Origin of the sequence: Amycolatopsis dongchuanensis (assembly GCF_039542405.1) — a bacterium.
GTDB lineage: Bacteria > Actinomycetota > Actinomycetes > Mycobacteriales > Pseudonocardiaceae > Amycolatopsis_E > Amycolatopsis_E sacchari.
In genome coordinates, this window is sequence record NZ_BAABIB010000018.1 from 55888 (window position 1) to 168331 (window position 112444).

The following is a 112444-nucleotide window of genomic DNA, read 5'->3' on the forward strand; positions in this document are numbered from 1 at the left end:
CCGTCGGCGCTGCCGCTGCTGCTGACCCACGGCTGGCCGGGTTCGGTGCTGGAGTTCGAGCAGCTGCTCGGGCCGCTCACCGATCCCGTCGCCCACGGCGGTTCCGCGGGGGACGCCTTCCACGTGGTCGTGCCCGCGTTGCCGGGTTTCGGCTTCAGCGACCGGCCGGCGGAACAGGGCTGGCACCCCGGCCGCACGGCGCGGGCGTGGGCGGATCTGATGACCGTGCTGGGCTACCCGCGGTTCGCGGCACACGGCGGGGACTGGGGCGCGCACGTGAGCACCGAACTGGCCCGGTTCGTGCCCGAGCGCGTCGCGGGCCTGCACCTGACGATGCCGGTGGCGTCGCCGCTGCCGGAGGACCGGGCAGCGCCCACCCCGGACGAACAACGCATGCTCAACCGCCGCGACCGGCACCTGGCCGACGGGTACGGCTTCGGGATGCAGATGGGCACGCGACCGCAGACGATCGGGTACGCGCTGCTCGACTCGCCCGCCGGGCTGGCCGCCTGGCTCGGTGAGAAGTTCGCCGCCTACGCCGATTCCGGCGGCGTGAGCTTGGCGCAACAGCTCGACACCATCGCGTTGTACTGGTTCACCGGCACCGGTGCGTCCAGTTCACGCTGGTACTGGGAGGCACTCAGGTGGGTGCCGCGCAGCGCGGCGGAGGAGAACGCGTTACCGGTCACCGTGCCGACCTTCTGCTCGTTGTTCCCCGCCGAACCCTGGCCGACCGCGCGCCGCTGGGCGGAGCGGCGCTACCGGGACCTGCGCACGTGGCACGTCCTGGAGTGCGGCGGTCATTTCCCCGGGCTGGAGCGGCCCGGCGTTCTCGTGTCCGAGATCAGGGACGCGTTCCGCGAAGTACGCACGACAGGATGAGGAAACCCGGAAAGATGCAGTCCTACGACGTCACCGTCGAAACCCCCGCGCCGCCGTCGGCGGTGTGGGCCCTGCTGCTGGATGCCCGCAGCTGGCCGGAGTGGTCCGCGGTCGACGCACTGGAAACCGGCCAGTCGGCGGACCTTTCCGCCGACGGCCACGACGAGGTCGGCGCGGTGCGCGCGTTCCGCACCGGGAAGGTCGTCACCAAGGAGCGGATCACCGCACTGGAGCCTGGTCGCCGTTTTGCCTACGAGGGCGCGGAAAACCCGCAGCTGAGTGACTACCGGGCCGCGATCGACCTGACGGAGCTGCCGGACGGCGGCACACGCATCCGCTGGCACGGCACGTATTCGGCGCGCTGGGGGATGCGCTGGTTCATGCAACGCTACCTCCGCCGGTTCATGGGCCGGATGGCGGCGGGCCTCGCCGAGCACGCCGCCCAGGTGAGCTAGCGTCCGAAGTGGACGGTCCGTGGCGCGGCCGTCCCGGTACAGCCGTCACAGCTTGTCGAAGGCCGCGACCTCTTCCCAGCGGGCGGCGAGCGCGTTGAGCATCGCCGCGGTGTCGCGCGCTTCGGGCAGGTCCTCCCCGTCCAGCAGCGCCTTGTCCAGCCTGCGGGCCCTGCGGTTGACCTGGTTCAGGACCGCCGCGCCCTCCTCCGTCAGTGACAGCAGTTTCCGCCGCGCGTCGCGGGGGGATTCGGTGCGCTGGATGAGCCCCCGCTGCTCCAGCCGGCGGCAGAGGTCGGCCATGGTCGACGTGTCGAGCGCGACCGCGCCCGCGAGCGAACTCTGGTCACTGCCCGGATAGGCGCGCACCGCGGAGAGCACCGCGAACTGGGGCCCGGTCAGCACCGGGTCCACGTGCCGGTTCCACGCGGCGAGGTAGGCCTGGTACAACCTGCGCGCACCGTAGCCGGGTGCGGCCAGCAGGTCCGGCGGCGGTGCCGCTCCGGTGGCCTGCGCCCCCCGTCCGCGTCGGCTCGTGCGCGGCTCACCCATCGTTTTCCCTCTCCTCATCGCCTCGTGCCCGTAACCGTGGCACGCGGCCGATCATACGTGTCCGGAAGATCCCGGGTGCCGCCGTGCCCGGAAAACACCAGGTCGGGCGCGGTGCGAAAGTGCTGTCGCAGTCGTCCGGCCGCGCCCGGCGCAGGAAACGGCTACGTAAAATCCGGCCCCAACCCTTGCGTATCCGGATAGTACGTGTTCGGATCAATTGGGAGGTGGTCAACGATGGATCAGAACCTGTTCAACGAAATCTGCCTGCGCCAGCTGACCCTGTCGGGGGTGCGGGAGGGCGAAACCGTCGTGGTGCTGACCCGCGGGGCGGACCGCGCCGAATACGCCGACGCGTTCCTGTGGGCGGCGCAGCAGCTGGGCGCCGCGACCTACCACATGCGGTTGCCGTCCCCGGTGAGCGCGTCCGGGGCCTGGGCCGTGGGCGAGTCCGGGCTGGCCGGGATCCCGCTCGCCGTGGAGGCGCTCAAGAGCGCGGACATGGTGGTGGACTGCACGTTCCTGTTGTTCTCCAAGGAACAGTTCGCCATCCAGGACGCGGGCACCCGCATCCTCACGGCCGTGGAACCGCCGGAGCTGCTGGCGCGGCTGATGCCGACGAAGGAGCTGCGTGAGCGGGTCGAGATCGGCGCGGAGTTGCTGGCCAAGGCGCAGACGATGCGCATCACGAGCCCGCACGGCACGGACGTGACGTACCGGCTCGGCGTCTACCCGACCCTGTCCGAGTACGGCTACACCGACCAGCCGGGCCGCTGGGACCACTGGCCCGCGGCGTTCGTGTTCACCGGCGGCGCCGACGACGGCGTGGACGGCAGGATCGTGCTGGCGCCCGGCGACGTGCTGCTGCCGTTCAACCAGTACGTGCAGACACCGGTGGAGCTGACGATCGAACAGGGCTTCATCCGCGACATCCGCGGCGGCCTGGACGCCGAACTGCTCAAGTCCTACATCGAGTCCTTCGACGACCCGCGTGGCTACGGCATGTCGCACGTCGGGTGGGGGCTCGACGAGCGGGCGCACTGGCACGGGCTGACGCAGTTCCCCGGCGGCATGGGCATGGAACTGCGGTCCTTCTACGGCAACGTGATGTTCTCGATCGGGCCGAACAACGAGCTGGGCGGCCCCAACGACACCCCCTGCCACTTCGACATCCCCATGCGCGGCAACAGCCTGTACCTCGACGACGAGCTGATCGTCGACGCGGGGGAGCTGACCGTCGCCGACATGCGCCCGGCCGGCCGCCGATGACCCGCGACCACCACATCGGGATGATCGTCCCCAGCTCGAACCTGACGATGGAGACCGAGCTGCCGCGGATGCTGCGGGCCAGGGAGGAGGCCGAGCCGGACGACCGGTTCGTCTTCCACACCGCGAGAGCCCGCATGCGGCACGTGACCCCCGAGCAGCTGCGGGCGATGAACGCGCAGTCCGGCCGGGCGGCGGCCGAACTCGCCGACGCCCGCCCCGACGTGGTCGCCACCGCGTGCCTGGTCGCGATCATGGCGCAGGGGCCCGGTTACCACTGCACGGCCGAGGAGGACATCACGCGCGTGCTGCGGGAGCAGGGCAGTACGGCGCCGGTCGTGTCCAGCGCCGGTGCGCTGGTATCCGGCCTCGCCGCGCTCGGGGCGCGGAAGATCGCGATCATCACCCCCTACCTGAAGCCGCTCACGAAGGCCGTGGCCGACTACCTGGAGGACGCCGGTTTCGAGGTGGCGGACGCGCTTTCGCTGGAGGTGCCGGACAACCTCGCCGTCGCGAGGCTCGATCCGGCGGACCTGCGGGAGCACCATCGCAGGCTCGATCTGTCCGATGTGGACGCTCTGGTGCTCTCGGCGTGCGTGCAGATGCCGTCGTTGCCCGCCATCCAGCCGGTCGAGGACGAACTCGGGCTGCCGGTGCTGTCCGCGGCGACCGCCACGGCCTACCGGGTGCTGACCGAACTCGGCCTCGAACCCCGCGTGCCGGGAGCCGGGCGGCTGCTGGCCGGCCGCGTCCCCGTTTCGTGAGCCCAGTGGACACCGAGAGCGTGAGGAGGTCGTAGTGGCCGCGAGCCAGTCGTTCGAAGTCGTGGTGGTCGGAGGTGGCCTCGGCGGGCTCTGCGCCGCGCTGTCGCTGCGGCAGCGCGGGGCCAGGGTCACCGTGGTCGAGGCGGCGCCCCAGCTCGGGGAGATCGGCGCGGGGATCCAGACCGCGCCCAACGCCAGCCGGATCCTGATCGGGCTGGGGCTGCGTGCCCAGCTCGAACGGGTGCGGACCGAACCGCAGGACCAGGTCCGCCGCCGCTGGGCCGACGGCAGCATCATCGCCCAGCTGCCGCTGGGACAGCGGGTCACCGACACCTACGGGGCCCCGTACTGGCACTACCACCGCGCCGATCTGCACCGGGTGCTGCTCGACGCGTGCCAGGACCCCGGCGGGCACGGGCCGGTGGTGCGGATCGTGACCGGCGCGCGGGTGACCGGGCTCGACCGCGGCCGGCCGGAGCGGCCCGCCGTGTTCTCCGAGGACGGGCGCCGGTTCGAGGGCGACCTGGTGGTCGGCGCGGACGGCATCCGCTCGGCCGTCCGCGACCTCGCCGGGTTCGACGACACGCTCGAGTTCTCCGGCGAAATGGCTTACCGCGCCCTGATTTCCGGGGACCTGATCGCCGAGGACCCCGCGACCCGGTTCCTCGTGGACCGCTACCACTCGACGATCTGGTACGGCCCGGACAAGCACCTCGTGCACTACCTGATCCGCGGCGGCCAGTACCTCAACGTCGTCGCGATCGTGCCGTGCAGCGAGACGATCGCGCGGGACTGGAGCGGCCCGGCCACCGCGGCGCAGCTGGCCGCCGAGTACGGCGACTGGGACGACCGCGTCCCGGCGATGCTGGCGAAGGCCAAGGACGAGGACGTCTCGCTGTGGGCCATGTACCGCAGGCGGCGTGATCCGGTGTGGGTGGACGGCCGGGTCGCCCTGCTCGGCGACGCCTGCCACGCCATGCTGCCCTACCAGGCGCAGGGGGCTTCCCAGGCGATGGAGGACGCGGCGGTGCTCGCCGAGGAGCTGGGCCGCGTGACGCGCGACGGGATCGACGAGGCGCTCGTGCGGTACGTGGACCGGCGCGCCAAGCACGCGGGCATGGTGCAGGACGCGTCCCTGCGGAACATGGACTTCTACCACCTGCCCGACGGTCCCGAGCAACGCGAGCGCGACGAGAAGCTGCGCCGGTTCGACGGCGAGTCCGACGTGTCCTACGACTGGCTGTGGCACGGCACGCCGCTCACCGACCACGACACCGAATCCATCCACTACCAGTTCGCCCGCTGACGTCCGACTGCCGACAACCCACTGGGAGCGAGTCATGCGTACCGGAGATCAGATCGTCCAGGACCTGCCCTGGCGGTGGCACGTGCAAGGCAAGATCTTCCTCATCGGCGGTCTCGGCTACATGTTCGACGCGTGGGACGTGGCGTTGAACGGGTTCCTCACCCCGCTGGTGGGCGCCGAGTTCGGGTTGTCGGCCACGCAGAAGGGGCTGGTGGCCACCGCCAACCTGATCGGCATGGCGGTGGGTGCCGTCGTGTGGGGCACGGTGGCCGATCGCATCGGCCGGAAACGGGCGTTCAGCGTCACGCTCCTGGTGTTCGCCCTGTTCTCGGTGCTCGGGGCGCTGTCGCCGAACGTCGAGGTGTTCCTGCTCCTGCGGTTCCTCGCCGGGGTCGGCCTCGGCGGCTGCATCCCGGTGGACTACGCGATCGTCAGCGAGTTCGCGCCGCGGCGGCACCGGGGGCGGGTGCTGTCCGCGATGGACGGGTGGTGGCCGGTCGGCACGACGCTGGCCGCCGTCACGGCGACCCTGCTCGTCCCGGTTTCCGGGAACTGGCGGTGGATGCTGGTGCTGATGATCCTGCCGGCCCTGCTGCTGGTCTGGGTCCGCCGCGGGGTGCCGGAGTCGCCGCTGTACCTGGTGCGCAAGGGCCGCGAGCCGGAGGCGCGCGCCGTCATCGACGACCTCGTCCGCCGCACGGGGGCGGAGCCGAAGCCGTACTCGATCCCGCCCGCGGTGGTGGAGGACACCCGCGGCGGCGCGTTGCTGGCCGCCTTCGACCAGCTGCGGCGGGTGTGGGCGTTCAACCCCCGGATCACCGCGATCGCGTGGTCGCTGTTCGTCAGCGTCATGCTGGTCTACTACGCCGCGCTGAGCTGGATGCCGTCGATCCTGCGGGCTCAGGGTTTCGGCGAGATCGCCGCGTTCGCCTCGACGGCGCTGATGAACGCCCTGGGCATCGTCGGCGTCGTGCTGGCGGTGCTGCTCGTGGACAAGGTCGGCCGCAAGCGGGTGGTGGCGGTCGCCGGGCCGCTCGCGGCGCTGTCGCTCGTGGCTTTCTCCGTGGTGCTGGGGAATTCCGCCGCGGCGGTGGTGGCGATCGGCGCGTTCGGCCTGCTGTCGCTCGTCGTCATCCCGGTCATGTACGCCTACGTTTCCGAGCTGTACCCGACGGAACTGCGGGCGTCCGGCTTCGGCTGGGCCTCGTCGTCGAGCCGGGCGGCGACCGGGTTCGCGCCACTGCTGTTCGGCAGTGTGCTGTGGCCGGTGCTCGGGCTGCCCCTCACCTTCACCCTGCTGGGCCTGCTCGTCGTGGCCGCGGTCGTGTTCATGATGGTGGGGGCGCCGGAGACCCGGGGCCGCGAGCTCGACCGGATCGCCGTCGGCACCGGCACCCCCGCGGCCGCGAAGACCCCCGCGCCCTGACCGCGCCCGTTCCCGACCAGGAGGTCCGACCCCCGTGAAACCAGCCGCGTTCGCCTACCACCGGGCCCACGACGTCCCCGACGCCGTCGGCCTGCTCCGCGAACTCGCGGCCGCGGGGGAGGACCCGAAGCTCATCGCCGGTGGCCAGAGCCTGGTGCCGATGATGAACTTCCGGCTCGCCAGGCCCACGGCGCTGGTCGATCTGGGGCCGTTGCGCCGGGACCCGGAGCTGACGTCGATCCGGCACGAGGGCGGTGAGCTGAGACTGGGCGCGCTGGTGACCCACCGGGCCGTCGAGGTCGCCGCGCTCGGGCCGGGGTTCGACGTCCTCTCGCGGGCCATGCGCTGGGTCGGGCACCTGCCGATCCGTTCACGGGGCACGGTGGCGGGCAGTCTCGTGCACGGTGACGCCACCGCGGAGTGGTGCCTGCTCGCCCTCCTGCTCGACGCCGTCGTCCTCGTCGAAGGAGCTGGCGGGCGGCGGCGGATCCCGGCGGCGGAGCTGTTCCACGGCTTCTACACCACGGCGGTCGGGCCGGACGAGGTGGTGACCGCGGTGCACTTCACGCGTCCCGCACCCCGGGCGGCACTGACCGAATTCGCCCGCCGCCACGGGGATTTCGCGATCGTCGACGTCGCGGTCGCGCTCGATCCCGGCGAGGACGGGCGGCTCACCGGAGGACGGGTCGTGCTCGGCGGCGTGGCTCCCGCACCCGTGCGGGTGCCCGAAGCGGAGGCGGTGCTCGCCGGTGGGGTCCCGGGGCCGGACCTGTTCGCCGCGTGTGCCGAGGCCGCGGCGGAAGCCGTGGACCCGCCGGACGACGCGGCCGGCAGCTCCGCGTACCGGCGCCGCCTCACCCGGACACTCGTCGCCCGCGCGTTGCTCCAGGCGTGGGAGAAAGGACCGACGCGATGACCTCCTCCGTTGCGGGACAACGGGTTCCGCGGTTCGATGGGCGGGCGGGCCGCTGGGTCGGGGCGGCGGTGCCGCGCCGCGAAGATCCGCGCCTGCTCAGCGGGCGGGGCCGGTTCGTCGACGACCTCCACCTGCCGGGCATGCTGCACGCGGCCTTCGTGCGTGCGACGGTCGCGCACGCGAACCTCCGGGGCGTCGACCTGTCGGCCACTCTGGCGGTCGAAGGGGTCGTCGCCGCCTACACCGCGGCCGATCTCGCGCTGGGTGACATCGTCGCGCTGCTGGACCGGCCGCCGGAGGAGTTCACCCCGACGGCGATGCCCGTGCTGGCCAAGGAAAAGGTGCGGTTCGCCGGTGAGCCCGTGGCGCTCGTCGTCGCCCGCGACCCCTACAGCGCCGAGGACGGCGTGGAGGCGGCCGTGGTCGAGTACGAGCCCCTCGACGCGGTCGTGTCCGAGGAAAGCGCTTTCGCGGGGACGGCGCCACCGGTGCACGACGAGGCGCCGGACAACGTGCTGGTCGACGTGTCGATGTTCGACACCGCGGGCGTCGAGGCCGCGTTCGAGGCGGCGCGCGCCGACGGGGGTTGTGTGGTCGAGGTCGTGACGAAGAGCGGGCGGCAGAACGCGCTCCCGCTGGAAACCCGTGGTGTGGTGGCGTCCTGGGACGACCACGACGACCAGCTGCTCATCCAGACGTGCACCCAGGTCCCGCACCAGGTGCGCACCGCGCTCGCGCGTTCGCTGCGGGTCCCCGAGCGCACCGTGCGGGTCACGGTGCCGGACATGGGCGGCGGCTTCGGGCAGAAGTGCGTGGTCGGCCGCGAGGAGATCGCCGTGGCGGCCGCGGCGCGGCGGCTCGACCGGCCGGTCAAGTGGATCGAGGACCGCAGGGAGGCGCTGACGGCGGGATTCCTGGCGCGGGAGCAGCGTTACCGCACGCGGGCCGCCTTCGACGCCGAGGGCCGGATCACCGCGCTCGACGTGGACGTCGTGTGCGACATGGGGGCCTACTCGTGCTACCCGTTCACGGCGGGAATCGAGCCGCTGATGGCCGCGGCCGAGATGCCGAGCGTGTACCGCGTGCCCGAGTACCGCGTGCGGGCGCGGGCGATCGCCAGCAACAAGGCGCCGACCGCGCCGTACCGCGGCGTCAGCAGGCCGCAGTACGTACTGGCGATCGAACGCGTCATGGAGCGCGCGGCGAGGGAACTCGGTCTCGACCCACTGGAAGTGCGGCGCCGCAACCTGATCACCGAGTTCCCGTACACCGGCGTCAACGGCGTCACCTACGACCCCGGCACCTACCGGGAGTCGCTGGAACTGGCCGAGGCCGCGATCCGCGACGAGGGGTGGTACGAACTCCGCGACCGCGCCGCCGCCGAAGGCAGGCACATCGGCATCGGGTACTGCTGCTTCTCGGAGCGGACGGGGTACGGCTCCGACGCCTTCGCGAAGCGGAAGATGACCGTGGTACCGGGGTTCGACGTCTCCGAGATCCGCATGGACACCACCGGCTCGGTCGTGGTCACCAGCGGCACCATGAACCACGGCCAGTCGCACGAGACGACGCTCGCCCAGATCGTCGCCGACCGGCTGGGGCTGCACATCGACCGGGTGAAGCTGCGCCAGGGCGACACCGAGCGCATCGCCTACGGCTGGGGCACCTTCGCCTCCCGCTCGGTGACGATCGGTGGTTCGGCGGTGGCACTGGCCGCCACCAAGCTCGGGGCGCTGCTCCGCACCATCGCCGCGCACCTGATGGAAACCGGTGAGGACAACGTCGCCCTCGACGGTGACGGCGGGGTCGTCCGGCTCGACGACCCGGGCCGGCGCGTGTCGTACGAGGAGATCGCCGACGTCGCGTACCTGCGCAGCCACCTGCTGCCCAAGGACGTCGAACCGACACTGACGGCCACCGCGAGCTTCGACGTCCCCGGCGACGGCACGTTTTCCAACGCCACGCACGCCGTCGTCGTCGAACTCGACCCCGGCACCGGGCAGGTGCGCATCCTGCGGTACGCGTGCGTGGAGGACTGCGGCGTGGTGATCCACCCGAAGGTCGTCGACGGCCAGTGCCGGGGCGGGATCGCGCAGGGCATCGCCGGGGCGCTGTACGAGGAGGTCACGTACGCGGACAACGGCGAGCCGTCCGCCGCGAGCTTCATCGACTACCTGGTGCCGACCGCGACCGAGATACCCGACATCACCGTGTCGCACCTGGAAACCCCCTGCGCGTTCACGGAAAACGGCGCGAAGGGGGCGGGGGAGGGCGGCACCATCGGCGCACCCGCCGCGGTGCTCAACGCGGTGAACGACGCACTGCGGTGTACGGGGATCGAGCTCGACACGATCCCCGTCCACCCGCAGACCGTGCTCGCCGCACTGGACACTGTGGACACCGCCCGCACCGAGGAGGCGAGCACCGCGTCATGACCGACCGCCAGCTGATCGTCCTGACCGTCAACGGCACCGAGCACGAGGTGCTCGCCGAACCGCGCCGGACCCTGCTCGACGTGCTGCGCCACGAGCTGTTCCTGACCGGCACCCACTCCGGGTGCGAGCACGGGGTGTGCGGCGCGTGCACCGTGCTGGTCGACGGGGAACCGGTGCGGGCTTGCCTGATGTTCGCGGTGCAGGCGGAAAACAGCGAGATCCGCACGGTCGAGTCGCTCGGTTCCGGCGGGGAGCCGTCGGACCTGCAACAGGCCTTCGGCGAGCACCACGCCCTGCAGTGCGGCTTCTGCACCCCTGGGTTCCTGATGCTCGCCGAAGGGTTCCTCGCGCAGCGGCCGGACGCCGACCGGGCCGAGATCCGCGAGGCGGTCTCGGCGAACCTGTGCCGCTGCACCGGGTACCAGACGATCGTGGACGCGATCGCGAGCACCGCGGCACGGCGCCGTGGTGCCGTCACCGAGGAGGAGACCACGCCGTGATCCTGGAAAACGAGATGACCCTCCCGGCCGATCCGGACACGGTCTTCGCGTTGATCAACGACGTCGAGCGGGTCGCGGGCTGCCTCCCCGGCGCGACGCTCGACGGCAACGACGGCGACGCCTACCTTGGCCGGGTGAAGGTCAAGGTCGGCCCGATCACCGCCGCGTACTCCGGCCGCGTGCGGTTCACCGAGGTCGTGCCCGCCGAGCGGCGGCTGCGGTTGTCGGCGAGGGGAGCCGACAGCCACGGCGGCGGAGACGCCGAGGCCGAGGTGACGCTGGTCGTGCGTGAGGCGCCGGGCGGGGCGAGCGTCGAGCTGCGCACCGACCTGTCCCTGCGCGGGAAGCTCGCCCAGTTCGGCAAGAGCGCGATCGGTGCCGTGTCCGGCAGGCTGCTGGACGAGTTCGCGCGCAATCTCGCCGGGCAGCTGACGGCCCCGGAAGCGTTGCCCGCCAAGGAAACCACGGTCTCTCAGCCGGGCGGGGAATCCCTCGACGGACTCGCGATGCTGGTGCCGCCTGGGGTCAAACGCTACGTCCCGGTGGTGGCCGCGGCCGCGCTCGGGTTGTTCCAGGGCTGGCTGCTGGGCCGGATCCGCACCCAGGACAAACTCATCAAGGAGCTGCAGCGTGCCCGCCGATGACGCCACGACCACCGGACTGCACGGCGCCGCGACCGACGCCGTCTACGACCGCGCGGGTTTCGGCGCCGCCGTGCCGCGCGGCCGCCGCCCCGCGCTCGTGGTGGTGGACCTGACACGCGGGTTCACGGAGCCGGGTTTCGCGTCCGGAGCCGATTTGAGCGACGAAGTGGCCGCGACGGCCGCCCTGGTGGCCGCTGCCCGGCGCGGTGGTGTCCCGGTGGTCTACACCGCGATCAGCTACACGCCCGCGGAGGCCGACGGCGACCGGATCGCCTGGCTCCGCAAGGCACCGGGGATGCGGGCGTTGCGCGAAGGCAGCGACGCGGTCGCGCTCGATCCCCGGCTGGATTTCCGCGAAGACGACCACCTCGTCGTGAAGAAGGGTGCCTCGGCGTTCCACGGGACGGCGCTGGCCGCGTTGCTGACCGGCGCGGGCGCCGACACCGTGGTCGTGTGCGGTGCCACCACTTCCGGCTGTGTGCGGGCGACGGGTGTCGACGCGGTCCAGTCCGGTTTCAACACCCTCGTCGTGCGCGAGGCGTGTGGTGACCGCGCGCGGGGGCCGCACGACGCGGCCCTGTTCGACCTGCACGCGAAATACGCCGACGTCGTCGCGCTCGACGAGGCGGTCGCCTACCTCGCCGACCCGGTGCCCGCCATCCGCTGAGCCCGTTTTCCCGGACGGCAGAAAGGTTTTCCATGGTTTCCCCGGTCGAATCCGTCCGCTTCCTCGGCCAGCCCGCGCTGGCCGACCTCGCCGACGTCCCGGCGGTGAGCCGCTGGGTACGCTCCGGGCGGTGCCGCCTGCACCTGCTCGACTACGGGCCGCCGGACGGCGTGCCGGTGGTCGTGCTGCCGGGGATCACCAGCCCGGCGATCACGATGGATTTCGTGGCGCGGGAGCTGACGGATCTCGTGCGCCCGCTCGTGCTCGACGTCCGCGGGCGGGGCCTGTCCGACGACGCCCCGCAGGAGGACGAGCCGCCGCGTGGTTACGACCTGGGCAGCTACGCGGCGGACGTGCACGCGGTCCTCTCCGGGCTCGGCCTGTCGCGTCCGATCCTTTTAGGACATTCGATGGGCGCGCGGATCGCCGCCGTCGCGGCGGGCCGGGAGGAGCTGCGCGGGGTGGTCCTGGTCGACCCGCCGATGAGCGGCCCGGGGCGGGGCCCGTACCCCACGACGCTCGCGGCGTTCCTCGGCCAGCTCGCCGAAGCCCGCCGCGGCACGGACGCGGACGAGGTGGCGCGGTCGTGGCCCCGCTGGCCGCGGCGGGAGCAAGAGCTGCGAGCCCGGTGGCTGTCGTCGTGCTCGCGCACCGCGATCGCGGCCACCCACGCCGGTTTCGAGTCCGAGGACTTCTTCGAGCACTGGCCGCACGTGCCGGCCCCGGCGTTCCTCCTCCACGGCGGTGACAGCCCGGTGGTCACGGCGTCGGGCGCGGCGGAGGCGGCTGCGGCCAACCCGGCTGCCGAGCTGGTGGAGGTGCCGGGCGCGGGGCACATGGTGTTCTGGGATCAGCCTGCCGCCGCTCTCGCCGCGCTGCGCGGGGTGCTGGCGAAGCTGCTGTGATCGCGCCAGGGTGGATCACTGGCCGACGAACTCACCACCGCCGTAACAGGCCGGTGTTCCGGGGGAAACGGTCCGGAAACGACCGGCTGGTGGACTGCTCCCGTCGCTCGGGTGAGGGAGGGAACGCGTGCCGGAGTTGCTGTTCCGCGTCCGCTGGCCGGACGCGTCCGTGCAGCGGTGCTATTCGCCGTCGACGGTGGTGCGGGAGTTCTTCGTTCCCGGCGAAAGTTACCCCGTCGCCGACTTCGTCGTCCGCAGCCGCGGCGCGTTGACGGAAGCTTCGGAGCGGGTGCGCCGCAGCTACGGGTTCGGCTGCGCCCAGGCCGCGGCGCAACTGGCCGACATCGAGGCGCGCGCGAAGTCCTTTGCGGACGGTGAAGTGGTCGTCGAAGGATTCGACGACCTGCCGGCCTGAGACCGTCAGCCCTTCAGCGAACCCTGCAGCAGCGCCGTCACGAACCGCCGTTGGAAGATGAGGAACACGACGAGCGTCGGCGCCAGTATCAGCAGCGAACCGGCGCACAGCAAGGGGATGTCGGTGCCCCACTGCCCCTGGAAGGCACCCAGCGCGCCGGCCATCGTGCGCTTCGTGGGGTCGTCGACGAGCACGATCGCGAGCAGGAACTGGTTCCACGTCCACAGGAACAGCAGGATCGCCAGCGACGACAGCGCCGGGGTCGCCAGCGGCACGTGGATGCGCCAGAACAGCTGCCACGTGTTCACCCCGTCCACCCTCGCGCTCTCGGACAGCTCCTGCGGCATGTTGACGAAGTGCGCCCGCATCCAGTACACCGAGAACGGCATGTACAGCCCGATGAGCGGCAGGATGATCGCCCACCGGCTGTTGAGCAGCCCCAGGTCGCGCACCTGGAAGTACAGCGGCGTGATGATGCCCTCGAACGGCAGCGTCAGGCCGAGCACGAACACCAGGAACACCACGCGCCCGCCGGGCATGCGCAGGTGCCCGGTCGCGAAGCCCGCCATCGTCGCGATCACGAGCGAGACCGGCACCACGCCGAGCACGATGAGCACGCTCGACTTCAGGAACTCCGCCAGCCGCGCGACTTCGAACGCCCGGACGAAGTTGCCCCACCGCGGATCGGCGGGCCAGTCCAAACCGGACGGATACGTCCCCGGCGGGTGCAGCGCCGTGACGAACAGGCTGACGAACGGCAGCAACGTGGCCACCATCAGCAGTACCAGCAGGACCCGTCCCGTCCAGCCCTCCCGGCGAACGCCGATCACGCGGACTCCTCCCTCGTCAGGCGCTGGATCGGCAGCACCAGGGCGAGCACCAGCAGCATGAGCACGACGGCGAGCGCGGAGGCGAGCCCCACCTCCCGCTGCGAGAACGCGAGGTAGTAGATCTCCAGTCCCGGCACCATCGTCGCGTTGCCGGGACCGCCCTGGGTGGACACGTAGACGATGTCGAAACTCGCCAGTGCCGCGATCATCGTCACCGTCACGGCCACGCCGATCTCCTGCCGCAGCCCGGGTACGGTGATCGAGAAGAACTCGCGGACCGCCCCGGCGCCGTCGATGCGCGCGGCCTCGTACAGCGCCGGGTCGATCTTGCTCAGGCCCGACAGGAACAGCAGGATGCACAGGCCGAGCAGGACCCACGCGCCGATCACGCCGACCGCGGGCAGCGCGGTGCCGGAATCGCCGAGCCACGCCTTCGTCACCCCGCCGAGACCGACCGCCGACAGGACCTGGTTGACGACACCGGAGGCCGCCAGCAGCCACGTCCACGCGATGCCGGCGGCGACGAGCGGGATGACCTGCGGCAGGAACAACACCGTGCGCGCGACGAGTGCGAGCCTGCTCTTCGCGATGCGGCGGAGTGTCGCCGCGATCGCGAGGCCGAGCAGCACCGGCACCCCGCTGAAGAACAGGATCAGCTTGAACGCGTTGAGGATCGACCAGTACAGGTCCGGATCGGTGAACACCCTGCCGTAGTTGCCGAGCCCGGCCCACGTCGAGGGGCCGATCCCGTCCCAGTCGTACAGCGAGTACTGGAAGGTGAGCAGGAGGGGCCGCAGCACGAACACCGCGTAGACGATCAGCGCGGGCGCCACGAAGAGCCAGCCGAGCCGGCCGGTGCGGCGCCGTCGCCGCCGGGACCGCGCGGTCCGCGCCACCGCGGTGGCCCGCCGCGTCCCGGCGACGACTCCAGTCGGTCCTGCCATCCGGGCCTAGCCCCCGACCTGCTCGGTGTAGTCGCGTTGCACCGACTGCAGCAGCCCGTCCGGGGTCTGGTCCCCGGCGACGAGCTTCTGCAGTTGCGGGGTCCAGCTCTTGGCGTAGATCGCGCCGGTGGCGTTGGCGATGAAGTCCATGGCGGTGCCGTCCGCGTCGACCTGCGCCGCCGCTTCGAGTGTGCTCGCGGTGACCGTGCCCGGTGCGACCGGCGGCATCGGCGCGTCCGCGGGACCCATCGGGTGCGAACCGCCGACCTGGACGGCGATCTCCCGCGCCTTCGGGTTCGTCGCCACCCAGTTCAGGAAGAACGCCGCGCAGTCGGGGTGCGCCGCCCTGGCGCTGATGCCCACCGTGAGCGGTGCCGACATGGCGGCGGGGCGGGCGCCCGCCTGTGCCGGCGGCATCGGGAAGAAGCCCACCTTGCCGGGCAGGTGCTCGTCCAGGTTGCCGGACTCCCAGTCCCCGTTGAAGCTGAACAGGCCCTGGCCCGCGAGGAACCGGCTCATCATCTGCGAGTAGTCGACCGCGTTGACGTCCGGCGTGAAGTACCCGGCCTTGATCCACTGGTCGAGGTGCTGCGCCGCCTGCCGGGCGGCCGGCGTGTCGATGGTCGCGCCCGGCTTCTGGAAGATCCAGTCGTTGACGGGGCCGGGCTGGCCGTAGGAGGCCATGAGGTCCTGCAGCGGGAACGCGAGGCCACCCGTCGCCCCGCCGTTGAACTGCTGGATCGGCTGGATGCCCGCCGCCTTCGCCTTCGCCAGCGCGTCGTCGAGTTCCGCGAGTGTCCTGGGTGGACCGGACATCCCGATGCGCGTGGCGAGGTCTTTGTTGTAGAAGACGCCGGTCACGCTGAAGTTCAGGCCCATCGCGTACAGCGAGCCCGCCCCGCGCGGGCGGCCGCCGGGCCCCATCCGCAGCTGGGCGAGCTGCCCGGCCGGCCACTTGTCCCAGCCGAACCACTGCGCGTACCCGTCGAGGTTCTTCATCAGCCCGTCCTTGACGAGTTCGGACAGCTGGGGAAGGCGCATCAGGTCCGGCGGGTCGTCCGCGAGCACGCGCGGCGCGTTCTGGGTGATCACCGCGAACTGGTCCTCGCGGACGTCCCAGGTGACGTTCGGGAACTGCCTGGTGAACTCGTCGGTGAGCGCCTTCGTCACCGGGAAGCCGGTTTCGAAGTAGCCGCGCATCGTGACCGGCTGGCTGCCGCAGGTCGGGGCCGAGGTGACCGCGGTGGCGGTGGCGTTCCCCGCGCCCGCGTCGCCGCCCGGCCCCGAACAGGCGGCCGCGAGTGCGCCCGCGAGCACGAGGACGACGGGGAGCCGGGTGCGCCGGCTGGTGGGTGTTCGACGAGACAACTTTGTCCCCTCCCTGGCTCGGATTCGGCCGGTCCAGCGGGTCGGATCTTGCTAAACCGCGTTAGCATGGGTAGTCTCGGTGATCGGTTGAGCTGGTGTCAAGGCCTGTCCGCGTCGCGTGCGGTGGCCGGAGCAGGCGGGAGCGCGGAGTTGAGGCCACGACGGGTCACGCTGGCCGATGTGGCCGAGGCCGCCGGGGTGTCGCGGTCCACCGCTTCGCTCGTGCTGTCCGGGCGCGGGGCGGAACTGCGGATCTCCGGCGCGGTCCAGGAGCGGATCCGGGCGGCGGCGGACGAAATGGGCTACCGGCCCAACATGGTGTCCGCGGGGCTGCGCACGGGGCGCACGCGCACCATCGGCTTCGTGTCCGACACGGTCGCCACGTCGCGGCTGGCGGGCGACATGATCAAGGGGGCGATCGAAGCCGCCAGGGACCGGGGTTTCCTGTTGTTCATCGGTGAGTCCGAAGGGGACGCCGAGCTCGAGGGCGCACTGCTGGAAGCCATGCACGACAGGCAGGTCGACGGGATCGTGCTCGCTTCGATGTACACCAGGCGCATCAGCGTGCCCAAGAGCCCGCGGTCGACGTCGGTCGTGCTGCTCAACGCTGTGCCGAAGACGTCATCGCCGCTGCCGGTGGTGGTGCCGGACGAGGTCGAGGCCGGCCGCACCGCCGCCCGCGTCCTGCTGGAAGCCGGTCACCGCGAGGGGATCCACGTGATCGGTGCCGGTCCCAGCACCCGCAACGTGCCGCGGGACAGCGTCGCCGCGGTGGAACGGCTCGTCGGCGTGCGCGAGGTCTTCGCCGCGGCCGGGGTCAAGATCGCGAGTGGCTCCCTGTGTGGTGACTGGCAACCCGAAGAGGGGTTCGCCGCGACCACCGGACTGCTCTCGCGCACCAAGCCCCGCGCCCTGATCTGCCTCAACGACCGGATCGCCTTCGGCGCCTACCAGGCGCTGGACGACGCCGGGCTGACCGTACCGGATGACGTGTCCGTGGTGTCCTTCGACGACCACCCGCTGGCCACGTGGATGCGCCCGAAAGTCACCACCGTGGCGCTCCCGTACTACGAACTCGGGCGCGAGGCGGTCGACGTGCTGCTCGCCGAGATCGACGGCACCGCCACGGGGGAGAAGTACCACCGGGTGCCGATGCCGTTGCGCGTCCGCGATTCCGTCGCGAGCCCCCGTCGTTGAACCACGCACCAGGAGGTCCTCGATGCTGCGCCTGCCCGACCACTGGTTGTGGGACAGCTGGTACACCACCGACGACGACGGGCGGCACCACGTCTTCTTCCTGCGGGCGTCCCGCGCGCTGCTCGACCCCGAACGGCGGCACCGGCGCGCCTCCATCGGCCACGCCGTGTCGGCCGACCTGCGGCACTGGGAGCTGACGGCCGACGCGCTCGTCCCCGCCGACGCGCCGGCCTGGGACGATCTCGCGACCTGGACCGGGTCCGTCGTGCGGGGCCCGGACCGGCGGTGGTACCTGTTCTACACGGGAGTCCGCGACGACGGTGACCACGTGGTGCAGCGGATCGGGCTCGCCATCTCCGAGGACCTGCGCACGTGGCACCGCTTCGGCGAAAAGCCCTTGGTCGAACCGGATCCCACCTGGTACGAGCACTGCGGCCGCGCCGACTGGGCGGGGGAGGCGTGGCGTGACCCGTGGGTGTTCCCGTCCCCGGACGGGGACGGCTGGCACATGCTCGTCACGGCGCACGCGAAGGGCGAGGACCCGCTTCGCGGCGGTGGGGTGATCGGTCACGCCCGCTCGTCCGACCTCCTCACCTGGCGCGTCGAGCCGCCGCTGACCCGGCCCGATGGCTTCGGCCACCTCGAAGTCCCGCAGGTCGCGGTCGTGGACGGGCAGCCGCTGTTGTTGTTCTGCAGCAACGTCGGCGAGCGCGTCGCGGCGGGCAAGGTGTGGGTCGTGCCGGGTCCTTCGGTGACCGGGCCGTGGGACCTGTCGCTCGCGCGGCCCGTGGCCTGCCCGGGGTGGTACGCGGCGCGGCTGGTGCGGGACGGCGATTTCCGGTGGCACCTCATCGGTTTCGTCGAAGAGCGGGACGGCGTGTTCGCCGGTGAACTGGCGGACCCGGTCCCCGTCCGCTACACCGAGGCGGGCGGACTCGAACTGCTTCCCTGACCTGCCAAGGGTTTTTCAGCGCCAGCCGTAGCGGAGGGGCGCGCGCGGCCGAGTTCGTGCATGCCCCGGCCGCGCCGGGAAGACTCCACCCAGGGCCGCCGCTCAAGCATCGAGTGAGCGGTACTGCCCCGGCGCCACACCGAACTCCCGCTTGAAGGCGTGCGAGAACGCGAACGGCGAGGCGTAGCCGACGCGCCGGGCGACGGGCTCCAGCCCCAGGTCGGTGTCGCGCAGCAGCCGGGCCGCGAGCGTCATCCGCCAGTGCGTCAGGTACGTCATCGGCGCCTGCCCGACCAGGTCCGTGAACCGCCGGGTGAGAGTGGTGCGGGACAGCCCGGCCGCCGCGGCGAGGTCCTCGATCCGCCACGGCTTGTCCGGCGCGGCGTGCATCGCTTCGAGCACGGCGGTGATGGCGCGGTCCCGGAGCGCGCGGGGCCAGCCGAGGTCCTCGTGGTCGTCGAACCAGGCGCGGACCAGGTACACGAGCAGGAGGTCCAGCAGGCCGGCGAGCGCGGCGTCCCGGCCGGGGCGCGGGTTCGTCGTCTCGGCGGCGAGCAGGCCGAGCGCCGCGCGCAGGCGGCCGTGGTCGCCGGCGTGGGCGGGCAGGTGCAGCACGTTCGGCAGCGTGGCCAGCAGGGGATGGGTGCGCCGCCGGTCCAGCCGGTACTTCCCGCACAGCAGCTCCACGTTCCCCGTCTCGTCCGGCACGGCGTGCTCGAACGGCACCGGGTCGCCCGCGTTCCGCGATTCGGCCAGCACGTGCCCGTGACCGGCGGGCAGCAGCACGACGTCCCCGGGGCCCAGCTGCACGGGATCGCCGTCGTCCATCAGCAGCCAGCCCGAGCCCCGCACGACGACGTGGAAACCGGCGCCGTCGTAGGGCGCGAACCGGTACGACCAGGGGGAGGCGACGCGCGCCCAGCTGGCCGAGGGGCGGCCGGTCCGCATGACCGCGATGATGTCGCTGAGCAGGTCCACACCGCGAACTGTACTTCCCGTGCGCTGAGCCGATCACGTATGCAATCGGGCTGATCGATCATTTATCGGCCCGTCCGGCGTGGCTAGCTTGGCGTCATGAGTGATTTCACCATCGGTGCCGTCGAGGTGACGAAGGTGCCCGAGTGGACCGGCGAGATCGCGCCCGCACGGTTCATCGTGCCCGACAGCACGCCGGAGATCTGGCGGGACAACGAAAGCTGGCTCGCCCCCGACCACTGGCACCCGGAGACGGACAACTACCACGGCTGCGTGCAGACGTGGGTGCTGCGCAGCGAGGGCAGGACGGTGCTCGTGGACACCGGTGTCGGCAACGGCCGCGACCGGCCGCAGATCCCGCTGTTCGACCACCTCGACACCGATTTCCCCGCCCGGCTCGCCGCGGCCGGGGTCCGGCCCGAGGACGTGGACGTCGTGATCAACACCCACATCCACTACGACCACGTCGGCTGGAACACCGTGGGCGGCGGCCACAGCTGGGAACCGGCCTTCCCGAACGCCACCTACGTCATCCCGGCCGTCGACCAGCGCTACTTCGCGCCTGAGAACGCCCACCGCCGCCCGGCGCCCCGCGACGACTTCGACCGGTTGCGGCGCAAGGGAAGTCTCCTCGTCTACGCCGACAGCGTCGCGCCCGTGCTCGGCCGGGCCACGCTGTGGGAGGGCGGCTACCGGGTGGACGCGAACCTCACCCTCGAACCGGCGCCAGGGCACACGCCGGGTTCGTCCGTGCTGCGCGTGCGGTCCGGCGGCGACCGGGCCGTGTTCGTCGGCGACATCCTGCACAGCCCCGTGCAGATCATGGAACCCGCCTGGAACAGCTGCTTCTGCGAGGACCGCGAGCAGGCGGCGGCCACGCGGCGCCATGTGCTCGAACAGGCCGCGGACGAGCGGGAAATCGTGGTCCCCGCGCATTTCGCGGGCGCGGGCGCGGTCGAGGTGAAGCGCGACGGCAGCCGGTTCCGGGTCGGCCGCTGGGTCGGCTGACGGTTCAGCAGGTTTCGCGGACGTACCCTGGCGAGCCCGCCGGGACGACATCGCGGTCGCGCCGGACGATGCTGAGCGAGCCGCCCCAGCGGTCGCACGCGTTCTTCAGTCCGGCGCCCGTGTATTCGACGACGAGCACGTGGTCGCCGAACGCGCTCGTGTACTCGTCGCAGGCGTCCTGCTCGCCGCATTCCTCGGCGACGGCGAAATCCAGCCCGTTCGCCTCGCGACGCCCGGCCAGCTCGGAGGTGTTCTTCTGCCCGACGGCCAGCCCCTTTTCGTGCGCGTGCGCGGACAACAGCCGGATGAAGGCCTGGGCGTCGTCGGCGGTGAGGAGGTCGTGCGAGCGGGTGTAGCTGTCGTAGTTGTCGGGCTCGACCGCCTGGTAGCCCCGCGCCGCGCAGTCGTCCACCCACGCGCCGACCTTCGCGGCGACGCGCTCGCGCTTCGCCGGGGTCCGCAGGTCGAGCAGGGCTTCGTCCCAGTCCTCGTCGATGATGGGTTCGCCGTTCGCGTCACGCAGGACCAGCTCGTCCCACTCCTCCTCCGTCCCCGGCTGGGCCTGGAAGGCGTTGACGTAGCAGATGTTGTAGAGCCCGGGGACGGCGGGCGCGCTGTGGTCCCGGCTGACGATCCCGACCCCGGCGGGCGGCGGGTAGGCGCCGCCCAGCTGGTAGTCGAAGGCCGCCTTGACCGGCGGCGGGATCACGGCGGCGGGCGGCGCGGCCGGTGCGCACGCGCCGCACAGCGTGAGGACGAGAACAGCCCAGACGGGACGGGGGAACAAGGACCGGACTCCGATCTCGGCGCGGGAGGAACCGTCATCTTGGCACGTGCGCCGCCCGGCACCCCAGCCGCGCGGCGCGATACCGGACACCAGTTCGCCCGCATCCGTTCGCCGCACGAGCAGGCACCTCGGACTTCTCTATACCGATCAACACAGACTTGATTGAATGGCTGAGTCTGGCGCATACTGCCAACGGGCTGCCGGGAACGGACCCGGGAGCGCGAGCAGAGGAGCAGCCATGTCCGAGAACGTGGTGGTCGCCGGGGTCGGGATGATCCCGTTCACGAAAGCGGGGCGCAGCGAGAGCTACGACGTCATGGGTGCCAAGGCCACCCGGCGGGCGCTGGCCGACGCGGGGATCGACCTCACCGACGTGCAGCAGGCCTACGTCGGCTACATCTACGGTGACTCGACGGCCGGGCAGAAGGCGCTCTACCAGGTGGGCAGGACCGGCATGCCCATCGTCAACGTCAACAACAACTGCTCGTCGGGGTCTTCGGCGTTGTTCCTCGCCCGGCAGGCCGTCGAGAGCGGCGCGGTGGACGTCGCGCTCGCGCTGGGCTTCGAGCAGATGGAGCCGAACGTCGAGGGCCGGTGGCCCGAGCGGCCGCACCCGCTGGAGGACTTCGTCAAGGTCGTGCTCGGCAAGTACGGCATGCCGGAGGGGCCGCTGCCCGGCGCCGCGTTGTTCTTCGGTGCCGCGGGCAACCAGTACGTCGAGGAGCACGGCATCGACCCGAAGGTCTTCGCGAACATCACGGTGAAGAACCGCCGCCACGCCGCGAACAACCCGTACGCCGTCTTCCGCGACCCGCTCACGGTCGAGGAGGTCCTCGGCTCACGCACGATCTACGGGCCGCTGACCAAGTTCCAGTGCTGCCCGCCGTCGTCCGGTGCCGCCGCCGCGGTCGTGGTGTCGAAGGAGTACGCGAAGAAACACGGCCTGCGCGCCGACGTGGAGATCGCGGCGCAGGCACTGGTCACCGACACCCCCAGCACCTTCGAGGGGGACATGAAGCGGCTCGTCGGTTTCGACATGACGGCCACCGCGGCGAAGCAGGTGTACGAGAAGAGCGGCATCGGCCCCGAGGACGTGCGGGTCGCCGAGGTGCACGACTGCTTCACCACCCACGAATTCCTGATCTACGAGTCGATCGGCTTCACACCCGAGGGCACGGCCGAGAAGTTCGTGGTGGACGGGCAGGGCACCTACGGCGGGCAGGTGGTCGTCAACCCCTCCGGCGGGCTGATCGCGAAGGGGCACCCGATCGGCGCGACCGGGCTCGCGCAGTGCGCGGAACTGGTGTGGCAGCTGCGGGGTGCGGCCGAAGGCCGTCAGGTCGACGGCGTGCACGTGGCGCTGCAGCACAACCTCGGGCTCGGCGGCGCGGCCGTCGTGACCCTGTACCGGAAGGTCGACGCCTGAGGTGGGAAAGCTCGAAGGGAAATCCGCGCTCGTCACGGGGGCCGGCCGGGGGATCGGCCGCGCGATCGCGCTGAAACTGGCCGCGGAAGGCGCTTCGGTGGTCGTCAACGACCTCGACGACAAGCCGGCACTGGAAGTCGCCGAAGCGATCGAGGCCGCGGGCGGCCGGGCGGTCACGGTGCCGGGAAGTGTGACGGCGGCGGGTTTCGCGGACCGGTTCGTCGGCGCCGCGGTGACCAGTTTCGGCGGCGTCGACATCATCGTGAACAACGCCGGGTACACGTGGGACTCGGTGATCCAGAAGATGACCGACGAGCAGTGGGGCGCGATCCTCGGCGTCCACCTCAAGGCGCCGTTCGACATCCTGCGCGCCGCGCAGCCGGTGCTCAGCGCCGCGGCGAAGCGGGAGGCCGCGCAGGGCGAGGTCGTGCACCGCAAGGTGGTCAACATCTCGTCGGTGGCGGGCCTGCGCGGCAACGCCGGCCAGGCCAACTACTCGGCCGCGAAGGCGGGCATCGTCGGTCTCACCAAGACACTCGCCAAGGAGTGGGGCCGCTACCGGGTCAACGTCAACTGCGTCGCGTTCGGCTTCGTCGAGACCCGGCTCCTGGCACCCGCCGGGAGCGCGCCGATCGAGGTCGACGGGCGCGAGATCACCGTCGGTGTGCAGCCCGCCGCGCTGGCCGCGCTGGAGCGGATCATCCCGCTCGGGCGTGCGGGAACACCGGAAGAGGCGGCGGGTTCCGTGGTCATGCTGACCTACCCCGAAGCCGACTACGTCTCCGGCCAGGTCCTGGTCGCGGGTGGGGGTTTCGAATGAGCATCACGGACTTCTCCGGGCGCGTCGCGTTCGTGACCGGTGGCGCACGCGGGATCGGGCTCGGCATCGTGCGGGCACTGCTGCGCCGTGGTGCGCGAGTCGCCGTCGCCGACGTCGACGCCGGGGCACTGGAGCGGGCCCGCGAACTGCTCGGCGTGCCAGCAGAACAGCTGAGGTGCTACCAGCTCGACGTCGCCGACCGGGAGCAGTACGCCGAGGTGGCGTCCACCGTCCACAGTGAACTCGGTGAAGTGTCGTTGCTGTTCAACAACGCCGGGATCATCGACTCCGTGAGCCCGAGCAGGCTGTCCGCCCGGATGTGGGACCACGTCATGGGGATCAACCTCGACGGTGTCTACCACGGGATCGAGGCGTTCCTGCCCGGCATGATCGCCTCGCCGCTGCGCTGCCACATCGTGAACACCTCGTCCGAGGCGGGGCTGCTCGAAGCGCGGTCGGGCTTCCTGTACCACGCCGGCAAGTTCGCCGTGGTCGGCCTGAGCGAGTCGTTCCGGCGGGAGCTCACGCACTTCGACATCGGGGTGTCGGTGCTGTTCCCCGGCCCGGTCGCGACCGACATCGTCGAGAACACGCGGGGTCTGCGGCCCGCCGCCGCGCCCACCCACTCGCCCCGGATCACGCGGATCCTCGACGACGCCCACCGGGTGCTCAAGGAACAGGGCGCCTCGCCCGACGCGGTGGGGGAGCTGGTGCTCGACGCGGTCGAGACGGACGCGCCGTACATCGCCACGCGCAACGAGATCGGTGACCTACTGCGGCGCCGCACCGGCGAACTCGTCGCGGCCATGGAACACGCCGAAAAGTTCCTGGCGAGCTACGAGGCGGCCGAGGGGAAAGCCGGATGACACAACGGGTCGCGATCGTCAGCGCCGTCCGGACTCCCATCGGCCGGGCGGGAAGGGCGTACGCCGGCGTGCACCCGGTCGACCTGCTCGCCGCGTCCCTCAAGGGCGCGGTGCGCGGTCTGCCGGATCCCGCCGCCGTCGACCAGGCGCTCGTCGGCTGCGTATACCAGGTGGGGGACCAGTCGGCGAACGTCGGCCGCAACGCCTGGCTCGCCGCGGGGCTGCCGATCACGACTCCCGCGTCCACAGTAGACACGCAGTGCGGTTCGTCGCAGCAGGCGGTCAACCTCGCGGCCTCGCTCGTCATGGCGGGACAGGCCGACCTCGTCGTGGCCGCCGGAGTGGAGTCGCTCGGGCGCGTGCCGCCCGACCTGAGCCGTGCAGGCGGGGACCCGTACCCGCCCTCGCTGCGGTCCCGCTACGGCATGCCGCACCAGGCCGTGGCGGGGGAGGCGTTCGCGCGGGCGTACGGCATCAGCCGCGCGGAGTCGGACGCGTTCGGCCTGCGCAGCCATCTGCGGGCACACGCGGCGTGGGAGAACGGGATCTTCGACGATCACGTGGTCACTGTGGACGGTGCCGACGGGCCGTTGCTGGCGCGGGACGAGGGCATCCGCGGCGACAGCACGGCGGAGAAGCTGGCGGGCCTCAAGCCCGCGTTCGACGCCGACGGCATCATCACCGCGGGCTCGGCCAGCCAGTTGTCCGACGGCTCCGCCGCGGTGCTGCTCGCGTCCGAACGCGCCATTGCCGAGAACGGTCTCACGCCGCTCGCGTGGATCCGGCGGGTTGTCAGCGTGGGCACGGATCCCGACCTCATGCTGGAAGGCCCGATCGTGGCCACCCGGCGGCTGCTCGACGCCGAGGGCCTCGCCACCGGCGACTTCACGCTCGTCGAGGTCCACGAGGCGTTCGCGCCGGTGGTCTGCGCCTGGCAGCACACCTACCGCGCCGAGGAGGACCGGCTGAACCGCCACGGTGGCGCCATCAGCATGGGCCACCCCTTCGGCGCGTCCGGCGTGCGCCAGCTCGCGGACCTCGCCCACGGCCTGAAAACCCGGGCGGGACTGGGGCTTTCGGTGATGTGCTGTGCCGGCGGCATCGGCACGGGCACGGTGCTGGAGGCGGCGTGAGCGACGGTTCCGGCGTGGCCGAGCACGGACGGCGCCGGATCGACGAGATCGGCGAGGAGAGCCGCCGCCGGATCCTCGACGCGGCGGAGGAGCTGTTCGCCGAGCGGGGTTTCGAGCGGACGTCGTTCGTGGACATCGCGGAACGGTCGGGCATCAGCCGGGGCAGCATCCCGTGGCACTTCCGGAACAAGGACGGGCTGCTGATGGCCGTGCTGGTACGGGCGATGGACCGCTTCCTGCCCCCCGAGCGGTACCGGCGGGCCCTGCCGTCGCTGGCCACCCTCCTGCTGGACTACGAGAGCTGGGCCCGCAGCGGGAACTCCGCGTTGATCTTCATGGTGCTGACCGAGGCCATGCGCAGCACCGGCCCGGTGCGCGGCCAGTACCAGGAGTTCTTCGACGCGCGCCGCCGGCGGGTCGTCCGGTGGCTGTGTGCCCAGCGGCCCGCGGGAACCCGCGGCGGCGCCGACAACCGCGAACGCGCCACCGCCGTCGCCCTCAACGGCGCCGTCATGGGCATCCACCTGCAGTCCCTCATCGACCCCGACGTCGACCTCGACGCCGCGCTCCAGTCACTCGCCACGCTCGTGGACGGCGACTGACATTCTGTGCTGAATGGCATAGAGTTGGCTCAACTGTCAACGACGACCGAAAGTAGGTGCGCCATGGACGTCGCGGAACTGCGGCGGCTGCTGGCCGCGAGCCCGGCGGAACCGTTCGTGCGGACGATGGCCCGCCTCGCCGAGGAGGACCCGGATTTCGTGTCCATCGTCTGCGAGGGCGACTCCATCACGCGGCGGGAGTTCGAGCGGCGGTCGAACCGGCTCGCCAGGGCCTACGCCGGGCGGGGTGCCGGGTTCGGGGACTACGTCGCGATCGCGCTGCCGAACGGGATCGAGTTCTACCTCGCCTTCTTCGCCGCGCTGAAGATCGGCGCGGTGCCGCTCCCGCTGTCGTACCGCCTGCCCGTCGTGGAGCGCCAGGCGATCATCGACCTGGCGAAGGCGGCGCTCCTCGTCGGGGTTGTGGAGGGTGAGCACCCCGGCTATCCCGCGCTGCCGGCCGGGTTCGAACCGGACGCCTCGGTGAGCGACGAACCGTTGCCGGAGGTGGTTTCCCCGGCGTGGAAGGCGCCGACGTCCGGCGGCAGCACCGGTCGTCCCAAGATCATCCGGGCCGGTTCGGGCGCGGAGGGTTCGCCCGCGATCAACCGGCTGCTCTACCGCTACACGCCCGAGGACGTGCAGGCCGTCGTGGCGCCGCTGTACCACAACTCGGCCCTGGGGATGTCCGTCGGCGGACTGCTGCTGGGGCAGCGGCTGGTGGTGGCGAAGAAGTTCGACGCCGAGGACGTCCTGCGGCTCATCGGCGAACACGGTGTCACGTGGCTGATGCTCGTGCCCACGATGATGCACCGCATGTACCGGCTCATCGAGGCCGGCGGCCGGTACGACCTGTCGTCGATCCGCGTCCTGCTGCACCTGGCGGCCAAATGTCCCGAGTGGCTCAAGGAGCAGTGGCTCGAACTGCTCGGCCCGGAGAAGGTGCTGGAGATCTACGGCGGCACCGAGTCCATCTCGATCACGCTGATCACCGGCGAGGAGTGGCTGGCGCACCGGGGTTCGGTGGGGCGGCCGTGGATCGGGGACATGAAGGTCCTCGACCCCGACGGCGAGGAACTGCCTCCCGGTGAGGTCGGCGAGATCTACATGAAGGGCGCCGACGGCATGGGGCCCAGCTACTCCTATGTCGGCGCCGAGGCGAGGACGATCGACGGCTGGCAGACACTCGGGGACCTGGGCTGGCAGGACGAGGACGGCTACCTCTACATCAGCGACCGCCGGGTGGACATGATCGTCAGCGGTGGCGCCAACATCTACCCCGCCGAGGTGGAGAACGCGATCGACCAGCACCCGGCGGTGCTGTCGTCCGTCGTGGTCGGCCTGCCCGACGACGACCTCGGCCAGCGGGCCCACGCCATCGTGCAGGCCGAACCCGGCACGACGGTGCGGGAGGTCCTCGACTTCCTCGCCGGCCGGCTGGTCCGCTACAAGATCCCGCGGTCGGTCGAGTTCACCGACCAGCCGCTGCGTGACGACTCCGGCAAGGTGCGCCGCGGCAAGGTGCGCGACGCCGCCATCGAAAGGATGAAAACCCGTGCCTGACCCCACTTTCGAGCGCATCCGCTACGACGTCCCCGTCGAGCGGGTCGCCCGGATCACCCTGGCGCGCGCGGACAAGCGCAACGCGCAGGACTACCGGATGCTCCACGAGATCGACCACGCGTTCCAGCGCGCGACGCTGGACGACGACATCCGCGTGATCGTGCTGGCGGCCGACGGCCCGCACTTCTCCTCGGGCCACGACCTGGCGAGCACCGCCACCGGCGCCGACTTCGAGCCCAGGGTCATGACCGGCGGCTACGCCCAGCCCGGGCAGGCGGGGCCGATGGCGAACGAGGAGGAGTTCTACCTCGGGATGTGCTGGCGGTGGCGCAACGTGCCGAAGCCGACCATCGCGCAGGTCCAGGGCAAGGTGATCGCCGGCGGGCTGATGCTGGTGTGGCCGTGTGATCTCATCGTCGCCGGCGAGGACGCGACGTTCGCCGACCCGACGGTCGCGCTGGCGGTCAACGGGCACGAGTACCACACGCACCTGTGGGAACTCGGGGCGCGCAAGGCGAAGGAGATGCTCTTCCGCGGCAACTCCCTGACCGCGCGCGAGTGCGAGCGCCTCGGCATGATCAACCACGTCGTCGCGCGTGCGGACCTGGAGAAGTTCACGCTGGAGATGGCGTCGGAGATCGCCCGGCGGCCCGCGTTCGGGCTGAAGCTGGCGAAGATGTCGGTGAACCAGGGGCTGGAGGCGCAGGGGCAGCTCAACGCGCTGCACACCGCGTTCGCCCTGCACCAGGCCGGGCACGCCAACGCCCGCGCGGTCTTCGACGGTTTCCCCGTGGACCCGAGCGGTATCGAGGCCATGCGGCAGCTGTCGAAGGGCTAGCTCGTTGTGGGCAACGGGTGATTCCGTTGCCCACAAAGGTTTCAGGCGGGGATGGAGTCGAGCAGGGCTTCCATCCGCATCCGCACGTAGGGCCTCATCGAGCCGTCGGTGTGGATCCACAGGGCCTTGGCCTCCATGCCCGCGATGACGCTCTCGCCCGCGGAGTCGATGCTGACGCCCGACTGGAGGTTTCCCTCCGACCGCTTGCGCGTCTGACCTTTGTGGACTTTCTCCTCGCCCAGCAGTTCGTCGGTGTGGTCCAGGATCCCGGTGGCGACGTACGCGGGGCAGAGCACGCTCACGTCGATGCCGTACTTGCCCGCCGACTGCTGCAGCGCCTCGGAAAGCCCGACCACCGCGTACTTGCTGGTGGTGTAGAGGACGTTGGCGTGCCCGACGAGGCCCGCGCCGGACGCCGTGTTCACGATGTGGCCGCCCTTCCCGCGCTCGATCATGCGGGGCAGGAAGGTCTGCAGCCCGTTGACCACGCCGACGAGGTTGATGTCGAGCACCAGGTCCCACTTCTCGTAGGTCAGGTCGGGGAGTGCCGAAACGGGGGCGATCCCGGCGTTGTTGAACAGGAGGTCGACGGGACCGAGCCTGGTTTCCGCCTCGTCGGCGACGGTCGCGAAGCCTTCGCGGTCCCGGACGTCGAGCCGGAAGACCTCGACGTCGGTCACGGCGGAGAGTTCCTCCTTGCTCCGGGTCAGGGCAGCTTCGTCGATGTCCGCGAGCGCCAGCCGGACGCCGCGTTGGGCCAGCGCGCGGGCAATGCCGAGACCGATGCCCTGGCCGCCGCCGGTGATGAAGGCGACCGAGCCGTTCCACTCCCTCACAGAACCACCTCGTGTGTATCGTGCGGACAACTCTATGTTGACCAGCATAGCGGAGGCGGGTTGTGGAAGGCAGCGGGCGCCTGGACGGCGGGGTACGAGCGGCGAGGGGCGGAGGTCGGCGGGGAGGCGGTGAGCTGGCCGGAGTCGGGCGGTTCGGGCGGGCGCGGGGTTCGGCAGTAGCGGTGGGGCCGGGTGGTTCGGGTGGTTCGGGTGGGGCCGGGTGGTTCGGGCGGGCGCGGGGGTTCGGTGGTGGTGGGCTGGTGGTTCGGGCGGGCGCGGGGGTTCGGCGCTGGCGGTGGGGCGGGCGGTTCGGGTGAGCGGGTGGACTCGTCTACGGCAGCCGAGCTTGCCAGTTCCACCCGGCTGCCGGATCCGCCCGCGGAGGCCGGTAAGAGCTTGGCCGCCCAGCGCGGGCCGAGCGACCGAGCCGTCCTTCCGCTCAAGCCAGCCCCTCAGCCGCCCCCGCACGTGGATCAACCTGCTCAGCTCGCTGACCCCGCCCGCGCTCTGGCTGCACGGCGCCATCAGCCGGCGCCGCCGCGGCCTCGCGATCACGTGCACGCGAGCCCAGAGCCGGAGACACCGCGGCAGAACCTCCGCGGTGACCGACGGGGCGGGACTTGATCCGGCTCAACCGCGCGAGGCGCGCCCGTCGACGGCCCACCGCCACACAACCCCTAAGCGACTTGGATGATCGTCCTCCCCGAAGTGCGGCCGCGGTGGGCCATCGCATCCGGTGCTTCGCTCAGCGGGCGGACCTCGCCGACCAGGGGCTTCAGCCGCCCGTCCCGCAGCCGCCTGGCCAGTTCGGTCAGCTGACCCCGGTCCGGCTCCACCACGAAGAACACCGCGCGCCCGTCCTTGGGCTGCACGGTCGGCGGCGCGGGGATGGTGACGACCGTGCCGCCGGGACGCACCAGCGCGGTCGACTGTTCGAGCACTCGCCCGCCGATCACGTCGAAGACGACGTCCACCTCACCGGCGCTCGACAGCGGATCGTTCTCCAGGTCGAGGAAGGCCTGGGCGCCGAGGCCGAGCACGGTGTCCCGCGCGGCGGCACGGCCGGTGCCGATCACCCTCGCCCCAGCCTCGACCGCGAGCTGGACGGCGAGCGACCCCACCGCACCCGCGGCGCCGTGGATCATGACGGTCTGCCCGGTCGCCAGCCCGCCGTGGACGAACAGCCCCTGCCACGCGGTCAGCCCGGAGATCGGCAGCGCCGCGGCCACGGTGAAGTCGATGTCGGCGGCCAGCGGGGCGAGGTTGCGGGCCTCGACGGCGGTGTACTCGGCCAGCGAGCCGTCACGGGCCCAGTCGGCCAGGCCGAACACCCGTTGCCCGACGGTGAGGCCGGTGGTGCCGTAACCCAGCTCGACGACGACCCCGGCCAGCTCGTGCCCCGGCACGGTGGGGGTGCGGTCGTGCCCGGCGCGGTCGGTCCAGGTGGCGGGCCAGTCCAGTTCGCCGGGGGTGAACCCGGCGGCGTGCACCTTCACGATGACGTCGTTCTCGGCGGCGTGCGGCGAGGGCAGGTCGGCCAGGGTGAGCCCGCCGGCACGGTCTCGTGCGACGATGGCTTTCACGTCGATTCCTTTCCTGGTGAGGTTTCCGCCGTCAGCTCGGCCAGGCCGAGCCGAGGACCCGGTCGACCATGGTCGTCCGGTGGAAACCGGGGATGAAATGTTCCAGCACGTCTGAGTTCACGGTGCCGTTGGTCGTTTCCGGGCGGTTCTTCAACCCGTCGAGGTAGGTGCTGAGGAATTCGTTCTTGAAATCGCCCCGGGGGTGTTCGGCGAGGATATCGGCGACCTGCTCCTCGGCCAACCCGTCGACGCCGAACCCGACGACGTCGGTCAGCACGCCGAGGTACGTCGCGGCGATCTCCGGTGCCATCCGTTCCGGCACCTCCGGCGTGGTGTGCAGCGCGATCGCGGTCCACACCGTTTCCGCGGCGGCGGGGGAGAAACCGTGTGCGAGCAGGAACTTCCGCCCGTGGTCGGCCCCGTCGAGCTCGAACCGCTGCACGGCGTCGGAAAACGGGTTCGCGAGTCCGGTGTCGTGGAACAGGGCGGCCAGGTAGAGCAGTTCGGGATCCGGGTCCACCCCCAGCCGCTGGGCGTGGATCCGGCCGAAGAGGTAGACCCGGCGGGAATGGTGGTAGAGGAGCGGGCTGGTCATTTCCTGGACGAGGCGGGTCGCCTCGGCGGTCGCTGTGGTTTCGGGGATTTCCACCCCTGCGATGACTTCCGGCATGACCCCATGCTGACGCGGACCGCGTCCCGGGCGCCGCCTTCGTCCGGCCAGGAACCCCTCAAATCAGGACGCTGTGCTACCAAGGGGTGTGTCTTCGTCTGTTGCCGTCCTCGTCTACGACGAGGTGACCCTGCTGGACGTCGCCGGTCCGGCGGAAGTGTTCAAGGAGGCGAACCGGTTCGGCGCCGACTACCGGATCGTGCTGGTGTCGCCGACGGGGGAGGACGTCACGTCGAACCTCGGGTTTAAGGTCGCGGTCGACGGTCCCGTGTCGTCCGAGCCCTCGCCGGACACGTACCTGGTGCCGGGTTCCCCGCGGTTCCCGCGCACGCGGGTGCCGCGCGCCCTGGCGGAGGCCGCGCGGGTGCCGGCGGCCGGCGCGCGCCGCGTCGTGTCGATCTGCACCGGCGCGTTCGTCCTCGCCGCCGCCGGTCTCCTCGACGGCCGCCGCGCGACGACGCACTGGCAGGCCGCGCACGAACTCGCCGCCCGCTGCCCGACGTGCCACGTCGAACCCGACGCGATCTACGTCCGCGACGGCGGCATCTACACCTCCGCCGGGGTGACGGCCGGTATCGACCTGGCTCTCGCGCTCGTCGAGGAGGACAACGGACCGGACCTGACGCGCCAGGTCGCCCGCGCGCTGGTGGTGTACATGCAGCGTTCGGGTGGCCAGTCGCAGTTCTCGGCCCCGCTGCAGGGCCCGCCGCCCCGGTCCCCCGCACTGCGGAAGATCACGGACCTGGTGACAGCGGACCCGCGGGGGAACCACTCGCTCGGCGAGCTCGCGAAGCGCCTCAACATGAGCACCAGGCACCTCACGCGGCTCTTCCACGACGAACTGGACACCACCCCGGCCCGGTACGTGGAGAACATCCGCTTCGACATCGCCAGGGCGCTGCTGGACCAGGGGCACAACGCGACCCAGGCCGCGTCCCTCGCGGGTTTTCCCAGCTACGAGAGCATGCGGCGGGTGTTCGCCAGGCGGCTGTCGATCAGCCCGGCGGCCTACCAACGGCAGTTCAGCACCGCCCGCCGATGAGTTTCGCGCGCGGCGCCGGTCGGTACTGGTGTCCCGGCCCGATGGCCAGCCCGCCGAACCGATGAGGTGCTGTCATGTCAGTCGTGCTCCCGCAACGGCCCGCCACGCGGGCGGGTCGTGCTCCCGCCGTGGTGCGGCTGCTCGTGCTCTCCACGTTCGTCGTGATCCTCAACGAGACGATCATGATGAACGCCATCCCGCGGCTGATGGACGACCTCGGCGTCTCGGAGGCCTCGGCGCAGTGGGTGTCCACGGCGTTCATGCTCGCGATGGCGGCCGCGATCCCGGTCACCGGCTGGTTCCTGCAGCGGTTCACCACGCGCCGCGCCTACGCCAGCGCGATGGGCGTGTTCCTCGCGGGCACCGCGCTGGCGGCCGTCGCGCCGTCGTTCGAGGTGCTCCTGGTGGGGCGGGTCGTGCAGGCCGCGGGCACGGCGGTGATGATGCCGCTGCTGATGACCACGTTGCTGACCGTGGTGCCGCCGTCGGACCGCGGGCGCGTGATGGGCACGGTGACGCTCGCGATGTCCGTGGCGCCCGCGCTCGGGCCCGCGGTCGCCGGGGTGGTCCTGCAGGCGGGTTCGTGGCGGCTGTTGTTCGTGGTCGTGCTGCCCGTCGCCGCCGCGGTGACCGCGCTGGGGCTGCGCAAGCTGGACGACATCGGGGAACCGGTGGTGAGCACGATCGACTGGCCCAGCGTGGCCGTGGCGGCGCTCGGTTTCGGCGGCGTGGTGTACGGGCTGAGCCTGTTCGGCGGGAGCGGCGGCACCGGACGCGGCGTGGTGGTCGTGGCCGCCGGGCTCGCGGCGATCGCGGTGTTCGTGCTCCGGCAACGCCGGCTCCAGCGCACCGGCACGCCGTTGATGGACCTGCGCACGCTCGGGCACCGCACCTACCGGCTGACGCTGGCGCTGCTGGCCGCCTGCTTCCTGGTGCTGCTCGGGGCGATGATCCTGCTGCCGCTGTACCTGCAGCACCTGCGGGGGCTCAGCCCCCTGGAAACCGGCCTGCTGGTGATGCCCGGCGGGCTCGCGATGGGGCTGCTGGGCCCGACGGTGGGCAAGGTGTTCGACCGGTTCGGCAGCAGGGTGCTGGTGCTGCCGGGAACGATCGGCAGCCTGGTCGCGCTCGCCGGGTTCACCCAGGTCTCGCCGACGATGCCGTACTGGCAGGTGCTGGCGTTGCACACGCTGCTGATGGTGAGCCTCGCCGCGACGTTCACCCCCGCGTTCACCCTGGGAATGGGCGCGCTGCCCCAGCACCTGTACTCGCACGGCAGCTCGTTGCTGGGCACGCTGCAGCAGGTCGCGTCGGCACTCGGCACCGCGCTCGCGGTGACGGTGATGTCGTCGCGCGCCGGGCACCTGGCCGCCGAGGGCGTGGCCGCGGGACCGGCCCAGCTCGGTGGGATGAAGCTGGCCTTCGCCGTCTCGGCCGCGCTCGCGGTGGTGACCGTCGTCCTCGCGGCGAGGCTGCCCAACCGGCTGCCGGCGGCACACGACTGATCCGCGGTCAGCCTCGGTGGGTCCAGGCGGGCGCTTCCCGGGGCTGACCGGCGTCGAAGGTCTCTCGTGACGAGACGACCTTCGGCGCGTTGTGCTTCGCCCACTCGTTCAGGGTCGTGAGCAGTTGCCCGGCGTCGCGGCCGAGGTCGGTCAGGCGGTACTCGACGCGGGGCGGCACGGTGGCGTGGACGCGGCGATCGACGAAACCGTCCCGTTCGAGCGTGCGCAGCGTCTTCGTCAGCGACTTCTGGGTCACGCCCTCGACCGACCGTTTCAGCTCGCCGAACCGCAGCGGCCGGTCCGCTGCCCGGAGCAGCCCCAGCACGTAGAGCACCCACTTGTTGGCGAGCACGTCGACGATCGTCCGGGAGGGGCAGTCGGCGCTGAACACCGGCAGCGACTTGGTATCCATCAGGTACCTATATATCTGACCGGTGCCTTCTATACAAGCGATACCGGCGTGAGCAGACTCCGTGGTGACACCGAGATCCACGAGAGGACCACGCATGACACGCTGGGCGAAACGCCCTGAAGGCTCGAACTGGGGCGAGTTCGGCGAAGACGACCAGCTCGGCAGGCTGAACCTGATCACGGCCGAACGCCGTCGCGCGGCGGTGGCGGAGGTGCGCGAGGGGATCGCGTTCCCGCTGAGCCTGCCGCTCGACTTCCCGAAGGGCGAGTACGCGCACGGCCCGCGCAGGCCCCCGGAGCTCGCGAGCACCCCGCTCGGGCACAACAACCACTTCCTGCCCGGCGTCGACGACGTCGTCAGCGACGACTTCGCCACGATCTACCTGCAGTACTCGACGCAGTGGGACTCGTTCTCGCACGCCGGTGCCCTGTTCGACCTGGACGGCACCGGGCAGCCCGTCGTCTGCTACTACAACGGCTACCGCGCCGGGGTCGACGTGATCGGCGAGCCGGACGGGTCGGTCGAGCCGCGGGCCCGCGCGCTGGGCGTCGAGAACTTCGCCCAGAGCTGCGTGCAGGGGCGAGGCGTGATGGTCGACCTGGCGGCCGCCGTGGGACACGACCGCGTCGGTGTCGGGTACGGGATGTTGACGGAAATCCTCGCCGCCCAGGACATCGTGATCGAGCCGGGGGACGTCCTGTGCCTGCACACGGGCCTGACGAAGATCATGCTCGACCTCGGCGACGACCTGACCCACGAGGTCCTCGACGGCAGTTGCGCCTACCTCGACGCCACCGACGACCGGCTCCTGCAGTGGATCACCGACAGCGGGGTTTCCGCGATCGTGGCCGACAACCTCGCCGTGGAGCGGTTCAGCCTCGAACCGGCGCCGGGTGCGCGCAACGTCCTGCCGCTGCACGACCACTGCCTGTTCCGGCAGGGCATCCCGCTCGGCGAGATGTGGTACTTCCACGACCTCAACGCCTGGCTCCGGGAGCACGGCCGCTCCCGTTTCCTGCTCACCGCGCCGCCGCTGCGCCTCCCTGGCGCCGTCGGGTCACCGGTGAGCGGGGTCGCCACGGTATGACGCGACGAACGAGCGGCTGAAGCCCAGACCGGACCCGGTCATCGGGGTGGACACGCGCGCGATTCGCCGCTCGCCACGCCTTCGGCCACTGCCCGGCTTCGGCGTCGACGAGCCCGCGAGCGACCGACCACATGGGCAGGCGGCGCGGCGTGCGGGTTCGCGTGGTTCGACGACAGGCTCTAGCGACCCCGCACCGCGGCGAGGCGGTCCGCCAGCGCGCTCATGATCTCGTCCGCCGCGGCGAGCTGGGCCGGGGTCAGCGCGTCGACGAACAGCTCGCGGACCGCGCCCAGGTGCGGGACCGTCGCGCCGCGGAAGGCGGCCGCGCCCTCGGAGGTGAGGACGACCTCGGCACCCCGGCTGTCGGTCGGGCAGTCCTCGCGCCGGATCAGGCCGCGCCGCTCCATCCTGGCGAGGTGGTGTGACAGCCTGCTGCGTTCCCACCCCACTTCGGCGGCGAGCTGGGACGACCGCAGCCGCCGCCCGTCGGCCTCGCTCAGCGCGAGCAGGACCGGGTAGTCGGCGGAGGACAGGCCGCACTCGCTCTGCAGCCGCGAGCCGAGCTCGGCGCGCAACGCCTCCGCGGTCTCGATGAACCCGCGCCACACCCGCAGTTCCTCGGTGGTGGGCAGCACCCGGTGCCGTCGTGCTGGACTCATCACACCTCCTAGTTGACACGTCAATCATACCGGCGTATCACGGGGAAGAAGAGATTGACGCGTCAATTACTTGGAGGGGTTCCCGATGTCCGATCTGGTGTTCGGGCTGGACACCTTCGGCGACGTGCCCGAGGACGACTCGGGCCGCCTGCTGTCGCACCCCGAGGCGATCCGGCAGGTCGTCGCCGAGGCCGTGCTCGCCGACGAGATCGGCGTGGACGTGATCGCGCTCGGCGAGCACCACCGCCCGGAGTACTCGATCTCCACGCCGGAGACCGTGCTCGCGGGCATCGCGACCCGCACGTCGCGCATCCACCTGTCCTCGGGCGTCACCGTGCTGAGTTCGGACGACCCGGTCCGCGTGTTCCAGCGCTTCGCGACGGTGGACGCGCTGTCGAACGGCCGCGCGGAGGTCATCCTCGGCCGGGGTTCGTTCACCGAGTCGTTTCCGCTGTTCGGCTACGACCTCGCCGACTACGACCGGCTGTTCGAGGAGAAGATCGAACTGTTCGCCCGGCTGCTCGACGAGAAGCCGGTCACGTGGAGCGGCACGCTGCGCCCGGCGCTGGCGGACGCCGACGTCTACCCGAAGACGGAGTCCGGGCGCCTGACGACGTGGGTGGGGGTGGGCGGCTCGCCGCAGTCGGTCGTCCGCACCGCGCGCTACGGCCTGCCGCTCATGCTCGCCATCATCGGCGGCTCGCCGAAGCGCTTCGCCCCGTACCTGGACCTGTACCGGCGCGCCGCGGCCGAGTTCGGCACGACCGCGCACCCGGTCGGGATGCACTCGCCGGGGTTCGTCGCCGACACCGACGAGGAGGCCCGTGAGGTGTTCTGGCCGCGGTACCGCGTGATCCGCGACCGCATCGGCCGTCTGCGTGGCTGGCCGCCGATCCGCCGCGAGGAGTACGACCGCGAGATCGAGCACGGCTCGCTCTACATCGGCTCGCCGGAGACGGTCGCCCGCAAGATCGCGGGCGCCGTGACGGACCTGGGCGTCGGCCGGTTCGACCTGATCTACAGCAGCGGTTCGCAGCCCGCGAGCGCGCGGCTGCGGGCGGTGGAGTTGTACGGCACCAAGGTGATCCCGATGGTGCGGGACCTGGTTGCGGAGGCGGCATGAGCGACGCTTGCGAGCGAATCGTCGGCGCCATGCTTGCCGCGTCCGTTGCGGAGGCGGCATGAACACCATCGGCATCCTCGGCGCGGGCAAGGTCGGCACGGTGCTCGCGCGGCTCGCGGTCGCGGCCGGGTACCGCGTCCTCATCGCGGGTTCCGGCGCTCCGGAGAAGATCGCGCTGACCGTCGACATCCTCGCCCCGGGCGCGGTCGCGACCACCGCGGCCGAGGCCGCCGGTGCGGCCGACGTGGTGATCCTCGCCCTGCCGCTGGGCAAGTACCGCGAGATCCCCGTCGAGTCGCTGGCGGGCAAGCTCGTCGTCGACGCGATGAACTACTGGTGGGAGGTCGACGGGATCCGCGACGACCTGAACGACCCGCGCACGTCGTCGAGCGAGACCGTGCAGGCGTACCTGCCGGGCTCCCGCGTCGTGAAAGCCTTCAACCACATGGGTTATCACGACCTCGAAGACGGTGCCCTCCCCGCGGGAGCGCCCGGCCGCAGGGCGATCTCCGTCGCCGGGGACGGCCCCGCGGACGTGGCCGCCGTGGCGGAACTGGTCGACGCGCTCGGGTTCGACCCGGTCGAGGCCGGGCCGCTGGCGGAGGGTGTGCGCCTCGAACCGGGCGCGGAAGCGTTCGGCGCCAACGTCACCGCCGGGGAACTGCGGGCGATCCTCGGCCACTTCCCGGATTCGGAGCGGGGACGGGCGGTCGCCCGCGCTCGTGCCCAGGGTGTTTCCCTGGTGCGACCGGGAGGGGGGTCCTGAGCGAGCCGGAAGCCCCGGCGCGAACGACCGCCCCCCGGCGGTTGCCGGCCGGGAGGCGATCGCGGAGAGCCGCGGCCGGACGCGTGGCGCGGGCAGCGAGTTCGTGCTCGCCACCGACATCCGCTGCGCGCCGGAGCGCGCGGCGATCGTGGAACTACGCCAGAACACCCTGTGACACGTGGTCCAGCACGAAGCGAGCGGCGCGGTCGAGCGCCGCGTCCGCCTCGTCGAGCGATCCCGCGGAAGACTGGAACACGTGCGGCACGTCCGCGGTGACGTCGAGGACCACGTCGACCCCGGCGGCGGCCGCGCGGGTCGCGAGCCGGGTCGAGTCGTCCAGCAGCACCTCGTTCGAGCCCACCTGCACCAGCAGCGGGGGCAGCCCCGCGAGGTCGGCGTACACGGCCGGGCTCAGCAGCGGCTGCCGCGGGTCCTGCCCGGCCACGTAGTGCGCCAGCATCCGGCCCAGCGACTCCCGCGTGAACAGCGGGTCGACCCCGGCCTTGGTCGTCATGCTCTCGCCGCTGAGCGTCACGTCCAGCGCGGGCGAGAAGGCGACCGCCCCGGCCGGAAGTGGCAGTCCGGCGTCGCGTGCCGCGAGCATCGTCGTCACGGCGAGGCCGCCACCTGCCGAGTCACCGGCGAAGACGATCCGCTCGGCGGGCGCGCCCTGGCCGAGCAGGTCGCGGTACGCGGCGAGGGAGTCGTCGATCGCGGCCGGGAACGGGTGTTCCGGGGCCAGCCGGTAGTCCGGTGAGACGGCCCGCAGGCCGGTGCGGTGCACCAGCCCCGCGGTGAGGGCCTGCGCCGTGGCCGGGGAGCCGACAACCCAGGCACCGCCGTGGAAGTACAGGATCGTCCCCTCGGCCGTCCCGTGCCCCGGCTCGAACGCCAGCGCCGGGCGGCCGCCGATCCCGGCCGGTGTGATGGTGACGCCGGGCGGGATCGGGCGGCCGGCCATCATCGTGCGGAAGTCCTCGCGCAACTCGGCGGGCGGCAGGCCGGTGTCGAACGCGATCGAGCGGATCGCGGCGTCGAGTGCCGCGCGCTGTGCCTGGCTCATGTGTCCTCCTGGTCTCCGGTGAGGGATCATGTCCCGTAACAGGTGATCGCGGAAGGTTATTCCTCGGAATGTACTTCCGGGCAGAGAGGGGTGTGGGATGGCGCAACTGGCGCAGGTGTTCGCCGATCTAGTCCGGTTCGAGACGCGGCTCTACAACGCGGTCGACGACCGGTTGCGGGCCGCGCACGGGGTGAGCACGGGCCAGTTCGAGTTCCTGAAGATCATCGGCAGCCGGGACGACTGCCGCGTGCAGGACCTCGCCCACGAGGTCGCGATCACCGTGGGCGCGACGAGCAAGGGTGTCGACCGGCTGGAGGCCCGCGGCTGGGTGAGCCGCCGTCCGAACCCGGCGAACCGCCGCTCGTCGCTGCTCGGCCTGACCACGGAGGGGCGCGAGCTGCTGGACGCCGCGACGGGAACCTTCGAAGACGAGCTGCGCACCTGGCTGGACGAGCCGCTGACGGCCCGGTCGCTCGACCAGTTCGCCGCCACGCTCACGCGCCTGCGGCGGACCGTCGAGGACGCCGGTGCCGGCCTGCCGAGGGGATGACCGGACGGCTCAGGCGGGCGGGGTGAACCGCCCGTCCACCGCCGTCCAGCCGCCGTCGACCATCAGCGTCGAGCCGGTCACGTAGGTGGCCGCGTCGGAGGCGAGGAACACCACGGCGCCCGCGAGTTCCGACGGTTTCGCCCAGCGGCCGAGCGCGCCCTTCGCGGCGTAGGCGTGGTACCAGCCCGGATCGGCCTTGATCTGGTCCGTCAGCGGGGTTTCCACGACGCCGGGGGCGATCGCGTTGACGCGCACCCCGGCTTCGCCGAACTCCGCGGCCGCGGTCTTGACGAGCTGGATGGCACCGGCCTTCGTGGCGGCGTACACCGACTGGCCGGGTTCGACGACGAAACCGCGCACGGACGAGAAGACCACGATGCTGCCGCTGCCGCGCTCGACCATCCGGCGCCCGAAGGCGCGCAACACGGTGAAGGTCGCCTTGAGGTTCAACGCGACGACCCGGTCGAACTCCTCGGGCGCGTAGTCGAGGATCCGCTTGCGCACGTTGGTCGCCGCCGTCAACACGAGCACGTCGAGGTCCCCGAGTTCCGAGGCCGCCCGCTCCACGGCGTCGACGTCGGTGATGTCCAGTGCCAGCGCGTCCCCGCCCGCGTCGGCCGCGGTGGCCTTCGCGGTGTCCGGGTCCTTGTCGGCACAGATCACCTGGGCGCCGTGTGCGGCCAGCGCGAGCGCGGCCTCCCTGCCGATGCCTCCGGCGCCGATGAGCAGCGCGCGCTTGCCGTCGAGCCGGAACAGCGTGGTGTAGCCGGTCATGGGGTCCCTCATTCCGGCCGGATGACGGCCATGCGCGTGACGGTCAGTTCCTCGATCGCGAAGCGCGGTCCCTCCCGGCCGATGCCGGAGTCCTTCACGCCCCCGTACGGCATGATGTCCGAGCGGAACCCGGGCACCTCGTTGACCACGACGCCGCCCACCTCCAGTTCCTCGACGGCGGCGAACGCGGTCGCGAGCGAGCGGGTGAAGACGCTGGCGTGCAGGCCGTAGCGCGAGCGGTTGACCAGCTCCAGCGCCGTCGCGACGTCGGGCACCGAGCGGATCGCCACGACGGGGGCGAAGATCTCCTCGCACCACGCGTCGGCGGTTTCCGGAACGTCGAGCAGGATCGTCGGCTCGATGGTGCGATCGACGACGCGGCCGCCGTGCAGGACCTTCGCCCCGGCGCGTTCGGCCTGTTCGATCCAGTCGAGGGTGCGCCGGGTCGCGGCTTCGGTGATCAGTGGCGCGACACGGGTTTCCGGGTCCCGGGGATCGCCGACCTTCAGCTCGCCGATGCGGGCGGTGAGCTTGCCGACGAATTCCTCACGCACCGACTCGCACACGATCACGCGTTGCACCGCGATGCAGGCCTGGCCGTTGAAGTAGTAACCGCCGCGCAGCACCGCGTCGGCCGCCTTGTCGAGATCGGCGTCGTCCGCGACGACGAGTGCCGCGTTGGAACCCAGTTCCAGCAACACTTTCCGCGGTGCGGCGTCGCGTGCGATCCGGTGTCCCACCGCGGCGGAACCGGTGAACGACACCGCCGCCACGCGCGGATCGGTCACGAGGGTGTGGCCGACCTCCGCGTCCCCGGTGAGCACCTGCACGATCTCGGGTGGTGCCCCGTGCCGTTCGGCGGCCTGCCGGACGAGGTCCGCCAGCCACAACGCCGTCAACGGCGTCGCGGGCGCGGGTTTGCAGATCACCGGGCAGCCGGCGGCGATCGACGGCGCGATCTTGTGGCTGGCCAGCAACAGCGGGCCGTTGAACCCGGCGATCCCGACGACCAGCCCGATCGGCCGGCGCGTCCAGAACCCGATCATCCCGGCCCCGGCGGCCTGCAGGTCCAGCGGCACGGTCTCGCCGTGGATGTGGGCGACCTCCTCGGCCGCCGCCGACCACGTGAACACCGTGCGCGAGAACTCGCCTTCGCAGTCGCCCCTGGTCTTCCCCGTCTCCGCGATGAGCAGCTCGACGAATTCGTCCGAACGCGACCGGAGCGCGGCCTCGACGTCGAGCAGGATCGCGCGGCGGACCGCCGAGGTGAGCCTGCCGACCGGCTTCACGGCCGCGGCCCCGGCGTCGAGCGCGGCGTGCGCGTGCTCGACCGAACCGACCGGGGCGTGGGCGACGACCGAGCCGTCGTAGGGGAACACCACCGGCGCGGAGTCGGTGCCGGTGACCCAGCCGGGGCCGACCGGCAGTCCGGAGCGGAACTCGGGCAGTGCGAAACCCGCCTGCGAACCCATCAGAAATTCTCCTCTGGACGAAGAGCTGGTCCGACCAGCCAGCGAGTCCGAGCATGGCCCAGACGAAACGAGAACGTCAAGTTATGACGGGGGAATCCGCGTTCACGGGGTTGACGACAGGCATTCGGCAAGTCAGTCTGACCGCGTTGTATCCAATGTCGGAAAGGCGAGCAGTGGTCAGTCGCGAGGACCGGGGAGCAGCCCCGTCACGGGTCCCGCTCGTCGACGAAACGGCCTCGATCATCCGGGAGCGGATCTACACCCACCGCTATCCGACGGGCTCGTGGCTGCGGCAGGAACACCTCTCCGCCGAGCTGGGCGTGAGCCGCACGCCGCTGCGGGAAGCGTTGCGGCTGCTGGAGCAGGAGGGCCTGGTCAAGGTCACCGCCGGGCAGGGCGCGCAGGTGATCACCGGTGATCTGGACACGCTGCTCGACGCCTACCGGTTGCGCGCGGTGGTCGACGGCCTCGCCGCGCGGCTGGCGGCGGAGAACAACCGCGGCGCCGCCTCGCGCCACCTGCGCCGCGCCATCGAGGTCCAGCGGTCGACGGTGGACCCGTGGGCACCCCGCGACTACACGGAGTCCAATGTGGACTTCCACGAGCACGTCCTGCACCTGTCCCGCAACGAGTTCGTGCTCGGCCAGCTGCCGATCCTGCGGATGACGGCGCAGGTGTTCGCGCCGGTCGCGCTCGTCCGGCCGGAAAGCGCGCGGCGGGCGATCGCCGAGCACTCCGCGATCGCCGACGCCATCGAGGCGGGGGACGGCCCCGCCGCCGAGCGGCTCGCGCGGGCCCACATCGAAACCACCATCACCGAACTCGAGCGGAAGAAGAAGTCGGCGGCCGAGGACGCGTCCTGACCTCGGCGATCCCCGTCAGCGCACAAAGGAGTGAAACGCCGGGATGCCCAGTTACCACGTGGCCTCCGACATCGGCGGCACCTTCACCGACACCGTTGTGATCGACTCGGACGGCTTCTGGCCGACGTCGAGGTGTTCGCGCACGCCGGTATCGTCGGGGGCCTGAACATCGCGACGGCGGGAGGGGTGGGGAGTGGCTGGCGAACGCCTCTTCCAACGGGTCGTCGACCACGTGCGGGATGCCATCGCCTCCGGGGAGCTCAAGCCTGGCGACCGGCTGCCCAGCGAGCGTGAGCTCGTCGAGCGGTTCGGGATCGGGCGCGCGTCGGTGCGGGAAGCGTTGCGGGTGCTGGAGAACATGCACCTGGTGAAGTCGCGGCCGCGGGATCCGCGGGGGCCGTTGGTGCTGCCGCTGTCGGTGGAGCCGGTGCGCCGGTCGGTGGCGGTGCTGACGTCCGGTGGCGCGTGGGGGCTCGCCGAGCTGGTGCAGTTCCGCATGATCGCCGACGCGGCCGCGAACCTGCTCGCCGCCGCCCGCCGCACCGACGAGCAGCTTCTGGCGCTGGAACGCACCATGGCGCGGATGCGGGCCTGCCTGCACCGCGGCTACGCCGAGTTCAGCCAGGCCGACCTGGAGTTCCACGAGCTCATCGCGGAAGCCGGGGGCAACCCGCTCGTCCAGGTCTACGGCGACGTCACCCGTGAGGCGATCCTCAAGCTCATCCAGCGGACCATCCTCGACGCGGACGACCAGACCGCGCTCATGCTGCAGTCCATCCGCCACCACAGGGCCGTCTTCGCGGCGATCTCCGACCGCGACGGACTGCTGGCGTCCCGCCTCGCCCGCGAAACCCTGTACGCCTACTACGCCGACTACGTCTCCCCCGCGGACCGGGAGATCATGGCCGACCTGGTCCGCGAATGCGGCGGGCGCCTGCCGGGCTAGGGTGTTCAGGCGGCCCGCATCAGCAGGTACCCGGACCGGAAACGCTCCCCTTCCAACGCCTCACGCCGCATGCGGCCGACCTCGGTGAACCCGGCTTCGCGCAGCAGATCCGCCAGTGCGTCCGGCGGCCATTCGTACGCGGGCGCGACCTTGTGGTCGGTCTCCCGCGGCAGTGAATCGTCACCGGCGAGGTAGCCCAGCAGCAGGTACCCACCCGGCGCCAGCACCCGCCGGAACTCCGCGCACGCGGCGGGCAGCTCGCGGGGCGGGGTGTGGATGGTGGAGAAGAACGCGAGCACGCCACCGAGCGCGCCGTCGGCGAGGTCCAGCGCGGTCATCGAACCCTCGTCGAACCGCAGGTCCGGGTGGGCCCGGCGGGCGAGCGCGACCATTTCGGCCGACAGGTCGACGCCGAAGGTGTCCAGCCCGAGAGAGTGCAGGTGCGCGGTCACCTGCCCGGGCCCGCAGCCGACGTCGGCGACCGGACCGCCGTGGCCCCGCACGAGTTCGGCGAACGCGGCCAGCAGCGACCGTTCCAGCGGCAGGGTTTCCAGCATGTCGCTGAACAACTCGGCGTAGAGCGGTGCGACGGCGTCGTAGGCGTGCGAGACGGAGGATTCGATCACGGCGGAAACCCTAGCCACCGCCGGGGCCGGACGTCCGCACCGCCCGGGTCCTCGGTCCCTACCCGCGTGGGCCCGCTCCGGGCGACGATGCGGGCGGTGGCACTGGCCGGAGGATTCCACAATGGACAGTCAAATGGGCACCGGGCTGCTCGTCGTGGTGCTGGTCCTGCTCAACGCGGTGTTCGCCGGCACCGAGATCGCCCTGATCTCGCTGCGCGAAGGGCAGTTGCGGCAACTGGCGCACCGCGACGGCAAAGCGGCGGCCACGTTGCTGGCCCTGGTCGCCGAGCCGACCCGGTACCTGGCGACGATCCAGCTCGGTATCACCCTGTCCGGGTTCCTGGCGTCGGCCACCGCGGCGGTGTCTCTGGCCCGGCCGCTGGTGCCGCTGCTGGGTTTTCTCGGCGGGGCAGCCGGCCCGGTGGCCGTCGCCGCGGTGACCGTGGCACTGACCTTCCTGACACTGGTGTTCGGGGAACTGGTGCCCAAACGCCTTGCGATGCAGTACGCCCAGCGCTGGGCCCTGCTCGCGGCCCGGCCACTGCACGCGCTCACGGTGCTGACCCGGCCCGCGGTCTGGGCGCTGAGCGCGACCACCGACCTGGCCGTCCGCGCGCTGGGCGGCAGCCCCGGCACCGAGCGCGAACAGCCCAGCAGCGACGAACTGCGTGAGGTGGTGGCCGGGCACCGCGGGCTCCACCCGGAACAACGCGCGATCATCACCGGCGCGCTCGACCTCGGGCACCGGCGCCTGCGTGACATCCTCGTCCCGCGCCGTGCCGTGGTCACCCTGACCGCGGACACCCCCGTTCCCGTGGCACGTGCCGCGCTCGTGGCGGCCGGGCACTCCCGCGCCCCGGTGTCCGTGACCGGGCACCTCGACGACGTCGTCGGCGTCGCGCACCTGCGTGACCTGCTCGCCGACGGCGGGGTGACCGGGGACGTGGCGCGGCCGCCGGTGCTGTTCCCGGAAACGCTGCCGGTCTCCGAAGCACTGCGCCTGTTCAAGACCGAGCGGCAGGAGTTCGCGCTGGTCGTGGCGGAGCGCGGCACCGTCGAGGGGATCGTCACCCGGCAGGACCTGCTGGACGAGATCACCGGCGAGATCGAGGACCAGGCAGGGGAGGGCGGCGGGTGCGTGCGGCTGCCCGGCACCTTCGGGGTGCACGACCTGCCCGGACTCGGGATCACGCTCACCGGTCTGCCGCGGGGCGACTACGTCACGGTCGCCGGGCTCGTGCTGGTCGCGCTCGGGCGCATCCCCGAAGGCCCCGGGGACCGGGTCCGCGTCGGCGGGTGGAGCATCGAGGTGACGGGCGTGGACCACCACGCCATCACCGAGGTCCGTCTGTGCCCCGGGGATCCGGCGTCAGGGGGCGTCGAGGAACGCCAGGACGTCACGGGCGACCCGCCGGTTCTGGACTCCCCGGTGCCCTTGGCGCGGGTAGATCAGCGCCGTGCCGTGGGGGATGAGCGCGGCGGTCCGTTCGAATAGCTCGCGGTCCCGGCGCGTTCCGGCAGGAAGGGGAAGGGACGAGCGGCCTCAATACCCCCTGGGGGTATTTGGGAGGAGCAGTGATGATCGAGGTCGTTCCGATCGACACCCCGGCGCTGGGTGACCGCAGCTACGTCGTGCACGACGGCGAGGTCGCGTTCGTCGTGGACCCGCAACGGGACATCGACCGGGTGCTGGCGGTGCTGGAGGACCGGGGCGTCCGGCTGACGGACGTGTTCGAAACCCACCTCCACAACGACTACGTGACCGGCGGGCTCGCGCTCGCGCGGGCGGCGGGCGCGGCCTACCACGTCAACGCCGCGGACGAGGTGTCGTTCGAGCGCCACCCGATCGAGCCAGGGCACACGGTGGACATCGGCGCGATGCGGGTGCGCGCGGTCGCGACGCCGGGGCACACGTTCACGCACCTGGCCTACGTGCTGGAGACGCCGGGCGAGCCGCCCGCGGTGTTCACCGGAGGCTCCCTGCTGTTCGGTTCGACCGGGCGCCCGGACCTGCTGGGGCCCGCCCACACCGGTGAGCTGGTACACGCGCAGTACACGTCGGCCCGGCGGCTGGCCGCCGAACTCCCCGACGAGACGAGGGTCTTCCCGACGCACGGGTTCGGCAGTTTCTGCTCGGCGACCCAGTCCGAAGCCGAGGCCTCGACGATCGGCGGGGAGAAGCGCGCCAACCCGGTGCTGACCCGGTCGGAGCGGGAGTACGTCGATTCGCTGCTCGCCGGGCTGGACGCCTATCCCGCCTACTACGCGCACATGGCCCCGGCCAACGCCGCGGGCCCGGAAGCGCCCGACCTGACCGAGCCGCGGCGGGCGGAGGCGGCGGAGTTGCGGCGGCGGATCGAGGCGGGGGAGTGGGTGGTCGATCTGCGCCACCGCACGGCGTTCGCGGCCGGGCACGTGAGCGGCACGCTGAACTTCGGGCTGGACGGCGGTTTCGCGACCTACCTCGGCTGGCTGATCCCGTGGGGCACGCCGCTGACGGTGCTCGGCGAGACGGCGGCGGACGTCGCCACGGCGCAGCGGGAACTCGTCCGGATCGGGATCGACCGGCTCGAAGCCGCGGCGACCGGCTCGCCACGGGAGTGGACCGGGGGCGGGCTGCGCTCGTACCCCACGGCGGCGTTCGCGGACCTCGCGCAGGTGCGGCACCACCGGCCGGTGGTCGTGCTCGACGTGCGGCGCGACCAGGAGTGGGCCGAGGGGCACCTCGACGGCGCGGTCCACTTCCCGCTGCACGAGTTGCCGGCCCGGATCGAGGAGGTGCCCGGCGGCGAGGTGTGGGTGCACTGCCGATCCGGCTACCGCGCGTCGATCGCGGCGTCGCTGCTGGCCGCCGCCGGACGCCGGGTGGTGCTGGTGGACGACGACTACGACAGGGCCGCGCCTGCGGGAATCCCGCTCGCCGAACCGGTGTCACCGTGACCCTGCTGCTCGCGCTGCCGGTGGGCTTGCTGATCGGGCTGAGCCTGGGCCCGCTCGGGGCGGGCGGTTCGATCCTCACGGTCCCCGCGCTGGTCTACCTGCTCGGGCAGGCGCCGCACGAGGCCACCACCACGTCGCTGCTGGTGGTCGGCGGCGCCGCGCTGGCGGGTGTCGGCGCGCACTGGCGGGCGGGCCGGGTGCGGCTGGGGCCGGGCCTGGTGTTCGGCGTACTGGGCGCCGCGGGCTCGGTCGTGGGCTCGAAGGTCAGCGCGCTGGTGGACCCGGATGTGCTCCTGCTGGGGTTCGCGGGGCTGCTGGTGGCCGCGGGAGCCGCGATGCCGGCGCGGACCCGCCGGTGTCCCGCGGAGCCCGTGGGCGGCGGTGGCGTGGCGACGAGGCAGCGCGTCACGGTGGCGCGGGCGGTCAGGGTGGTGGCGGCGGCGAGCGTGGTCGGGCTGCTCACCGGGTTCTTCGGCGTGGGTGGTGGGTTCGTCGTGGTGCCCGCGCTGGTGCTGGCGCTCGGCTACGACACGGCCGCCGCGGTGGGTACTTCGCTGGTCGTGATCGCGATCAACAGTGCCGTCGCGCTGGCCACGCGGGTTTCGGGGCAGGGGCTGGTGCCGGACTGGCGGCTGCTCGGGGTGTTCCTGGCCGCGGCGGTGGCCGGGGTGCTGGCGGGCAGCCGGGTGTCCGCGCGGGTCGCGCCGGGCAGGCTGACCAAGGCCTTCGTGGTGATGCTGGGCGCGGTCGCGCTCTACACGGCGGTGCGGAGCGCGATCCAGCTCGGGTTCTAGCTGTCCAGGGTGTCCAGTGCGGTGCGCAGCCGGGCGGCGGCTTCGGCGGCGACGGGTGCGAAGCCCGGCTCTTCCGTCGCCTGGACCATGATCTCCGGGTCGAGTGCCTCGACCAGGGTGCCGTCCTCGCTCTCGCGCACGACGACGTTGCAGGGCAGCAGCAGCCCGATCCGCCGGTCCACTTCGAGGGCGCGGTGGGCCAGCCGGGGGTTGCACGCGCCGAGGATCAGGTAGCGCTCGGTGTCCTCGCCGATCTTGTCCCGCAGCGTCTGCCGTACGTCGATTTCGGTGAGTACACCGAAGCCCTGTTCCTTGAGTGCCGTCCGGGTGCGTTCGACCGCCTCGTCGAACGGCAGGGGGACCCGCACGCTGATGCCGATGTCCACGAGGATCCTCCCTTTCGTGGTCGGGGAAGTGTTTCCGGTTCCCCGGCGTTGTTTTCCATGATACCCCGCCAGGTATTGCCGGGTCCGGGTACCGTGATACCCCTCGGGGTAGGAACAGGAGGCTGTGGTGAAGTTCGAAGCGGACGAGCTGTCCGATGTGGTGAAGCGGTTGCGGCGGGCGCAGGGGCAGCTCGGCGGGATCATCCAGATGATCGAGTCCGGCCGGGACTGCAAGGACGTGATCACGCAGCTGGCCGCGGCGTCGCGGGCGCTGGACCGGGCCGGGTTCAAGATCATCGCTACCGGGATGGACAAGTGCCTGGCCGAAGAGCGGGCCGGTTCGCCCGAGGCCGAGGCCAACCGGGCCCAGCTGGAGAAGCTGTTCCTCAGCCTGGCCTGACCTCTGGCGGCCGGGGTCAGCGGCGGCCGAACGGCCACCGCGAGCGCGGTTTCCGCGGCTCCGGCGTACACGAGCACCGCTGCGCGACGGGGACGTCGCCGAGTACCTGCTCGACATGCCTACCGCAGCCGCGGAACGTGGGCTTCTCGCACCGTGGACAGGTCACCTTCTGGCACATGGATACCTCCTCTGGACTCAGAGTACCCCCGGGGGTATCGAAGAGGTAGTCGCGGGCCTGGTCCACTGGGGACACTCAGGCGGACGGCCAGTTCCGCAACGCCGCGTCGGCCACCTGCTGGAGTTCGTCGCGTGCGACGCCGCCCGCGGCCTGGACGGCGATGCCGTTCCCCACCGTCAGGACGTACCGGGCGAGCACCACGGGATCGGCGTCCGGCGGCAGATCACCGTCGTCGATGGCCTGCTGGAAGCGGTCGCGCAGGCGCGCGCACACCTCGTCGCGCCAGGCGGTCAACGTGTCGCGGGCCGGCCGGCCGAGCTCCCCCGCGGCGAGCGCGCCCTGCACGGCCAGGCAGCCGTGCGGGCAGTCGGGCCGGGTCGTGGCGCGCACCGAGCCGGTCAGGAACGTCGCCGCCACCTCCCGCGCGGTCGGCTCCTCCAGCGCCTGGCCGACGTAGGCGGCGGGCCCCCCGGCGTAGCGCCGCAGGACCTTGTGGAACAGCTCCTCCTTGTTGCCGAACGCCGCGTACATGCTGGTGCGCGCGATGCCCATGGCGTCGGTCAGGTCGCTGAGGCTGGCGCCTTCGTAACCCTGCCGCCAGAAGACGAGCATGGCCCGCTCGAGTGCTTCGTCCTCGTCGAAGCCCCTCGGCCGGCCGATCGGAGCTTTCCCGCTGGAGCCCATGACCGCATGGTATGCCCCTTCGGCACCGATCGGTCAGGAAGTGGGGGCACCGCCGAGCCGCGCCCTGCGGTGCGCGGCCATGCGCACGGGCGCGTTCGCCGCGCCGTACCCCGCGTAGCCGCCGATCCGCTGCACCACCTCGAAGAACACCCGCGAACCGGTGCCGAGCGGGGTGCAGAAGTGCAGGAACTCACCCCGTTCGTCGCGGTCGTAGAGGATCGAGTGCTCACGCAGCTTCGCGAGCAGCCCAGCGGGCAGCTCCAGCCGCGCGTCGAGGTCGTCGTAGTAGTTGTCCGGGATCTCCAGTGTCCGCAGGCCCAGCGCCCGCATCCGCTCGGCGCTCGCCACCACGTCCTCGCTCGCGAGCGCGATGTGCTGCGGGTCCTGCACACCCGGGGCCCACTCGCCGCGCCGCAGCACCGCCACGCTCAACGCCAGCCGCACCCGGTGTCCCGGATCGGCCATGGGCAGGCTGCGCACGAGGCCGAACGGCGCCGCGAACTCGGCTGCCGCCTCGGGCCGCAGGCCCAGCACCGACCGGTAGAACAGGGCCGCGCCGTCGAAGTGGTCGAAGGGCTGGGTCAGCGCGACGTGGTCGATCCCGGTCAGTCCCGTGTCGTGGCGTGGCCCGTCCACCGGGGTGAAGTCCGCCAGCCACGCGTCTGTACGGGTCAGGAACACCGCCGTCCCGTCCGGCGCCTCCACCGCGGTCAGGTCCGCTTCGTCCGCGCGGTGTTCGCGCGGCAGCTTCGGTGCGAGCAGCTTCTCGGCCCGGTCCGCCGAGGCGGCCGGGTCGGCGCTGTCCACCGCGATCGCCCCGATCCGCGTCCCGCCGCTCGCGTCCGCGGAGTTGAGCAGCACGCGCACGTTTCCCTGCTGCCACAACTGAACCGGCTTCGACCGGTGCTGTCCGGCGTGGGTGAGGCCGAGCGCGGCCAGCGTCGCCGCCGTCTCCGGCCCGGCCGCGCTCAGCTCGACGAAGGAATGCCCCGCCAGCTCCGGCGGCGCCGGGATGTCGGTGTGCCCCACGGCTTCCTGCAGACTCACCAGCGATCGCATCGCGTCCACCGCCGCCGGCCGGGGGTCGGCCTGGCGGAAGACGTCGTTGAACACCTCCAGCGACAACGGCCCGTCGTACCCGGCGGCCAGCACCGCCCGCAGGAAACCGGGGAGGTCGAACGAACCCTGCCCGGGGAAGAGCCGGTAGTGGCGGCTCCACTGCAGCACGTTCATGTCCAGCCGCGGCGCGTCCGCCAGCTGCAGGAAGAACAGCTTCGACGCGGGGATCGTGCGGATGCCCGCCAGGTCCGTGCCCCGGGAGAGGATGTGGAAACTGTCCAGGCACAGCCCCAGCGCGGGGTGGTCCGCGCGCCGGACGATCCGCCAGGAGTGGTCGTAGGTGTTGACGAACCGGCCCCACGCGAGCGCCTCGTAGGCGATCCGGATCCCGCGCTCGGCCGCCCGCGAAGCCAGCAGGTGCAGCTGTTCGGCGGCGAGGTCGTCGTCGTCCACGGCGTCGGGGGAGACGGTGGAGCAGACGAGCAGGGTGTCCGCGCCCAGCTGCTCCATGACGTCGAACTTGCGCTCGGCGCGGCGCAGGTTCGACGCGAGCACGTCCGGCGGCACCGCCTCGAAATCCCGGAACGGCTGGTAGAGCTCGATGGACAGGCCGAGCTCCTCGCAGTGCTTGCGCAGCGCGGCGGGGGATTCCGGCGAGGCGATGAGGTCGTTGTCGAAGATCTCCACCCCGTCGAACCCGGCCGCGGCGGCCGCGGTGAGCTTGTCCTCCAGCGTGCCGGACAGGCAGACGGTGGCGATGCTCCGGCGGTCAGTTCGGGACATGGGCATCCTCACGGACGAGCGTGTCGAAGTGGCGGAGCATCCGGTCCGCGTCCGGTTCGAGGCCGGTGAACAGCCGGAACGCGTCCGCGGCCTGGAAGACCGCCATCCGGCCCCCGTCGAGCACCCGGCACCCCCTGGCGCGGGCGGTCGTGAGCAGTTCGGTGTCCAGCGGGCGGTACACGACGTCGGCCACCCACAGCTCCGGCCGCAGCAGCTCCGGTGGCACGGCCGAACCGGGGTGCTCGCGCATCCCGGTGGGGGTGGCGTGCACGAGACCGTCGGCGCCGCGCAGCGCGGTGGCGAGGTCGTCCGCGCGCCGCGCCCGGTCCGCGCCGAAGCGGCGGCGCAGGTGCGAGGCGAGCGTGCCGGCACGGGACCGGTCCGTGTCGACCACGCGGATCTCGCCGGCCCCGAGGGTGAGCAGCGCGTGTGCGACCGCGACCCCGGCGCCGCCCGCGCCGATCAGCACGACGTGGTCGAGCGGGGCGTCCGCGAGCCCGGCGCCGACGCTGCGGGCGAACCCGGAGACGTCGGTGTTGTGCCCGATCGCCTTGCCGTCGCGGAAGACCACGGTGTTGACCGCGCCGAGCGCCGCCGCGTCGGGGGAGAGGTCGTCGAGGTGCTCGATGACCAGCTGCTTGACGGGGTGCGTGACGTTGAGCCCGGTGAACCCGGTGAGCCTCGCCGCGGCGAGCACCTCGCCGACCGCGGCGGGCGGCAGGCCGAGCGCGTCCAGGTCGAGCAGGCGGTACAGGTAGCGGAGCCCCAGCGCGGCCGCCTCGTGTTCGTGCAGCGCGGGGGTCAGCGACGGCCCGATCCCCGTGCCGACCAGTCCGATCAGGTGGCTGTCACTAGAGATCACTCGGTCTCCTCGCACGCAGGCAATGTACGAACTGGCTAGTTAATTGTACGCACCAGGGGGGCCCGGCGGAAGAGGCGTTACAGTGGCGGCACTGGAAACACCAGCTCGGAGGGGACTTCTTGAGCGCGCAACCCGGCGAAGCCGCAGGGGCGGAGCGCACGCGCGACCGTGACCGCACGCGTGCCGACATCCTCGAAGTCGCCACGCGCGAGTTCGCCGACAAGGGGTACGACGGCGCCAGGGTGGACGAGATCGCCGCGAAGACCAGCACCACCAAGCGGATGATCTACTACTACTTCGGCAGCAAGGAGGGGCTCTACATCGCGGTCCTCGAACGCGCGTACGCGTTGATCCGCGGTCTGGAGCAGGAGCTGGACGTCGAGCACCTCAGCCCCGCCGACGCGATCCGCCAGCTCGCGGAGCTGACCTTCGACCACCACGAGTCCCACCCCGACTTCATCCGCCTGGTCGGCATCGAGAACATCCACGGGGCCGAGCACATCGGGCGCTCGTCCATGCTGTCCGGGCTCGCGACGCCGGCGCTGGACGTGCTCGGCCGGATCCTCGAACGCGGGCGCGCCGAGGGGATCTTCCGCGACGACGTGGACCCCCTGGACGTGCACATGATCATCAGCGCGTTCTGCGTGTTCCGGACCGGGAACCGGTACACGTTCCGCGCGATCTTCGGCCGGGACATGCTCGACCCCGGACGGCGTGCGCACTACCGCACGATGCTCGGCGAGCTGGTGCTGGACTACCTCACCGCGCGCTGAGCCGCCGCCGGATCGCCTCTTGACAAGCGTCCTCGCGTGCCACAGCATCTCCAATTAACCATCTGGTACATAACTATCCAGTCCGTTCAATCCTGCTTCTGCAACGGCGCGACAGAGGAGATCGACGTGACCGCCCAGCCAGACACCAGCGGGGGCACGCCCAGGAAGGCCGCGCTCGCGGCGTGGATCGGGAGCGCGCTCGAGTACTACGACTTCTTCATCTACGGCACCGCCGCGGCCCTCGTCTTCGGCAAGGTGTTCTTCCCGGCCTCGAACCCGACGGCGGGCACCCTGCTGGCGCTGTCCACGTTCGGTGTCGGCTATGTGACCCGGCCGCTGGGCGGGATCCTGCTCGGCCACCTCGGCGACCGGTTCGGGCGGAAACGCGTGCTGGTGCTCACCCTCCTGCTCATGGGAGTGTCCACAGTGCTCGTCGGCTGCCTGCCGAGCTACGCGAGCGCCGGGCTCGCCGCACCCGTCCTGCTGGTGGTCCTCCGGCTCCTGCAAGGGCTTTCCGCGGGCGGCGAGCAGGCGAGCGCCAACTCGATGAGCCTGGAGCACGCGCCCGACCACCGCCGCGCGTTCTTCACGAGCTTCACCCTCAGCGGCACGCAGGCGGGCCAGATCGTGGCGACGGCGGTGTTCCTGCCGGTCGCCGCGCTGCCCTCGCCGGCGCTGCTGTCGTGGGGCTGGCGGGTCCCGTTCTGGCTCAGCGCGGTCATGGTGCTCGTCGGCTACCTGATCCGGCGCAGGCTGCAGGAGACGCCGGTGTTCGAGCAGGAGGTCAAGGGCGAGGCGGCGAAACTGCCGCTGGTCGTGCTGCTGCGGGACCACTGGGCCGACGTGCTGCGGGTGATCGTCGCGGCGCTGATCGCTTCGGTGAGCACGATCTTCACCGTGTACGCGCTGAGCTTCGCGGTGAACACCGTGGGCCTGTCCAGGACGCCGATGCTGTGGGTCGGGGTGCTCGCCAACATCGCCGCGGTGGTGTCGATCCCGTTGTGGGCCAAGCTTTCCGACCGCGCCGGGCGCAAACCGGTCTTCGTCATCGGCTCGCTGGGGTGCGCGGTGCTGATCTTCCCGTACCTCGGCTCGATCGCCGCGGGGTCGTGGGCGTGGATCTTCGTGCTCGGCATCGCCATGTTCGGTGTGGTCTATACCATGACGAGCGCGGTGTGGCCGTCGTTCTACGGGGAGATGTTCCCCGCGCGCGTGCGGTTGTCCGGTATGGCGATCGGCACGCAGATCGGGTTCGCGATCAGCGGTTTCCTGCCGAGCATCGCGGCCGCGGTCGGCGGTTCCGGCAAGGGCGCGTGGCTCGGGGTCTCGCTCTTCACCGCGGGACTGTGCCTGGTCAACGTGATCGCGGTGGCCACCGGGCGGGAGACCTACCGGGTGCCCACGGACCGGCTGGGCCTGAAGGACCCCGCGCCGCTGCCGGTGAAGACCGAGGTGCGTGGTTGAGCACCTACCGCGTCTACGCGCTGTGCTACGCGCGGCGCACCGGACGGCGTGGCCAGCACTTCTGCGGTTACGACGAGCGCTGGGACGAGCCGCACCCCACGGCGTACTACGTGTGGCTGGCCGTTTCGGCGGAGCACACCGTGGTCGTCGACACGGGGATCGGCCCGTCCCGCGCGGAGGGTTTCGACGACTACGTCGAGCCTTCCGCGCTGTTGGCGGAGTTCGGGGTGCCGGCGGGGTCGGTGGACCGGGTGGTGCTGACCCACCTGCACTACGACCACACCGGCACCGCCGCGGCGTTCCACTCCGCCAGGTACGTCGTGCAACAGTCCGAAGTGGACTACTGGACCGGCCCGGTTGCCGCCCGCATAGAGCGGGAGAAGTGGCTGGTGGACCCCGGCGACGTCGACGCGGTCCTCGGTTCCGGCCGGGCCGACGTCGTGTCCGGTGACGTGGAGGTGCTGCCGGGGCTGAGCGTGCACCTGGTCGGCGGGCACACCGCGGGTATGCAGGTGGTGCGGGTCGCGACGGAGCGCGGCCGGGTCGTGCTGGCGTCGGATGCGAGCCACTTCTACGAGAACATCGAGGATGATCGCCCCTTCCCGATCCTGCACTCGACGCCGGGGATGTACGCGGCGTTCGACCGGATCAACGCACTGGCGGATTCGCCGTCGCTGGTCGTCGCGGGGCACGATCCCGAAGTGCTGCACCGGTTTCCCGCCGAGACCGAGCGCGTGGCGCGGATCGCCTAGGAATGCCGGGCACCGAAGCCAAACGCCGTTATTTGCGTGAGCAGGGGGTCGCCCGTGGAACGCACCGCCCACCTCGATTCGCTGCTCGGGCAGCCGGACCGGTAGCGCGGCCACGGCCCGGGGTGGGTGTGCGGCGGGTGGGGTTCGGCGAGGGCGGCTACCGCCCGGGGAGGGCAGTTGCTCAGCGGGGTGGCTGGATCGGTGGCGGCTCGGGTAGGTGGCGGGCGACGCCTCGCCCCGGCGCGGGTGGCCACTGGTGGGTGAAGTTCCCGGCGGGCTGCCGTCTGGCGGGCCTGGCCGTATCGGCGACGCCGTCCGCCCCGGCGCGGCCGGTGGGCGAAGTTCGCCGCGGGCCACTGCCCGGCGGGGGTGGCAGAGCCCCGGCCAGCCGGATCGACGGCGGCTCGGGCACCCGGCTCGGTAGCTGACCCCCTGCGGGGAGGCCATTAGCGGATGAACTCCCCGGCGCACTACCGCCCGCCACGGGCGAGGAGCTCACGCACCGCCGCCGCGGCGGCCGGAGCGTCCTCCCACACCGGGGTGTGTCCTGTTTGGACGAAGCGGACCTCGCAATCCGGCAGCCCCGCCGCGAGCGCCTCCGCGTCGGCGGCTGAGCGGGCTCTGTCGTGCACACCGTGCAGAACCGTTGCGGGACAGGTGATCCGGGGCAGCTCCGGCGTCAGATCGCGGTCGCGCTGACTGCGGAGCACTTCGAGCGCCGCGGCCTGTGGGACTCCGGCTGCGTACGCGAGCAGCGTCTCGCGGAACTCCGGTGGCACCGGCTCGGCGAACGACCGGTCGAGCACGGCGGCGTGCAGCCGCGGACCCCACGCGGTCGCGATCGTGTCGAGGATGCTGTCCACGTCCCCGTGCCCGCGCATGTGCGCGCCGGTGTTCGCCAGCAGGAGCCCCGAAACCAGCTCCGGCCTGGCAGCGGCGAGCGCCAGCGCGATGCAGCCGCCGGTGGAGTGCCCGGCGACGAGCACGGGGCCGCCGTGACGCTCGATCCGCTCGGCGGTCCGTGCGGCGACGTCGTCGATGCGCCAAGGCCCTGACCCGCTCATCCAGTCGACGGCATCCAGCTCCGTGGTGTCCGGCAGTTCGGCCGCAAGCCGGTCGAAGACGCGGGCACTGCACAGGGTTCCGGGAATCGCGACGAGCACGGTCCCATCGTGCCACCGTGGTCAGCGCGGCCGGTGGACCAGGTCCCGCAGCCACGGCTGGGCCATCGCGGGCTCGCGGACGAGGTGCCGGACGAATGCGTTCCTCATCCCGTCCGCGAGCCCGGCCTCGGCAACGGCGACCGCCTCCGCGAGTGTTTCGAGGGTGGTCGGCAAGCGCGGCCACGGACTGGTCCAGACCTCATACGGAAAGACTCTTTACAAACTCTATCCCCGTTCCCTACCGTCGAAGACGTGGGGGACTGACCCGAAGGAGCGTGTTCCGTGCAGGTTGTCAACGGCAGGACCCGGAGCAGGACACTCGCGGTGCTCGCGTGCGGCGCGCTCGCCGCCGCCACCGCACTCGCGGCACCGGCCTCGGCGGCCGCCGCGCTCGACCCGACCGTCGCCCCGGGCGGGAACTTCGACCTTTCGGTGTGGTCGCTGCAGTTGCCGATCGGTTCACCGGGTTCGCCGACGACGATCGGGCCGTCGCAGCTGAAGGGGCCGGACGGCTACACCAACCCGGCGTACTTCTGGACCGACAAGAACGACGGCTCGATGACCTTCTGGGACCCCGAATCCGGGGTGACGACGCCGAACTCGAACTACGCCCGCACCGAACTGCGCGAGATGAACCCCAGCGGCAGCGCGGCCGATTGGCCCCTGTCCGGCACGCACACGCTGTCCGCGCGGCTGCGGGTCGTGTCGGTGACGTCGAACGTGTGCGTCGGCCAGATCCACCTCGGCAGCGGTGGCTCGTCGACGAAACCGCTGCTGGAGCTGTACTACCACGCCAACGGCGATGTCGTGCTGGGGCTGGAGAACTCGCCCGGCGGCGGGCAGACGCCGCACACCCTCACCAACGTGCCGCTAGGCACGCAGTGGACCTACGTGATCGCGATCGTCGGCGGCAGGATCCAGGTGACGGTCAACGGCCAGGCGCACACCTACCCGATCGCGTCGGGATTTTCGGCCTACCGCCAGTATTTCAAGGCGGGCGACTACAACCAGTCTTCGTCGAGCAGTACCAGCAAGGGGGCGAAGGTGAAGTTCTACGCCCTCACCGTGGCGCACAGCTAAGCCGCCCGCGTGGCCGGTCCGTGCAGTGAAGCGGCGACGCGGGTGACGAACTCGGCGTTGGACCGGGTGCTGCGCAGCTGGTCGAGGAACTGCACCGCCGTCTGCTTCGGGTCCTTGCCCGCCAGCGCGCGGCGGACCTCGGCCAGCACGGCCAGTTCGGCGGGCGGCACCAGCAGTTCGTCGCGGCGCGTGCCGGACGCGAACAGGTCGACGGCCGGGTGGACGCGGTGGTCGGCGAGGGTGCGGTCGAGCCGGAGCTCGGCGTTGCCGGTGCTCTTGAGTTCTTCGAAGAACACGGTGTCGGCGAGAGAACCGGTGCCGATCAACGCCGTGGCGACGATCGTGAGCGAGCCGCCGCCCTCGATGTTGCGTGCGGCGCCGAGGATCTTCTTCATGGGGTGCAGCGCGCCCGAATCGACACCGCCGGAAAGGACGCGCCCCGACGGCCGGGCGGCGAGGTTGTAGGCGCGGCCGAGGCGCGTGAGCGAATCGAGCAGCAGCACGACGTCCCGTCCCGTTTCGACGAGCCGTTTCGCCCGTTCCACGGCCAGTTCCGCGACGGCGGTGTGCTCGCCGGGTTTGCGGTCGAACGTCGACGCCACGACCTCGCCCCGCACCGTGCGGCGTGTGTCGGTGACCTCCTCGGGCCGCTCGTCGGCGAGCAGCACCATGAGGTGCACCTCGGGGTGGTTGGTCGCGACCGCGTGCGCGATCGCTTGCAGCACAGTGGTTTTCCCGGTCCGCGGCGGCGCGACGACGAGCGCGCGCTGCCCCTTCCCGAGCGGTGCGACGAGGTCGATGACGCGGGTCGTGAGCTGGTGCGGGGTGGTTTCGAGGACGAGACGTTCGTCCGGGTGGACGGGGGTGAGCTCTTCGAAGCGGGGGCGCTTTCCCCCGGCGGGCGCGGCACCGTTGAGGGCGATGAGCTCGTCGTCCTCGATGACGAGTTCGTCGCCGCGGCGCAGGCCGTGCTCCCTGATCAGTCCGTTGTGGACCACGGTGCCACCCAGGGTGGCGGTTTTTCCTCTGATGTCGAGGATTCCGGAAATGGGCATGGTTTCACCTCTGATGATGGGTAAGCGGAAATTCCGCGAACGCGACACCCGGATCTTGCTCGGGTGGTGGAGAGAGATTTCCCGCGGGCGGCGGAGCCGGCATCCGCGAGGGATCGAGGTGAAGGTAGCACGGGTTGCGCCGCTTGACAATCAGCAGGCCTGCCCGGTCAGCAGGGCGACCATGCTGTGGGGTGCGTCGTCACCGAGCATGATCGCGTACGAGTCGTCGTCGGCCGCGGCGGCGGCGCGGCCGAACATGGCCTGTTCGTGCTCGGCGAACGCGGCCTCGGCGTCGCCGGGGCGGGCGGCGAGGGCCCGGCCGAGTTCGGCTCCGTCGAGCATGGCCAGGTTGGCGCCTTCGCCGTTGGGCGGCGCGAGATGCGCGGCGTCTCCGAGCAGCGTCACGCCCGGCACACGGTCCCAGCGGTGCCCGGCGGGCAGGGTGAAGATGGGGCGCGGGACCGGCGGGGTGTCGCTGCCGGTGATCAGCTCGGTGAGTTCGGGGGCCCAGTCGCGGTACTCGTCGACGACCCGGGCGGCCACGTCCGCGGCGTCGTCGAGCCAGTCCTGCGGCTTCCGCAGTTGCGCGTAGGTGTGCAGGGTGCCGCCGCCTTCGCGGTGTGCCAGGAGTCCCTGGCCCGGCGCGAGCGCGAACAGGGACCCGGTGCCGACGGCCTTCGCGGCCGCGGGGTGGCGGACGTCCGCGTCGTGCAGGAACGTCTCGATCACGGAAATCCCGCTGTACTCGGGAACGGCGCCGGAGAGCAGCGGCCGTACCCGTGACCACGCGCCGTCGGCGCCGACGAGCAGGCTCGCGGTGACCGAGGTGCCGTCGGCGAAAGTCACCTCGTGCCGGCCGTCCCCGAGAGACCGCACAGCGGTGACCTTGTGTCCCCAGTGGACAGTGCCGGGCGGGAGTGAATCGAGCAGCAGCCGCCGCAGTGCGCCGCGGGGCACCTCGGGGCGCTGTCCGCTGCCGTCGTCGGGCTGGTCGAGCAGGACGGTGCCCGCCCGGTCCAGAACCCGGTACGACTCGCGGCCGGGCAGGACCAGCTCGCGGAACTCGTCGAGGAGACCGGCGGCATCGAGCGCGGGCTGGCCGTTCCAGGGGTGGATGTCCAGGAGCCCGCCCTGGGGGCGCGCGTCCGGTGAGTGCTCCGCCTCGTACACGGTGACCGGGATGCCGTGTACGTGCAGCACTCTGGCCAGCGTCAGCCCGCCGAGTCCCGCGCCGAGGACCGTGATCGCCGTCATGGGAATTCCTTCCTGTTGGATCGCCAATCCAAAACGCTACACCAGTTTGGATCGGCGATCCAGCCATGCGAGACTGAGCCCATGGCGAACAGGGCAGCGGCGCGGGGGCGGCGTCAGGACGGGTTGTCGCGGGAAGTGATCATCCGGGCCGCGACCGACCTGCTGGACAGCGGCGGCGAGAGCGCGTTGACGTTGCGGGCGCTCACCACCCGCCTGAAGACGGGTTACGGCGCCGTGTACCACCACGTCGCCGACAAGGACGACCTCCTCGCGGCGGCCACCGACGAGGTCGTCGCCAGGGTCCTGGCCGGCGTGGCCGTCGACGCGGAGCCGCGGCAGGCCCTGCGTGGGCTGGCACTGGGCCTGTTCGACGAGATCGACGCGCACCCGTGGGTCGGCGCGCAGCTGGCCCGGCACCCGCTGGAGTCCGCGACGCTGGAGATCTACGAATGCGTCGGCAGGCTGCTGGACGCGCTCGCCGTGCCCGGGCGAGCGCTGTTCGACGCGGCGGGCGCGCTGATGAACTACGTGCTCGGGGTGGCCGGGCAGAACGCCGCGCAGGCCAGGAGTGCGGAGGGTGCGGACCGGGCGGCCTTCCTGGCGGCGGTCGCCGGCCGGTGGGCGCGGCTCGACCCCGGCAGGTACCCGTTCGTGCGGAAGGCCGCGGCCCGCCTGCCCGAGCACGACGACCGTGAACAGTTCCTCGCGGGCATCGACATCTTCCTCGCCGGGATCGCCACGCTGGGTTGAGAACCGGCGGAGCGGTCGGGCCTTCGGGGTCAGGTGGTGGTCGGCGGCCACCACCTCCGCCGCCGTGGGCGCGCCGTCCGGGTCGGTGAGCTAGTGCGACCCGACCGCGCGGGCCACCTCCGGTTCGGCTTCTGGGTCCACGCCGCCGGGCAACTGCAGTCACGTGACGGATACCGGGCCGCCCCGCCGCCGGAACACGATGACAGCCATGCACAGCATCACCCTCGGCGAAGTCACCGTCACGCGCGTGTGGGAGTACTACGGGCCCGTCGACATGACGCCCGACGTCTTCTTCCCCGACGCCCCCGGCGGGGCCTGGGCGGACCACCGCCAGTGGCTCGTGCCGCAGTTCCTCGACGGCGAGACCGGCATCGTCAACTCCGCCATCCAGACCTGGCTCCTCCGCAGCGAGGGCAAGACGATCCTCGTCGACACGGGCGTGGGCAACGACAAGGAACGCCCCTACGCCCCCGTGTGGAGCCGCCTCGACACGGACTTCCTCGCCAACCTCGCCCGCGCCGGGGTGCGGCCCGAGGACGTCGACCTCGTGATCAACACGCACCTGCACATCGACCACGTCGGCTGGAACACCTACCTCCAGGACCGCACGTGGGTGCCCACCTTCCCCAACGCCACCTACCTCGTCCCCCAGCGGGACTTCGACTTCTGGGACCCCGGGAACGGATATCCGACGGTGTTCGGCCGCGGCAACCAGAACGTCTTCGAGGACAGCGTCGCCCCGGTGCACCAGGCGGGGCAGACGCTGTTGTGGGACGGCAGCCACCGCATCGACGGCAACCTCCGCCTCGACCTCGCGCCCGGCCACACGCCCGGGTCCTCGGTGCTCGCCCTCGAATCCGGCACCGACCGCGCGCTCTTCGTCGGGGACCTCATGCACAACCCGGTGCAGATCGTGCACCCCGAGACCAACAGCTGCTTCTGCGAGGACCCGGCCGGAGCCCGTGCGACACGGCGCAAACTGCTCGGCTGGGCCGCCGACAACAACGCCCTGGTCTTCCCGGCCCACTTCGCCGGAGGCGGCGCCGCGGAGGTGATCCGCGACGGCGAACGCTTCGCCATCAAGGGCTGGGCACCGCTGTCGCCCGCCACGGGGAGCGAAACCCGATGAACGAGCCCGTGGTGCGGACCGTGCAGGGCGCGGTGCGTGGCGTGGCTGGGGAAAACGCCGTCGTCTTCCGCGGAATCCCTTACGCCGCGACGCCTATCGGCGCCGCCCGCTTCGCCCTGCCGCAACCCCGCGCCGCATGGGATGGCGTGCGCGACGCGACGGCTTTCGGCCCGACGGCGCCGCAGGGCGAACGCAACCTCGGCGATCTCGACCTGTCGCCCTACTTCGGCCCCGGCTGGATCCCCGGCCCCGACTACCTCGCCGTCAACGTGTGGACGCCCGACCCCGGTGCGGGCGACCTGCCGGTCATGGTCTTCGTGCACGGCGGAGGTTTCGTCGCCGGCTCCGCGCGTTCCCCGATCTACGACGGTACCGCCTTCGCCCGCGACGGCGTGGTGCTGGTGACGCTGAACTACCGCCTGGGCATCCCCGGATTCCTCGACCTGCCTGGTGCACCGGCCAACCGCGGTCTGCTGGACGTCGTGCAGGCCCTGCGCTGGGTGCGGGAGAACATCGCGCGGTTCGGCGGAAACCCTGACCGCGTGACGGTTTTCGGGCAGTCGGCCGGTGCGACGATCGTGGGTGCCCTGCTGGCGACGCCCGAGGCACGCGGGTTGTTCGCCCGCGCCATCGTGCAGAGCGGCAGCGGCCTCGGCGCCTTCTCCCCGGAACAGGCCGCCCGCGTGACGCGTGCCGCCGCCGAGGCCCTCGGCGTCGAGCCACGGGCCGAAGCGTTCGCCGCCATCCCCGACGAACGCCTGGTCGCGGCCGCGTCCCGGCTGGGCGGGATCGACCTGCGCACCGCCACCGCCCGCGACCCGCTCGTCGGGCTGAGCCCGTTCAGCCTGGTGCTGGACGAGCAGCCCGCACAGGCAGGCGGTGCCGACGTCGACCTGCTGATCGGCACCACCACCGAGGAGGGCAACCTCTACCTGGCCCCTTCGGGCGCGTACGCCCGGTCCACCGCCGACGACGTCACCGCCGCCGCGGAACGCTCCCATCCCGATCCGGCGGCGCTCGTCGAGGCGTACCGGAAGTCGCGACCGGAGGCCTCCGACGGGGAACTGCGCTCGGCGATCTTGGGCGACGCGTTGTTCGGCGCGGGCACGTGGGCGCTGACGGAAGCACACGCCGAACGCCACGCCACCTACGCCTACGCGTTCGCGTGGCGTTCCGGGGCGCTGGACGGGCAGCTGGGCGCGACACACACGGTGGACCTGCCGTTCGTCTTCGACGTCACGGGCCTGCCGGAGTTGCACGGGCCGAAGGCGGTGCTCGGGCCCGGACTGCCGCCGCCGGACCTCGCCCGCCGCGTGCACGCCGCGTGGGCCGAGTTCGCGAAAACGGGTTCTCCCGGCTGGGACCGCTACGACACCGCGCGCCGGGCGACCATGGTCATCGACGCCGACTGGCACCAGGTCGACGACCCCCGCGCCGCGGAACGGCGGATGTGGCGCCGCCTAGAGTGATCGGGATGTCAGCAACACCGGTGCTCGCCGGGCGCGACGACGAGCTGCGACGGCTGACCGGGGCAGTCCGGTCCGCGCCCGGCGGTGAGCGCGTGCTCGTCGTGGCCGGGGAGCCGGGCTCCGGCAAGAGCGCGCTGCTGGACGCCGCGGTCGCCGTCGCCGGGGAGCTCGGGCAGCGGGTGCTCCAGGCGGCCGGCAGCGAGGCCGAGTCCGGGCTGGCCTACGCCGGTCTGCACCAGCTGCTGCGCGCGGTGCTCGACGCGGCGGACGCGTTGCTGGACGGGCAGCGGGCGGCACTGCTGGGCGCGGTCGGACTGGGCGCCCCGCCCGGCAGGCCCGATCCGTGGGAGGTCGGGCTCGCGGTTTTGACGTTGTTGTCGGACCTGGGAGATCAGGCGCCGTTGTGCGTGGTCGTGGACGACGCGCAGTGGCTCGACCGCGCGTCGCTGGACGTGCTGTCCTTCGTCGCCCGGCGGCTGGAGGGCGAGCCGGTCACGCTGCTGGTCGCGGCCCGCGACGGCGACGCCCTTCCTGGTCTGGACCAGTTCGCGCCGAGGGTGGCGCTGGGGCCGCTCGACGCCGGCGCGGCGGCGCGGGTGCTGGCCGCGCAGCCCGTCACGCTCACCGCGTGGGCCCGGCAGCAGGTGGTCGACCAGGCCGCGGGCAACCCGCTGGCCCTCCGCGAACTGGCACGGGCCGCCGCCGCGGATCCGGCCGTGCTGGCGCCCGCGCCCGGCCCGTTCCCCGTCAGTGACCGGCTGGAAGGTCTTTTCGGCGCACACCTCGACGCGCTCCCGGAGGCCACGCGGCACGCGCTGCTCCTGCTGGCGGCCGCCGACGCCACGGACCCGGCCCGCTACGTCTCGGCGGTGCTGCCCGCCACCGACGACGTCTGGCTGCCCGCGCGGCGCGCCGGGCTGGTCCGCCCGGCGGGGGACCGGCTGGTGTTCCGGCACCCCCTGATCCGGTCGGCGGTGTACCACCGGGCCTCGTTCGCCGGCCGGCGTTCGGCGCACCTGCGGCTGGCCGCGGCGCTGACCGACGAGCCCGACCGCAGGGCCTGGCACCTCGCCGCCGTGGCGGTGTCACCGGATCCCACGGCCGCCGCGGAACTGGAGCGCACCGCGGACCGCGCACGCCGCCGCGGCGGCGGCCGCGGCGCTGGAACGTGCCGCGTCGCTGTCCGCGAGCCGGGCGGACGCCGCGCGGCTCCTCGTCGCCGCGGCCGGGGCCGCCGCCTTCACCGGCGACCTCGGCTGGGTCGAGCGGCTGGCGGACGGCGCGCGGGCCCTGAGCGACGACGCGGCGGTCGAGCGCGTCACCACGCTCCTCGTGGGCCAGCTGAAGTCGCTCACCGCCGAACACGACGCGGCCTTCTCGACGTTGTCCCGGATTGCCCGCCCAGCACTGGAAAGCGACCCGGAGGCCGCGCTCGCCGCGTTGTCCTGGGCCGCCGTCGTCTGCTTCTACTCGGGATCCTCGCCGAGGCGGTCGGAACTCCGGTCGCTGCTGGCCGGGGTGCGTGGTGGCACGGACGACGTGGCGGCGGCCTGGACGGCGGCCGTGTCCGCGCCGTTCTCCGGCCGCGCCGGTGCGGTGGCCGGACTGCCGTCCCTCGTCGACGCGGTGCGGGACCAGCCCGACCGCCTGGTGATGGTGGCGATCGTCGCGTGGCTGCTCGACGAACCGGTGCTCGCCACGCGCACCTTCGACGACGCGTTCGCGCTGTGGCGGACCACCGGACCGCTGCCCAACGGGCTGGGCTGCGCCGCGGCCCTGGCCTACCTGGAACGGGGCCGCTGGTCGCAGGCCCACGTCGTGTGTGACGACGTGACCGCCGTCGGGCAGGCGACCGGGCTGGTCCACGCCGTCGCGTGTGCCGATGCCGTGCGCGCCATGGTTTCCGCGGCGCAGGGCCACACCACACGGGCGCGGGAGCTGGCCGAGCGGGCGCTGACGGCGACCGACCCGGAGGCGAGCCGCTCCGTGGCGGCCTATGCCCGGCGGGCGCTCGGCGTGGCGGCGGCCGTGGAAGGCGATCACGAGACGGCGTACCAGCAATACCGGTCGCTGTTCGAGGCGGACGGCACCCCGACGCACTACCACGCCTGCTACGCGGCGGTCGCCGAACTGGCGGCGGCCGCAGCCCGCACCGGGCACGGCCGCGAGGCGGAGCTGATCGTCGAACGGTCCGAAAAGGACCTCGGGAGCGAGGTTTCCCCGCGCCTGGCGGCGTTGTTCCAGCGGGCGCGTGCGTTGCTGGCGGCACCGGAGCACGCCGAAGCGCACTTCAAGGCGGCGCTCGCGGACGCGGCACTGGCGCCCTGGCCGTTCGAACGCGCGCAGACGCTCCTCGAATACGCCGAGTGGATGCGGCGACGGCGGCGCATCGCCGAAGCGCGTCCGCTGCTGACCGCCGCACTGGAGGTGTTCCGGCGGCTCGGCGCGCGGCCGTGGATCGAACGGGCGCAGGGCGAGCTGAGGGCGTCCGGCATGGACGTCGTCGAAGCCGTGCCGGACGCCATCGCCCGCCTGAGCCCGCAACAGCAGCAGATCGTCCAGCTCGCCGCGCGGGGCCTGACGAACAGGGAGATCGGGGACCGGCTGTTCCTGTCCCCGCGCACCGTCGGCTCGCACCTGTACCGGACGTTCCCGAAACTGGGCGTCACGACGCGGGCCCAGCTGCGCGACCTGCTGGGGTGAGCCGTCAGTCGTGGATGACCACGCCGCGCACGAGCTGGTCGGAAAGCAGGTCGTCGTACCCCTTCTGGACCTCGTCAAGGGTGTAGGTGCGCGTGATGAGTTCGTCGAGCTTCAGCCTGCCCGCGCGGTAGAGGTCGAGCAGCCGCAGCACGTCCCAGTTGCCGCTGGTGCCACCGAACACCGCGCCACGCACCTGCTTCTGGAAGAACGTCAGCTCGGACAGGCTGATCGGCAGCCCGACCGTGTTCAGGGGGCCGACGGACGTCACCACGCAGATGCCGCCCTTGCCGAGCGCGGCGAACGCCTGCGCGACGTGCTCGGGCCGCAGCACGCCGACGGTCACCACGACGGAGTCGGCGCCCTGGCCGTTCGTGTGCTGCCGGGCCAGCTCGGTGGCTTCCTCCATCGTCGCGACGGCGTGCGTGGCGCCGAACCGCAGCGCCGCTTCGCGTTTGAAGGGCGCGGGGTCGACGCCGATGATGTGCGCGGCCCCGGCGTGGGCCGCGCCCTGCACGGCGTTGACGCCGACACCGCCGGTGCCCATGACCACGACGGTGTGCCCGGGCCGGACCTCCGCGAGGTTGACCGCGGAACCCCAGCCGGTGCTGACGCCGCAGCCGACGAGGCAGGCCTTGTCGAGCGGGATGTCCTGGGGGATCTTCACGACGCAGTCGACCGAGACGAGCGTGGTGGCGGCGAACGTGGAGATACCGCACATCTGCCCCACCGGCCTGCCGTCCGTGGTGTGCAGCCGGTAGCTGCCGGGGTCGGTCCACCGCGCCCCGCTGAGGGCACCCGGGGTCAGGTCGCAGAGGTTCTGGTGCCCGCTCGCGCACTGGCGGCAGTGCCCGCAGGAGGGGACCGCCGTGAACACCACGTGATCGCCCTCCTTGATGCCCTTGGCGTTCGGGCCGCCGACCCTGGTCACGACTCCGGCGCCCTCGTGCCCCATCGCCATGGGCAGGACGCTCTGGTACGAGTCGCCCTTCGCGTGGTGGTCGTCGGAGTGGCACAGGCCGGACGCGACGACCTTGACCTCGACCTCGTCGGCCCGCGGTTCGTCGACTTCGAGGTCGATCACCTCGAGCCTGCCGGGAACCTCGGCGAGGACTGCTCCCCGTGTGCGCATGGTGCTCCTTAGTGTCCGTGGAAGGTGGGGGTGCGGCCGGTCCGGAACGCGTCCAGTGCTTCGGCGGCGTCGTCGGTGGCGGCGATCATCGCGAAGTGCGACGAGATGAGGTCGAGCGCGGTGGGCAGGTCGTGGCGGGCGCCTTGCCGGACGGCGCGTTTGATGACCTGGACCGCCAGTGGCGGGCGCCCGGCGAGCTGCCGGGCGAACTCGTGGGCTGTCCTGAATGGATCGTCGGCGATCTCGTCGACGATACCGAGTTCCAGCGCCTGCTCGGCCGGCACGGTTTCGCCGGTCCACAGTAGACGGAGCGCGCGTGACGTGCCGATGAGCCGCGGCAGCAGCCAGCACCCGCCGTCACCCGGCACGGCGCCGACGCGGATGTAGCCCTCACTGAACGTGGCGGCGGGGGAGGCGATGCGGTAGTCGCAGAGCAGGGCCATGTCCATCCCCGCGCCGACCGCGCTGCCCGGTACGGCGGCGATCACCGGCTTGTCGACGTTCTCCAGCGTCAGCGCTACCGGGTGGATGCGCCGCGTGAGCACCTGCTTGATCCGCACCGGTTCGGCGGCGTGGCCGGCGAACACCTCCAGGTCGATGCCGGAGCAGAACGCGTCACCGGCCCCGGTGACCACGATGGCCCGGATTTCGTTGTCCGACTGGGCATCCACCAGCGCCCGCACCCACTCGTCGAGCATCGCGAGGGTGAGGGCGTTCTTGCGGTCCGGGCGGTTGAGGGTGATGGTCGCGACCGGACCCGTCTTGTCGTAGTCCAGCTCAGCCATGGCCGAGGACCTCCCGGAAAACGCTTTCCGTGTCCGCGCCGAGCAGCGGTGCCCAGTCGCGTTCGGGCCCGTTGCCGGTGGGACCGGTCGTGCGGGGGAGACGCAGCGGGCCTTCGGTGGGGTGGTCGACGGCGGTGAAGAAACCCGTCGCGACGAGCTGGGGGTCCTCGGCCAGATCGGCGAGCCGGGTGACGGGACCGATCGGGATCTTGTGCGGCTTGAGCAGGTCGATCCACTCCTGACCGGTGCGTTCGGTGAACGTTTCCGCGACCAGCCGGTAGAGCTCGTCGATGTGCTTCGTGCGCTCGCGGATGGTCTGGTACCGCGGGTCTTCGGCCAGTTCGGGCTTGCCGATGAGGTCGAAGAACACCCGCCAGTGCCGGTCGGTGTAGATCAGGACGGAGACGGCGCCGTCCTTGGTGGTGTACGGGTGGCGGTGCGCCGAGGCGGTCCGCCCGTAGCCCGGCGGCCCGAGCGGCGGGTCGAAGACCTGCGCGCCCTGCTGCTCGACGAGGTTGAAGGCGGTCATGGTCTCCAGCATCGGGATCTCCAGTGCGACACCACGGCCGGTCCGGTCCCGCTGCCGCAGCGCGGCGAGCAGGGCCGCGGCGCCGTGGAGTCCGACGACCTTGTCGGCCAGCGCACTGCGGACGTACGCCGGGTCCGAGCCGGCGCCCTGCAGGTCGGCCAGGCCGCTGCGGGCCTGGATGATGTCGTCGTAGGCGGGCTCGTCGGCAGAAGGGCCGCCCCGGCCGAAACCGCGGAACGCCAACGCCACACAACGCGGGTTGCGGCGCACGATGGTGTCGGCCGCCAAGCCGAGTTCGCGGGCGGCGTCGGGCCGGAGCGTGTGCACGACGACGTCGGCCCAGGCGATCAGCCCGGACAGCGCCTCGGCCCCCGCCGCGGTCTTGAGGTCCAGCACGACGCTGCGCTTGCCGCGGTTGGCGTTGAGGAAGAACGGGCCCATCCCGGTGCCGCGGACATCCCCGATGTAGCGGGCGGGATCGCCGCCGGGCGGCTCGACCTTGACGACGTCGGCGCCCCACTGGGCCAGGAGCATCGTGCAGTACGGGCCCATCAGGGTGGTGCTCAGGTCGACGACGCGCACGCCGTCCAGTGCGCTCGTCATTCGGCGGGCACCGGTCGTGCGTCCCGGCGCCGCCGTCGCAGCAGGGCGCCACCCGCGTGCAGGATGGCGGACGCGACGACCGCGGTGATCGGGAAGGACGTGGGGTCGAAGTCCGTCACGTCCTCACCGGGCAGGACGGCGCGGAGCCCGACGATCGCCGTGGCGGCGACCAGCCCGCCGCCGACGCCGCGCAGGGCGGCCGGCCACAGGCGGAGGTGCTCGTACCCGCCGACGACGGCGCCGAGGATCCCGATCCCCTGCCACGTCCACCACGCCGGTGTCCACCAGACGAGCGTGAAGGCGGCGATGACGCCGAACAGCAATGGCGCGCCGATCACGGTGAGGACCTTGCGGAGCGGGGAAAACTCGGCGAACAGGGGTGGCGCCGTGCGGGCAGGCCGCTCGTCCCGGTCGTCCCGCAGTCGCTGTTCGGGCATGGCTGTCGACCTCCTCGACGTCGAGGGCCGGGCTCGGCTGCGGGAACCCGATGACACGCGCTCCCTGGGACGAGCGCCTCCTCGCGTCTTCCGCGGAGAGTAGAACAGAGGAGTCGAGCCTATGTCAATGAGCATAGAGATGGGATGGTGAGCACAGGGGAAGCCGACGTGGATCCGGCGGTGCGGGCTCGATCGTCCTCAACGGACGGCAGCGGGCAGCAAACAGCGGAAAGTCCTACCCCACACACCGCCACCCGGCAACGCGAACGCGAGCGGCCACACCGCCCACACCCACCCCCGCCCCGATCCCCAGCCGCACTTACGGCCGATCCGGCGGGTCAAGAGTGGGCGAAGCCCATCCCGAAGGGACGCCGAAGGCGCTCTTGAGGCGCCTCGATCGGTCGTCAACACTCAAGGATCGGGGCGGGGGTGGGGCCGCGCAGCAGGGCGGTCACGCCCGGTGGACCCCGGCACCCGGGCAGGCAGCCGAGCACAATCCGCCCAGCCGCAACCGACCGCCCTCAGGCCAGTTCGGCCGACACCACGCCAGGCAGTGCGCGGAGGTCCGTGAGCAGCGCCTCGACCTCGTCGGCGGGCAGCAGGACCGTGCAGACCAGCCCGCTTTCCCTGACGCCGTCCCGGATGTCGACGGACAGCTCGTGCACGGTGCGGCTCCGGCGGGCGAGCAGGCCCGCCAGCTCCGGGACGGCGCCGACGCCGCCGGTGAAGTAGGCGGCGATGCGGCGCCGCACCGGCAGCGCCGGGCGGGAGGTGCGGTCAGCGAGGAAAGCGGGGCTGGTCATGGCGGATCTCCACGGATGAGGAAGTGGCTGGGATCCGGGCCAGGTCCCGAAAGAGGAGCCGCGTCGTCAGCGGTCGCGAAACCGCGCGCCGGCGACCTGGCTCAGCCGGCGCGCCGGGCTACTACGAGTCGCTGGGACGTCAGCCGGCACCGCACGGCGAGAGGCTAACACGAGCCCCGCGTGGTCGTACAGGTGATCAGGTGCGCGCCCAGCCCGGTCGACCCCGGCGCCACGTCCGGCCGCAGCACGAACCTCTCGTCGTAGTCCCCGCCGTTCTGCTTCCGGTACGGGATCGGCTCGGTGTCCGGGATCGCGAGCAGGCGCTCGCGCAGCTCCTTCGCCGCGTTCCCGGCGTCCTCGGGGGTGAACCGGTCGGCGCCGGGGAACAGCACCGGCGGGAGCACCTCCGCGCCGGCGTAGAACAGCGTGCCGTGCTGCAGCGGGAACAGCAGTTCGCCGACGGAGCCGTGGATGCCGCGCTCGCCGTAGAACCACGCCGGCCCGCCCATCGTCACCACGGCCATCGCGCGCTTGCCCGCGAGGAACCCGTCGCCGTACCCGAGCCACTCGCCGCCGGGTCCACGCAGGCCGTACGCGTAGCCCTGGTGCCAGACCCGGTCGAACCAGCCCTTGAGGATGGCGGGCAGGCCGAACCACCACAGCGGGAACTGGACGACGATCGTGTCCGCCCGGTCGATCTTCTCCTGCTCGCCCCGGATGTCCGCGCTCAGCGCGCCACTGCCGTACCCGCGCTTCGCGGCGGCGGCGACCTGGAACCGCTCCGCGGGGTCGTGGCCGTATCCGGCCGCGTCGACGACGGGGTTCCAGCCCATCGCGTAGAGGTCCGACACCTCGACCTCGTGCCCTTCGGCCCGCAGCGCGCGCTGCCCCTCCCCGGCGAGGAATCCGTTCAGGGAGCGGGGTTCGGGGTGGGCGAGGATCCACAAAACGTTCATGCCCCGATCCTCGGCCGGCCGGACCGCGACGGCGACTGGCCTGATGGACAACATGTGCGAAGATCGGGCCATGACCGTTTTCGCCGGTGACGGCCGCCACCGGCTGGCCGTCCTGGTCCGCGACGGCGTGCTGCCCTTCGAGCTGAGCCTCGTCCACCGGTTGTTCGGGCAGGCACGGGGCGCGGACGGCGCGCCGCTCTACGAGGTCGTCACGTGCACACCCGTGCCCGGGGACGTGCGGACCGACGCGGATTTCACCATCGCCGTACCCGCCGGGCCCGAGGCGCCGGCCGAGGCCGACACCGTCGTCGTCCCGGGCTCGGACGCCGACTACGAGCCCCGGGACGACCTGCTCGACCCCGCGCTGGCCGCGGCGCTGGCGGGTATCCGGCCCGGCACGCGGATCGCCTCGATCTGCACGGGGTCGTTCGTGCTGGCGGCGGCCGGGCTGCTCGACGGCCGCCGGGCGGCCACGCACTGGCGCTCGTCACCGCGGGTGCGGGAGCGGTTCCCGGACGTCACGTTCGACCTCGACGTGCTCTACACCGACGACGGCGGAATCCTCACTTCGGCCGGTGCGGCCGCGGGCATCGACCTGTGCCTGCACATGATCCGCGGCGATCACGGTGCCGCGGTCGCCAACGAGGTCGCCCGCGGCACCGTCGTCCCACCGCACCGCGACGGCGGGCAGGCGCAGTACCTGAACCGGCCGGTGCCGGAGCCGCGGACCTCCTCGACCGGCCGCGCCCGCGAGTGGGCGCTGGAGAACCTGCACCGGCCCGTCACGCTGCGGGAGCTGGCGGCGCGGGAAGCGACGAGCACGCGCACCTTCACCCGCCGGTTCCGGGACGAACTCGGTACGTCGCCGGGGCGATGGCTCGCGCGGCAGCGTGTCGAGCGGGCCTGTGCCCTGCTGGAAAGCACCGACCTGCCGGTCGACGAGATCGCGGTCGCGACCGGGTTCGGCACGGCCGGTTCGCTGCGGTTGCACCTGAAGGCGGAGCTGGGGGTTTCGCCCACCGCCTACCGCGCCACGTTCCGCGGCCGGTGAGGGCCGGAACGGAAGCGGGATCCCACCGCGCCCAGCGGCGAGGTGCGCCCGGTGTTCCCCGTCGTGTCCCAGCCCGTGGTCGCCGTGGTCCGGCACCACCCCGCGTTCCTGTTCGTCGCCTCCTGACGGGCGGGCGGGCTTGACCACCCCACCTGCTTGCGTGACACTTCACGCATGTCGGAGATCGAGTCGCTGATGAAGGCGAACCTGCACGAGGTGTTCGGGGAGCGGGACCCGCGGCGGCGGGCTGCCGCCGTCGAGCGGACCTATGCGGAGGGTGTCGTCTTCGCCGACCCCGAGGAGGTCGTGGTCGGGCGCGAAGCGATCCACGCCAAGGCTCAGCGGTTGCTCGACGAGGCGCCGGGGTTCGTGTTCTCCGAAGCCGGGCCGATCCACGTCAACCACGATCTCGGTGTCCTGGCCTGGAACTTCGGGCCGGAGGGGCAGCCGCCCGCCGTGCGGGGCATGGACATCTGCCTAATGGAGAACGGGCTCATCGCGAAGGTCTACACGATCCTCACGTGAACCCCGCGCGTCACGGGTGGTCGACGGGGCGCGGCAGCGTGCCGTGGGTGATGAGGTTGTCGTAGATCTTCTCGAACCACTCCGCGAATTCGCCTGTGCCGTGGTCGTCGAGCGCGTCGAGGAACATCGTCCGCACCAGGGCGATGTGGCTCGGTGAGGCGGTGGCCAGGGTTTCCCGCCCCGAAGCCGTCAGCGAAACCACCGTGACCCGCTTGTCCTCGGCGCTCACGCTGGTCTGGACCAATCCACGCCCGGCCATGCGGCGGACGTGGTGGCTGACCCGGCTGCGTTCCCAGCCGATGCGGACCGCCAGGTCGGAGACGGACAGCGTGGCGTCCTCGTCGCTGGTCAGCGCGACGAGCACGTCGAAGTCGGCGAGCGAAAGCCCGTGGTCGGCCCGCAACTGCCGGTTCATCTCGTACCGCAGCCGCAGGTGCACCTTCATGTAGGCGAACCACGCCCGCCGTTCGTCCTCCGACAGCAGGGCGAACGGCGATTCCGGAGCGATCTCGGCCACAGCGACAGCCTAACGGGGCACCCGGGCCGGGAAGCTACTGTGGACGGAAAGACAGGAGGTACCCAGCGTGTCCGGATGCTGCCCACCTTCGCGGTCCGCCGCGCCGTCCGCCGTCGTGCCGCAGGCGGGGCCCGTGCGGGCTCCCGACGCCGACGGGCTGATTTCGTTGCCCGGCGGCACTTTCCGGATGGGCACGGAGGACGAGGACGGCTTCCCCGAGGACCACGAGGGCCCGGTCCGCGAAGTCACGGTCGGCCCGTTCGCGATCGACGCGTACGCGGTGACGAACGCGCGGTTCGCCGAGTTCGTCGACGCCACGGGCTACCGCACGGAGGCGGAGCGGTTCGGCTGGACGTACGTGTTCGCCAAGTTCGTGCCAGCGCACCTGCGGAAGGGGGCGCCGCGCCCGGAGCAGACGCCGTGGTGGTGCGGGGTGGCCGGGGCGTACTGGCGGGCGCCGGAAGGCCCGGGCAGCGACGTCGAGGACCGCTGGGACCACCCCGTGGTGCACGTGTCCTGGAACGACGCGACGGCCTACTGCGCGTGGGCGGGCCGCCGGCTGCCGACCGAGGTGGAGTGGGAGTACGCCGCCCGCGGCGGGCTCGACCAGGCCCGCTACCCGTGGGGTGACGAGCTGACCCCGGACGGTGAGCACCGCTGCAACATCTGGCAGGGCCGCTTCCCGGTGCACAACACCGAGGAGGACGGGTTCGCCGGGACGGCACCCGTGGACGCGTTCCAGCCCAACGGTTTCGGGCTCTACAACGTCTCGGGCAACGTGTGGGAGTGGTGCGCGGACTGGTTCGACCCGGCGCGGGCGAACCGGGCCATGCGCGGCGGTTCCTACCTGTGCCACGACTCGTACTGCAACCGGTACCGGGTCGCGGCCCGCACCGCGAACACCCCGGACAGTTCGAGCGGGAACCTGGGGTTCCGCACCGCCGCCGATATCTGACTGCCGCTAACGTTCCGGGCATGCCGTCTGACAACGCCCGTGGCTACGCGAAAGGCCGGGCCCGCCGCCGGGAGATCCTGCTCGCCGCCCTCCGCGCGTTCGCGGAGCAGGGTTTCCGGGCGACGTCGATGCGGGAGATCGCGGAGATGGTCGGCCTGAGCCAGGCCGGGCTGCTGCACCACTTCTCCTCCAAGGAAGAGCTGCTGGAGGAGGTGCTGCGGCTGCGTGACGAGGAGCAGACGGCCTTCAACGAGCGCCTCGGGGAGGGGCGCGGCCTCGACGCGATCCGCTACCTGCTCGACCTGGTGGACCTCAACGCCAGGCAGGTCGGGCTGGTCCGGCTGTACACGGTGCTCGCGGGGGAGTCCGTGAGCCCGGGGCACCCCGCGCGCCAGTACTTCCTCGACCGTTACGCGACGGTGCGGGAGCGCGTCGCGCAGCGGCTGCGCAGTGCCCGTGACGAGGGCGAACTGCGGGCCGACGCGGACCTCGACGGGGCGTCCGCGGTGATCATGGCGGTCATGGACGGGCTGCAGATCCAGTGGCTGCTCGACCCCGAAACCGTCGACATGCCCCAGGTGTTCCGGGAGTTCCTCGAGACCTACCTCCGCGGCCTCGCGCCGGACGACCGGTAACGAACGAGTAACAAACCATTCAGTTGATAGGTTTTTCTGCCTACAGTCCTTCCACCCCAACGACGCGGCTGGTGCGCGCCAACGACGGCGCAGGAAGGACGGACCGCCCATGGCGTCCGGCAGGAACATCCCGGAACTACCCCGGAGAACAGCGCTGCTCGGCCTCGCCGGGCTCGGTGCGCTGACCCTCGGTGGCTGCCGGCTCGCGGTGAACGAAGCACGCGGTGCCGACGGCGGCGGCCCCCGGCAGGGCGGCACGCTCATCCTCGCGGTCAACAGCGAACCCACCCCGGCGCGGGTCCAGTCGCAGGGCCCGACCTCGACGACCTGGCGCGACCTCGTCTTCGAAACGCTGACGGCGTACGACAGTTCGGGCACCCCGCAGCCGGCGCTCGCCACGTCGTGGGAGCTGGCCGACGGCGGCCGGACGGTCACCCTGCGCCTGCGCGACGACGTGCGGTTCCACACCGGACGGCCGATGACCGCGCAGGACGTGATGTTCTCGCTCCGGCGCACCACCCAGCCCGCCGCGCAGTCACAGGTCAGCTCGATCAGCAAGCTCATCAAGGACATGAGCGCGCCCGACGCGCACACCGTCGTGCTGCGGCTGAGCAGGCAGGCGAGCAACCTGTTCGACCTGTTCCAGTTCTGCTCCGTCGTCGACGAGGAGTCCGCACGCGGGCTCGACGACGGCAGCGCCGTGATCGGCACCGGGCCGTTCCGGTGGGAGTCGTGGACGCCGGGTTCGCAGCTGACCCTGGTGCGCAACACCGGTTACCGCGTCCCGGGACGGCCCTACCTCGACCGGATCGAGCAGCCGCTGATCACCGACCCCACCGCGCTCGTCACGGCGATCCGGGGCGGGCGGGCGCACATCGCCTACGGGGTGGGGCCGATGGACGCCAGGGGACTGTCCACAGACGACCGGTTCACCGTGAACCAGGGCATCTCGGTCGCCTACTCGGCCGGCATGAACGTGACGAAGCCGCCGTTCGACAAGGTCGAGGTGCGGCAGGCGGTCGGGTACGCCGTCGACCGCAAACGCGCGCTGAACCAGATCTTCGCCGGCTACGGCGAAAGCAGCAGCCTGTGGTGGACGCGGAAGGAACCCGGCTGGGACGCCGCGCAGGCGGCCGCCTACACCTACGACCCGGCCCGCGCCAAGGCGATGATCGCGGGCGCCGGCGCGGCCGGGGCGCGGGTGACCATGGACGTGATCGGCATCCAGGCGGCCCGCAGCCTCGCGGAGGTCGTGCGGTACGACCTGGAAGCGGCCGGGCTGCGCGTGGCCGTCCGGGTGCTGGACACGGTCGACTTCACGCGCCGGATGGCCAACAGCAGCCTCGAAGGCGAACTGTTCCTCAACGGCTACGGGCTGTCCGACATGTCCGCCGCCACGTTCGTCAGCTCCGTGCCGGCCTTCGCGTTGAAGAACGCCTCCCGGTTCGAAAGTCCCGAATACGCCACCGTGATGAACCAGGTGCTCACCGCGTCGCCCGGACAACGGCAGCCCGCCGTGCGGCGGCTGGGCACGTACCTGCAGGAGCAGGCGTTCGAGCAGTGCTTCCTCGTGACGCAGGCGGTCAACGTGCAGTCCAACCGGGTCCGCGACCTGGGCCAGACCGCCGTCGGCAGCTTCGTCCTCACCGATACCTACCTGGTGTAGCCATGACCCGATTCCTGGTACGCAGAATCCCCTCGGCACTGCTCGTGCTGTTCGTGACGTCGATACTGGCGTTCGTGCTGCCCCGGCTCGCGCCGGGCGACCCCGCCGTCGCGGTGGCCGGGCCCGAGGCCACACCCGCCGACATCGCCGCCATCCGCACCCAGCTCGGCCTCGACCGGCCGCTGGTGACCCAGTACCTGCACTGGATCGGCGGGGTGTTCACCGGCGACTTCGGACAGTCCTATGTGACCCATCGCCCGGTGACGCAGCTGGTCGGCGACCGCCTCGGTTCGACGCTCCAGCTCGCGGTGCTGGCCGCGCTGTTCATGGTCGTGATCGGGGTGGCGCTGGGCGTCGCGGCGGGCTCGGCCCGCGGCCGGGCCGCCAAGAGCTTCCTGGACGTGCTGTGCTCGCTGCTGCTCGCGGTGCCGCCGTTCCTGACCGGGCTGGTGCTCGCGTTGCTGCTCGGGGTGTTCTGGCGGATCCTGCCGGTGTCCGGCGAGGTCTCGCTGCTGGCCGATCCCGAGATCGGCATCCAGTACCTGCTGCTGCCCGCGTTCGCGCTCGCGCTGCCCCAGGCCGCGCAGATCGCGCGGCTGCTGCAGAGCGCGATGTGGCAGTCGCGGTCGGAGGAGTTCGTGCAGACCGCCGTCGCGAAGGGCGCTTCCGGCACCCGGATCACCTTGCGGCACGTGCTGCGGAACTCGCTCGCCTCCGCGCTGGTCAGCTTCGGCATGCGGGTCGGCGAACTGCTGGGCGGCGCGGTCGTCATCGAAGCGACCTTCGCCCGCAACGGGCTCGGCGCGCTCGCCGTGAGCAGCGTGAACCAGCGCGACTACCTCGTGCTGCAGACGCTGATCCTGCTCGCGGTCGCGATCGCGGTGGTCATCCAGCTGCTCACCGAGATAGCGCTTTCGGTCCTCGATCCCCGCATCCGCCTGGAAGGAGCACCCGCATGACCGCCACCGCCGTCGCGGCCCCCGTCACGCGGGCCGCCGGGACCAGGGCACGCGAGGGCTGGTGGCGTTACCTCGACGCCGTGCGCCGGCCGCGTGGCGTGGTCGCCGTGTCGCTGCTCGTCCTCCTCGTCGGCGCGGCACTGCTGGTTCCGCTGTTCTCCAGCGGCTACGACCAGCAGTCGGCCGACACGTTCCTCTCCCCGTCGTGGCAGCACCCCTTCGGCACGGACGAACTGGGCCGCGACGTGTTCGTGCGGACGCTCTACGGGCTGCGGTCCGACCTGGTGCTGCTGTTCGTCGGCGTGCCGCTGAGCGGGATCCTGGGCACGCTGCTCGGCGTGGTCGGCACGCTGTCCCGCCCGCTCGGGCTGGCCGTGCAGCGGGTCTTCGACATCATCGTCGGGTTCCCCAGCCTCATCCTCGGCATCGTGATCGTGCTGATCATGGGACCCGGCATCGCCTCGCTGACGGTCACGATCGTCCTCTTCGGACTCCCCGGGTTCGGTCGGCTCGCCCGCGCGGCGATGCTGTCCCAGGAACAGCGCGAGTACGTGCTCGCGGCCCGCGTGCTCGGCATCTCGCGGTGGAAGGTGCTCGTCCGGCACATCCTGCCGAACTCGCTGGACGCGATCATCGTGCACACCGCGATCGCCATGGTGATCGCGATCTTCCTGGAGACCGGGCTGTCCATCGTGGGCCTCGGCATCCAGCCACCGCAGCCGTCACTCGGGATGCTGCTCAACACCGGTGTCCGCTTCCTCTCGCTCGCGCCGTCCTACGTGCTCGGGCCCACGGTGGTGCTGATCCTGCTCGCCCTGTCCTTCAGCCTGCTCTCCGACGCGCTCAACGAGGCGGTGACCCGGAAATGACCGATCTGGTACTGGAAGCCGAGGACCTTCGTGTCCAGTTCGGACAGACCGTCGCCGTGGACGGGGTGTCGCTGCGGGTGCGCCGCGGGCACATCGTCGGCCTGGTCGGCGAATCCGGCTCCGGCAAGTCCGTGACGGCGAGGACCTTGATGCGGATGGTGCCGGAGCCGGGCCGGGTCACCGGTGGCACGGTGCGGTTCGACGGGCAGGACCTGCTCGCGCTGCCCGAGCGGGAGATGCGTTCGGTCCGCGGCGAGCGGATCGCGATGGTCTTCCAGGACCCGCAGGCCTCGCTCAACCCCGTGATGACGATCGGCGCGCAGGTCGCCGAGGCGCTGATCGTGCACGGCACCTCCCGCCGCGAGGCGCACCGGCGTGCCGTCGAACTGCTCGAACTGGTCGGCATCCCCGACGCGGAACGGCGGGCGGGCGAGCACCCGCACCAGTTCTCCGGCGGCATGCGCCAGCGGGTCGTCATCGCGATGGCGCTGGCGGGCGACCCCGCGCTGCTGGTCGCCGACGAGCCGACCACGGCGCTCGACGTCACGATCCAGGCGCAGATCCTGCGCCTGCTGGCGGAGCTGCGGGACCGGATCGGTGTGGCCGTCCTGCTCATCACCCACGACATGGGCGTGGTCGCGGAGCTGTGCGACGAGCTCGCCGTGATGTACGGCGGACGGATCGTCGAGACCGGCACGGTGGCGGAGGTGTTCGCCGGGCCCGCCCACCCGTACACGCGGGACCTGTTGCGGGCCATGCCCAGGCTCGACGACGTGCGACGACGGCTGTACGCGATCCCCGGCCAGGCCCCGGATCCCGCGCACCTGCCGACGGGCTGCGCGTTCCACCCGCGTTGTGCGCTCGCGCAGGACCGGTGCCGTGAGGAGAAGCCCGGGCTCACCCCCTTCGCCGATGGCCGCGAGGTGGCGTGCTGGTTCCCGGTGGATGCCGTTGAGACACCGAAAGAGCCCGCGACGACGGCAGCGCGCGTGGCGCCGGGGGAAAAACCGGTACTGGAGATCGAGGACCTGCGGGTCAACGTAGGTGGCCGGCGGGATCCGGTGTACGCGGTCGACGGCGTCGGCCTGCGCGTGCACGCGGGCGAGACGCTCGGCCTGGTCGGCGAATCCGGCTGCGGCAAGTCGACGCTGGCGCGCACGGTCGTCGGCATCAACGAGCCGGTGTCGGGCGGGATCCGCGTGCTGGGCAAGGACTTCACGGAGATGTCGCGACGTGAGGTCGCGGCCGCCCGCCGCAAGGTGCAGTACGTCTTCCAGGACCCGTACGCCTCGCTCAACCCGCGCCGCACCATCCGGCAGGTGCTCGACGAGGCGCTGGAGGTCGCCGGGGTGGCACCGGCGCAGCGGCGGGCCCGGTCGGTCGAGCTGCTGGAGCTGGTCGGCCTCGGGGAACGGCACCTCGACCGGTACCCGCACGCGTTCTCCGGCGGGCAGCGGCAGCGGATCGGGATCGCGCGGGCGCTCGCCGTCGAGCCGGAGTGCCTCGTCCTCGACGAGCCGGTGTCCGCTTTGGACGTCTCGATCCAGGCGCAGGTGATGAACCTGCTCACCGACCTGCGGGACCGGCTCGGCCTCGGCTACCTGTTCATCGCGCACGACCTCGCCGTGGTGCGCTCGATCAGCGACCGGGTCGCGGTGATGTACCTCGGCCGGATCGTGGAGACCGGGCCCGCCGAGGACGTCTACCGCGCTCCGCAGCACCCGTACACGGTGTCGCTGCTGTCGTCCTCGCCGTCGATGGAGCGCGAGCGGGAACGGATCGTGCTGACCGGTGACCTGCCGAGCCCGAAGAACCCGCCGTCCGGCTGCCGGTTCCGGACCCGCTGCCCGATCGGCCCGCTCACCCACCCCGAACGCACGATCTGCGTCGAGCAGTCACCGGTCCTGCCCGAGGGCGGGCACGGCGCGGCCTGCCACTTCGCCGGGGAACTGCTGCTCACGGAAGGGAAGGCCGCGGTATGACGGAGCGTCCGAACATCTTGCTGGTGCTGGCCGACGACCTCGGCTACTCCGATCTCGGGTGCTACGGCGGGGAGATCGAGACGCCGAACCTGGACGCGCTGGCCGCGAACGGCGTGCGGATGACGCGCTTCACCACCACCGCGCGGTGCAGCCCGTCGCGCGCCTCGCTGCTGACCGGGCTCCACCCGCACCAGACCGGGATCGGCGTGCTGAACTGGAACGACGGCCCCGGCGGCTACCCCGGCAGCCTCAACGACCGCTGCCGCACCGTCGCCGAGGTGCTCGCCGCCGGCGGCTACACCACGTACCTGTCGGGCAAGTGGCACCTGTCGCACGACACCACCACGCCAAACGACTCGTGGCCGACGCGGCGGGGTTTCCAGCACTACTACGGAACCCTTGCCGGATGCGGGAACTACTTCGCGCCGATCCGGCTCAAGCGGGGCGAAGAGGACATTTCGGCGGAAGCGGCGGCGGACCCGGACTACTACTTCACGGACGCGGTCACCGACGCGGCGGTCGAGTTCCTCGACGGGCACGGCGACGAGCCCTTCTTCTGCTACGTCGCCTACACCGCACCACACTTCCCCTTGCACGCACGGGAAAGCGATATCGAGCGCTGCCGCGGCCGGTACCGGGAAGGCTGGGACGTGGTCCGGCAACGGCGCGTCGAGAAGATGCGCGAACTCGGCATCCTCGGCGAGGACACGGAAGTCAGCCCGCGGGATCCCGACGTCCCGGCCTGGGAGGACGCCGAGCACCGCGACTGGGAACAGCGGAAGATGGAGGTCTACGCCGCGCAGGTCGAGGCCATGGACCGCGGGATCGGGCGGATCGTGGAAACCCTGCGCGCCAAGGGAAAGCTCGACAACACGATGTTCGTCTTCCTGTCCGACAACGGCGGGTGCGCGGAGGAGCTCCCGCCCGGGCTCGGCAGCGAGTACGCAGCGAGGGGCTTCAGCGTGGTGCCCGCCGCGGCTCGCGACGGCGGCCCGGTCCACGTGGGACCGCAGCCGCAGTACCTGCCCGGCAGCGACGACACGTACCAGATGTACGGCAAGGCCTGGGCGAACGTGTCCAACACCCCGTTCCGGTTCTTCAAGCGCTGGACGCACGAGGGCGGCATCGCGAGCCCGTTCATCGTCCACTGGCCCGCCGGGCTCGGCGACCGGGCGGGCACCTTGACCGGGGTACCGCACTACCTGCCGGACTTCGTGCCCACCGTGCTCGAAGCCACGGGAGTGTCCTATCCGGACGACGCACCGCTGCCGCTGGAAGGGATGAGCATGCTCGGTTCCTGGCGTGGCGCACCGGATTCCGAGGAGCGCTGCCAGTTCTACGAGCACATCGGCAACGCCGCCGTCCGCCGCGGGAAGTGGAAGCTCGTGCGGGAGTACCCGGCGGACTGGGAGCTGTACGACCTGGACACCGATCCGACGGAACTGTCCGATGTGGCCGGTTCGCAGCCGGACGTGGTGCGGGAACTGGCGCGTGAGTGGGCGGCCTGGGCCGCGCGCTGCGGAGTGGTGCCCAGGGAACGGATACTCGAACTCGCCCGCTGGGGGATCGCCGTCCGTGCCTGGTGAACCGAAGAACAAGGGGAGGAACGTCTTGCCGGACCGGCTCGATCTCGACCAGAAGATCCGACTGCTCACGGGGGCCAGTTTCTGGCGCACCGCGGCGGAACCCGCCGTGGGACTGCGCTCGATGCTGATGTCCGACGGGCCGTCCGGGGTGCGTGGCGAGCACCTGGACGAGCGCGACCCGTCGCTGAACCTGCCGTCGGGCACCGCGCTCGCCGCCAGCTGGGACGAGGCGCTCGCCGCGCGGTACGGCGCCGTGCTCGCGGGCGAGGCCCGGCGCAAGGGGGTGCACGCGGTGCTCGGGCCGACGATCAACCTCCACCGCAGCCCGCTGGGCGGCAGGCATTTCGAGTGCTTCTCCGAGGACCCGCTGCTGTCGGGTGTGCTCGCCGCCGCGTACGTGCGGGGCCTGCAGGAGTACGGCGTGGCGGCGGTGCCGAAGCACTACGTGGCCAACGACTCCGAGAACGAGCGGCATACGGTCGACGTGCGGGTCGGCGAGCGCACCCTGCGTGAGGTGTACCTGCTGCCGTTCGAGCTGGCGGTGGTGCAGGGCGGGGCCTGGGCGATCATGTCGGCGTACAACGGGGTCAACGGCGCCGCGATGACCGAGAACGACCTGCTGCGCAGCCCGCTGGCGGACGAATGGGGCTTCGAGGGCCCGGTGATCTCCGACTGGACGGCGGTGCGCACCACGGTCGCCAGCGCGCTCGCCGGGCAGGACGTGGCGATGCCGGGGCCGGACGGACCGTGGGGCGAGGAGCTGGCCCGCGCGGTGCGAGACGGGCGGGTGCCGGAGTCGGTGATCGACGAGAAGGTGCGCCGCATCCTCTGGCTCGCGTCGAAGGTCGGCGCGCTCGGCGAAGAAAGCGCTCTCTCCACGCCGCCACCGCCGCCGGGTGACCTGCCGAGGGTGGCGGCGACCGAGGGCATGGTCCTGCTGCGCAACGAAAACGGCGAGCTGCCGTGGCGCGGCGTGCGGTCGGTCGCGGTGTCCGGGCAGGCCGCGACGGTGGCGCGTACGCAAGGCGGTGGCAGTGCGAAGGTGGCCCCGCCCACGACCGTGCCCGTGCTGACGGGGCTCCGGGAAGCGCTTTCCGGCGCCGACGTCCGGTACGACACCGGTGCGGTGATCACCGACGGCCCGCTGCCGCTTCCCCTAGCGCGCCTGACGAATCCGGTCACCGGCGAACCGGGTGTGCGGGTGCGCTTCCTCGACGCCGACGGCGGCGAGGTGTTCGCCGAGGATCGGTTCTCCACCGACCTGATCTGGTTCGGCACGAGCGCGGCCGGCGCGGTGACGCTGGAGATCGTGACGAGGTACCGGCCCGAAACCGGGGGCCGCACGGTGCTCGGGGTAGCGGCGGTCGGCCGCACGACGCTGTCCGTCGATGGCGTGCCCGTGGTGACCGCCGACCGGACCGGGGACCTCCTCGGCACGGGGCTGTTCGCGCCGCCCGCCGAGTCCGGCGTCGCGGAGCTGGTCGAGGAGCAGGAGGTCGAGCTGCGGGTCGTGCACGACCTGACCACCCGCGCCGGCCGCACGGGCTCGGTGTCGCTGGCGTTCGGGATCGAGCCCGCGGTGGACGACCCCGACGCCGAGATCGCGAGAGCCGTCGAGTCGGCCCGCACGGCGGAGGTCGCGCTCGTGGTGGTCGGCACCACGGGACGGGTCGAGACGGAGGGGGCCGACCGGACGTCGCTGGCGCTGCCGGGACGGCAGGACGACCTCGTGCGGGCGGTCGCCGCGGCCAACCCGCGCACCGTGGTCGTGGTCAACTCGGGCTCGCCCGTGCTCATGCCGTGGCGCGAGCAGGTCGCGGCGGTGCTGCTGACCTGGTTCCCCGGGCAGGAGTTCGGGCACGCGCTGGCCGACGTCCTGCTCGGCGTCGCCGAGCCCGGCGGTCGCCTGCCCACCTCGTGGCCCGCGAGCGAGGAGGACGTGCCCGTGTTGTCCACCGATCCGGTCGACGGCGTCCTCGACTACACCGAGGGCGTGCACATCGGCTACCGGGCGTGGCTGCGGGCCGGGCGCGAACCGGCCTACCCCTTCGGGCACGGGCTCGGCTACACGACCTGGCGCCTGGACGACCTCGACGTGCCCGAGTCGGTCCCCGCAGGGGGAGGACTGACGGCGGCGGTCCGCTTGACCAACGTCGGGACGCGGGCGGGCAAGCAGGTCGTGCAGGTGTACCTGTCCCGGCCGGAGAGCGAGCTGGACCGCCCCGTGCGCTGGCTCGCCGGGTGGTCGGTGGTCCGGGCGGAACCGGGGGAGACCGTGGAGGTCGTCGTGCGGATCGGGGCGCGTGCCCTGTCCCACTGGGACGGCGGCTGGCAGGTGGAGCCCGGGACGTTCCTGGTCCACGTGGGCACGTCCAGCGCGGACCTCCCGCTGACCGGGAAGGTGGAGGTGGCATGAAGATCATCTACGTCGACGTGGACAGCCTGCGGCCCGACCACACCGGGCCGTACGGCTACCAGCGGTCCATCACGCCGAACCTCGACCGGCTCGCCGAGCGGAGCGTCCGCTTCGACCGGTACTACTGCTCCGACTCGCCGTGCCTGCCTTCGCGCACCGCGTTGACCAGCGGGCAGTTCGGCATCACCAACGGCGTCGTCGGGCATGCGGGCGAGGCCGCGCGGTTCCGGCTCGACACCGGGCACCGCCCGTACCCCGGGCGCCCGCTGCTGGGGCAGGTGCTGACGAAAGCGGGTTACCGCACGGCGGCGGTGTCGTCGTTCGCCGAGCGCCACCGCGCGTACTTCTTCGAGGGCAACTTCCGCGAGCACATCCAGGCGACGCCGGACATCGGCAACGAGCCCGCGGAGATCGTCACCGACACCGCCGTGGACTGGATCTCCCGTCACCGGGACGAGGACTTCTACCTGCACATCACCTACTGGGACCCGCACATGGACTACCTCCAGGGTCCGGAGTGGACACAGCGGGCGGCCGAAAGCGGGCCTCCGCCGGACTGGCCCGACCAGGCCGCGATCGACCGGCACGCCGAGATCTACGGCCCGCGCACCGCGCTCGACCTGCACTACGCGGGTGGCTCGCGGCCGTCGCCGGTGCCGCACAACCTGCCGGAGGAGATCCGCACCCGCGCCGACTTCGTGCACATGATCAACGGCTACGACGGCGCGATCCTGTACTGGGACCACCACTTCGGCAGGCTGCTCAAGGCGATCGAGGACTTCGGGCTCGACGAGGAGACGGCGATCGTGGTGAGCGCGGACCACGGCGAGGCGTTCGGGGAACTGGGTTCCTACGGCGAGCACGGGCTGGCCAGCGAACCCGTGCACCGGCTGCCGATGATCGTCCACTGGCCCGGCGTCACCGAGCGGGGCAGCGACGATTCCCTGCTGTATAACATCGATTACGCCCCGACGATCTGCGAGTTGCTGGGCATCGAAATCCCGGAGAAGTGGCAGGGGCGGTCCTTCGCACCCGCGCTGCGGGGCGAGCCGATCGAACAACGCGAGTACCTCGTGCTCGGCCACGGCGCGCACACGTTCCAGCGTTCCGTGCGCACCCGCGACCACCTCTACATCCGGACCTACCACCCCGGTTCGTTCCGCGCCGAGTGGGAGTCGCTGTTCGACGTCACCCGTGACCCGCACCTGGAACACGATCTCAGCGCCGAGGAACCGGACCTGCTGATGAGGATGCGCTCGCACCTTTTCGAGTGGTGGCACCGGTACGCGGGCACGCCGGGCGCGCTGCCTGACCCGATGCAGACCTCGCTGCAGACCGGGCCGACGCTCTACAGCAAGCCGGAGGAGTACGCAGCGCACCTGAGGGCGACCGGGCGCGCGGAGCTCGCCGACGATCTCGAAGCCCGCCTGCACCCGGACAACGGTGCCGTCACCGTCTCGTGGCACGCGCAGGCCCCGCTGCCCACACTCCGAGTTCCGAAAGGCCGCTGATGGCACGCCCCAACGTCGTCGTGTTCGTGCCCGACCAGCTGCGCGCGGACGCGGTCGGCTGCTTCGGCAACCCGCACGTCCGCACGCCGAACCTCGACGCGCTCGCCGCGAGGGGCACCCGGTTCACCAACGCCTTCGTGCAGCACCCCGTGTGCTCGCCGAGCCGGGCGTCGTTCCTGACCGGCTGGTACCCGCACGTGGCGGGGTACCGCACGCTCACCCACCTGCTGCGCCCCGACCAGCCGAACTTCCTGAAGTCGTTCAAGGACAACGGTTACCACGTGACGTGGGTGGGGGAGCGGGGCGACACGTTCGCGCCGGGCGGGACCGAGGCCAGCGTGCACGAGTACGGCTTCTCGGTGCCGCCGGAGGTGACCTGGCCCGCCCAGGCCGACTATGACGACGATCTCGCCGCCCGGACCTTCTACCTGGGGCGGGTCGAGGAGAGCGTCGACTTCGACGAGGCGGCCATCCGGTCCGCCGAGCAGTGGCTGGCGAAGCCGCCGCCCGAACCGTGGGTGCTGTTCGTCCCGCTGCTCGCCCCGCACGTGCCGTTCAAGGCGGCCGAGCCGTGGTTCTCGATGTACGACCGCGACGAGATGCCGGACCCGCTGCCGCCGGGGTCCGGCGAACCGGCCTTCCACCAGGCGATCCGCGAGGGCTACGGGCTGGACCGCATGACGCCGGGGAAGTGGCGGGAGATCATCGCAACGTACTACGCGATGGTGTCCAGAATGGACGATCACCTCGGCCGGGTTCTCGCGGCGGCGGGGGAGAACACGGTCACCGCCTTCTTCGCCGACCACGGCGAGTACCTCGGCGACTTCGGTCTCGTCGAGAAGTGGCCGACGTCGATGAGCCCCAACATCACGCGGGACCCGCTGATCCTCGCCGGACCGGGCGTCCCCGAGGGGGAGGTGGTGGACGACATGGTCGAGCTGATCGACGTGTTCCCCACGCTCCTGGAGCTGTGCGACGTTCCCGACGACACGCACCGCCACTTCGGGCGCAGCCTCCTGCCGCGGCTGCGGGGCGAGGTGGAGGTGCACCGGGAATACGCTTTCTCCGAAGCCGGGTTCACCGTCGAGGAGGAGCCGCAGCTGGAACGGCCCGCCTACCCCTACGACCGCAAGGGCGAGCTGCAGCACGCGAACCCCCGGCTGGTCGGCAAGGTGGTCGCGGTGCGGGACCGGTCGTGGACCTACGTGCACCGCCTGTACGAGGGACCTGAGCTGTACGACCGGGTCGCTGATCCGCACGAGAGCGTGAACCTCGCGGGCAGGCCCGAGCACGCCGCGGTCGAACAGCGGATGCGCGACGAAATCCTGCGCTGGTACCTGGAAACCGCCGACGTCATCCCGTACACGCCGGATCCCCGCAGGCCGAAGGTGGAGCTGCCCACCCCGTGACGACCGCCGAAAGGACGGGTATGCGCGCGATCATCCTGATGTTCGACAGCCTCAACCGGCACCTGCTGCCGCCGTACGCCGACACGTTCGTCAAGGCGCCCAACTTCACGCGGCTGGCGGAGAAGTCGGTGACCTTCGACAACTTCTACGCCGGGTCGATGCCCTGCATGCCGGCGCGCCGGGAGCTGCACACGGGCCGGTACAACTTCCTGCACCGCGCCTGGGGCCCGCTCGAACCGTTCGACGATTCGATGCCGCAGCTGCTCCGGGACGCCGGGGTGCACACCCACCTGGCGTCGGACCACCCGCACTACTGGGAGGACGGCGGCGCGACCTACCACACGCGGTATTCGACGTGGGAGTTCTTCCGCGGCCAGGAAGGCGACCCGTGGAAGGGGATCGTGGACGCGCCCGCCGCCGGGCCGGGGGTGCAGGGCGCGCTGCGGCGGCAGGACGCGATCAACCGCCGGTACCTCCCGACGGAGGCGGAGCACCCGCAGACCCGCACGGTCGACGCGGGGCTGGAGTTCCTGGAGTCCAATGTGGACGCCGACCGGTGGCTGCTGCAGCTGGAGCTGTTCGACCCGCACGAGCCGTTCTTCACGCAGCAGCGGTACAAGGACCTGTACCCGCACGGCTACGACGGCCCGGAGTTCGACTGGCCGCCGTACGCGAAGGTGACCGAACCCGCGGACCAGGTCGAGCACGCGCGGCTGGAGTACGCCGCGCTCGTGTCGATGTGCGACCGCTCGCTGGGCCGGGTGCTGGACTTCATGGACGCGCACGACCTGTGGCGCGACACGATGCTGGTCGTCAACACCGACCACGGTTTCCTGCTCGGCGAGCACGGCTGGTGGGCGAAGGGCATGCCGCCGTGGTTCGGCGAACTGGTGCACGTGCCGATGTTCCTGTGGGACCCGCGCACGGGCGAGGCGGGCACGCGGCGGGGCGAGCTGTGCCAGACCATCGACATCGCGCCGACGGTGCTGGGGTTCTTCGGGATCGAACCGCCGCCGGACATGCAGGGCTCGGACCTCGGCACGCGGGGCCGCACGCGTTCGGGTGCGCTGTTCGGGGTCCACGGCGGGCACGTCAACGTCACCGACGGCCGGTTCGTGTACATGCGGGCCGTGGTGAGCGAGGACAACGGGCCGCTGGAGGAGTACACGCTGATGCCGACCCGCATGCGGGCGCGGTTCTCGCCTCGTGAGCTGTCCGCGTGGGAACCGGCCGAGCCGTTCTCCTTCACCAAGGGGCTGCGGACGATGCGCGTGCCGGCCAGCGGCGGCTGGATGAACCCGTGGCGGCACGGCACGCTGCTGTTCGACCTCGAAGCCGATCCCGGTCAGGAGCACCCCATCCCCGACGACGAGACGGAGCTGCGCATGCTCCGGCTGCTGGCCCGGCTGATGCACGACAACGAGGCGCCGCGCAGCCAGTTCGAGCGGCTCGGCATCCCGTGGGACGGCGAACCGGGGCCGGAGCACCTGCTGGTCCGCGCGCAGGCGGCGAGGGCGGCGGCACTCGCCGAGCCGCTGCCGGCCGACCTGCCCGCGCGGGACCTGCTCGGCGCGCCGCTGGCGGAGCTGCGGGACCGGGTGGAGCTGCGTGCAGTGCTGGAACGGCACTTGCCGGACCTGACCAGGACGGAGTTGGTCACCCTCCCGGCGACGACGAGCGTCCTGGACCTCGCCCGCCGCGGCGTGCTCCCGGCGGCGACCCTGCGTGAGCTGGCGAAGGAACTGGCCGCGGGAGGGGCTGCTTGGATGTAGTGCTCTGGGACGTCGGCGTGTGGTCCAGACCGGTGGCGCATGTCGCGAAGGAGTTGGGGGTGTCGTCGGCGGTGTGCGCACCGCTGGGTGCGCCGCTACCGCGAGGAAGGACCGGCAGGCCCGGTCGACCTGGTCGCTCAAGCCGTCCACACCACTCGCCGAGCCGGGTCAGCGCGGAACACCCCGCACCTGGCGACCTGATCCACCTCGACGTGAAGAAGATCGGGAAAATCCCGCCCGGTGGCGGCTGGCGAGCCCACGGCCGCGGCACTCGGCCGCGCGCCGAACGCGGAGGGGGCTACGACTACGTCCACGCTGCCATCGACGACCACTCCCGCCTGGCCTACGCCGAAATCCTCGACGACGAACAAGGCCGCACCCGCGCGGCCTTCCTGCTTCGCGCCGCCGCCTGGTTCGCCGACCACGGCATCCCCCACGTCCAGCGAATCCTGACCGACAACGCCAAGAACTACGTCATCTCCCGCGACTTCGCCGCTGCAGTACCGAACGCTCCAAACCGAGTGCGCATACCACGCCGTCCCAACGTAACGCCAAGTACACCTAGAGCCAGGGCCCGAGGTCGGGCGCGTTCACGAGCGAGTGGGGGCGCCCGGTGAGGTAGGCGGCGACCTCGGGCAGCGGTCCGTCGGGAACGGTGGTGAGGCCGCGCTGCGCCTGGACGTCCGCCACGAGCTCGGTCAGGAACTCGCCGGGGAGGTCCGCGAAGGTCACGCCGGTGCCGAGGTCGACGGTGTGCAGCCAGACCTCCCGGGCCCGGAGCCAGGGGATCGCCGTGGCGGGCACCGGTTTGCCCTGCGCGGTGCGGACCTCGGCCTGCCACCGGGTGCCGGACAGGCCGTCCATCGCGGTGTCCAGCTCGCGCACCGCCTCCTCCAGCCACGCCACCAGCCGCGACGCGGGAAGCGCGGCACCCGCCTCGATGTCGGCGTCGCGTTGTTCGCGAGACGGGTACATGGGGGTGGGCTCGCCGGTCTTCGCCCAGTGCACGAGGTTCCCGAGCGCCTCCGCGTTGGCGGCGACGTGGGCCACGACGTGTTTGCGCGTCCAGCCGGGCAGGAGGCTCGGCTGCGCCATCCCCTGCTCGTCCAGGGCGGCCACCTGTGCGGTGAACAACCGGGTACCGTCCTCGACCCACTTCCGGGAACGCAGCACGGCTCCTCCCTCCGCGTCACGGTTCAGGTGCACCTACGACACCTACCGCACGAGGCGATCGCCGTCGAGCCGGGGAGACCTCAGTTGAGTGGCCGCGCCACGCCCGTGACGAGCGGGCGGACCACCGACGGCATCCCGCGCCACGCCGCCGTGTCCACGTCCAAGGTCTCGAAGCGCCGGCCGATGAGCCCGAGCGTGTCGCGGTCGCACCGGCACCCCTGGGCGAACGCGGCCCACGGCCCGGCCAGCCGTGACTGCCTGCGGGCCAGCCTGGTGTCCTCGGCCCGCACGTGCTCGCAGAACAGCAGCCTGCCGCCCGGCCGCAGCACGCGCACGAGTTCGGCGAGCACGCGGTCGACCTCGGGGACCGTGCACAGCACGAGCGTGGACACCACCGTGTCGACGCTGTGGTCGGGCACCGGCAGCGCGTCCGCAGTGGTCTGAACCACGTGCACCGACTCCCGGCCCGCCGCGCGGCGGGACAGCCTCCGGTACATCGCCGGCACCGGCTCCGTGAGCAGGACCTGATCGACCTCCCGCGGGTAGTGCCGCACGTTGAGCCCGGTCCCCGCGCCGATTTCGACCACCCTGCCCCGCGCCCCACGCAGCAGTTCCGCCCGGCGTTCGGTCATGCCCAGCCGTTCGCCGCGGTGGATGAACGGTTCGTACACGAAAGCGCCGAACCGTTCCCAGACCCCGTCCCGCGCCGCTCTCTTCTTCCCGGTCATGACGGCCAGTCCACCAGCCGGTGGCCACCACGCGCATCGCCCGTCTTCGCCATTCCGCGCATGGCCGGACCGGGCCACGGCAGCGCCTAGACTGTGCCGATGCGGGCCGGGGACCAGGTGGTGCGCTTCACTGCCGCGGGCGGCCGGAGGGTCGCGTGGGCGTGCGCCGGTTCGGGCCCGCCGCTGGTCCTCGGCGGCTGGTGGTGCGGGCACCTGGAACTGGACTGGCGCAACCCGCTGTTCCGGCGGTTCACCGAACTGTTCACCGACCGCTTCACCCTCATCCGGTACGACCGGCCCGGCACCGGCATGTCCGGGCGCACCGGCCCGCCGCCCACGAGCCTCGCCGAGGAGGTCGCGGTGCTCAGCGCCGTCGTCGACGAGGCGGGGGAGCGGGTGTCCCTGTTCGGCGGCTCGTCCGGTGGCTGCGTCGCCGCCGCCTACGCCGCCGAACACCCGGAGCGCGTGGACCGCCTCGTGTTGTACGGCAGCTACGCGCACGGCGCCGACATCGCCACCGCCGAGGCGCGGGACTCGATACTGGCGGCCGTCGCGCGGCATTGGGGCGTGGGTTCCCGCCTGCTGGCGGACGTCTTCCTGCCGGGCGGAACCGCGGCCGAGCGGGAGGAGTTCGTCCGGCTCCAGCGCGCGAGCGCGTCCCCGGAGAGCGCGGCGGCCTCGCTCGCCGCGCTGTACGGCTTCGACGTGCGCGACCGGCTGGGCACGCTCGAAACCCCGGCTCTGGTCGTGCACCGGCGTGACGACAGGGCGATCCCGTTCCGGCTCGGCCAGGACGTGGCAGCTCGCGTCGGCGGCGCCACGTTCGTCCCGCTCGACGGCGACGACCACCTGCCGTGGCGCGGGGACGTGGAGTCGGTCGTGCGCGCCGTGCGGGACTTCCTCGGCGCGGGCCCCCGCGCTCCCGCCACCGGCGGGCTGTCCGGCCGCGAGGTCGAGGTGCTGCGCCTGGTCGCCGGGGGCCTCAGCGACCGGGAGATCGCGGAGAGGCTCGGGATCAGTGCCCACACCGTCCACCGCCACGTGGCGAACATCAGGACCAAGCTCGGCCTGCCGACCCGGACCGCGATCGCGGTGCACGCGGCGCGGTCCGGGTTGATCTGAGCGGGCTACCCCGCCCGGAGCCCCAGCCGCCGCGCGTCGCGCTCAGGGCGGACGAAGAGCACCGCCAGCAGGCCGCCCACGACCGACAGCACGCCCGCCACGACCCACGCCGGCGTGTATCCCACGGCTTCGACGATGCGGCCGGTCACGTACGGCGCGAGCAGGCCGGCCGTCGTGATGAGGCCGATGCTGATCGACAGCACCGCCCCGCGCCTGCGGACCGGGCTGATCTCCGCGTTCACCGTCAGCACGATCGCGAACACGATCCCGCCGAGGCTGAACGCGAGGGTGAGCAGCGCCAGCCGCACCGCACCGCCCGCCAGCGGGAACAGCAGCATCGCCAGCCCGGCGACCCCGACCGCGACACCGCCGAGCACACCCCGGGCGAGGCGGCTGGGCACCCCGCGCCGCATCAGCCACTCCGTCACCGCGCCCTGCGCCAGGTTGAACACGGCCAGCGCCGCCCACGGCAGGATCACGAGCGTGCCCGTCGTGCTGACGCTGTAGCCGAGCCCGTTCTCCAGGTACGGCGGCACCCACGCGGTGAGCAGCGCCAGCGTCCAGTAGGCCGCGAACCCGGCGGCGAACCCGCCCAGCCACGTGCCGCTCAGCAGGATGCGGCGGTAGGGCACCGCGGGCTCGTCGGCCGGGGTGGGCGCGGCCGTGTCCACGACGGTGCCCTCCCTGCCGAGGACGGCCCACACCACGACCCACACCATGCCCACGGCGAACAGGGAGAAGAACGCCCACCTCCATCCATAGTGGACAATTACCGCGGTCAGCAGCGGCGCGCCGAGCGTCACGCCGATGGCCGAGCCCATGTTCAGGATCGCGCTGGGCAGGCTGCGTTTCTCGTTCGGGAACCACTTGGCGGCCGCGTGCATCGCCATCGGGTTCGCCGGGCCCTCGGCGGCGCCCAGCACGACCCGGCAGGCGAGCAGTACCCCGAACCCGGCGCCGCCGAGCACGGGCACCTGCGAAAGCGCCCAGACCACCGCCATCACCAGCAGCACCCACTTCGTCGCCACGCGGTTCGACACGAACCCGACCACGACGGCGGAAACGCTGAACAGGAAGTAGAAACCGCTGGAGAGCAGGCCGTACTGGCTGGGGGACAGGTGCAGATCGTGCATGATCGGTTTCGCGGCCAGCCCGAGCACGGCCTTGTCCGCGAAGTTGATCAGCATGAACGCCAGCAGCAGGAAGGTGATCAGCCAGGCGCGGCCGGCGCCCGGTGTCCCCGTGGTGGCCCGGGCCGCCGTGGACCGGGTCGCGGAAAGGTCCATGGCCCTCAGCCCTCCTCGTCGACGAGTGTGCGCGATTCCCTGGCGGCCCAGGCGTAGATGCCCTTGGCCATCGTCGACGTCGAGGCGGCTTCCAGCGCCGCGAACACCTCCGCGCGAATCGCGTGCACGTGGAGGTTCTTCGGTTCGGCGTCGGCGGCGAGCTGGGCGAAGTGCCCCGCGAGCCGGTGCTGTCCCGCGGCGAGCAGGTCCTTGGCGTGCTCCGCGAGCCGGTCGGCGCCGCCGGTCAAGGCCGCGAGCTCGCGGGAAAGGTCCTCGCGGGGGGCGGGTTTGAGGTGCGCGGGATTGCCGTCGTACCAGCCGCCGTAGAGCCGCCAGACGTTGCGCACCACGAACTCCGGCTCGTCGTAGGACGGTTTCAGGTACGGCTTGGCCAGCAGCTCGGCCGGGGCCGTGACACCGTGGATCACCTCGTCGAGGGTCGCTCCCGCGTTCATCGCTTCGAGGGTCTGGTCGTGCAGCGTCTCCAGGAACTCCGCGGTGTCGGTGAGCGCCGCTCGCACCCGGTCCGCGCCGACGACCGGGACGCCGTGGCCGGGCAGCAGGAGCTCCGCGCCGAGGCTCGCCATCCACCGCAGGTTCCGCGCCCACTCGCCCGCGTAGCGCTGGACCTTCTGCGGGTTGCCGGGGTTGGGCGAGGCCCAGATGAAGAAGTCGCCGCAGCACAGGATCCGGCGCTCGGGCAGCCAGGCGATCGTCGCGTCGTCGGTCTCGCCGCGTCCGTGCCGCAGGTGCACGTCCAGCTCGCCGACGCGCACCGTCGTCGTGTCGCGGTACGTCACGTCGGGGTAGCGGTGGTTTTCCGGCCAGCGCACGGGAACCTGGAACTGGCGTTCGTTGATCACGGTGTTGTAGCCCGCGGTGGCGGCGTACCGGCGGAACCGCGCGGGCAGGTTCTCGTGTGCGATCACCGTGGGCCGCCTGCCGCCCTCGGCGTCGAACGGGACGACGCCGCGCGTGTGGTCGAGGTGCCCGTGCGAGTAGACAGCGGTGTGCAGGGGCGCGTCGGTGCGGGCGCGGGTGGCGTTGAACAGGTCTTTCGCGGTGCGTTGTTCGCCGGTGTCGAAGCAGAACAGGCCTTCTTCGGTCGGGAACAGGTAGACGTTGCCGAAGGCGGGCCACATCCACACGCCCTCGGCGATCTCGTGCAGGCCGTCCTTGCGCAACCGTCCAGTGTGGAAGAAGCCGGGGTCGGCCTCACCGCGCCAGACGCGGTCGGCGTAGTCCAGGAGTTCGGTCACGGCTGTCCTTTCGAGTAGGTGATCAAGGCGTCCACGGCGACCAGCTCGTCGCCGGTGAGGCACAACGGGTTCACGTCGATCTCGGCGATGTCCGGTTCCGCGGTGAGCAGGTGCACGACCGCGGCGAGCGCCGACCGGGCGGCCGGGGCGGGCACCCCGAGGACGGACTCCGCCCAGGTGGCGAGCTCCGCGAGCTGGTCGTCGTCCGCGGGCAGCAGCAGGGCACGCCGGGGCGCGGCGGGATCTTCGGCGCGGTCACCGCCCTCGCCGAGCAGGAGCGCCGTGCCGTAGACCGGGTCGCGCACGGCGCCGAGCGCGACCTCACGGGTGTGGGCCAGTAGGGGTTGTGCGACGAGCATCCGCCGCGGGTCCGCGGACACCTCCGCCAGCCGTTCCGCCAGCGTGGCGGCGGCCGTGGGCAGTTCACCCGCGGTCACCCCGATCCGCACCAGCCCGTGGCGGGCACGGTGGGGCACGTCGTCCGCGTCACCCTTGAGCACGAACGGACCCGGCCAGTCCCGCACGGCTTCGGCCAGCTCGGCGGCATTGGGGGCGGAAACCGTTGGTACGTGGGCGATCCCGGCCTCCGCGAGCACCGGCGCCGCGTGCAGTTCCGACACCACCCGCTGCCGCGAATCCCCACGACTCGGTGTGGGTTCGGCCGACGGGGGATCGGGCAGCAGCACCCGCAGCCGCCGCCGGAGCGCGCCGATGCTCGGCAGCACCGTTTCCGGGCTGGCCAGCCGGGCGAGCTCGCCGGGTGGCGCGCAGGCCCACACGAACCAGGCCGGGGTGGACAGCCCCGCGGTGATCCCGGCGAGCGTGCGGTAGGTGTCGAGGAAGCGGTCTCCGAAGGTCAGGTACAGCACGATGCCGTCGACGTCCGGGGCCGCGTCGAGCACGCCGAGCAGGCCGGTGATCCGGTCGAGCGCCCGGTCGAAGTTCCCGCCGAGGTCCACGGGATTGGCGTCGGTGGCCCCGATCCCACCGATCTCCGCGAGCCGCGCCCGGGTCTGCTCGCCGAGCGGTGGGACACGGGCGCCCAGTGAGGTCAGCACGTCGGCCAGCACCCCGCCCGCCCCGCCCGACATCGTCAGCACCGCCAGCCGGGGCGCGGGCGGCAGCGTGACGCGCTTGCGGGCACACAGGACCGCGTCGACGACCTGCTCGTCGTCGGTGACGAGGTGGATGCCCTCCTGACGGCACAGCGACGCGAGGAGCAGGTGGTCCCCGGCGACCGCCGCGGTGTGGGACAGCGCGGCCCGCCTGCCCGCGGCGCTGCGCCCGACGCTCAGCGCCACGATGGCCTTGCCCGCCCGCCGCGCCCGGCGCCCCAGTTCACGCAGGCCGGCGGCGTCCCGCACGCCTTCGAGGTAGAGCACCAGCACGCCGGTCTCCGGCTGGTCCAGCAGGTAGGCGCCGAGTTCGGTGGCGGACAGGCACGTCTCGTTGCCGGCGCTCGCGTAGTAGGAGTAGCCCACGCCCGCCTGTTCCAGCAGGTCGGCGAGCACGAAGCCCATCGCTCCGCTCTGCGTCACGATCGCGACGGGACCGGGGTCGGCGCGCTCGCGGTCCAGGAAGCGCGTGGTGGACAGCTGCACCGAGGCGGGGCGGCTCACGATGCCAAGGCAGTTCGGCCCGAGCACCGGCATCGACCCGGCGGCGGTCCGCAGCTCTTCCTCCAGGTCCCGGTTGCCACCCTCGGCGAAGCCCGCGGCGTACACGATCGCCGCGCCTGCCCCGATTTCCCTGGCCTCGCGCAGGAGATCCGGCACCGTGGCGGCGGGCGTCGCGAGCACCACCAGGTCCGGGGCGTGGCCGATCTCGGCCAGCAAGCGCACGACCCGCGCGCCCGGCAACGTCAGCTCACCCCGGGCCACGGCGACCACCTCCCCGCCGTAGCCCCCTTCGAGCAGCCGCCGCACGGTCATACGCCCCCACGACGCCGCGTCCGTGGCGGAGACCCCCACCACCGCGATCGACTTCGGCCGGAAGATGGCTTCCAACGAAAACTCCTTTGTGATCGCCGTCATGGACACTGTTCCAACTGTCGCCGCTGGTGATCCGTCCGCGGAAGCGCTCTTCGTCCACGGTTCCGGCTATGCTGCTGTGACATGTCACAAGCACCCTGGGATCGGCTGGAGCGGCGGACACAGGCTGTGGCCGAGCGTGCCGTGCACGCGTACGCGGCGGCTTCACCGCACTACGGCGGAGTGGTTCCGGAGCACCTCGAACTGAACATGGCGCACACCTGCCGGGAGATCGTGCGGCTGTACGTGCGCCTGGTGCGCGAGCGGCGTGACCCGCGTGAGGACGAGCTGCGGCTGTTCGCTGAACGGGGTGCCGATCGGGGTGCGGAACGGTTGCCGGTGGCGGAGCTGCTGCAGGCGTATTTCTTCATCGCGGAGGCGATCTGGGCGGAGTTGTCCGATGTGTCCGCGGACCTGCCGGCCGAGGCGGCGGGGACGTTGTTCCGGTGCATCCACCGGGTGGCGCACGCGGGCGTCCAGGCGCACCAGGAGGAAACCGAAGCCGCCCACGGCGAAGAACGCGAGGCGATGCGGGACGTCGTGCGCGCCCTCGTCGCCGGTGAACCAGCGGCGGAACTGGCCGCGCGCTTCGAGATCCGGCTCGCGGACGCCTACGGGATCCTCGCGCTACGGCTCGCCGCACACCCCACGGAAGCCGTCGAGGACACGGTCGGCAGGCGGCTCGCCGGACACCGCAAGGTCCACCGGCTGATCCAGCACCTGCGCCGGGAACTACCGGACGCGCTGGCCGCACTCGACCCCGGTGGCGGTCTGGTCCTGGCACCGTCCACATCGGACCCAGCGGCGATCCGTGCGGTACTGCCGAAACTCCAGCGCGCCACGGGGATCGCGATCACCGCAGGTTACGCGTACGCCCCCACGGTGGCCGACATTCCCACGGCAGCGAACCAGGCGAGAAAGTTGTTGGAGCTGACACGCGAACCGGGCGAGGTCGCAGTGTTGGAGGACCGCCTCTTCGAATACCAGATCGCCCACGACAGCGAAGCGCGCCCACGCCTGGCGTCGATCGCGGCCCGGCTGCGCGAAGAACCGGAACTGCTGACGACGATCACCACCTACTTCGCGACGGATTTCCACCGCCGGGAAACCGCAAGGCGCCTGCACGTCCACCCCAACACGGTGGACAACCGCCTGTCGAGGATCACAACGCTCACCGGCGCCAACCCCCGCACCGCACAAGGCTTGCTGGTCCTGGGCGCCGCGCTGAGCCTGGCAACAGCAGCCACCACACCCACCCCCGCCCCGATCCCCAGTTGCTGAACACTCAAGGATCGGGGCGCGGGCAGGACGCTCCGCGCCCGGTGGAGTTGAGTGATCACCCCGTCGCCTGCGGTTTGTGCATATCGCTTTGACCCAGGGCCGCAAGCCTGGCAAGGCAACCGCAAGCGAGCAGAAAGGTTGCGGCCCTGGCTCAAAGTGATCCACCGGTATCAGACGACGGGATGATCGCCGGACTCTCGGGGTGTCAGGCGGACCGCTTCGCCCCGGGGAGGTGGCCGGTCAGCCGTTCCCAGTTGCCGGATCCGATGGCAACCTTCTCCTCGTCGGTGAACGGGGCGTTTTCCAGGAAGGAGCGGGCGACGCCGCCGCTGGTGTCGAGGTAGGGGAAGCCTGCGGGCCGGTTGCCGAAGGTGTACGGGTAATCGGTCGAGTAGAGCATGCGGTCGGTGCCCACGACCTCCGCCGTCCACCGGAGGTAGCGTTCGCTGACCGTGCCGCTGCCGGCGATCCAGAAGTTCTGCCGGAAGTAGTCGATCAGCGGCTGCCGCAGCCCGGCCATCTCCTGCATGTACCCGACGTGGTCGAGGTAGAACAGGACGACCTCGCCCCAGTGCCCGGCGATCACCTGCAGCCCGGGATGGCGGTCGAACACCCCGGAGAAGATCATCCGCAGGTACTGCACGCCGAGGTCGTAGTACCAGCCGAGGCCCGCGGTCGCCAGCGCCGGGCCGATCCCGCCGGGCAGCCCCGAGTAGTACGCCTGCTGCACCGCCGGCAACGGGGTCTGCGGGTGGAAATGCAACGGGACGCGCAGTCGTTCGGCCGTCGCGTACAGGTCGTCGAACTCCGGGGCGTCGGCGAGCTTGTCGCCGGTGCGGCCGTTGACCATCGCACCGCGGAAGCCGAGCTGGGTGACCGCCCGCTCCAGCTCCGCCGCGGCGTCCTCGGGCGAGGGGGTCGGGAGGGTCGCGAACGCCTGGTACCGCTCCGGGTGGGCGGCGACGATCTCGGCCATGGCGTCGTTCGCTTCGCGGGCCACGCGTACCGCATCGGCGGGCGGCAGGTTCTGCACCCCGGGAGAGGTCACCGACAGCACCGCGACGTCGATGCCCTGCTCGTCCATGTCCGCGAGCCGCTGCTCGCCGACGTCGCGCAACCGCCGCATCACCGGGTGGTCGTGCGGGTAGGGTCCGCCGCCCGTGACACCCGCCTTCTTCCACGCGTCGCTGACGACGGGGAGGACCAAGTGCTCTTCGAGCCCCACGATGCGTATCTTGCCGGACATTGCTGCCTCTTCCTGCTGTTTCCAGTGATAACGAAATAATGGTAGCACTGGAAACATGAGGGCGTGGTTCATCGCCGGTGCTGGTCACGGATCGGCGAGGGGGCCGGGCTCAGTCCTGCTCGGTCCCGCCGGTGACGAGCAGCGCGAACACGCGGGGGAACTCCTCCTCGGCCGCGTGCACGGCTTCATCCACTCCGGACAGTTGTGCGAGTAGCGCGCGGTGGAAGATCCCGTCCAGCATGGCGTAACTCGCCGCGGACGAGGTGGCCGGCTCCGCGCCGGCGAGCTCGGCGTAGCGGCTGACCACCCGCCAGATCATCAGTTCGCGGCGTTCGTCGATCTCCAGCACGTCCTTACGGAACGACTCGTCGAACATGCTCTGGTTGCGCAGGTCGTACCAGAGCCGGTGCAGCCGCGCGTCCTGCCGCAGCGTCGTGAAGAACATCTCGGAGAACTCCTCGCGCAGCTGCCGCGCGCTCGTCGCCCTCGCCACGACGTCGTCGTAGCGCGTGACGCACACGGCCTCGTACTGCCGCACTGCTTCGGTGACGAGGTCGCGCTTGTCCTCGAAGTAGTAGTGCAGGACGCCGTGGGAGAACTCCGAGTTCTGTGCGATCTCCCGCAGGCTGGTGCGTGCGTAGCCCAGCTCGGCAAGCGTGTGCAGGGTCGCCACGGCGAGCTCGGTCCGCCGCGCGTCGAACTTGTCGACCTGGCGGCGGGCTATCCGCTCCCGCTTGCGCTCGGCTACCTCGGTCACCACGTTTCCCGTCCACTGGCCCACCCGCTCCCGCGGCCTCGTCCGACAGTTTAACGCCCTCTCCGGGCTCCCACCTGGAGTCTTTGACATGCGTCCAAGAAACTCTGGACGAGTGACCAAGAAAATCTTGACGACTGTCCAGATATCCGCTTACGGTGAGGCGCGTGTCACACCCCGGGGTGCGGCCGACCAGCGATCTCAAGGAGGAGATTTCGGATGACGAGGTATGACTTGGCCGGCCGGAAGGCCCTGGTGACCGGCGGTGCGCGCGGGCTGGGCGCCGGGATGGCGGAAGCGCTCGCCGAGGCGGGTGCGGCCGTCGTGATCGCCGACGTGCTCGAAGACCTCGGCAAGGAGACCGCGCAGGCGTTGCGTGACGCCGGGGCCACCGCCGAGTTCGTCCCGCTCGACGTCACCGAGGACTCCAGCTGGGAGCAGGCCGTCCACTCGGTGCTCGACGCGCTGGGCGGTCTGGACATCCTCGTCAACAACGCAGGGGTGGAGATCACGAACCTGCTCGTCGACCTCGACCCCGTCGCGCTGCGCAAGATGCTCGACGTCAACGTGGTCGGCACCGCGCTCGGCCTCAAGCACGCGTTCCGCACGATGCGGCCCGGCGGCGCGGCGGGCGACGGCGGCGTGGTGATCAACATCGCGTCGGTGGCCGCGACGATCGCGTTCCCCGGCATCGCGGGTTACTCGGCGACGAAATCCGCCATCGACCGGCTCACCAGGGTCGCGGCGGCCGAGTCGGGCAAGCTCGGCTACGGCGTCCGGGTCAACTGCGTCTACCCGGGGCTCACCCCCACCGCCATGGGCAACCAGCTCGCCGTGGACTGTGCCGAACTCGGCCTGTTCCCCTCGCCCCAGGACGCCGTCGAAGCCGTGGTCGCGCTGACCCCGGGCGGGCGGCTGGGGCGGGTCGGCGACATGGCGAGCGCCGTGGTGTTCCTCGCCTCCGACGCCGCCGAGTTCATCACCGGGGCCGGGCTCCCGGTCGACGGCGGCATGGGCATGTGAACACCCCGACAACTACGAAAGGCAACCATCGTGGCCACTGACAAACCTGTCGTCGTCTACGGCGCCTCCGGTTACACCGGGCGCCTCATCTGCGAGTACCTCCGCGAGTACGGCATTCCGTTCCTGGCCGCGGGCCGGGACCTCAAGCGCGTGCAGGAGGCCGTCGCCGGGGTGCCCGGCGTCGACACGGTCGAGCACGAGGTGACGGAGGTCGAGCACAGCGTGCCCGCGCTCACCGAGGCCTTCCGAGGCGCGAAGGTCGTGCTGAACACCGTCGGTCCGTTCGCCCGCTACGGGCACGAGGTCGTGGAGGCGTGCCTGGAGATCGGCGCGCACTACACCGACACCAACGGCGAGCAGAACTGGATGATCGACGCGGACGAGCGCTACGGCGCGGAGTTCGTGGCGCGGGGGCTCGTGCTGACACCGGGACTGGCGCAGATGTACACCATCGGCGAGATCGCGGCGAACATCTGCCTCGAGACGCCCGGACTGGACACATTGGACATCCAGGTGTTCTGGAAGGGCCACCCCACGGTCGCTTCGACGAACACGATCCTCACCAACGCGGCCTTCGCCAAGGCGTACTACCTGGAGCAGAACGAGTACGTGGAATGGCCCGCGGACGCCGGGCTCTACGACGTCGTCGTGCCGGGGCAGCACGAACTGGGGCTCGCGCTGCCGTGGGGCGGCACGTCGCACCCGTTGTGGTTCAAGAAGGACCCGCGGGTGGCGAACGTGCGGGCGCTCGGCGGCGTGTTCAACCGGCCGCTGATGCAGGGCGTGCCGCAGATCGTGGCGGCGGCGCTGGCGCGGATGGAGGGGTGCTCGGAGGAGGAGAAGTACCGGATCATCGACGAGCAGTCCGCGCTCATCCGCAGTGAGATGCCGCCGAGGGAGAACCCGCGGATCAACACCTCGCTCGATTCCGTCCACGCGTCCGGCCCGCTGGGCCGCGCGCACTGCGTCATCCACGGCAACTGCAACTACAAGCAGACCGCGCTGCTCAACGCGCACGCGGCGGCACACCTGCTGCAGGAGGCGCCGCGCCGGACCGGGTTCGCCTCCAGCTGCCAGGCGTTCGGCTACCGCGAGCTGCTCGGCACGCTCCGCGCGTTCGGGCTCGTGCTCGAACCGATCGTGGAAGTCCACCACTGAACTGCCGTGCCGGCCGCCGCAGGGGACGGCCGGCACGGTGTCCACTCCAGACAGTGAGGTCGAGCAGTGCGGCTGGCTGATTACCTGGACAAGGGCGCCTCGCTCGGCGGCGACGCCCCTTGCCTGACCATGAACGGGAAGACGCTGGGCTACGACGAGGTGGTGCGGCGCTCGCGCGAGGTCGCCGGAGCGCTGCAGGCGTCGGGCATCCGGCGTGGCGACCGGGTCGCGGTGTTGTCCGGCAACGACCCGCTCGCGCTGACGTGCGTCTTCGGGATCTCCCGGGCTGGTGCGGTGTGGTGCCCGGTGAACCCGCGCAACGAAGCCGAGGAGAACCGGCAGCTGCTCGACCTGTTCGGCTGCCGGTGCCTGCTCTTCCAGCGGCGGTTCGCGCCGCTCGTGGACCGGATCCGGGACCGGCTGCCCGAGCTGACGGTCCTCGTCTGCCTCGACGGCGCGGTCGACGGGGCGGTGGGCTTCGAGGAGTGGATCGATGGCGCTCCGGAGCCCGAGGAGGTGCCCGTGGCGGCGGGGGAACTGTGCATGCTCGCCGGAACCGGTGGTACCACGGGAAAGCCGAAGGGGGTTCGGCTCACCGCGGAGAACATGGCGACGGCGACCGCGCTGACGCTGATGAGCTACCCGTTCGGCGACCGGCCGCGGTACCTCGCGCTCGCCCCGCTGACCCATTCCGCGGGCGTGCTGACGTTCCCGGTCCTCACCCTCGGCGGGGAGGTCGTGATCATGCCGGAGCCCGATCTCGGCGAGTTCCTGCGGCTGATCGAACACCACCGCGTCACCCACGCCTTCCTGCCGCCCACCGTGATCTACGGGCTGCTCGACCACCCCGCGCTCGACTCGACGGACCTCACGTCGCTGCGCTGCCTGTGGTACGGCGCCGCGCCCATGTCGCCGACGCGGCTGGAGGAGGCGCTGGTCCGGATCGGGCCGGTGCTCGGGCAGCTGTTCGGCCAGACCGAGGCGCCGAACATGATCTCGACGCTCGCGCCCGCCGAGCACTTCCACGAGGACGGCACGATCGCGCGGGAGCGGCTTTCGTCCGCGGGAAGGCCGACTCCGCTGACCCAGGTCGCCGTCATGGACGCGGCCGGAGCGCTGCTGCCGCGGGGAGCACGCGGCGAGATCGTGGTGCGTGGTCCGCTGGTGATGGCCGGGTACCACGAGGACGCGGAAGCCACGGCGGCGGCGAGCAAGTACGGGTGGCACCACACGGGCGACGTCGGTTACCTCGACGAGGAGAACTACCTGCACATCGTGGACCGGATGAAGGACATGATCATCACCGGCGGGTTCAACGTGTACTCCGCGGAGGTCGAGCAGGCGCTGCGGGCCCACCCGGCCGTGCAGGACTGCGCGGTGCTCGGCCTGCCGGACGACAAGTGGGGCGAGCGGGTGACCGCGGTCGTGCAGCTGCGGCCAGGCAGGGAGGTGGCCGCGGGGGAGCTGGTGGCGTTCGTGAAGGAACGGCTGGGCAGCGTCAAAACGCCGAAACAGGTGGAGATCTGGCCGGACCTGCCCCGGTCGAAGATCGGGAAGGTCCTGAAGCCGGAGATCAGGAGTCGGTTGGTACCTGTTCGGGGGTGAGGGCCACCTGCTCGGCGTGCTCGCCCGGTGGCGGGCCCGCAGCGCACTGCACACCGCGGACCGGGGCCGCGAGTACCGCTGAGGGTGGCCCCGCTTGCATGCCGGGCGCGCTGTCGTTCCAGGCCGAGCCGCGCGCGTCCGGTCGTGGCGTGGCGGGGAAGCGGTGGGTGGGTCCACCGCCGTAGAGGTGGGCGGAGGCGGCCCACCGGCCGAGCGCGGGCTTGGCGCGGAGCGGGCCCAGCCGCGGGAAAGCGCTTACGCCGCTTGCCGGGCGCGTTGCCGTTCCAGGCTGAGGCGCAGGTGTTCGGTCATGGCGTCGGCGGCGCGGGTGGCGTTGCGGCGGAGGATCGCGCGCAGGATGCGTTCGTGCTCGGCGAGGGTCAGCGGGCCCGCGCCCGCCACGCCGCCCAGGCGGAAGATGTGCAGGTGCGAGTGCAGCCGGTGGACGGCGTCCGCCAGCAGGGGGCGCGCGCTCGCGTCCGCGATCGTGTCGTGGAAGAGCTGGTCCAGCGCGGCGAAATCGCCATAGCCCGCGTAGCGCTCGCCGGAGTACGGGCACGCGCGCATCTTTTCGAGGATCTCCTCGATCCGGTCGAGTTGCGCCTCGTCGCAGTTCTCGGCGGCGAGGGCGGCGGCCCGCGGTTCCAGCAGCAGGCGCATCTCGAAAAGCTCCTCCAGCCCCTGCGGCGTGAGTAGCTCGGTGGCCCGGTACCCGGCCAGGGAGCGCTTCGTGACCAGCCCGTCCGCGGCGAGCCGGGCAAGCGCCTCTCGCACCGGCGTGGGGGAGACGTCCAGCTGCCGCGCGATGGCGTCGATGCCGACCCGCTCGCCCGGTTTGATCTCGTGGTCCATGACCATCGCCTTGACGGCCTCGTACACCGTGTCGGCCAGGACCTGGCGCTGCGGCACCGTCCGCTTCTCCGCGAGCACGTCCCCTCCTCGGCCGTCGTTTCCGACATCCTATAGGTTCAGACCGTACACCCTCACGGCATTGCCCCCGAACACCCCCGCGCGCTCGTTTTCGCTGAGCGCCTCCGTCAGCGTCTCGGCAGTACGCACCACCCGTTCGTAGTCGGCGGCGAGCGTGCACACCGGCCAGTCCGAGCCGAACAGGATCCGCTCCGGGCCGAACAGGCCGAGCGCGTGGTCGGCGTACGGGCGGAGGTCACGCACGGACCACCGGTCCCAGTCCGCCCCCGTCACCAGGCCCGACAGCTTGCAGTCGACGTTCGGCAGCGCCGCCAACCGGGCCAGGTCGCTCGCCCAGGGCTCCCACCCGCCCGCGGCCACGGTGGGTTTGGCCAGGTGGTCCAGCACGAACCGGCATTCAGGCACCGCCGTGACGGTTTCCACCGCCGCGGGCAGCTGTGCCGGCGTGACCAGCAGTTCGTAGACCAGCCCGGCGTCCGCCACGGCACGCAGCCCCCGCCGGACGTCTTCGCGGCAGAGCCACCGCGGGTCCGGCTCGTCCTGCGCCTGGTGGCGGAGACCGCGCAGGTGGCTGCCACCGGGACGTTCCCCCAGAGCGGCAAGGCGTTCGGCGACGTCGGGTGCCGTCAGATCGGTCCAGCCGACGACGGCCGCCACGGGGCCTGCGAGCGTCAGCAGTTCAACGGTCTCCTGCTCGTCGGACACGGTCTGGACCACCACGGTCGCCGTGACCCCTTGGGCAGCTGCCTGCGGGGCCAGCTCGGGCAGGCCGAAGTCCCGCCGGAGCGGGGCCAGCGCGGGCCCGGTGATCCAGGGCTGGTCCCGCACTGCGAGATCCCACACGTGATGATGCGCGTCGACGCGGATCACGGCAGTAATCCTTCGGCAGCCAGGTCCGTCCACAACGCGGCGGGCACGTCCGCCGCCGCCGCGGTCACGTTCTGCCACACCTCGGCCGGGTCGCGCATGCCCACCAGCACCGTCCGCACAGCGGGATGATCCCGGCTGAAGGCGAGTGCCGCCGCGGCGAGGGAAACGCCGTGGCGGGCGCAGATCCGCGCGATCGCCCCCGCGCGCCGCACGAGCGCGTCCGGCGCGGGCCCGTAGTCGTACGGGACGCCGGGGCGCGGGTCGGCGAGCAGGCCGCTGTTGAACACCCCGGCGTTGACGACGCCGACCCCGCGTTCCGCGCACAACGGCAGCAGTTCTCGCCCGGCCGTCGCGTCCAGCAGCGTGTACCGGCCCGCGATCAGCAGGCAGTCGATCTCGGTCTCCCGCACGAACCGCGCCGGGACGCGGGTCTGGTTCATGCCGACACCGATCGAGCTGACCACGCCTTCGTCCCGCAACCGGGCCAGCGCCGGGTACGCCTCGTGCAGCGCCTGTTCCTCGTGGTCGTCCGGATCGTGGATGAACAACACGTCGACGCGGTCGAGGCCAAGGCGCTGGAGACTTTCGTCGAGCGAACGCAGCACCCCGTCCCGGCTGTAGTCGAGCACGCGGTCCCGGTGTGGCGTGCCGTGGAACCCGGCCACGCCGTCACGAGCGGGCCCGGGCACCAGCAGGCGGCCGACCTTTGTGGACAGAATGAACTCCGGGCGTGGCTTGCCGGCCAGGAACCGGCCGAGTCGCTCCTCTGACAGGCCGACCCCGTAGTGCGGGGCGGTGTCGAAGTAGCGGATCCCGGCGTCCCAGGCGGACTGGAGCACGGCGTCCGCCTCCTCGTCGGTCATCGGCGCGAACAGCCCGCCCAGTGTCGCGGCGCCGAAACCGAGCTCGGTCACCGCTGGTTTCCGGGGCGCAGCCGCAGGTTCTGCATCCCGCCGTCGACCGCCAGCGCCGTGCCGGTGGTGGCGCCGGCCGCCGGGCTCGCCAGGTAACAGATGGCGGCCGCGACCTCCTCGGCCGTCACGAGCCTGCCGGTCGGCTGGCGTGCTTCCAGCGCCGCCCGCTCGGCTTCGGGATCCGTTGCGGCATCGAGGAGCCTGCCGACCCACGGGGTGTCGACGGTGCCGGGGTTGACGCAGTTGACGCGGACGCCCTCGGGCAGGTGGTCGGCGGCCATCGCGCGGGTCAGCGCGAGCACCGCGCCCTTGCTGGCCGAGTACAACGCGCGCTGGGGCAGGCCCGCCGTGGCCGCGATCGAGCAGGTGTTGACGATCGCGACGGTGCGTCCCGTCGCGGCGGCCGTCCTGCGCAGCAGGGGCAGAGCGGCGGCGCTGACCCGGGCGATGCCGGTGACGTTGACGTCGAAGACGCGCCGCCACTCGGTTTCGTCGTTGTCCTCAACCGTGCCCTGCGCGCCGATCCCGGCGTTGTTCACCAGCACGTCGAGCCGCCCGTGCCGCTGCTCGATGTCTTCGAACGCGGCCCGCACCGAGGCGGTGTCCGTGACGTCGCAGGCGTAACCGTCCAAACCGGACTCCAGCCCGTCCGCGGCGCGGTCCAGCACCGCGACCGCCGCCCCGCGCCGCGCGAGTTCCCTGGCCGTCGCGAGGCCGATCCCCGAGGCCCCGCCCGTCACGGCCGCCACCAGTCCGTCGAATTCCATGTCCGTCCTCATTCCAGGAGAAAGATCTGTTCCGCCGTCGCCCACCACTCACCGGGCCGCGCCTCCGGCACCGGTTCCTGGCACGGTCCGGTCAGCTGCCACCACCGCCGCGTCGCCTCGTCCGCCGCCATCGCGGCGAGGTCGGCCTCCAGATCGTGGCCGGTGTACTCGAAGTAGGCGATGAGCCGGTCGCCGAGCAGGTGGATCGAGTAGTTGGTGATGGAGCTGCGACCGAGCCGGTCCAGCACGGGCTCCGGCACCGCGCGGTGCAGCTCCCGGTACTCGGCCAGCTTCTCCGGCTTGACGCCGATGACCTGCAGCACCCGCCGCACGGTCACTTCCGCGCCCGGACGTGCTGCCGCTGGCTGCCGAGGTGCTCGATCTCCAACTCGACCACGTCGCCGTCGCGGAGGTACGGGAACCGGCCCGACAGCGCGACGCCCTCCGGGGTGCCGGTGTTGATCACGTCGCCGGGCTCCAGCACCAGGTAGTGGCTGAGGTGCTGGACCAGCTCGTGCGCGCTGAAGATCATGTCAGCGGTGCTGGAGTCCTGCCGCGGCTCGCCGTTGACCCGGCTCGCCAGGCGCAGCGCCTGCGGGCCCGCGGGCAGGTCCTCCGCGGGCACGAGCCACGGCCCCAGCGGGTTGAAGGTCTCGCAGGACTTGCCCTTCGACCACTGCCCGCCCGAATCGTGCAGCTGGTAGCGCCGTTCGGACACGTCGTGTGAGACGGCGTACCCGGCGATGCAGGCCGCGGCCTCCTCCTCGGTTTCGAGGTAGCTCGCCCGCTTCCCGATCACGATGGCCAGTTCGACCTCCCAGTCCACCTGCTCCGCGCCGGGCGGGATCACGACGTCGTCGTACGGGCCGACGACGGTGTTGGGGTGCTTGAAGAAGATGATCGGCGCGGCCGGGGGTTCGCTGCCCGATTCGGCCGCGTGCGCCGCGTAGTTCTGCCCCACGCACAGGACTGCCTGGGGACGCGCGACGGGTGCGGCGATCCGCAGCGCCTCCGCGCCGGGGACCTCCGGAAGCGTGCCCGCGCGCAGCGCCTCACGCACGCGCGCCACTCCACCCGCCGCCAGGAAGGGGCCGTCGATGTCGGCGGTCAGCGGGACGAGGTCCCGCAGGACCCCGTCGTCGTCCCGGACCACCGGTCGTTCCTGGCCCGGTTCTCCGACTCGCATGAGCTGCACGCGGCCTCCTCCTCACACTGGCGACGTTGACGCCATGAAACATATAGGAAACTGCAAGGTGAGCCAAGATCGCACGACGATCCATCCCAGCTGCTCCTGCTAGAGGGCTTGACTTTGTTGCCAATGCGACCAGTAAGGTGAGTGCGCTCCTATTTCCTATAGGAAGTGCCACTTCAAGGAGGAAGCATGGCAGGTTCCGCGTCCCTCGCCGGTACCGACCGCGCCGGATCGTCAGCGCCCCCGGTGCCCCGGTTCGTGCGGGTGGTGGCGGTCCTCGGCGGGATGGCCGGGCTGCTCTACGGCTACGACTCCGGCGCCATCGCCACGGCGCTGCCCTTCGCCACCGAGCGGTTCGGGCTCACCTCGACCGAGCAGGGGCTGGTGACCAGCCTGATCCTGCTGGGCGCACTGCCGTCGATCGTGGGCGGCGCGCTGGCGGCCAAGCGGTTCGACCGCCGCCACCTGCTGATCGTCGCGGGGGTCGTCTTCGTCGCCGGGTCGCTCGGCTGCGCGCTGTCCACGAACGTGGCCCTGCTGCTGGTGTCCCGGTTCGTGCTGGGCCTCGCGGTCGGGCTGGCCAACATGTTCGGCCTCATCTACCTCACGGAACTGGCGCCGAAGCGGACGCGCGGGCTGATCAGCGCGCTGTACCAGCTCAGCGTCAACGTCGGCATCCTCGTCGCCTACGGGGTCGGGGACGCGCTCCGCGGCGCCGGTGCCTGGGACTGGATGCTCGGCCTCGGCGCGGTCCCCGCCCTGTTCTTCTTCGCCGGCATGCTGTTGAGCCCCGCCAGTCCGCGGTGGCTGACGTTGCGCGGGCGGGAGGAGGACGCGCGCCGCGTGCTGCTGCGGCTGCGGTCGTCGGAAGCCGAGGCGGACGCCGAGGCCGCGGAGATCCGGCAGAGCCTGAGCCGGCAGGGTGCGGGACTGCGGGAGCTCTACCGGCGCTACCGCCGGGCGGTCAACCTCGGCCTGGTGCTGACGTTCTTCCAGGTCTTCACCGGGATCAACGCGGTGGTCTACTACGCCCCGACCGTTTTCGCCGACGCCACAGGGCATTCCGGGGACACGGGGATCATCGCGAACTACAGCGTGGGCGGCGCGCTCGTGCTGTCGACGGCCCTGTCGCTGCCGCTCATCGACCGGTTCGGCCGCGTGAAGCTGCTCGCGCTGAGCCTCGGCGGGCAGGTGCCGCCGCTGGTCCTGCTGGCCCTGTTCCCGCACGTGTCGGCGCTCGACATCGGCTGCGTGTTCGTGTTCACCTTCGCGTTCGGCTTCGGCCTCGGGCCCGTGTTCTGGCTCTACATCCCGGAAATCCTGCCGCTGCGGGCCCGCGCGATCGGCATGGGGCTGATCACCTTCGTGCAGTACCTGTTCAACTTCCTGTTCTCCCTGACCTTCCCCGACCTCCTCGGCGCCATCGGGTTCTGGGTGTTCGGCGGCTACGCCGTGCTCTCCGCGCTCGGGCTGGCGTTCGTGCTGACGCGTGTACCGGAGACGGCGAACCGGTCGCTGGAGGAGATCGAGGCGGGCTGGCGGACCACCTAGTTTTCCTTACCCGACAACGAAAGACGGTGCCTTGAGCAAGATCACCAACGTGGAGTGCCTGCTGGTGTTCCTCGAACCCGAGACCGTGCGGACCGATGCCACGCAGACCTTCGTGCGCCAGGAGACGATCCTCGTCCGGATCGAGACCGACGACGGCCTGTCGGGCACGGGCTATTCCTACACGATCGGCACCGGTGGGAGGGCGGTGCTGTCGATGCTGCGGGACCACCTCGTCGAAGGCCTGCTCGGCGCGGACGCCCGCGACGTCGAGGCGATCTGGGCGAGGCTGCTGGGGAGCACGCGTGCCACCGCGATCGGCGTGCTCACCTCGCTCGCGCTCGCCGCGGTCGACACCGCGCTGTGGGACCTGCGGTGCCTGCGCGCGGGGGAGCCGCTGTGGCGGCTGGCGGGTGGCGCGCACGAGCGGCTTCCGGTGTACGACACGGAAGGCGGCTGGCTGCACCTGACGACGGACGAACTGGTCGCGAACGCCCGCGCGGCGAAGGCCGCGGGCTTCCGCGGCGCCAAGTTCAAGGTGGGCAAGCCGACTGCGCGGGAGGACGCCGAACGGCTGGCCGCCGTCCGCGAGGCGGTCGGCGCGGACTGGGAGATCATGGTCGACGCCAACCAGTCCCTCACCGCTGCCGAGGCGATCCGGCGCGCCCGCACCTACGAACCGCTGGACATCGCGTGGTTCGAGGAGCCGCTGCCCGCGGACGACGTGGCCGGTCACGGGCGCCTCGCGCGCTCGACGAGCGTGCCGGTCGCGGTCGGCGAGTCGGTCTACAGCGTGGGCCAGTTCGCCGAGTACCTCGCCGCGGGTGCCGCCGGGATCGTGCAGGTCGACGTCGCGCGCATCGGGGGCGTCACGCCCTGGCTGAAGGTCGCGCACCTCGCCGAGGCCTTCAACGTCACGGTAGCCCCGCACTTCCTGATGGAGCTGCACGCGAGCCTGGCGTGCGCGGTGCCCGCCGGGATGTACGTCGAGCACATCCCGCAGCTGGCCGCCATCACGCGGCGCGGGCTGGAGATCGACGACGGCTGCGTGGTGCCGCCCGGGGAGCCGGGGCTCGGCATCGACTGGGACTGGGACGCGATCGCGGACCTCCGCGTCGCCTGAGGAGAGAACCATGACAGAGTCGTCTGCCATGCGGCGGGTCGTGCCCGCCGCCCTGATCGGTTCCGCACTCGAGTGGTACGACTTCTACCTGTACGCCTCGGTGTCGGCACTGGTGTTCAACAAAGTGATCTTCCCCGGTGGCAACGCCTTCGTGTCCACGCTCGCGGCGTTCGCGACGCTCGCGCTCGGGTACTTCATCCGCCCGCTGGGCGGCGCGTTGTTCGGCGCGATGGGGGACCGGGTGGGGCGCAAACCGGTCCTGGTCGTCACGTTGCTGGTGATGGGCGGAGCCACCGTGCTGATGGCGGCGGTGCCGACCTACGCGCAGGCGGGGATCTGGTCGCCGATCAGCCTGCTGGTGCTGCGCATCGTGCAGGGCCTCGGCGCGGGCGCCGAGTTCGGCAGTTCCGCGGTGCTGTCGGTGGAACACGCCGACCCGAGGCGGCGCGGGCTGCACGGCGCGTGGCCCGCGTCCGGGGTGTACCTCGGGCTGCTGCTCGCGTCGGGCGCGGTCAGCCTGGTCACGCTGCTGCCGCACGACGACTTCCTCGCGTGGGGCTGGCGGCTGCCCTTCGCGGCGAGCGTCCTCGTGATCGTCGTCGCGATGTTCATCCGGTTGCGGCTGCACGAAACCCCGGCGTTCCGGCACATCGACCGCGACGCGCAGGTGACGCGGACGCCGCTGCGGGAGGTGTTCGCGCACGAGCGCAAGGGGGTGCTGGTGCTGATCGGCACGCAGAGCGCGCAAAGCGTGATGGCGTACCTGTTCCTCACGTTCATCACCGCCTACGTGACGGGCACGCTGCACATGTCCGATTCGGCGGGCCCGTTCGCGGTCACCATCGCCGCACTCGCGACCCTGGTCACCCTCCCGCTGTTCGGCGCGTTGTCCGACCGCATCGGACGACGGCCCGTGCTGTTGTTCGGAACTGTCTTTTGCGGACTGTTCGCGTTTCCGTTCTTCTGGATCGTGGACGGCACGCACAGCAGGGGCGGGCTGACCGCGGCACTGCTGCTGGGGCTGGGCATCGGGATCGGCGCCATGTTCGGACCGCAGGGCGCCTATTTCGCGGAGCTGTTCTCGGCCCGCGTCCGGCTGACGGGGATGACGTTCAGCCGGGAGATCGGCGGTGCGCTCGCGGGCGGGCTGACGCCGATCATCGCGATCGCACTGGTCGAGTGGACGGGCGGCCGGTCGTGGGCGGTCGCGTTGTTCGCGGTGCTGGCCTGTGCGCTGCTGGGCCTGCCT

The 112444-nt window shown here is 71.7% G+C and carries 108 protein-coding genes and 2 pseudogenes (2 of these 110 running past the window's edge); 66 read left to right on the forward strand and 44 right to left on the reverse strand.

What is annotated here, in order from left to right; translation table 11 throughout:
* A protein-coding gene (locus ABFX51_RS03775; protein ID WP_346052145.1) for an epoxide hydrolase family protein crosses the window boundary here: on the forward strand, window positions 1-882 show its 3' portion. It extends 264 nt beyond the left edge of the window; only the last 882 of its 1146 coding nucleotides appear in the window; its start codon lies beyond the left edge, outside the window; its stop codon occupies window positions 880-882.
* A 14-nt stretch (window positions 883-896) separates the two neighbouring features.
* Window positions 897-1337, forward strand: a complete 441-nt coding sequence (locus ABFX51_RS03780) for an SRPBCC family protein (RefSeq protein WP_346052384.1) — start codon at window positions 897-899, stop codon at window positions 1335-1337.
* A 45-nt stretch (window positions 1338-1382) separates the two neighbouring features.
* Here ABFX51_RS03780 and ABFX51_RS03785 read toward each other — a convergent pair whose 3' ends face one another.
* Window positions 1383-1886: a MarR family winged helix-turn-helix transcriptional regulator gene (locus ABFX51_RS03785; protein WP_346052147.1), complete on the reverse strand. Its 504-nt coding sequence runs from the start codon at window positions 1884-1886 to the stop codon at window positions 1383-1385.
* A 234-nt stretch (window positions 1887-2120) separates the two neighbouring features.
* Between ABFX51_RS03785 and ABFX51_RS03790 the strand changes: the two genes are divergently transcribed.
* The 11 genes from ABFX51_RS03790 to ABFX51_RS03840 all read left to right on the forward strand — a co-directional run bounded on the left by ABFX51_RS03790 (window position 2121) and on the right by ABFX51_RS03840 (window position 13127).
* Window positions 2121-3152 (forward strand): 2,5-dihydroxypyridine 5,6-dioxygenase NicX family protein, encoded by a 1032-nt coding sequence (locus ABFX51_RS03790; RefSeq protein ID WP_346052149.1) that lies wholly within the window; start codon window positions 2121-2123, stop codon window positions 3150-3152.
* Window positions 3149-3913 carry a maleate cis-trans isomerase family protein gene (locus tag ABFX51_RS03795; RefSeq protein WP_346052151.1) on the forward strand — a complete coding sequence of 255 codons (765 nt, stop codon included), beginning with the start codon at window positions 3149-3151 and terminating at the stop codon, window positions 3911-3913. Before ABFX51_RS03790 ends, ABFX51_RS03795 begins: the two co-directional genes overlap by 4 nt.
* Before the next feature lie 34 nt (window positions 3914-3947).
* Entirely contained in the window at window positions 3948-5219 is a 1272-nt protein-coding gene (locus ABFX51_RS03800; protein WP_346052153.1) for an FAD-dependent monooxygenase, read from the forward strand.
* Between the two features lie 34 nt (window positions 5220-5253).
* Entirely contained in the window at window positions 5254-6645 is a 1392-nt protein-coding gene (locus ABFX51_RS03805; protein ID WP_346052155.1) for an MFS transporter, read from the forward strand.
* A 34-nt stretch (window positions 6646-6679) separates the two neighbouring features.
* On the forward strand, window positions 6680-7561 hold the full coding sequence (locus tag ABFX51_RS03810; RefSeq protein WP_346052157.1) for an FAD binding domain-containing protein: 882 nt from the start codon (window positions 6680-6682) through the stop codon (window positions 7559-7561).
* Entirely contained in the window at window positions 7558-9996 is a 2439-nt protein-coding gene (locus ABFX51_RS03815) for a xanthine dehydrogenase family protein molybdopterin-binding subunit (RefSeq protein WP_346052159.1), read from the forward strand. The genes ABFX51_RS03810 and ABFX51_RS03815 overlap by 4 nt, the downstream gene beginning before the upstream one ends.
* Window positions 9993-10496, forward strand: a complete 504-nt coding sequence (locus ABFX51_RS03820; RefSeq protein WP_346052161.1) for a (2Fe-2S)-binding protein — start codon at window positions 9993-9995, stop codon at window positions 10494-10496. Before ABFX51_RS03815 ends, ABFX51_RS03820 begins: the two co-directional genes overlap by 4 nt.
* Entirely contained in the window at window positions 10493-11140 is a 648-nt protein-coding gene (locus tag ABFX51_RS03825; protein WP_346052163.1) for an SRPBCC family protein, read from the forward strand. Before ABFX51_RS03820 ends, ABFX51_RS03825 begins: the two co-directional genes overlap by 4 nt.
* Window positions 11127-11807 carry an isochorismatase family protein gene (locus ABFX51_RS03830; RefSeq protein WP_346052165.1) on the forward strand — a complete coding sequence of 227 codons (681 nt, stop codon included), beginning with the start codon at window positions 11127-11129 and terminating at the stop codon, window positions 11805-11807. Before ABFX51_RS03825 ends, ABFX51_RS03830 begins: the two co-directional genes overlap by 14 nt.
* Window positions 11808-11839: 32 nt before the next feature.
* A complete protein-coding gene (locus ABFX51_RS03835; protein ID WP_346052167.1) occupies window positions 11840-12712 on the forward strand; it encodes an alpha/beta fold hydrolase in 873 nt (290 codons plus the stop codon).
* A 127-nt stretch (window positions 12713-12839) separates the two neighbouring features.
* Window positions 12840-13127 carry an MSMEG_0570 family nitrogen starvation response protein gene (locus ABFX51_RS03840; RefSeq protein ID WP_346052169.1) on the forward strand — a complete coding sequence of 96 codons (288 nt, stop codon included), beginning with the start codon at window positions 12840-12842 and terminating at the stop codon, window positions 13125-13127.
* 5 nt (window positions 13128-13132) lie between these two features.
* On the opposite strand, the gene ABFX51_RS03845 is transcribed toward ABFX51_RS03840, so the two are convergent.
* From ABFX51_RS03845 to ABFX51_RS03855, 3 genes are read right to left on the reverse strand one after another with little or no spacing between them, the layout of a single operon-like run.
* The gene (locus tag ABFX51_RS03845; RefSeq protein WP_346052171.1) at window positions 13133-13957 is read right to left on the reverse strand and encodes a carbohydrate ABC transporter permease; all 825 of its coding nucleotides are present in this window, start codon (window positions 13955-13957) and stop codon (window positions 13133-13135) included.
* A complete protein-coding gene (locus ABFX51_RS03850; protein ID WP_346052172.1) occupies window positions 13954-14901 on the reverse strand; it encodes a carbohydrate ABC transporter permease in 948 nt (315 codons plus the stop codon). Before ABFX51_RS03850 ends, ABFX51_RS03845 begins: the two co-directional genes overlap by 4 nt.
* Before the next feature lie 6 nt (window positions 14902-14907).
* Window positions 14908-16269 (reverse strand): ABC transporter substrate-binding protein, encoded by a 1362-nt coding sequence (locus tag ABFX51_RS03855; RefSeq protein ID WP_346052174.1) that lies wholly within the window; start codon window positions 16267-16269, stop codon window positions 14908-14910.
* Window positions 16270-16419: 150 nt separating this feature from the next.
* Between ABFX51_RS03855 and ABFX51_RS03860 the strand changes: the two genes are divergently transcribed.
* Together ABFX51_RS03860 and ABFX51_RS03865 are read left to right on the forward strand one after the other, a co-directional pair.
* A complete protein-coding gene (locus ABFX51_RS03860) occupies window positions 16420-17466 on the forward strand; it encodes a LacI family DNA-binding transcriptional regulator (protein WP_346052176.1) in 1047 nt (348 codons plus the stop codon).
* 22 nt (window positions 17467-17488) lie between these two features.
* Window positions 17489-18418 carry a glycoside hydrolase family protein gene (locus ABFX51_RS03865; protein ID WP_346052178.1) on the forward strand — a complete coding sequence of 310 codons (930 nt, stop codon included), beginning with the start codon at window positions 17489-17491 and terminating at the stop codon, window positions 18416-18418.
* Window positions 18419-18520: 102 nt separating this feature from the next.
* On the opposite strand, the gene ABFX51_RS03870 is transcribed toward ABFX51_RS03865, so the two are convergent.
* Window positions 18521-19396, reverse strand: a complete 876-nt coding sequence (locus ABFX51_RS03870; protein ID WP_346052180.1) for an AraC family transcriptional regulator — start codon at window positions 19394-19396, stop codon at window positions 18521-18523.
* 96 nt (window positions 19397-19492) lie between these two features.
* Between ABFX51_RS03870 and ABFX51_RS03875 the strand changes: the two genes are divergently transcribed.
* Window positions 19493-20401, forward strand: coding sequence for an MBL fold metallo-hydrolase (locus ABFX51_RS03875; protein ID WP_346052182.1), 909 nt, complete (start codon window positions 19493-19495; stop codon window positions 20399-20401).
* Window positions 20402-20405: 4 nt separating this feature from the next.
* Here the strand turns inward: ABFX51_RS03875 and ABFX51_RS03880 are convergent, their stop codons facing one another.
* On the reverse strand, window positions 20406-21305 hold the full coding sequence (locus tag ABFX51_RS03880; RefSeq protein WP_346052184.1) for an endo alpha-1,4 polygalactosaminidase: 900 nt from the start codon (window positions 21303-21305) through the stop codon (window positions 20406-20408).
* Window positions 21306-21426: 121 nt separating this feature from the next.
* On the opposite strand from ABFX51_RS03880, the gene ABFX51_RS03885 reads away from it, so the two are divergent.
* The 7 genes from ABFX51_RS03885 (at window position 21427) to ABFX51_RS03915 (ending at window position 28436) form a co-directional block, all read left to right on the forward strand.
* Window positions 21427-22614, forward strand: coding sequence for a lipid-transfer protein (locus ABFX51_RS03885; RefSeq protein ID WP_346052186.1), 1188 nt, complete (start codon window positions 21427-21429; stop codon window positions 22612-22614).
* A gap of 1 nt (window position 22615) precedes the next feature.
* Window positions 22616-23434, forward strand: a complete 819-nt coding sequence (locus ABFX51_RS03890) for an SDR family NAD(P)-dependent oxidoreductase (protein ID WP_346052188.1) — start codon at window positions 22616-22618, stop codon at window positions 23432-23434.
* The gene (locus ABFX51_RS03895; RefSeq protein ID WP_346052190.1) at window positions 23431-24300 is read left to right on the forward strand and encodes an SDR family oxidoreductase; all 870 of its coding nucleotides are present in this window, start codon (window positions 23431-23433) and stop codon (window positions 24298-24300) included. Before ABFX51_RS03890 ends, ABFX51_RS03895 begins: the two co-directional genes overlap by 4 nt.
* Window positions 24297-25433 (forward strand): thiolase family protein, encoded by a 1137-nt coding sequence (locus ABFX51_RS03900; RefSeq protein WP_346052192.1) that lies wholly within the window; start codon window positions 24297-24299, stop codon window positions 25431-25433. The genes ABFX51_RS03895 and ABFX51_RS03900 overlap by 4 nt, the downstream gene beginning before the upstream one ends.
* Window positions 25430-26035, forward strand: coding sequence for a TetR/AcrR family transcriptional regulator (locus ABFX51_RS03905; protein WP_346052194.1), 606 nt, complete (start codon window positions 25430-25432; stop codon window positions 26033-26035). The genes ABFX51_RS03900 and ABFX51_RS03905 overlap by 4 nt, the downstream gene beginning before the upstream one ends.
* Before the next feature lie 63 nt (window positions 26036-26098).
* Window positions 26099-27598: an AMP-binding protein gene (locus ABFX51_RS03910; RefSeq protein WP_346052196.1), complete on the forward strand. Its 1500-nt coding sequence runs from the start codon at window positions 26099-26101 to the stop codon at window positions 27596-27598.
* Complete coding sequence (locus ABFX51_RS03915; protein ID WP_346052198.1) at window positions 27591-28436, forward strand: enoyl-CoA hydratase; 846 nt, start codon at window positions 27591-27593, stop codon at window positions 28434-28436. Before ABFX51_RS03910 ends, ABFX51_RS03915 begins: the two co-directional genes overlap by 8 nt.
* A gap of 41 nt (window positions 28437-28477) precedes the next feature.
* Here the strand turns inward: ABFX51_RS03915 and ABFX51_RS03920 are convergent, their stop codons facing one another.
* The 3 genes from ABFX51_RS03920 to ABFX51_RS03930 form a co-directional block, all read right to left on the reverse strand.
* Window positions 28478-29272, reverse strand: a complete 795-nt coding sequence (locus ABFX51_RS03920) for an SDR family oxidoreductase (protein WP_346052200.1) — start codon at window positions 29270-29272, stop codon at window positions 28478-28480.
* Window positions 29273-29949: 677 nt separating this feature from the next.
* Window positions 29950-30855 (reverse strand): NADP-dependent oxidoreductase, encoded by a 906-nt coding sequence (locus ABFX51_RS03925; RefSeq protein WP_346052202.1) that lies wholly within the window; start codon window positions 30853-30855, stop codon window positions 29950-29952.
* A 31-nt stretch (window positions 30856-30886) separates the two neighbouring features.
* Window positions 30887-31525: an HD domain-containing protein gene (locus tag ABFX51_RS03930; protein WP_346052204.1), complete on the reverse strand. Its 639-nt coding sequence runs from the start codon at window positions 31523-31525 to the stop codon at window positions 30887-30889.
* A gap of 88 nt (window positions 31526-31613) precedes the next feature.
* On the opposite strand from ABFX51_RS03930, the gene ABFX51_RS03935 reads away from it, so the two are divergent.
* Together ABFX51_RS03935 and ABFX51_RS03940 are read left to right on the forward strand one after the other, a co-directional pair.
* Window positions 31614-32567, forward strand: coding sequence for a GlxA family transcriptional regulator (locus tag ABFX51_RS03935; protein WP_346052206.1), 954 nt, complete (start codon window positions 31614-31616; stop codon window positions 32565-32567).
* Window positions 32568-32641: 74 nt separating this feature from the next.
* Entirely contained in the window at window positions 32642-34072 is a 1431-nt protein-coding gene (locus ABFX51_RS03940) for an MDR family MFS transporter (RefSeq protein WP_346052208.1), read from the forward strand.
* Between the two features lie 7 nt (window positions 34073-34079).
* On the opposite strand, the gene ABFX51_RS03945 is transcribed toward ABFX51_RS03940, so the two are convergent.
* A complete protein-coding gene (locus ABFX51_RS03945; RefSeq protein WP_346052210.1) occupies window positions 34080-34484 on the reverse strand; it encodes a winged helix-turn-helix transcriptional regulator in 405 nt (134 codons plus the stop codon).
* A 94-nt stretch (window positions 34485-34578) separates the two neighbouring features.
* Here ABFX51_RS03945 and ABFX51_RS03950 point away from each other — a divergent pair, with 94 nt between their 5' ends.
* Window positions 34579-35571, forward strand: a complete 993-nt coding sequence (locus ABFX51_RS03950) for a cyclase family protein (RefSeq protein WP_346052214.1) — start codon at window positions 34579-34581, stop codon at window positions 35569-35571.
* Window positions 35572-35750: 179 nt separating this feature from the next.
* Here ABFX51_RS03950 and ABFX51_RS03955 read toward each other — a convergent pair whose 3' ends face one another.
* Window positions 35751-36230, reverse strand: coding sequence for a MarR family winged helix-turn-helix transcriptional regulator (locus ABFX51_RS03955; RefSeq protein WP_346052216.1), 480 nt, complete (start codon window positions 36228-36230; stop codon window positions 35751-35753).
* Between the two features lie 85 nt (window positions 36231-36315).
* Here ABFX51_RS03955 and ABFX51_RS03960 point away from each other — a divergent pair, with 85 nt between their 5' ends.
* Both ABFX51_RS03960 and ABFX51_RS03965 read left to right on the forward strand, forming a co-directional pair.
* Window positions 36316-37353: an LLM class flavin-dependent oxidoreductase gene (locus ABFX51_RS03960; protein ID WP_346052218.1), complete on the forward strand. Its 1038-nt coding sequence runs from the start codon at window positions 36316-36318 to the stop codon at window positions 37351-37353.
* Window positions 37354-37411: 58 nt separating this feature from the next.
* Window positions 37412-38119: an NADPH-dependent F420 reductase gene (locus tag ABFX51_RS03965; RefSeq protein WP_346052220.1), complete on the forward strand. Its 708-nt coding sequence runs from the start codon at window positions 37412-37414 to the stop codon at window positions 38117-38119.
* A gap of 154 nt (window positions 38120-38273) precedes the next feature.
* Here the strand turns inward: ABFX51_RS03965 and ABFX51_RS03970 are convergent, their stop codons facing one another.
* The gene (locus ABFX51_RS03970) at window positions 38274-39182 is read right to left on the reverse strand and encodes an alpha/beta hydrolase (protein ID WP_346052222.1); all 909 of its coding nucleotides are present in this window, start codon (window positions 39180-39182) and stop codon (window positions 38274-38276) included.
* A gap of 97 nt (window positions 39183-39279) precedes the next feature.
* Between ABFX51_RS03970 and ABFX51_RS03975 the strand changes: the two genes are divergently transcribed.
* A complete protein-coding gene (locus ABFX51_RS03975; RefSeq protein ID WP_346052224.1) occupies window positions 39280-39732 on the forward strand; it encodes a MarR family winged helix-turn-helix transcriptional regulator in 453 nt (150 codons plus the stop codon).
* A 9-nt stretch (window positions 39733-39741) separates the two neighbouring features.
* Here ABFX51_RS03975 and ABFX51_RS03980 read toward each other — a convergent pair whose 3' ends face one another.
* Together ABFX51_RS03980 and ABFX51_RS03985 are read right to left on the reverse strand one after the other, a co-directional pair.
* Window positions 39742-40518 carry an SDR family NAD(P)-dependent oxidoreductase gene (locus ABFX51_RS03980; protein WP_346052226.1) on the reverse strand — a complete coding sequence of 259 codons (777 nt, stop codon included), beginning with the start codon at window positions 40516-40518 and terminating at the stop codon, window positions 39742-39744.
* Window positions 40515-41978: an aldehyde dehydrogenase family protein gene (locus ABFX51_RS03985; RefSeq protein WP_346052228.1), complete on the reverse strand. Its 1464-nt coding sequence runs from the start codon at window positions 41976-41978 to the stop codon at window positions 40515-40517. Before ABFX51_RS03985 ends, ABFX51_RS03980 begins: the two co-directional genes overlap by 4 nt.
* Window positions 41979-42151: 173 nt before the next feature.
* On the opposite strand from ABFX51_RS03985, the gene ABFX51_RS03990 reads away from it, so the two are divergent.
* Together ABFX51_RS03990 and ABFX51_RS03995 are read left to right on the forward strand one after the other, a co-directional pair.
* Complete coding sequence (locus ABFX51_RS03990; protein WP_346052230.1) at window positions 42152-42841, forward strand: GntR family transcriptional regulator; 690 nt, start codon at window positions 42152-42154, stop codon at window positions 42839-42841.
* Window positions 42842-43034: 193 nt separating this feature from the next.
* Window positions 43035-43787, forward strand: coding sequence for a FadR/GntR family transcriptional regulator (locus tag ABFX51_RS03995; protein ID WP_346052232.1), 753 nt, complete (start codon window positions 43035-43037; stop codon window positions 43785-43787).
* A gap of 5 nt (window positions 43788-43792) precedes the next feature.
* Here ABFX51_RS03995 and ABFX51_RS04000 read toward each other — a convergent pair whose 3' ends face one another.
* Window positions 43793-44413: a class I SAM-dependent DNA methyltransferase gene (locus tag ABFX51_RS04000; RefSeq protein ID WP_346052234.1), complete on the reverse strand. Its 621-nt coding sequence runs from the start codon at window positions 44411-44413 to the stop codon at window positions 43793-43795.
* Window positions 44414-44534: 121 nt separating this feature from the next.
* Between ABFX51_RS04000 and ABFX51_RS04005 the strand changes: the two genes are divergently transcribed.
* The 3 genes from ABFX51_RS04005 to ABFX51_RS04015 all read left to right on the forward strand — a co-directional run bounded on the left by ABFX51_RS04005 (window position 44535) and on the right by ABFX51_RS04015 (window position 48147).
* Complete coding sequence (locus ABFX51_RS04005; protein ID WP_346052236.1) at window positions 44535-45908, forward strand: hemolysin family protein; 1374 nt, start codon at window positions 44535-44537, stop codon at window positions 45906-45908.
* Window positions 45909-45991: 83 nt separating this feature from the next.
* Window positions 45992-47353: a rhodanese-like domain-containing protein gene (locus tag ABFX51_RS04010; protein WP_346052238.1), complete on the forward strand. Its 1362-nt coding sequence runs from the start codon at window positions 45992-45994 to the stop codon at window positions 47351-47353.
* Window positions 47350-48147: a sulfite exporter TauE/SafE family protein gene (locus tag ABFX51_RS04015; protein ID WP_346052240.1), complete on the forward strand. Its 798-nt coding sequence runs from the start codon at window positions 47350-47352 to the stop codon at window positions 48145-48147. Before ABFX51_RS04010 ends, ABFX51_RS04015 begins: the two co-directional genes overlap by 4 nt.
* Here ABFX51_RS04015 and ABFX51_RS04020 read toward each other — a convergent pair.
* Window positions 48144-48533 (reverse strand): DUF302 domain-containing protein, encoded by a 390-nt coding sequence (locus ABFX51_RS04020; RefSeq protein ID WP_346052242.1) that lies wholly within the window; start codon window positions 48531-48533, stop codon window positions 48144-48146. The two genes, ABFX51_RS04015 and ABFX51_RS04020, sit on opposite strands and share 4 nt — an antisense overlap.
* Window positions 48534-48660: 127 nt before the next feature.
* Between ABFX51_RS04020 and ABFX51_RS04025 the strand changes: the two genes are divergently transcribed.
* On the forward strand, window positions 48661-48933 hold the full coding sequence (locus tag ABFX51_RS04025; RefSeq protein WP_346052244.1) for a metal-sensitive transcriptional regulator: 273 nt from the start codon (window positions 48661-48663) through the stop codon (window positions 48931-48933).
* Between the two features lie 253 nt (window positions 48934-49186).
* Here the strand turns inward: ABFX51_RS04025 and ABFX51_RS04030 are convergent, their stop codons facing one another.
* Genes ABFX51_RS04030 through ABFX51_RS04040 form a run of 3 tightly spaced genes read right to left on the reverse strand, consistent with a single transcriptional unit; the run spans window position 49187 to window position 52499 of the window.
* Window positions 49187-49795 carry a TetR/AcrR family transcriptional regulator gene (locus tag ABFX51_RS04030; RefSeq protein WP_346052246.1) on the reverse strand — a complete coding sequence of 203 codons (609 nt, stop codon included), beginning with the start codon at window positions 49793-49795 and terminating at the stop codon, window positions 49187-49189.
* 33 nt (window positions 49796-49828) lie between these two features.
* Window positions 49829-51637 carry a bifunctional sugar phosphate isomerase/epimerase/4-hydroxyphenylpyruvate dioxygenase family protein gene (locus ABFX51_RS04035; protein WP_091506054.1) on the reverse strand — a complete coding sequence of 603 codons (1809 nt, stop codon included), beginning with the start codon at window positions 51635-51637 and terminating at the stop codon, window positions 49829-49831.
* Window positions 51624-52499, reverse strand: coding sequence for a shikimate dehydrogenase (locus ABFX51_RS04040; protein WP_245783011.1), 876 nt, complete (start codon window positions 52497-52499; stop codon window positions 51624-51626). The genes ABFX51_RS04035 and ABFX51_RS04040 overlap by 14 nt, the downstream gene beginning before the upstream one ends.
* Window positions 52500-52618: 119 nt before the next feature.
* Here ABFX51_RS04040 and ABFX51_RS04045 point away from each other — a divergent pair, with 119 nt between their 5' ends.
* From ABFX51_RS04045 to ABFX51_RS04055, 3 genes are all read left to right on the forward strand, one after another.
* On the forward strand, window positions 52619-53272 hold the full coding sequence (locus ABFX51_RS04045; protein WP_091506055.1) for a TetR/AcrR family transcriptional regulator: 654 nt from the start codon (window positions 52619-52621) through the stop codon (window positions 53270-53272).
* Window positions 53273-53398: 126 nt separating this feature from the next.
* On the forward strand, window positions 53399-54736 hold the full coding sequence (locus ABFX51_RS04050; RefSeq protein WP_091506057.1) for an MFS transporter: 1338 nt from the start codon (window positions 53399-53401) through the stop codon (window positions 54734-54736).
* A complete protein-coding gene (locus tag ABFX51_RS04055) occupies window positions 54733-55488 on the forward strand; it encodes an N-acyl homoserine lactonase family protein (protein WP_346052249.1) in 756 nt (251 codons plus the stop codon). The genes ABFX51_RS04050 and ABFX51_RS04055 overlap by 4 nt, the downstream gene beginning before the upstream one ends.
* 470 nt (window positions 55489-55958) lie before the next feature.
* Here the strand turns inward: ABFX51_RS04055 and ABFX51_RS04060 are convergent, their stop codons facing one another.
* Both ABFX51_RS04060 and ABFX51_RS04065 read right to left on the reverse strand, forming a co-directional pair.
* Window positions 55959-56651 carry an alpha/beta fold hydrolase gene (locus ABFX51_RS04060; protein ID WP_346052251.1) on the reverse strand — a complete coding sequence of 231 codons (693 nt, stop codon included), beginning with the start codon at window positions 56649-56651 and terminating at the stop codon, window positions 55959-55961.
* 21 nt (window positions 56652-56672) lie between these two features.
* Window positions 56673-56825, reverse strand: a complete 153-nt coding sequence (locus ABFX51_RS04065) for a hypothetical protein (protein ID WP_346052253.1) — start codon at window positions 56823-56825, stop codon at window positions 56673-56675.
* A gap of 108 nt (window positions 56826-56933) precedes the next feature.
* Between ABFX51_RS04065 and ABFX51_RS04070 the strand changes: the two genes are divergently transcribed.
* The gene (locus ABFX51_RS04070) at window positions 56934-57731 is read left to right on the forward strand and encodes a polysaccharide lyase family 7 protein (RefSeq protein ID WP_346052255.1); all 798 of its coding nucleotides are present in this window, start codon (window positions 56934-56936) and stop codon (window positions 57729-57731) included.
* On the opposite strand, the gene rho is transcribed toward ABFX51_RS04070, so the two are convergent.
* Together rho and ABFX51_RS04080 are read right to left on the reverse strand one after the other, a co-directional pair.
* Window positions 57728-58786, reverse strand: a complete 1059-nt coding sequence (rho, locus tag ABFX51_RS04075) for a transcription termination factor Rho (RefSeq protein ID WP_346052257.1) — start codon at window positions 58784-58786, stop codon at window positions 57728-57730. The two genes, ABFX51_RS04070 and rho, sit on opposite strands and share 4 nt — an antisense overlap.
* Window positions 58787-58936: 150 nt before the next feature.
* Complete coding sequence (locus ABFX51_RS04080) at window positions 58937-60040, reverse strand: FAD-dependent oxidoreductase (protein WP_346052259.1); 1104 nt, start codon at window positions 60038-60040, stop codon at window positions 58937-58939.
* 81 nt (window positions 60041-60121) lie between these two features.
* On the opposite strand from ABFX51_RS04080, the gene ABFX51_RS04085 reads away from it, so the two are divergent.
* The 4 genes and pseudogenes from ABFX51_RS04085 to ABFX51_RS04100 all read left to right on the forward strand — a co-directional run.
* Complete coding sequence (locus tag ABFX51_RS04085; RefSeq protein ID WP_346052261.1) at window positions 60122-60790, forward strand: TetR/AcrR family transcriptional regulator; 669 nt, start codon at window positions 60122-60124, stop codon at window positions 60788-60790.
* A 208-nt stretch (window positions 60791-60998) separates the two neighbouring features.
* Window positions 60999-61919, forward strand: coding sequence for an MBL fold metallo-hydrolase (locus tag ABFX51_RS04090; protein WP_346052263.1), 921 nt, complete (start codon window positions 60999-61001; stop codon window positions 61917-61919).
* Window positions 61916-63388, forward strand: coding sequence for a carboxylesterase/lipase family protein (locus tag ABFX51_RS04095; protein WP_346052264.1), 1473 nt, complete (start codon window positions 61916-61918; stop codon window positions 63386-63388). The genes ABFX51_RS04090 and ABFX51_RS04095 overlap by 4 nt, the downstream gene beginning before the upstream one ends.
* A gap of 5 nt (window positions 63389-63393) precedes the next feature.
* Window positions 63394-63825, forward strand: a pseudogene (locus ABFX51_RS04100) (ATP-binding protein); the annotation flags it as partial.
* Between the two features lie 648 nt (window positions 63826-64473).
* On the opposite strand, the gene ABFX51_RS04105 reads toward ABFX51_RS04100, so the two are convergent.
* Window positions 64474-64710, reverse strand: coding sequence for a hypothetical protein (locus tag ABFX51_RS04105; protein ID WP_346052266.1), 237 nt, complete (start codon window positions 64708-64710; stop codon window positions 64474-64476).
* Between the two features lie 10 nt (window positions 64711-64720).
* Here ABFX51_RS04105 and ABFX51_RS04110 point away from each other — a divergent pair, with 10 nt between their 5' ends.
* Window positions 64721-66091, forward strand: a complete 1371-nt coding sequence (locus ABFX51_RS04110) for a helix-turn-helix transcriptional regulator (RefSeq protein ID WP_346052268.1) — start codon at window positions 64721-64723, stop codon at window positions 66089-66091.
* 4 nt (window positions 66092-66095) lie between these two features.
* Here the strand turns inward: ABFX51_RS04110 and ABFX51_RS04115 are convergent, their stop codons facing one another.
* From ABFX51_RS04115 to ABFX51_RS04140, 6 genes are all read right to left on the reverse strand, one after another.
* The gene (locus tag ABFX51_RS04115; RefSeq protein ID WP_346052270.1) at window positions 66096-67220 is read right to left on the reverse strand and encodes an NDMA-dependent alcohol dehydrogenase; all 1125 of its coding nucleotides are present in this window, start codon (window positions 67218-67220) and stop codon (window positions 66096-66098) included.
* 8 nt (window positions 67221-67228) lie between these two features.
* Complete coding sequence (locus ABFX51_RS04120; protein ID WP_346052272.1) at window positions 67229-68005, reverse strand: enoyl-CoA hydratase/isomerase family protein; 777 nt, start codon at window positions 68003-68005, stop codon at window positions 67229-67231.
* The gene (locus ABFX51_RS04125; protein WP_346052274.1) at window positions 67998-69137 is read right to left on the reverse strand and encodes a CaiB/BaiF CoA transferase family protein; all 1140 of its coding nucleotides are present in this window, start codon (window positions 69135-69137) and stop codon (window positions 67998-68000) included. Before ABFX51_RS04125 ends, ABFX51_RS04120 begins: the two co-directional genes overlap by 8 nt.
* Window positions 69134-69574, reverse strand: coding sequence for a hypothetical protein (locus ABFX51_RS04130; RefSeq protein WP_346052276.1), 441 nt, complete (start codon window positions 69572-69574; stop codon window positions 69134-69136). Before ABFX51_RS04130 ends, ABFX51_RS04125 begins: the two co-directional genes overlap by 4 nt.
* 521 nt (window positions 69575-70095) lie before the next feature.
* Entirely contained in the window at window positions 70096-70377 is a 282-nt protein-coding gene (locus tag ABFX51_RS04135) for a hypothetical protein (protein ID WP_346052278.1), read from the reverse strand.
* 164 nt (window positions 70378-70541) lie between these two features.
* The gene (locus tag ABFX51_RS04140; protein WP_346052280.1) at window positions 70542-71333 is read right to left on the reverse strand and encodes an NAD(P)H-dependent oxidoreductase; all 792 of its coding nucleotides are present in this window, start codon (window positions 71331-71333) and stop codon (window positions 70542-70544) included.
* A 43-nt stretch (window positions 71334-71376) separates the two neighbouring features.
* On the opposite strand from ABFX51_RS04140, the gene ABFX51_RS04145 reads away from it, so the two are divergent.
* On the forward strand, window positions 71377-72384 hold the full coding sequence (locus ABFX51_RS04145) for a GlxA family transcriptional regulator (protein ID WP_346052386.1): 1008 nt from the start codon (window positions 71377-71379) through the stop codon (window positions 72382-72384).
* 174 nt (window positions 72385-72558) lie between these two features.
* The gene (locus ABFX51_RS04150) at window positions 72559-72909 is read left to right on the forward strand and encodes a nuclear transport factor 2 family protein (RefSeq protein ID WP_346052282.1); all 351 of its coding nucleotides are present in this window, start codon (window positions 72559-72561) and stop codon (window positions 72907-72909) included.
* A gap of 10 nt (window positions 72910-72919) precedes the next feature.
* On the opposite strand, the gene ABFX51_RS04155 is transcribed toward ABFX51_RS04150, so the two are convergent.
* Window positions 72920-73426, reverse strand: a complete 507-nt coding sequence (locus ABFX51_RS04155; protein ID WP_346052284.1) for a MarR family winged helix-turn-helix transcriptional regulator — start codon at window positions 73424-73426, stop codon at window positions 72920-72922.
* A 67-nt stretch (window positions 73427-73493) separates the two neighbouring features.
* On the opposite strand from ABFX51_RS04155, the gene ABFX51_RS04160 reads away from it, so the two are divergent.
* From ABFX51_RS04160 to ABFX51_RS04215, 12 genes and pseudogenes are all read left to right on the forward strand, one after another.
* The gene (locus tag ABFX51_RS04160; protein WP_091506107.1) at window positions 73494-74381 is read left to right on the forward strand and encodes a formylglycine-generating enzyme family protein; all 888 of its coding nucleotides are present in this window, start codon (window positions 73494-73496) and stop codon (window positions 74379-74381) included.
* Between the two features lie 20 nt (window positions 74382-74401).
* Complete coding sequence (locus ABFX51_RS04165; protein ID WP_091506109.1) at window positions 74402-75016, forward strand: TetR/AcrR family transcriptional regulator; 615 nt, start codon at window positions 74402-74404, stop codon at window positions 75014-75016.
* Between the two features lie 109 nt (window positions 75017-75125).
* Window positions 75126-76682: an ABC transporter substrate-binding protein gene (locus ABFX51_RS04170; RefSeq protein ID WP_346052286.1), complete on the forward strand. Its 1557-nt coding sequence runs from the start codon at window positions 75126-75128 to the stop codon at window positions 76680-76682.
* A 2-nt stretch (window positions 76683-76684) separates the two neighbouring features.
* Complete coding sequence (locus ABFX51_RS04175; protein WP_091506112.1) at window positions 76685-77641, forward strand: ABC transporter permease; 957 nt, start codon at window positions 76685-76687, stop codon at window positions 77639-77641.
* Window positions 77638-78510, forward strand: a complete 873-nt coding sequence (locus tag ABFX51_RS04180; RefSeq protein ID WP_091506114.1) for an ABC transporter permease — start codon at window positions 77638-77640, stop codon at window positions 78508-78510. The genes ABFX51_RS04175 and ABFX51_RS04180 overlap by 4 nt, the downstream gene beginning before the upstream one ends.
* Complete coding sequence (locus ABFX51_RS04185) at window positions 78507-80492, forward strand: ABC transporter ATP-binding protein (protein ID WP_346052289.1); 1986 nt, start codon at window positions 78507-78509, stop codon at window positions 80490-80492. The genes ABFX51_RS04180 and ABFX51_RS04185 overlap by 4 nt, the downstream gene beginning before the upstream one ends.
* Window positions 80489-82078 (forward strand): arylsulfatase, encoded by a 1590-nt coding sequence (locus ABFX51_RS04190; RefSeq protein ID WP_346052291.1) that lies wholly within the window; start codon window positions 80489-80491, stop codon window positions 82076-82078. Before ABFX51_RS04185 ends, ABFX51_RS04190 begins: the two co-directional genes overlap by 4 nt.
* A gap of 25 nt (window positions 82079-82103) precedes the next feature.
* Entirely contained in the window at window positions 82104-84494 is a 2391-nt protein-coding gene (locus ABFX51_RS04195) for a beta-glucosidase family protein (RefSeq protein WP_177228634.1), read from the forward strand.
* Window positions 84491-86005: a sulfatase family protein gene (locus ABFX51_RS04200; RefSeq protein ID WP_346052293.1), complete on the forward strand. Its 1515-nt coding sequence runs from the start codon at window positions 84491-84493 to the stop codon at window positions 86003-86005. The genes ABFX51_RS04195 and ABFX51_RS04200 overlap by 4 nt, the downstream gene beginning before the upstream one ends.
* Window positions 86005-87414 carry a sulfatase family protein gene (locus tag ABFX51_RS04205; protein WP_346052295.1) on the forward strand — a complete coding sequence of 470 codons (1410 nt, stop codon included), beginning with the start codon at window positions 86005-86007 and terminating at the stop codon, window positions 87412-87414. Before ABFX51_RS04200 ends, ABFX51_RS04205 begins: the two co-directional genes overlap by 1 nt.
* A gap of 20 nt (window positions 87415-87434) precedes the next feature.
* On the forward strand, window positions 87435-89186 hold the full coding sequence (locus tag ABFX51_RS04210; RefSeq protein WP_346052297.1) for a sulfatase family protein: 1752 nt from the start codon (window positions 87435-87437) through the stop codon (window positions 89184-89186).
* 75 nt (window positions 89187-89261) lie between these two features.
* Window positions 89262-89659 (forward strand): annotated as a pseudogene (locus tag ABFX51_RS04215) (DDE-type integrase/transposase/recombinase); the annotation flags it as partial.
* Window positions 89660-89747: 88 nt separating this feature from the next.
* On the opposite strand, the gene ABFX51_RS04220 reads toward ABFX51_RS04215, so the two are convergent.
* Entirely contained in the window at window positions 89748-90359 is a 612-nt protein-coding gene (locus ABFX51_RS04220; RefSeq protein ID WP_091506254.1) for a maleylpyruvate isomerase family mycothiol-dependent enzyme, read from the reverse strand.
* An 80-nt stretch (window positions 90360-90439) separates the two neighbouring features.
* A complete protein-coding gene (locus ABFX51_RS04225) occupies window positions 90440-91087 on the reverse strand; it encodes a class I SAM-dependent methyltransferase (protein WP_091506125.1) in 648 nt (215 codons plus the stop codon).
* A gap of 99 nt (window positions 91088-91186) precedes the next feature.
* Here ABFX51_RS04225 and ABFX51_RS04230 point away from each other — a divergent pair, with 99 nt between their 5' ends.
* A complete protein-coding gene (locus tag ABFX51_RS04230; protein ID WP_091506127.1) occupies window positions 91187-92209 on the forward strand; it encodes an alpha/beta fold hydrolase in 1023 nt (340 codons plus the stop codon).
* 5 nt (window positions 92210-92214) lie between these two features.
* Here ABFX51_RS04230 and ABFX51_RS04235 read toward each other — a convergent pair whose 3' ends face one another.
* The 3 genes from ABFX51_RS04235 to ABFX51_RS04245 are packed head-to-tail and all read right to left on the reverse strand — an operon-like array spanning window position 92215 to window position 96760.
* Window positions 92215-93495, reverse strand: a complete 1281-nt coding sequence (locus tag ABFX51_RS04235; protein ID WP_091506128.1) for an MFS transporter — start codon at window positions 93493-93495, stop codon at window positions 92215-92217.
* Window positions 93496-93500: 5 nt separating this feature from the next.
* Window positions 93501-94754 carry an alkyl sulfatase dimerization domain-containing protein gene (locus ABFX51_RS04240; protein ID WP_091506130.1) on the reverse strand — a complete coding sequence of 418 codons (1254 nt, stop codon included), beginning with the start codon at window positions 94752-94754 and terminating at the stop codon, window positions 93501-93503.
* Entirely contained in the window at window positions 94751-96760 is a 2010-nt protein-coding gene (locus ABFX51_RS04245; RefSeq protein WP_218153442.1) for an acetate--CoA ligase family protein, read from the reverse strand. The genes ABFX51_RS04240 and ABFX51_RS04245 overlap by 4 nt, the downstream gene beginning before the upstream one ends.
* Window positions 96761-96868: 108 nt before the next feature.
* On the opposite strand from ABFX51_RS04245, the gene ABFX51_RS04250 reads away from it, so the two are divergent.
* Entirely contained in the window at window positions 96869-98065 is a 1197-nt protein-coding gene (locus ABFX51_RS04250; protein ID WP_346052301.1) for a PucR family transcriptional regulator, read from the forward strand.
* A gap of 205 nt (window positions 98066-98270) precedes the next feature.
* Here the strand turns inward: ABFX51_RS04250 and ABFX51_RS04255 are convergent, their stop codons facing one another.
* Window positions 98271-99311, reverse strand: coding sequence for an amidohydrolase family protein (locus ABFX51_RS04255; protein ID WP_346052303.1), 1041 nt, complete (start codon window positions 99309-99311; stop codon window positions 98271-98273).
* Between the two features lie 109 nt (window positions 99312-99420).
* Complete coding sequence (locus ABFX51_RS04260; RefSeq protein WP_346052305.1) at window positions 99421-100068, reverse strand: TetR/AcrR family transcriptional regulator; 648 nt, start codon at window positions 100066-100068, stop codon at window positions 99421-99423.
* Window positions 100069-100284: 216 nt separating this feature from the next.
* On the opposite strand from ABFX51_RS04260, the gene ABFX51_RS04265 reads away from it, so the two are divergent.
* The 3 genes from ABFX51_RS04265 to ABFX51_RS04275 all read left to right on the forward strand — a co-directional run bounded on the left by ABFX51_RS04265 (window position 100285) and on the right by ABFX51_RS04275 (window position 103851).
* A complete protein-coding gene (locus tag ABFX51_RS04265) occupies window positions 100285-101088 on the forward strand; it encodes an SDR family NAD(P)-dependent oxidoreductase (RefSeq protein ID WP_346052307.1) in 804 nt (267 codons plus the stop codon).
* A 30-nt stretch (window positions 101089-101118) separates the two neighbouring features.
* Window positions 101119-102246 carry a DUF5938 domain-containing protein gene (locus tag ABFX51_RS04270; protein ID WP_346052309.1) on the forward strand — a complete coding sequence of 376 codons (1128 nt, stop codon included), beginning with the start codon at window positions 101119-101121 and terminating at the stop codon, window positions 102244-102246.
* A gap of 66 nt (window positions 102247-102312) precedes the next feature.
* Window positions 102313-103851 (forward strand): acyl-CoA synthetase, encoded by a 1539-nt coding sequence (locus ABFX51_RS04275; RefSeq protein WP_346052311.1) that lies wholly within the window; start codon window positions 102313-102315, stop codon window positions 103849-103851.
* Window positions 103852-104106: 255 nt separating this feature from the next.
* Here ABFX51_RS04275 and ABFX51_RS04280 read toward each other — a convergent pair whose 3' ends face one another.
* Genes ABFX51_RS04280 through ABFX51_RS04305 form a run of 6 tightly spaced genes read right to left on the reverse strand, consistent with a single transcriptional unit; the run spans window position 104107 to window position 108527 of the window.
* Window positions 104107-104781 carry a GntR family transcriptional regulator gene (locus tag ABFX51_RS04280; RefSeq protein ID WP_346052313.1) on the reverse strand — a complete coding sequence of 225 codons (675 nt, stop codon included), beginning with the start codon at window positions 104779-104781 and terminating at the stop codon, window positions 104107-104109.
* A gap of 30 nt (window positions 104782-104811) precedes the next feature.
* Entirely contained in the window at window positions 104812-105648 is an 837-nt protein-coding gene (locus ABFX51_RS04285) for an amidohydrolase family protein (protein WP_428832436.1), read from the reverse strand.
* On the reverse strand, window positions 105648-106565 hold the full coding sequence (locus ABFX51_RS04290) for an aldo/keto reductase (RefSeq protein WP_346052317.1): 918 nt from the start codon (window positions 106563-106565) through the stop codon (window positions 105648-105650). Before ABFX51_RS04290 ends, ABFX51_RS04285 begins: the two co-directional genes overlap by 1 nt.
* Window positions 106562-107332 carry an SDR family NAD(P)-dependent oxidoreductase gene (locus ABFX51_RS04295; RefSeq protein ID WP_346052319.1) on the reverse strand — a complete coding sequence of 257 codons (771 nt, stop codon included), beginning with the start codon at window positions 107330-107332 and terminating at the stop codon, window positions 106562-106564. Before ABFX51_RS04295 ends, ABFX51_RS04290 begins: the two co-directional genes overlap by 4 nt.
* Before the next feature lie 8 nt (window positions 107333-107340).
* Window positions 107341-107664 (reverse strand): L-rhamnose mutarotase, encoded by a 324-nt coding sequence (locus ABFX51_RS04300; RefSeq protein ID WP_346052321.1) that lies wholly within the window; start codon window positions 107662-107664, stop codon window positions 107341-107343.
* 2 nt (window positions 107665-107666) lie between these two features.
* A complete protein-coding gene (locus ABFX51_RS04305; protein ID WP_346052323.1) occupies window positions 107667-108527 on the reverse strand; it encodes a fumarylacetoacetate hydrolase family protein in 861 nt (286 codons plus the stop codon).
* A gap of 186 nt (window positions 108528-108713) precedes the next feature.
* Here ABFX51_RS04305 and ABFX51_RS04310 point away from each other — a divergent pair, with 186 nt between their 5' ends.
* The 3 genes in view from ABFX51_RS04310 to ABFX51_RS04320 are tightly spaced (at most 31 nt apart) and all read left to right on the forward strand, a layout consistent with a single transcriptional unit that may run on beyond the window.
* Window positions 108714-110075, forward strand: a complete 1362-nt coding sequence (locus tag ABFX51_RS04310; protein WP_346052325.1) for a sugar porter family MFS transporter — start codon at window positions 108714-108716, stop codon at window positions 110073-110075.
* A 31-nt stretch (window positions 110076-110106) separates the two neighbouring features.
* Entirely contained in the window at window positions 110107-111195 is a 1089-nt protein-coding gene (locus ABFX51_RS04315; RefSeq protein WP_346052327.1) for a mandelate racemase/muconate lactonizing enzyme family protein, read from the forward strand.
* Window positions 111196-111205: 10 nt separating this feature from the next.
* Window positions 111206-112444, forward strand: the 5' portion of a protein-coding gene (locus ABFX51_RS04320) for an MFS transporter (RefSeq protein ID WP_346052329.1). 120 nt of this gene lie beyond the right edge of the window; only the first 1239 of its 1359 coding nucleotides appear in the window; the start codon lies at window positions 111206-111208; the stop codon falls past the right edge of the window.

What these genes read in the sequence shown, in the direction of transcription:
- ABFX51_RS03780 (WP_346052384.1), top strand. Translation starts at nt 897, where the DNA reads ATGCAGTCCTACGACGTCACCGTCGAAACCCCCGCGCCGCCGTCGGCG.
- ABFX51_RS03785 (WP_346052147.1), bottom strand. Translation starts at nt 1,886, where the DNA reads ATGGGTGAGCCGCGCACGAGCCGACGCGGACGGGGGGCGCAGGCCACC.
- ABFX51_RS03790 (WP_346052149.1), top strand. Translation starts at nt 2,121, where the DNA reads ATGGATCAGAACCTGTTCAACGAAATCTGCCTGCGCCAGCTGACCCTG.
- ABFX51_RS03795 (WP_346052151.1), top strand. Translation starts at nt 3,149, where the DNA reads ATGACCCGCGACCACCACATCGGGATGATCGTCCCCAGCTCGAACCTG.
- ABFX51_RS03805 (WP_346052155.1), top strand. Translation starts at nt 5,254, where the DNA reads ATGCGTACCGGAGATCAGATCGTCCAGGACCTGCCCTGGCGGTGGCAC.
- ABFX51_RS03815 (WP_346052159.1), top strand. Translation starts at nt 7,558, where the DNA reads ATGACCTCCTCCGTTGCGGGACAACGGGTTCCGCGGTTCGATGGGCGG.
- ABFX51_RS03820 (WP_346052161.1), top strand. Translation starts at nt 9,993, where the DNA reads ATGACCGACCGCCAGCTGATCGTCCTGACCGTCAACGGCACCGAGCAC.
- ABFX51_RS03835 (WP_346052167.1), top strand. Translation starts at nt 11,840, where the DNA reads ATGGTTTCCCCGGTCGAATCCGTCCGCTTCCTCGGCCAGCCCGCGCTG.
- ABFX51_RS03850 (WP_346052172.1), bottom strand. Translation starts at nt 14,901, where the DNA reads ATGGCAGGACCGACTGGAGTCGTCGCCGGGACGCGGCGGGCCACCGCG.
- ABFX51_RS03865 (WP_346052178.1), top strand. Translation starts at nt 17,489, where the DNA reads ATGCTGCGCCTGCCCGACCACTGGTTGTGGGACAGCTGGTACACCACC.
- ABFX51_RS03875 (WP_346052182.1), top strand. Translation starts at nt 19,493, where the DNA reads ATGAGTGATTTCACCATCGGTGCCGTCGAGGTGACGAAGGTGCCCGAG.
- ABFX51_RS03885 (WP_346052186.1), top strand. Translation starts at nt 21,427, where the DNA reads ATGTCCGAGAACGTGGTGGTCGCCGGGGTCGGGATGATCCCGTTCACG.
- ABFX51_RS03895 (WP_346052190.1), top strand. Translation starts at nt 23,431, where the DNA reads ATGAGCATCACGGACTTCTCCGGGCGCGTCGCGTTCGTGACCGGTGGC.
- ABFX51_RS03900 (WP_346052192.1), top strand. Translation starts at nt 24,297, where the DNA reads ATGACACAACGGGTCGCGATCGTCAGCGCCGTCCGGACTCCCATCGGC.
- ABFX51_RS03910 (WP_346052196.1), top strand. Translation starts at nt 26,099, where the DNA reads ATGGACGTCGCGGAACTGCGGCGGCTGCTGGCCGCGAGCCCGGCGGAA.
- ABFX51_RS03930 (WP_346052204.1), bottom strand. Translation starts at nt 31,525, where the DNA reads ATGCCGGAAGTCATCGCAGGGGTGGAAATCCCCGAAACCACAGCGACC.
- ABFX51_RS03940 (WP_346052208.1), top strand. Translation starts at nt 32,642, where the DNA reads ATGTCAGTCGTGCTCCCGCAACGGCCCGCCACGCGGGCGGGTCGTGCT.
- ABFX51_RS03945 (WP_346052210.1), bottom strand. Translation starts at nt 34,484, where the DNA reads ATGGATACCAAGTCGCTGCCGGTGTTCAGCGCCGACTGCCCCTCCCGG.
- ABFX51_RS03950 (WP_346052214.1), top strand. Translation starts at nt 34,579, where the DNA reads ATGACACGCTGGGCGAAACGCCCTGAAGGCTCGAACTGGGGCGAGTTC.
- ABFX51_RS03955 (WP_346052216.1), bottom strand. Translation starts at nt 36,230, where the DNA reads ATGAGTCCAGCACGACGGCACCGGGTGCTGCCCACCACCGAGGAACTG.
- ABFX51_RS03960 (WP_346052218.1), top strand. Translation starts at nt 36,316, where the DNA reads ATGTCCGATCTGGTGTTCGGGCTGGACACCTTCGGCGACGTGCCCGAG.
- ABFX51_RS03965 (WP_346052220.1), top strand. Translation starts at nt 37,412, where the DNA reads ATGAACACCATCGGCATCCTCGGCGCGGGCAAGGTCGGCACGGTGCTC.
- ABFX51_RS03970 (WP_346052222.1), bottom strand. Translation starts at nt 39,182, where the DNA reads ATGAGCCAGGCACAGCGCGCGGCACTCGACGCCGCGATCCGCTCGATC.
- ABFX51_RS03975 (WP_346052224.1), top strand. Translation starts at nt 39,280, where the DNA reads ATGGCGCAACTGGCGCAGGTGTTCGCCGATCTAGTCCGGTTCGAGACG.
- ABFX51_RS03980 (WP_346052226.1), bottom strand. Translation starts at nt 40,518, where the DNA reads ATGAGGGACCCCATGACCGGCTACACCACGCTGTTCCGGCTCGACGGC.
- ABFX51_RS03985 (WP_346052228.1), bottom strand. Translation starts at nt 41,978, where the DNA reads ATGGGTTCGCAGGCGGGTTTCGCACTGCCCGAGTTCCGCTCCGGACTG.
- ABFX51_RS04005 (WP_346052236.1), top strand. Translation starts at nt 44,535, where the DNA reads ATGGACAGTCAAATGGGCACCGGGCTGCTCGTCGTGGTGCTGGTCCTG.
- ABFX51_RS04010 (WP_346052238.1), top strand. Translation starts at nt 45,992, where the DNA reads ATGATCGAGGTCGTTCCGATCGACACCCCGGCGCTGGGTGACCGCAGC.
- ABFX51_RS04030 (WP_346052246.1), bottom strand. Translation starts at nt 49,795, where the DNA reads ATGGGCTCCAGCGGGAAAGCTCCGATCGGCCGGCCGAGGGGCTTCGAC.
- ABFX51_RS04035 (WP_091506054.1), bottom strand. Translation starts at nt 51,637, where the DNA reads ATGTCCCGAACTGACCGCCGGAGCATCGCCACCGTCTGCCTGTCCGGC.
- rho (WP_346052257.1), bottom strand. Translation starts at nt 58,786, where the DNA reads ATGCCCATTTCCGGAATCCTCGACATCAGAGGAAAAACCGCCACCCTG.
- ABFX51_RS04080 (WP_346052259.1), bottom strand. Translation starts at nt 60,040, where the DNA reads ATGACGGCGATCACGGTCCTCGGCGCGGGACTCGGCGGGCTGACGCTG.
- ABFX51_RS04085 (WP_346052261.1), top strand. Translation starts at nt 60,122, where the DNA reads ATGGCGAACAGGGCAGCGGCGCGGGGGCGGCGTCAGGACGGGTTGTCG.
- ABFX51_RS04090 (WP_346052263.1), top strand. Translation starts at nt 60,999, where the DNA reads ATGCACAGCATCACCCTCGGCGAAGTCACCGTCACGCGCGTGTGGGAG.
- ABFX51_RS04095 (WP_346052264.1), top strand. Translation starts at nt 61,916, where the DNA reads ATGAACGAGCCCGTGGTGCGGACCGTGCAGGGCGCGGTGCGTGGCGTG.
- ABFX51_RS04115 (WP_346052270.1), bottom strand. Translation starts at nt 67,220, where the DNA reads ATGCGCACACGGGGAGCAGTCCTCGCCGAGGTTCCCGGCAGGCTCGAG.
- ABFX51_RS04120 (WP_346052272.1), bottom strand. Translation starts at nt 68,005, where the DNA reads ATGGCTGAGCTGGACTACGACAAGACGGGTCCGGTCGCGACCATCACC.
- ABFX51_RS04125 (WP_346052274.1), bottom strand. Translation starts at nt 69,137, where the DNA reads ATGACGAGCGCACTGGACGGCGTGCGCGTCGTCGACCTGAGCACCACC.
- ABFX51_RS04130 (WP_346052276.1), bottom strand. Translation starts at nt 69,574, where the DNA reads ATGCCCGAACAGCGACTGCGGGACGACCGGGACGAGCGGCCTGCCCGC.
- ABFX51_RS04135 (WP_346052278.1), bottom strand. Translation starts at nt 70,377, where the DNA reads ATGACCAGCCCCGCTTTCCTCGCTGACCGCACCTCCCGCCCGGCGCTG.
- ABFX51_RS04140 (WP_346052280.1), bottom strand. Translation starts at nt 71,333, where the DNA reads ATGAACGTTTTGTGGATCCTCGCCCACCCCGAACCCCGCTCCCTGAAC.
- ABFX51_RS04145 (WP_346052386.1), top strand. Translation starts at nt 71,377, where the DNA reads ATGGACAACATGTGCGAAGATCGGGCCATGACCGTTTTCGCCGGTGAC.
- ABFX51_RS04150 (WP_346052282.1), top strand. Translation starts at nt 72,559, where the DNA reads ATGTCGGAGATCGAGTCGCTGATGAAGGCGAACCTGCACGAGGTGTTC.
- ABFX51_RS04165 (WP_091506109.1), top strand. Translation starts at nt 74,402, where the DNA reads ATGCCGTCTGACAACGCCCGTGGCTACGCGAAAGGCCGGGCCCGCCGC.
- ABFX51_RS04170 (WP_346052286.1), top strand. Translation starts at nt 75,126, where the DNA reads ATGGCGTCCGGCAGGAACATCCCGGAACTACCCCGGAGAACAGCGCTG.
- ABFX51_RS04175 (WP_091506112.1), top strand. Translation starts at nt 76,685, where the DNA reads ATGACCCGATTCCTGGTACGCAGAATCCCCTCGGCACTGCTCGTGCTG.
- ABFX51_RS04180 (WP_091506114.1), top strand. Translation starts at nt 77,638, where the DNA reads ATGACCGCCACCGCCGTCGCGGCCCCCGTCACGCGGGCCGCCGGGACC.
- ABFX51_RS04185 (WP_346052289.1), top strand. Translation starts at nt 78,507, where the DNA reads ATGACCGATCTGGTACTGGAAGCCGAGGACCTTCGTGTCCAGTTCGGA.
- ABFX51_RS04190 (WP_346052291.1), top strand. Translation starts at nt 80,489, where the DNA reads ATGACGGAGCGTCCGAACATCTTGCTGGTGCTGGCCGACGACCTCGGC.
- ABFX51_RS04200 (WP_346052293.1), top strand. Translation starts at nt 84,491, where the DNA reads ATGAAGATCATCTACGTCGACGTGGACAGCCTGCGGCCCGACCACACC.
- ABFX51_RS04205 (WP_346052295.1), top strand. Translation starts at nt 86,005, where the DNA reads ATGGCACGCCCCAACGTCGTCGTGTTCGTGCCCGACCAGCTGCGCGCG.
- ABFX51_RS04210 (WP_346052297.1), top strand. Translation starts at nt 87,435, where the DNA reads ATGCGCGCGATCATCCTGATGTTCGACAGCCTCAACCGGCACCTGCTG.
- ABFX51_RS04225 (WP_091506125.1), bottom strand. Translation starts at nt 91,087, where the DNA reads ATGACCGGGAAGAAGAGAGCGGCGCGGGACGGGGTCTGGGAACGGTTC.
- ABFX51_RS04230 (WP_091506127.1), top strand. Translation starts at nt 91,187, where the DNA reads ATGCGGGCCGGGGACCAGGTGGTGCGCTTCACTGCCGCGGGCGGCCGG.
- ABFX51_RS04235 (WP_091506128.1), bottom strand. Translation starts at nt 93,495, where the DNA reads ATGGACCTTTCCGCGACCCGGTCCACGGCGGCCCGGGCCACCACGGGG.
- ABFX51_RS04250 (WP_346052301.1), top strand. Translation starts at nt 96,869, where the DNA reads ATGTCACAAGCACCCTGGGATCGGCTGGAGCGGCGGACACAGGCTGTG.
- ABFX51_RS04255 (WP_346052303.1), bottom strand. Translation starts at nt 99,311, where the DNA reads ATGTCCGGCAAGATACGCATCGTGGGGCTCGAAGAGCACTTGGTCCTC.
- ABFX51_RS04265 (WP_346052307.1), top strand. Translation starts at nt 100,285, where the DNA reads ATGACGAGGTATGACTTGGCCGGCCGGAAGGCCCTGGTGACCGGCGGT.
- ABFX51_RS04295 (WP_346052319.1), bottom strand. Translation starts at nt 107,332, where the DNA reads ATGGAATTCGACGGACTGGTGGCGGCCGTGACGGGCGGGGCCTCGGGG.
- ABFX51_RS04310 (WP_346052325.1), top strand. Translation starts at nt 108,714, where the DNA reads ATGGCAGGTTCCGCGTCCCTCGCCGGTACCGACCGCGCCGGATCGTCA.